This window comes from Comamonas sp. DB36, assembly GCF_057914905.1.
Map to the genome: position 1 here is coordinate 388,669 of NZ_CP196631.1, position 83,832 is coordinate 472,500.

82 protein-coding genes (2 of these 82 cut by a window edge) are annotated in these 83,832 nt (G+C 65.7%); 40 read left to right on the forward strand and 42 right to left on the reverse strand.

Features of this window, described 5'->3' with window-relative positions:
* From ACSVDO_RS01835 to ACSVDO_RS01850, 4 genes are all read right to left on the reverse strand, one after another.
* Positions 1–294, reverse strand: the 5' portion of a protein-coding gene (locus ACSVDO_RS01835) for a hypothetical protein (RefSeq protein ID WP_489594717.1). It extends 99 nt beyond the left edge of the window; the window shows 294 of its 393 coding nt (coding positions 1–294); it begins with the start codon at positions 292–294; its stop codon lies off the left edge, out of view.
* Positions 295–411: 117 nt separating this feature from the next.
* Entirely contained in the window at positions 412–1,593 is a 1,182-nt protein-coding gene (locus tag ACSVDO_RS01840; RefSeq protein WP_489594718.1) for a phospholipase A, read from the reverse strand.
* Positions 1,590–2,045: a hypothetical protein gene (locus ACSVDO_RS01845; RefSeq protein WP_489594719.1), complete on the reverse strand. Its 456-nt coding sequence runs from the start codon at positions 2,043–2,045 to the stop codon at positions 1,590–1,592. Before ACSVDO_RS01845 ends, ACSVDO_RS01840 begins: the two co-directional genes overlap by 4 nt.
* Positions 2,046–2,063: 18 nt before the next feature.
* Positions 2,064–4,130, reverse strand: a complete 2,067-nt coding sequence (locus tag ACSVDO_RS01850; RefSeq protein ID WP_332549546.1) for an ATP-dependent helicase — start codon at positions 4,128–4,130, stop codon at positions 2,064–2,066.
* Between the two features lie 238 nt (positions 4,131–4,368).
* On the opposite strand from ACSVDO_RS01850, the gene ACSVDO_RS01855 reads away from it, so the two are divergent.
* Positions 4,369–5,319 carry an AEC family transporter gene (locus ACSVDO_RS01855; protein WP_332540087.1) on the forward strand — a complete coding sequence of 317 codons (951 nt, stop codon included), beginning with the start codon at positions 4,369–4,371 and terminating at the stop codon, positions 5,317–5,319.
* 177 nt (positions 5,320–5,496) lie between these two features.
* Here ACSVDO_RS01855 and ACSVDO_RS01860 read toward each other — a convergent pair whose 3' ends face one another.
* The 4 genes from ACSVDO_RS01860 to hemE all read right to left on the reverse strand — a co-directional run bounded on the left by ACSVDO_RS01860 (position 5,497) and on the right by hemE (position 10,750).
* Positions 5,497–6,642 carry an asparaginase gene (locus tag ACSVDO_RS01860; RefSeq protein ID WP_489594720.1) on the reverse strand — a complete coding sequence of 382 codons (1,146 nt, stop codon included), beginning with the start codon at positions 6,640–6,642 and terminating at the stop codon, positions 5,497–5,499.
* Between the two features lie 131 nt (positions 6,643–6,773).
* Positions 6,774–8,930, reverse strand: a complete 2,157-nt coding sequence (gene priA / locus ACSVDO_RS01865) for a replication restart helicase PriA (protein ID WP_489594721.1) — start codon at positions 8,928–8,930, stop codon at positions 6,774–6,776.
* Positions 8,927–9,295 (reverse strand): hypothetical protein, encoded by a 369-nt coding sequence (locus ACSVDO_RS01870; RefSeq protein ID WP_489594722.1) that lies wholly within the window; start codon positions 9,293–9,295, stop codon positions 8,927–8,929. Before ACSVDO_RS01870 ends, priA begins: the two co-directional genes overlap by 4 nt.
* Positions 9,296–9,637: 342 nt before the next feature.
* Positions 9,638–10,750, reverse strand: coding sequence for a uroporphyrinogen decarboxylase (hemE, locus tag ACSVDO_RS01875; RefSeq protein WP_332537005.1), 1,113 nt, complete (start codon positions 10,748–10,750; stop codon positions 9,638–9,640).
* 269 nt (positions 10,751–11,019) lie between these two features.
* Here hemE and gltS point away from each other — a divergent pair, with 269 nt between their 5' ends.
* Both gltS and ACSVDO_RS01885 read left to right on the forward strand, forming a co-directional pair.
* On the forward strand, positions 11,020–12,234 hold the full coding sequence (gene gltS / locus ACSVDO_RS01880) for a sodium/glutamate symporter (protein WP_332537006.1): 1,215 nt from the start codon (positions 11,020–11,022) through the stop codon (positions 12,232–12,234).
* Positions 12,235–12,548: 314 nt separating this feature from the next.
* The gene (locus ACSVDO_RS01885; protein ID WP_442881478.1) at positions 12,549–13,373 is read left to right on the forward strand and encodes a GNAT family N-acetyltransferase; all 825 of its coding nucleotides are present in this window, start codon (positions 12,549–12,551) and stop codon (positions 13,371–13,373) included.
* Positions 13,374–13,380: 7 nt separating this feature from the next.
* Here the strand turns inward: ACSVDO_RS01885 and ACSVDO_RS01890 are convergent, their stop codons facing one another.
* Together ACSVDO_RS01890 and ACSVDO_RS01895 are read right to left on the reverse strand one after the other, a co-directional pair.
* Positions 13,381–13,926 carry a hypothetical protein gene (locus ACSVDO_RS01890; RefSeq protein WP_332537008.1) on the reverse strand — a complete coding sequence of 182 codons (546 nt, stop codon included), beginning with the start codon at positions 13,924–13,926 and terminating at the stop codon, positions 13,381–13,383.
* A gap of 171 nt (positions 13,927–14,097) precedes the next feature.
* Positions 14,098–16,317, reverse strand: coding sequence for a protein-disulfide reductase DsbD family protein (locus ACSVDO_RS01895; RefSeq protein ID WP_489594723.1), 2,220 nt, complete (start codon positions 16,315–16,317; stop codon positions 14,098–14,100).
* Between the two features lie 271 nt (positions 16,318–16,588).
* Here ACSVDO_RS01895 and ACSVDO_RS01900 point away from each other — a divergent pair, with 271 nt between their 5' ends.
* Positions 16,589–17,251: a hypothetical protein gene (locus tag ACSVDO_RS01900; protein ID WP_489594724.1), complete on the forward strand. Its 663-nt coding sequence runs from the start codon at positions 16,589–16,591 to the stop codon at positions 17,249–17,251.
* Between the two features lie 58 nt (positions 17,252–17,309).
* Here the strand turns inward: ACSVDO_RS01900 and ACSVDO_RS01905 are convergent, their stop codons facing one another.
* Complete coding sequence (locus ACSVDO_RS01905; RefSeq protein ID WP_489594725.1) at positions 17,310–18,788, reverse strand: MATE family efflux transporter; 1,479 nt, start codon at positions 18,786–18,788, stop codon at positions 17,310–17,312.
* Between the two features lie 61 nt (positions 18,789–18,849).
* On the opposite strand from ACSVDO_RS01905, the gene ACSVDO_RS01910 reads away from it, so the two are divergent.
* Positions 18,850–19,707, forward strand: coding sequence for a creatininase family protein (locus ACSVDO_RS01910; protein WP_489594726.1), 858 nt, complete (start codon positions 18,850–18,852; stop codon positions 19,705–19,707).
* Here ACSVDO_RS01910 and ACSVDO_RS01915 read toward each other — a convergent pair.
* The 17 genes from ACSVDO_RS01915 to flgB all read right to left on the reverse strand — a co-directional run bounded on the left by ACSVDO_RS01915 (position 19,704) and on the right by flgB (position 35,809).
* The gene (locus tag ACSVDO_RS01915) at positions 19,704–20,186 is read right to left on the reverse strand and encodes a hypothetical protein (protein ID WP_332537015.1); all 483 of its coding nucleotides are present in this window, start codon (positions 20,184–20,186) and stop codon (positions 19,704–19,706) included. The two genes, ACSVDO_RS01910 and ACSVDO_RS01915, sit on opposite strands and share 4 nt — an antisense overlap.
* A gap of 23 nt (positions 20,187–20,209) precedes the next feature.
* A complete protein-coding gene (locus ACSVDO_RS01920) occupies positions 20,210–20,884 on the reverse strand; it encodes a histidine phosphatase family protein (protein ID WP_332537017.1) in 675 nt (224 codons plus the stop codon).
* 85 nt (positions 20,885–20,969) lie between these two features.
* Complete coding sequence (locus ACSVDO_RS01925) at positions 20,970–21,911, reverse strand: PhzF family phenazine biosynthesis protein (protein WP_489594727.1); 942 nt, start codon at positions 21,909–21,911, stop codon at positions 20,970–20,972.
* Positions 21,911–23,095 carry an aminotransferase-like domain-containing protein gene (locus tag ACSVDO_RS01930; RefSeq protein ID WP_489594728.1) on the reverse strand — a complete coding sequence of 395 codons (1,185 nt, stop codon included), beginning with the start codon at positions 23,093–23,095 and terminating at the stop codon, positions 21,911–21,913. Before ACSVDO_RS01930 ends, ACSVDO_RS01925 begins: the two co-directional genes overlap by 1 nt.
* Before the next feature lie 249 nt (positions 23,096–23,344).
* Positions 23,345–23,944, reverse strand: coding sequence for a LysE family translocator (locus ACSVDO_RS01935; RefSeq protein ID WP_489594729.1), 600 nt, complete (start codon positions 23,942–23,944; stop codon positions 23,345–23,347).
* Between the two features lie 146 nt (positions 23,945–24,090).
* Entirely contained in the window at positions 24,091–25,302 is a 1,212-nt protein-coding gene (locus ACSVDO_RS01940) for an HDOD domain-containing protein (RefSeq protein WP_489594730.1), read from the reverse strand.
* A gap of 17 nt (positions 25,303–25,319) precedes the next feature.
* On the reverse strand, positions 25,320–26,528 hold the full coding sequence (flgL, locus tag ACSVDO_RS01945; protein WP_489594731.1) for a flagellar hook-associated protein FlgL: 1,209 nt from the start codon (positions 26,526–26,528) through the stop codon (positions 25,320–25,322).
* Positions 26,529–26,545: 17 nt separating this feature from the next.
* Positions 26,546–28,501, reverse strand: a complete 1,956-nt coding sequence (gene flgK, locus ACSVDO_RS01950) for a flagellar hook-associated protein FlgK (RefSeq protein WP_489594732.1) — start codon at positions 28,499–28,501, stop codon at positions 26,546–26,548.
* Between the two features lie 20 nt (positions 28,502–28,521).
* Entirely contained in the window at positions 28,522–29,475 is a 954-nt protein-coding gene (flgJ, locus tag ACSVDO_RS01955; protein WP_489594733.1) for a flagellar assembly peptidoglycan hydrolase FlgJ, read from the reverse strand.
* Positions 29,472–30,617 (reverse strand): flagellar basal body P-ring protein FlgI, encoded by a 1,146-nt coding sequence (locus tag ACSVDO_RS01960; RefSeq protein ID WP_489594734.1) that lies wholly within the window; start codon positions 30,615–30,617, stop codon positions 29,472–29,474. The genes flgJ and ACSVDO_RS01960 overlap by 4 nt, the downstream gene beginning before the upstream one ends.
* A gap of 21 nt (positions 30,618–30,638) precedes the next feature.
* A complete protein-coding gene (locus tag ACSVDO_RS01965) occupies positions 30,639–31,352 on the reverse strand; it encodes a flagellar basal body L-ring protein FlgH (protein WP_489594735.1) in 714 nt (237 codons plus the stop codon).
* A gap of 90 nt (positions 31,353–31,442) precedes the next feature.
* A complete protein-coding gene (flgG, locus tag ACSVDO_RS01970) occupies positions 31,443–32,225 on the reverse strand; it encodes a flagellar basal-body rod protein FlgG (protein ID WP_332548513.1) in 783 nt (260 codons plus the stop codon).
* Positions 32,226–32,238: 13 nt separating this feature from the next.
* Entirely contained in the window at positions 32,239–32,979 is a 741-nt protein-coding gene (locus ACSVDO_RS01975; RefSeq protein WP_332537038.1) for a flagellar basal body rod protein FlgF, read from the reverse strand.
* Positions 32,980–33,004: 25 nt separating this feature from the next.
* Positions 33,005–34,255, reverse strand: coding sequence for a flagellar hook protein FlgE (gene flgE, locus ACSVDO_RS01980; RefSeq protein WP_332537039.1), 1,251 nt, complete (start codon positions 34,253–34,255; stop codon positions 33,005–33,007).
* Positions 34,256–34,294: 39 nt separating this feature from the next.
* The gene (locus ACSVDO_RS01985; protein WP_332537040.1) at positions 34,295–34,957 is read right to left on the reverse strand and encodes a flagellar hook assembly protein FlgD; all 663 of its coding nucleotides are present in this window, start codon (positions 34,955–34,957) and stop codon (positions 34,295–34,297) included.
* Positions 34,958–34,960: 3 nt separating this feature from the next.
* Complete coding sequence (gene flgC / locus ACSVDO_RS01990; RefSeq protein ID WP_332537042.1) at positions 34,961–35,365, reverse strand: flagellar basal body rod protein FlgC; 405 nt, start codon at positions 35,363–35,365, stop codon at positions 34,961–34,963.
* Positions 35,366–35,398: 33 nt separating this feature from the next.
* Positions 35,399–35,809, reverse strand: a complete 411-nt coding sequence (flgB, locus tag ACSVDO_RS01995; RefSeq protein ID WP_332537044.1) for a flagellar basal body rod protein FlgB — start codon at positions 35,807–35,809, stop codon at positions 35,399–35,401.
* 259 nt (positions 35,810–36,068) lie between these two features.
* Here flgB and flgA point away from each other — a divergent pair, with 259 nt between their 5' ends.
* From flgA to ACSVDO_RS02010, 3 genes are all read left to right on the forward strand, one after another.
* A complete protein-coding gene (flgA, locus tag ACSVDO_RS02000; RefSeq protein ID WP_489594736.1) occupies positions 36,069–36,821 on the forward strand; it encodes a flagellar basal body P-ring formation chaperone FlgA in 753 nt (250 codons plus the stop codon).
* 94 nt (positions 36,822–36,915) lie between these two features.
* The gene (gene flgM / locus ACSVDO_RS02005) at positions 36,916–37,251 is read left to right on the forward strand and encodes a flagellar biosynthesis anti-sigma factor FlgM (RefSeq protein ID WP_489594737.1); all 336 of its coding nucleotides are present in this window, start codon (positions 36,916–36,918) and stop codon (positions 37,249–37,251) included.
* An 18-nt stretch (positions 37,252–37,269) separates the two neighbouring features.
* Complete coding sequence (locus ACSVDO_RS02010; protein ID WP_489594738.1) at positions 37,270–37,641, forward strand: hypothetical protein; 372 nt, start codon at positions 37,270–37,272, stop codon at positions 37,639–37,641.
* A gap of 81 nt (positions 37,642–37,722) precedes the next feature.
* Here the strand turns inward: ACSVDO_RS02010 and ACSVDO_RS02015 are convergent, their stop codons facing one another.
* The 10 genes from ACSVDO_RS02015 to ACSVDO_RS02060 all read right to left on the reverse strand — a co-directional run bounded on the left by ACSVDO_RS02015 (position 37,723) and on the right by ACSVDO_RS02060 (position 48,628).
* Positions 37,723–38,436 carry an RNA polymerase sigma factor FliA gene (locus ACSVDO_RS02015; protein WP_332537065.1) on the reverse strand — a complete coding sequence of 238 codons (714 nt, stop codon included), beginning with the start codon at positions 38,434–38,436 and terminating at the stop codon, positions 37,723–37,725.
* A gap of 5 nt (positions 38,437–38,441) precedes the next feature.
* The gene (locus ACSVDO_RS02020; RefSeq protein WP_332537050.1) at positions 38,442–39,209 is read right to left on the reverse strand and encodes a hypothetical protein; all 768 of its coding nucleotides are present in this window, start codon (positions 39,207–39,209) and stop codon (positions 38,442–38,444) included.
* Entirely contained in the window at positions 39,202–40,785 is a 1,584-nt protein-coding gene (gene flhF / locus ACSVDO_RS02025) for a flagellar biosynthesis GTPase FlhF (RefSeq protein ID WP_332537052.1), read from the reverse strand. The genes ACSVDO_RS02020 and flhF overlap by 8 nt, the downstream gene beginning before the upstream one ends.
* Positions 40,782–42,884 carry a flagellar biosynthesis protein FlhA gene (flhA, locus tag ACSVDO_RS02030; protein ID WP_332537053.1) on the reverse strand — a complete coding sequence of 701 codons (2,103 nt, stop codon included), beginning with the start codon at positions 42,882–42,884 and terminating at the stop codon, positions 40,782–40,784. Before flhA ends, flhF begins: the two co-directional genes overlap by 4 nt.
* Positions 42,885–42,896: 12 nt before the next feature.
* Entirely contained in the window at positions 42,897–44,063 is a 1,167-nt protein-coding gene (locus tag ACSVDO_RS02035; RefSeq protein WP_489594739.1) for an EscU/YscU/HrcU family type III secretion system export apparatus switch protein, read from the reverse strand.
* Positions 44,064–44,255: 192 nt separating this feature from the next.
* Complete coding sequence (locus tag ACSVDO_RS02040) at positions 44,256–44,906, reverse strand: protein phosphatase CheZ (protein WP_332537055.1); 651 nt, start codon at positions 44,904–44,906, stop codon at positions 44,256–44,258.
* Between the two features lie 4 nt (positions 44,907–44,910).
* Complete coding sequence (gene cheY / locus ACSVDO_RS02045; protein WP_213305261.1) at positions 44,911–45,297, reverse strand: chemotaxis response regulator CheY; 387 nt, start codon at positions 45,295–45,297, stop codon at positions 44,911–44,913.
* Positions 45,298–45,368: 71 nt separating this feature from the next.
* Entirely contained in the window at positions 45,369–46,292 is a 924-nt protein-coding gene (motB, locus tag ACSVDO_RS02050; RefSeq protein ID WP_332537057.1) for a flagellar motor protein MotB, read from the reverse strand.
* A gap of 27 nt (positions 46,293–46,319) precedes the next feature.
* On the reverse strand, positions 46,320–47,180 hold the full coding sequence (gene motA, locus ACSVDO_RS02055) for a flagellar motor stator protein MotA (RefSeq protein WP_332537058.1): 861 nt from the start codon (positions 47,178–47,180) through the stop codon (positions 46,320–46,322).
* Positions 47,181–47,368: 188 nt separating this feature from the next.
* Positions 47,369–48,628, reverse strand: a complete 1,260-nt coding sequence (locus tag ACSVDO_RS02060) for a flagellin N-terminal helical domain-containing protein (protein ID WP_489594740.1) — start codon at positions 48,626–48,628, stop codon at positions 47,369–47,371.
* Between the two features lie 309 nt (positions 48,629–48,937).
* Here ACSVDO_RS02060 and ACSVDO_RS02065 point away from each other — a divergent pair, with 309 nt between their 5' ends.
* The 12 genes from ACSVDO_RS02065 (at position 48,938) to ACSVDO_RS02120 (ending at position 61,915) form a co-directional block, all read left to right on the forward strand.
* The gene (locus tag ACSVDO_RS02065; RefSeq protein WP_489594741.1) at positions 48,938–50,104 is read left to right on the forward strand and encodes a flagellin; all 1,167 of its coding nucleotides are present in this window, start codon (positions 48,938–48,940) and stop codon (positions 50,102–50,104) included.
* Positions 50,105–50,113: 9 nt separating this feature from the next.
* Positions 50,114–50,365: a hypothetical protein gene (locus tag ACSVDO_RS02070; RefSeq protein ID WP_489594742.1), complete on the forward strand. Its 252-nt coding sequence runs from the start codon at positions 50,114–50,116 to the stop codon at positions 50,363–50,365.
* Positions 50,356–51,525 (forward strand): flagellin, encoded by a 1,170-nt coding sequence (locus ACSVDO_RS02075; protein WP_489594743.1) that lies wholly within the window; start codon positions 50,356–50,358, stop codon positions 51,523–51,525. The genes ACSVDO_RS02070 and ACSVDO_RS02075 overlap by 10 nt, the downstream gene beginning before the upstream one ends.
* Positions 51,526–51,832: 307 nt before the next feature.
* Positions 51,833–53,032, forward strand: coding sequence for a flagellin (locus ACSVDO_RS02080; RefSeq protein WP_489594744.1), 1,200 nt, complete (start codon positions 51,833–51,835; stop codon positions 53,030–53,032).
* An 88-nt stretch (positions 53,033–53,120) separates the two neighbouring features.
* Positions 53,121–54,341 (forward strand): flagellin N-terminal helical domain-containing protein, encoded by a 1,221-nt coding sequence (locus ACSVDO_RS02085; protein WP_489594745.1) that lies wholly within the window; start codon positions 53,121–53,123, stop codon positions 54,339–54,341.
* Positions 54,342–54,431: 90 nt separating this feature from the next.
* Positions 54,432–55,631, forward strand: a complete 1,200-nt coding sequence (locus ACSVDO_RS02090; RefSeq protein WP_489594746.1) for a flagellin N-terminal helical domain-containing protein — start codon at positions 54,432–54,434, stop codon at positions 55,629–55,631.
* Between the two features lie 77 nt (positions 55,632–55,708).
* Entirely contained in the window at positions 55,709–56,917 is a 1,209-nt protein-coding gene (locus ACSVDO_RS02095; protein WP_489594747.1) for a flagellin N-terminal helical domain-containing protein, read from the forward strand.
* 68 nt (positions 56,918–56,985) lie between these two features.
* Positions 56,986–58,170 (forward strand): flagellin, encoded by a 1,185-nt coding sequence (locus ACSVDO_RS02100; RefSeq protein ID WP_489594748.1) that lies wholly within the window; start codon positions 56,986–56,988, stop codon positions 58,168–58,170.
* A 68-nt stretch (positions 58,171–58,238) separates the two neighbouring features.
* Positions 58,239–59,393, forward strand: coding sequence for a flagellin N-terminal helical domain-containing protein (locus ACSVDO_RS02105; RefSeq protein ID WP_489594749.1), 1,155 nt, complete (start codon positions 58,239–58,241; stop codon positions 59,391–59,393).
* A gap of 259 nt (positions 59,394–59,652) precedes the next feature.
* Positions 59,653–61,041 carry a flagellar filament capping protein FliD gene (fliD, locus tag ACSVDO_RS02110; RefSeq protein ID WP_489594750.1) on the forward strand — a complete coding sequence of 463 codons (1,389 nt, stop codon included), beginning with the start codon at positions 59,653–59,655 and terminating at the stop codon, positions 61,039–61,041.
* 149 nt (positions 61,042–61,190) lie between these two features.
* Positions 61,191–61,613: a flagellar export chaperone FliS gene (fliS, locus tag ACSVDO_RS02115; protein ID WP_489594751.1), complete on the forward strand. Its 423-nt coding sequence runs from the start codon at positions 61,191–61,193 to the stop codon at positions 61,611–61,613.
* Between the two features lie 2 nt (positions 61,614–61,615).
* Positions 61,616–61,915, forward strand: a complete 300-nt coding sequence (locus tag ACSVDO_RS02120; protein ID WP_213306316.1) for a flagellar protein FliT — start codon at positions 61,616–61,618, stop codon at positions 61,913–61,915.
* A gap of 248 nt (positions 61,916–62,163) precedes the next feature.
* Here the strand turns inward: ACSVDO_RS02120 and fliE are convergent, their stop codons facing one another.
* Complete coding sequence (gene fliE, locus ACSVDO_RS02125) at positions 62,164–62,481, reverse strand: flagellar hook-basal body complex protein FliE (protein ID WP_213306313.1); 318 nt, start codon at positions 62,479–62,481, stop codon at positions 62,164–62,166.
* A 174-nt stretch (positions 62,482–62,655) separates the two neighbouring features.
* Between fliE and fliF the strand changes: the two genes are divergently transcribed.
* The 13 genes from fliF (at position 62,656) to fliR (ending at position 73,744) form a co-directional block, all read left to right on the forward strand.
* Positions 62,656–64,320: a flagellar basal-body MS-ring/collar protein FliF gene (gene fliF, locus ACSVDO_RS02130; RefSeq protein ID WP_489594752.1), complete on the forward strand. Its 1,665-nt coding sequence runs from the start codon at positions 62,656–62,658 to the stop codon at positions 64,318–64,320.
* Between the two features lie 28 nt (positions 64,321–64,348).
* Complete coding sequence (gene fliG, locus ACSVDO_RS02135; RefSeq protein ID WP_332539000.1) at positions 64,349–65,344, forward strand: flagellar motor switch protein FliG; 996 nt, start codon at positions 64,349–64,351, stop codon at positions 65,342–65,344.
* Positions 65,337–66,116, forward strand: coding sequence for a FliH/SctL family protein (locus ACSVDO_RS02140; RefSeq protein WP_332539001.1), 780 nt, complete (start codon positions 65,337–65,339; stop codon positions 66,114–66,116). Before fliG ends, ACSVDO_RS02140 begins: the two co-directional genes overlap by 8 nt.
* Positions 66,106–67,506 carry a flagellar protein export ATPase FliI gene (fliI, locus tag ACSVDO_RS02145; protein WP_489594753.1) on the forward strand — a complete coding sequence of 467 codons (1,401 nt, stop codon included), beginning with the start codon at positions 66,106–66,108 and terminating at the stop codon, positions 67,504–67,506. Before ACSVDO_RS02140 ends, fliI begins: the two co-directional genes overlap by 11 nt.
* Positions 67,507–67,520: 14 nt before the next feature.
* Positions 67,521–67,985: a flagellar export protein FliJ gene (locus ACSVDO_RS02150; RefSeq protein ID WP_332539003.1), complete on the forward strand. Its 465-nt coding sequence runs from the start codon at positions 67,521–67,523 to the stop codon at positions 67,983–67,985.
* A gap of 2 nt (positions 67,986–67,987) precedes the next feature.
* Positions 67,988–69,388: a flagellar hook-length control protein FliK gene (locus ACSVDO_RS02155; protein WP_489594754.1), complete on the forward strand. Its 1,401-nt coding sequence runs from the start codon at positions 67,988–67,990 to the stop codon at positions 69,386–69,388.
* A gap of 142 nt (positions 69,389–69,530) precedes the next feature.
* Positions 69,531–70,094 (forward strand): flagellar basal body-associated FliL family protein, encoded by a 564-nt coding sequence (locus ACSVDO_RS02160; protein ID WP_332539005.1) that lies wholly within the window; start codon positions 69,531–69,533, stop codon positions 70,092–70,094.
* Between the two features lie 18 nt (positions 70,095–70,112).
* Positions 70,113–71,117, forward strand: a complete 1,005-nt coding sequence (gene fliM, locus ACSVDO_RS02165) for a flagellar motor switch protein FliM (protein WP_332539007.1) — start codon at positions 70,113–70,115, stop codon at positions 71,115–71,117.
* Positions 71,107–71,538 carry a flagellar motor switch protein FliN gene (fliN, locus tag ACSVDO_RS02170; protein WP_489594755.1) on the forward strand — a complete coding sequence of 144 codons (432 nt, stop codon included), beginning with the start codon at positions 71,107–71,109 and terminating at the stop codon, positions 71,536–71,538. Before fliM ends, fliN begins: the two co-directional genes overlap by 11 nt.
* Positions 71,531–71,899, forward strand: a complete 369-nt coding sequence (locus tag ACSVDO_RS02175) for a FliO/MopB family protein (protein ID WP_489596309.1) — start codon at positions 71,531–71,533, stop codon at positions 71,897–71,899. The genes fliN and ACSVDO_RS02175 overlap by 8 nt, the downstream gene beginning before the upstream one ends.
* Positions 71,889–72,662 (forward strand): flagellar type III secretion system pore protein FliP, encoded by a 774-nt coding sequence (fliP, locus tag ACSVDO_RS02180; RefSeq protein WP_332539011.1) that lies wholly within the window; start codon positions 71,889–71,891, stop codon positions 72,660–72,662. The genes ACSVDO_RS02175 and fliP overlap by 11 nt, the downstream gene beginning before the upstream one ends.
* A gap of 9 nt (positions 72,663–72,671) precedes the next feature.
* Positions 72,672–72,941 (forward strand): flagellar biosynthesis protein FliQ, encoded by a 270-nt coding sequence (fliQ, locus tag ACSVDO_RS02185; protein WP_332539012.1) that lies wholly within the window; start codon positions 72,672–72,674, stop codon positions 72,939–72,941.
* A gap of 32 nt (positions 72,942–72,973) precedes the next feature.
* Positions 72,974–73,744, forward strand: a complete 771-nt coding sequence (gene fliR / locus ACSVDO_RS02190) for a flagellar biosynthetic protein FliR (protein WP_332539013.1) — start codon at positions 72,974–72,976, stop codon at positions 73,742–73,744.
* A 168-nt stretch (positions 73,745–73,912) separates the two neighbouring features.
* On the opposite strand, the gene ACSVDO_RS02195 is transcribed toward fliR, so the two are convergent.
* Complete coding sequence (locus ACSVDO_RS02195; RefSeq protein ID WP_332539015.1) at positions 73,913–74,542, reverse strand: response regulator transcription factor; 630 nt, start codon at positions 74,540–74,542, stop codon at positions 73,913–73,915.
* A gap of 33 nt (positions 74,543–74,575) precedes the next feature.
* Positions 74,576–75,661 (reverse strand): hybrid sensor histidine kinase/response regulator, encoded by a 1,086-nt coding sequence (locus ACSVDO_RS02200; protein ID WP_332539016.1) that lies wholly within the window; start codon positions 75,659–75,661, stop codon positions 74,576–74,578.
* Between the two features lie 203 nt (positions 75,662–75,864).
* On the opposite strand from ACSVDO_RS02200, the gene ACSVDO_RS02205 reads away from it, so the two are divergent.
* The 7 genes from ACSVDO_RS02205 (at position 75,865) to ACSVDO_RS02235 (ending at position 82,218) form a co-directional block, all read left to right on the forward strand.
* Entirely contained in the window at positions 75,865–76,311 is a 447-nt protein-coding gene (locus ACSVDO_RS02205) for a hypothetical protein (protein WP_332539027.1), read from the forward strand.
* A gap of 40 nt (positions 76,312–76,351) precedes the next feature.
* Positions 76,352–76,714: a response regulator gene (locus ACSVDO_RS02210; RefSeq protein ID WP_159917589.1), complete on the forward strand. Its 363-nt coding sequence runs from the start codon at positions 76,352–76,354 to the stop codon at positions 76,712–76,714.
* 41 nt (positions 76,715–76,755) lie between these two features.
* Positions 76,756–78,885, forward strand: a complete 2,130-nt coding sequence (locus ACSVDO_RS02215) for a chemotaxis protein CheW (protein ID WP_489594756.1) — start codon at positions 76,756–76,758, stop codon at positions 78,883–78,885.
* Positions 78,886–78,961: 76 nt separating this feature from the next.
* The gene (locus ACSVDO_RS02220) at positions 78,962–79,441 is read left to right on the forward strand and encodes a chemotaxis protein CheW (protein WP_332539019.1); all 480 of its coding nucleotides are present in this window, start codon (positions 78,962–78,964) and stop codon (positions 79,439–79,441) included.
* 55 nt (positions 79,442–79,496) lie between these two features.
* Positions 79,497–80,378 carry a CheR family methyltransferase gene (locus ACSVDO_RS02225; protein WP_442881528.1) on the forward strand — a complete coding sequence of 294 codons (882 nt, stop codon included), beginning with the start codon at positions 79,497–79,499 and terminating at the stop codon, positions 80,376–80,378.
* Entirely contained in the window at positions 80,365–81,090 is a 726-nt protein-coding gene (gene cheD, locus ACSVDO_RS02230; RefSeq protein ID WP_332539021.1) for a chemoreceptor glutamine deamidase CheD, read from the forward strand. Before ACSVDO_RS02225 ends, cheD begins: the two co-directional genes overlap by 14 nt.
* Positions 81,091–81,105: 15 nt before the next feature.
* On the forward strand, positions 81,106–82,218 hold the full coding sequence (locus tag ACSVDO_RS02235; RefSeq protein ID WP_332539022.1) for a protein-glutamate methylesterase/protein-glutamine glutaminase: 1,113 nt from the start codon (positions 81,106–81,108) through the stop codon (positions 82,216–82,218).
* A gap of 60 nt (positions 82,219–82,278) precedes the next feature.
* Here the strand turns inward: ACSVDO_RS02235 and ACSVDO_RS02240 are convergent, their stop codons facing one another.
* Positions 82,279–83,832, reverse strand: partial view of an ATP-binding cassette domain-containing protein gene (locus ACSVDO_RS02240; RefSeq protein ID WP_489594757.1) — the 3' portion only. 339 nt of this gene lie beyond the right edge of the window; only the last 1,554 of its 1,893 coding nucleotides appear in the window; its start codon lies off the right edge, out of view; its stop codon occupies positions 82,279–82,281.

Below are 83,832 nucleotides of genomic sequence, written 5' to 3' on the forward strand. Positions count from 1 at the left end.
TATGCGCAGGCAGTTATTGATTTCTTCAATGGGCAGAGGACCGGAGACCACCACGATGTCGTCGGCCGACTCCCAGGCTCCGGCGGCGCGCAGGCGCCGGCGCGCGGTCAGCGCCCAGGAATGGATGCGCGTGGGCGTGCCGTGCTGGTGCACCTCGCCGGTGTGCAGGTCGAAGGCAATCGCCACGGTCTCGGTCCTGAGCCGAAAGCGGCGCTCACCCGTGACTGCGCTGGGTGTGTCGCGCATGTCGTACAGGTAATAGTGGCCGGCCTTGAGCTGGTATTGCTGATCCATCGATCCTCCTTCAAGCCCCCATTCTGCGCGGCCTGGGCGGCGTTGCAAAGTCGGGTAAGCGGTGCGAAAGTCGGGCTGTTCGCGGTGGCGGCGCTGCGCGCGCCGGCCGCCGCGGGCTCAGAAGTCCAGCAGGCTGAAGCCCACGCTGAACACGGTGCGTTTGTGGTTGTAGTCGATCAGGCTGTCACCATACCCCGAGAACAGCTGCGTGTGCAGGCGCAGATTGCTGCGTCCGCCGCCTATGCCGTCGCCCAGTGTACGCAGCCATTCGAGTCGCACGGCGCCGCGCGGCGTCGCACCCAGCGAGCTGCGCACCGTGGCGCTGAGCGTATGGATGCGGTTGGGGTTCCAGGTGGCGGTGAGTTCGGCGCGGCCCAGATAGTTGCTGATGTCGGGGTTGTCGTCGTTGAGCGCGCCTTCCTTGACGCGCTTCCAGATGCGGCTGGTGACCGCGAAGTCGTTGCCCTTTTCCAGGCCGGTCATCAGGTACCAGCGGTTCCAGCTGCGCGACAGCGGCAGGCTCTGGCCGTTGGACTGGTGCACCAGCCCCGCGCCCGCATAGGCCCAGTTCCAGCCCGCAGGCAGCGACAGCGACAGCGGATAGACGTAGATCAACTCGGGTTCATGGTCGGTGGTGCGGAACGGCCGCGACAGATCGGGGCTGAACACCTGCCAGTACGACTGCTGGGTATAGCCGAACCACAGCGAATCCTTGCGTTCGGGCGTGTGCGCCAGCAGGCCCTTGGCCACCTTGGTGCGCACGGAGATGTTGAGCCGGGTCTCGGTGCTGCGGTAGTCGCTCTCGGTGGTGCTCTGGTGGTCGGGCGAGGGCGACGAAGGCAGGCGGTTGACATTGCTGCCCGAAACCACCGAGATCGACATCGGGCGATAGCCGCGCACGGCGAAGGTGCCGCAGTCGGTGCCTTCGGTCAGCTCCCAGAAGCGCGTCATCGCGCTGTATTTGGCGTCGTTGCAGCCGCGCACCACGGGATCGGCGGGCATGGGGTCGGCCGTCAGCGGAGCTGCCGACGTGGCGACTATGGGCGCGGGCTCGGGCACGGGCAGCGTGGGCTGGTCGGGCAGGGCCTGGGCGCTGGCCGCCGGCGCCTGCCAGGGCTGCTTGTTGGCCCATTCGTCAAAGCATGCCAGGCGTTCGGCCCCATTGGCGGCTGCGGTGCACAGCCGCCAGGCATCGGCGGGCGTGCTGCCGACCGGGGCGCTGCCTGCGGCCCATGCGGGCAGCGACAGCAGGCTCCAGGCCGCGAATGCCGCCAGCGTGGGCGCGCCGGGCGCGTTCATTCTGCGGGCTGCTTGCGCAGCACGAAAGAAAGGGCGAGTGGAGGGTTTTCCTGAGTCCATGTTCCGCGAATTTCCTTGCCGCAGCTGTCTGCCACCACCTGGCCAATCCAGGTGGCGCTGATATTTGTTCCGTTGATCGACTCCTCGAGCGTGAAATCGCCCTGGTCGACATCGCCGGCGAGCAGCGCTTCGCTGCCCGCGCGTTGTACCCGGCCGCGCACGCTGGCAGCGAGCTCGGGATGGGGGATGAGTTCGAGACGGGCCGTGGTGGGCGTCGTCGGCGGCGCATCGGCCGCCGGCGTGAATTGCGCGTTCCAGTGGCCCAACAGCGTCTGGTGGCTGGCCTCGGCGGCGTCTATGCATGGCGCTGGCTGGGCGAAGGCGCTGGCGGCAAGCCACAGCAGCGCGGTCGCCGCGATGCAGCGCAGGAAAGGGATGCGGGAAAAAAGCATGGCAGTCGGAATCGGTGGTCAGGGCGCAGGCGTCTGCGCGGCGGCCTTGCGGGCAAATTCGGCGCGCAGCTGGCGCAGCTTCTCGCGCGGGTCTTCGCGCGCGGTCGATTGGTCCAGGCCCATTTCCTTGATGAAGCGGCTGGGCATGGCGGCGACCATTTCGCGGCCTTTCTTGCGGCGCTTGGTCCAGCTCACGGCCAGGCTGCGCTGGGCGCGCGTGATGCCCACGTACATCAGCCGGCGCTCTTCCTGCAGGCGCTGGGCGATTTCGTCGCTGACCTTTTCCTGGCGGCCGTTGTCGTCATCGAGCTTGAACGGCAGCATGCCTTCGGTCACGCCGACCAGCATCACATGCGGCCACTCGAGGCCTTTGGACGCGTGCAGCGTCGACAGGATCACCATGTCCTGCTCCTTTTCGCGCTCGCTGATGGTCGACAGCAGCGCAATCGTCTGCGAGACCTCGAGCAGGCTTTTCTTCTCGCTGGTGATGGTGCTGCCGCTGGTGTCGTCCACCTGGCCGCCGGCGCGCTGCGCCATCCAGTCGCAGAACTCGAGCACATTGCTCCAGCGCGCGGCGGCAACGGTCTCGCTGTCCTCGCTGTCGTAGATGTGCTTCTCGTAGTCGATTTCCTTGAGCCAGTCGGCCAGGAAGGCGCGCGAGTCCTCGGCGCCCAGCGTGTGGCGGGCGCGGTATTCGAGGTCGTTCACATAGCGGCCGAACTCCATCACGCTGTCGTGGGCCTTGGTCGGCAGCACGGCGGGCAGCATGTGGCTGAACAGCGCGCCGAACATGCTGAGCTTGTGCTGGGTCGAGAACTCGCCGAGCTTGCCCAGCGTGGTGTGGCCTATGCCGCGCTTGGGCGAGGTGATGGCGCGCAGGAACGCCGGGTCGTCGTCGTTGTTGATCCACAGCCGGAACCAGGCGCACAGGTCCTTGACTTCGGCGCGGTCGAAAAAGCTGGTGCCGCCCGAGACCTTGTAGGGAATCGCGGCCTTGCGCAGCGCCTTCTCGAACGGCTTGGCCTGGTGGTTGGCGCGGTAGAGGATGGCGAAGTCCTTCCAGGCCGGCGGCGGGTTGCTGGCCGCGCGCAGCGTCTGGATGCGCGCCACGGCGCGCTCGGCCTCGTGCTCCTCGGAGTCGGCATCGACCACGCGCACCGGATCGCCTTCGCCCAGCTCGGAAAACAGCGTCTTGGGATACAGCTTGGGGTTGGGCTGGATCACGTTGTTGGCGGCGCGCAGGATGGCGCTGGTCGAGCGGTAGTTCTGCTCGAGCTTGATGACCTTGAGCTGCGGGTAGTCGAGCGGCAGCTTCTTGAGATTGTCGAGCGTCGCGCCGCGCCAGCCGTAGATCGACTGGTCGTCATCGCCCACGGCAGTGATATGGCCGCGCTCGCCGATCAGCAGCTTGAGCAGCTCGTACTGCGTGGCGTTGGTGTCCTGGTACTCGTCGACCAGCACATGGCCCAGCAGCTTCTGCCATTTCTCGCGCACTTCGGGGTGGTCGCGCAGCAGGCGCAGCGGCATGCCTATCAGGTCGTCGAAATCCACGCTCTGGTAGGCCGTGAGGCGTTCCTCGTAGCGCGCCATCAGCAGCGCGACGCTGCGCTCGCTGTCGTCCTGGGCCATGGCCAGCGCCGTGCGGCTGTCGTAGCCCATGTTCTTCCACTTGCTGATGGTCCACTGCCATTGGCGCGCCGTGGCCACATCGGTGGTGCCGCCGGCCGCGTCCTTGAGGATGCCGACCACATCGTCGGAGTCGAGAATGCTGAACTGGGGCTTGAGGCCCAGCGCCTGGCCGTCCTCGCGCACCATCTTCACGCCCAGCGCGTGGAACGTGCAGATCAGCACATCCTTGGCGGCGCGGCCTATCAGGCCCTTGGCGCGCTCGCGCATTTCGGCCGCGGCCTTGTTGGTGAAGGTGATGGCGGCAATCCGCTTGGGATGCAGGCCGGTGTCGATGAGCCGGCCGATCTTGTGCGTGATCACGCGTGTCTTGCCCGAACCCGCGCCCGCGAGCACCAGGCAGGGGCCTTCGGTGTAGTGGACAGCTTGGAGCTGGGCAAGATTGAGACCGGCGGACATAGGCGGGGAGAGGATCGGGCGGTTGGATGACAGAGGCCGGGAAAGGGCAGCGCGCGCCGGCGTGCGGGACGCGGGGCAGCACGCATGATACTGGTCCGAAGGCGGGATTGGTGTTGCACTGCAGCATGCCCGGGAGGCGGATGGGTATGTCACAGGCGTAACACTTCGTGCCAAACTGCATGCCTTAGGCTGGCGCGCCGGCTGCTGCCCATACGCTTCCCTTTGATCGCCTGTCGCCATGCTGTCTGTTTTGCTGGTCACCTCTCCGTTCTTCGCGCTCGTACTCTGTGGCTTTGTCGCCACCCGGCGCGGCATCCTGCCGCTGTCGGCCATCGCCGGGCTCAACAGCTTCGTGCTGTATTTCGCCCTGCCCTGCATGCTTTACCGCTTCGGCGCGCGCACGCCGATCGCGCAATTGCTCGATCCCGCGGTCGCCGGTGTCTATCTGGCCAGCGGCCTGGTGCTGGTCGGCACTGTGGTCGCGCTCACGCGCCGGCGGCTGGGCTGGAACGACGCGGCGTTTGGCGCGCTGGTCGCGGCCTTTCCCAATACAGGCTTCATGGGCGTGCCGCTGCTCGTGGCCCTGCTCGGCGCGCACAGCGCGGGTCCGGTCATACTGACCATGGCGCTCGACATGCTGGTCACGACTTCGCTGTGCATTGCGCTGTCGCGCCTGGGCATGGCCGGCGGTGCGGGCGTGGCGCTGCGCAATGCGCTCAAGGGCATGGCCGCCAATCCCATGCCCTGGGCGATCGCGCTGGGCGCGCTGGCGTCATGGGCGCAATGGACGCTGCCCAAGCCTGTCGAGCAGACGCTGGCCATGCTCGGCGACGCGGCCTCGCCGGTGGCGCTGTTCACCATAGGCGCGGTGCTCGCGCGCTCGCAGATGAACGCCCACGAGCGCGTGGCGGCGCGCGACTATGTGCCGGTGGCGCTGGCCAAGCTGATTGCCCACCCGCTGCTGGTGTGGCTTGCAGGCCGCGCGGCGATCGCGCTGGGCGTGCCGCTGACGGAGCAGGCGCTGGTCGTGCTGGTGCTGCTGGCAGCGCTGCCCAGCGCGAGCAATGTGGCGCTGCTGACCGAACGCTTCGGCGCCCACGGCGGGCGCGTGGCGCGCATCATCCTGGTCAGCACGGCGCTGGCGTTCCTGAGCTTCTCGGGCGCCGTGGCGCTGATGACACGGGGCTGAAGCCCCCACCCGTGCTCCCGGGCAGGTGCCTGGCCGGCCATGCCTTTGGCTTGAGAGCAGGGCGTTCATGGTTCGACAGGCTCACCATGAACGGGGGGAGAGCGTGTCTTTCCTTTGAGGCCGGCCAGCGACCGTTCGCTCGGCCTCGTCGAGAGGCAGTGCGAACGGGTCGACGGGCTAGTACTCCCAGAAAATCCGCTGCAGCTCGCGCGTGTCCCTGGTCTGGGTCAGCGCCACCGCCGCGAGCAGGCGTGCCTTCTGCGGGTTCAGGTCATGCGCCACGACCCAGTCGTACTTGTCGTCGGGCTGCTCGGCATTGCGCAGCACGAAGCCGCCGGGAATGCGCGAGCTGCGGATCACGACCACGCCTTTGCTGCGCAGGTCGTTCAGGCGCGGCACGATGCGGTCGGCGACCGAGCCATTGCCCGTGCCCGCATGGATGATGGCCTGCACGCCGGCCGCGCCCAGCGCGTCGATGGCCGTGCTTGGCACGTTGCCGTAGCCGTAGACGATGTCCACGGCCGGCAGCGTGGTGATGCGCTCTATGCTGAACTCGCTGTTACGCGTGTGGCGCTTGACCGGCGCGCGGAACCAGTAGGACTTGCCTTCGACCACCATGCCCAGCGGGCCCCAGGCGCTGCCAAAGGCGTTGGTGCGGATGTTGACGAGCTTGGCGACATCGCGCGCGGTGTGGATTTCATCGGCCATGCTGACCAGCACGCCCTTGCCCACCGAATCCGGGCTGCCGGCCACGCTCACCGCGCCCAGCAGGTTGAGCGCGCCGTCGGCCGACAGCGCCGTGCCCGGGCGCATGGAGCCGACCAGCACGATGGGCTTGTCGGTCTGCACCACGAGGTTCAGGAAGAAGCCGGTTTCCTCCAGCGTGTCCGTGCCGTGGGTGATGACAATGCCTTGCACATCGGGCTGGCGCACCAGTTGCTGCACGCGCCGCGCCAGCGTCAGCAGCTGCTGGTTGGTGAAGCTTTCGGAGGCAATCTGGAACACCTGTTCGCCCGACACGCGGGCCACCTTGCCCAGCTCGGGCAGGCCGATCAGCAGCTGCTCGACCGGCACCTTGGCCGCCTGGTAGGTGGCGCTGCTGGCCGCCGACGCACCTGCGCCCGCAATGGTGCCGCCCGTGGCCAGCACCACCACATGGGGCAGGGCTGGCGGCGTAGCGGCCGCGGCGGGTGCGCTGGCGACGGGCGTGGCGGCCGGCATGGCGGCCAGGCTTTCCTGGCGCGGCGCCGAAGTACAGGCGGCAAGGGCCAAGGCTCCGGCGCATATCGTCAGACGCCAAAGGGAAGGGGTGGAAGCAGTCATGGTTATTGGCTCCAGCACAGGGTGGTTGGCGCCGCGGGGACCCGCAGTGCGTCAGCCACTGACAATGCACTGCCGCCCAGGCCTTGGCAAGATGCAGACCCCAGTAACAAAATGTCCTTGACAGTTCCCTGTCAGATCGCCAGGGGATCTACATCGACCAGCCAGCGTACCAAAGGCCGGTGCTGAGGCTGGGCGCGCAGCTGGTGCAGCAGCGGCTGCCAGGCGTGCAGGAAGCGCTGCAGCGCCGTGCGGTCCAGGCTTTCAATCAGCATCTGCGCGCGCTCGACGTTGGCCACGCGCTGGATGGTCATGGGAATCGGCGGGAACAGGAATACCTCGTCGAGCCCGGGCAACTGGGCGTCGCGCGCGGCCTGGCTTGCGGCCAGCAGAAAGGCCTGGGCGTCCTCCTGGGTACGCGCGTCGGCGCGCACCAGCGCCTGGTAGGCAAACGGCGGCATGCCCGCGTCCTCGCGCTCGCGCAGCTGCTGCGCGGCAAATGCCGGGTAGTCGTGGGTGCGCAGCGCGGTGAACACCGCGTGCTGCGGGTCGCGCGTCTGTATCCACATCTCGGCGCGGCTGCCGCTGGCCTGCAGATAGTCGGCGTCGCGCCCGGCGCGGCCCGCGGCCTGCATCAGCAGGCAGAACAGCCGCTCGGACGCGCGGTAGTCGTTGGAGAACAGCGCGTTGTCGGGCTGCACCGCCGCGACCAGCGTGATGCGCCGGAAATCATGGCCCTTGGCGACCATCTGCGTGCCCACGAGCACGTCGATGTCGCCCGCATGCATCTGCGCCAGCTGCTCTTCCAGCGCTCCCTTGGCCTTGGTGGTGTCGGCGTCGATGCGCGCCACGCGCGCCGGCTCATGGTCGGGGCGCTGCACATTGCGCAGCAGGCGCGCGAGCTCTTCCTCGAGCTGCTCCGTGCCCTTGCCCAGCGGCAGGATGTCGGGGTTGCCGCAGGACGGGCAGGCATGCGGCACGCGCTGCGTGAAGCCGCAGTGGTGGCAGCGCAGCGTGCGGTCGCCCTTGTGGAACACCTGGTGGGCGCTGCAATGCGGGCAGTCGCTTTTCCATTCGCAGTCGGCGCAGTACAGCACGGGAGCGAAGCCGCGGCGGTTGAGCAGCACCAGGCTTTGCTCGCCGCGCTGCACGCGCTCGGTGATGGCCGCGAGCAGCGGCGGCGAGAACACCGCGCGCCTGGGCTGCTGGGTCATGTCGACCAGCCTGACCTTGGGCAGGGCCGCCGAGCCTATGCGGCTGGGCATGTGCAGGCGCAGATAGCGCCCGCCCGGGTCCTGCTCGGTGGCCGGACGGCTCGCGTGCCAGCTTTCAAACGACGGCGTGGCGCTGCCCAGTATCACCTGCGCGCCCTGGGCGCGCGCGCGCCAGATGGCCAGGTCGCGCGCCGAATAGCGCGCGCCTTCCTGCTGCTTGTAGCTCGCGTCATGTTCCTCGTCGACGACGATCACCTTGAGGCCGGGCAGGCTGGCAAACACCGCCATGCGCGTTCCCAGCACGATGCGCGCGGCGCCGGTGTGCGCGGCCAGCCAGCTCTTGAGGCGCTGCGGTCCGGTCATGCCGCTGTGCATGCTGACCACGGCAGCGGCGCCGTACTGCGGCGCGAAGCGCTCGACAAAGCGCGCTTCAAGCTGGGGCGTGAGGTTGATCTCGGGCACCATCACCAGCGCCTGGGCCGCGGGGTCGGCGTCAAGCGCAGTCTGCACGCAGCGCAGATAGACCTCGGTCTTGCCGCTGCCCGTGCTGCCATAGAGCAGGAACGGGCGGCCCGCGTCAGGGCGGCCCGCGCCGGCGCTGGCCGCTATCTGCTGCACCACCTGCTCCTGTTCGGCGCTCAGCGCGACCAGCGCGGGCGCAGCGCCCGGGGCAGGCGCAGCGGGCTTGCTTTTCGCGGGCTTGAGCCGGCGCGCGAGCTGCTCGGCCGTGAGCTCGCGCAGCTGCGGCGGCAGCGCGGCCATGGCGATTTCGCCGATGCTGCGCTGGTAGTAGCGCGCGGCAAACGCCACGAGGCGGCGCCAGGCGTCGGGCAGCGGCGCAATGCCTTCGAGCACGCCCGTCACGGGCCGCAACTGCAAGGTCGATTCAGGCGCGGGCGCATCGTCTGCGGCCGCAGGATCGTCCCAGACCACGCCCAGCATCTCGCGCTTGCCCAGCGGCACGCGCACCAGCGTTCCGGGCGCCAGGCGCGTGCTGGCCGCGTAGGTCAGCAGATGGCCGACCGCGCTGTGGGCCGGCATCTGCAGGGCGATCTGGACGGGAAACAGGGCGGTCATTGCGGCGGGTAAAAAAGCTTCAGAAGGCGGCGGGAAAGGAAATCCGGGGGTTCCCGGCTTTTTGCCGATTTTCTGTGGATAACTTTGTGGGAATTGTCAGGGCTTGTGCGGGCGGGAAGGCTTTTGGCGATCCGGCCGCCGGCTTGTTCGGTTTGCAGCCCTTGAGGCTTCTCTTTATAAAACAAGAGCTTGCATGGGGCTTGCAACACCTGTGACGCTGCCGTGACAGCCGTTTTTGGGGTGTTGGGGACCACCTGCTGATGTGCATAAGTCGGAACGCAGGTCGCTGTCAAGCGCCAGGAACCCCCTAGTTTTTGCGAAAAATTCCGCGCGTTTTGCAGAAAAAAAGGAGAAACCAGCTGCAAGTCCTTGATTTCAGAGTTTATTTGCTAATTTCCGAAGTTTCTGTGGATAACTTTGTGCACAAACAATTGGGAACGCTTCGCCATTTACGATCGGTTCTTGCCTGTCACTGTAGGAGAGTCCTGAGGGTGCTGATAAATACTGTTATGAATCAACAGCTTGCAAGTTGTTCTCCAGCGATTTTCGGCCCGGGCTGCAAGTGCGCTGGGCCGCGGGCGGCGCCACTGCACAGCCCCATCGCTGTGCATAACTGACATGGGCTCAAGGTGGGCGCTCGCTCACCTTGGTCCGCGCCGCATGCCTGGGAAATCCGCAGGCCGCGGCCAGCACGACCAGCCAGGCGCTCAGTTTTGGCGCATTGCGCGCGAGTGGCTGTGCACCGTTTCGACCAGCGCTGCCACATGTTCGGGCGGCGTGAACTGACTGATGCCATGGCCCAGGTTGAAAATATGCGTGGGACCGGTGGTGGCGCGGTCGGTATGTGGCTTGCCGAAGCTGTCGAGCACGGCGCGCGCCTGGGCCGCGACCTGCTCGGGCGGCGCAAACAGCACGTTGGGGTCGATATTGCCCTGCAAGGCCTTGCCCGGGCCGCCGACATCGCCGCCGACGATGGCGCGTGCCTGGCCCAGGTTGGCCGTCCAGTCCAGGCCCAGCACTTCGCAGTCCATGTCCTTCATCTCGGGCAGCCAGATGCCGCCGCCCTTGGTGAAGACAATGCGCGGCACGTCGCTGCCGTCGACGCCGGTGCGCTTGAGCTGCGCCAGCACGCGGCGCGTGTAGGCCAGGCTGAATTCCTGGAAGCAGCCATCGGCCAGCACGCCGCCCCAGCTGTCGAAAATCATCACGGCCTGGGCGCCGGCGTCAATCTGCGCATTGAGGTAGGCGGCCACGCTGTCGGCATTGACGCTCAGGATGCGGTGCATCAGGTCGGGGCGCGCATACATCAGGCTCTTGACCAGCCGGTAGTCGCTGCTGCCCTGGCCTTCGACCATGTAGCAGGCCAGCGTCCAGGGGCTGCCCGAGAAGCCGATCAACGGCACGCGGCCGTCGAGCGCGCGGCGTATCGACGTCACGGCATTGAACACGTAGCTTAGCTTGTCCATGTCGGGCACGGCGAGCTCGGCCACGGCGGCCTCGTCGCGCACCACCTTGGCAAAGCGCGGGCCTTCACCGGCCTCGAAGCTCAGGCCCAGGCCCATGGCGTCGGGAATGGTCAGGATGTCGCTGAACAGGATGGCGGCGTCGAGCGGAAAGCGCTCCAGCGGCTGCAGCGTGACTTCGGTTGCGTAGTCCACATTCGTCGCCAGCCCCATGAAGCTGCCGGCCCGGGCGCGCGTGGCCTTGTATTCGGGCAGGTAGCGGCCTGCCTGGCGCATCAGCCACAGCGGGGTGTAATCGGTGGCCTGGCGACGGCAGGCGCGCAGGAAAGTGTCGTTTTGGAGGGGGGCAAAAGACATGGTGCTCACTCACGAAGGGGGCTGGGCCGGGCCGGATGCTGGGCCGCAAGGGCGCAGCCGGCGGCCATGGACGGCGCCTGAACCGGGCCGGATTCGGGCCTGTTCAAGCGGTCAATGGTTGGGTCGGGCAATCCGGGAGTTTAACGGATCGGACATGTCGCACGCTGGCCCTGGGGCACGCAGGCGCGCCGCCGTTTGTCTTTGGGCGCAGGCACAATGGACATTTTTGCGCCGAATTTCCGGTGCGCTGCCTGACGTTGGAAATGTTTTTGAACCTGCCTGAAACGCTCGCCATACCTGCTTTCCAGAGCTTCACGCTTGCCATCCTGCTGTTTTTCGTCGGGCAGAAGGTGAGCCAGCAATCCGCACTGTTGCGTCGATACAGCATTCCCGAGCCCGTGGTCGGCGGCTTTCTGTGCGCCTGCGTGGTCGGTGCCGCCTATCTGGCGCTGGGGCTGCGCATAGAGTTCGATCTGGGCGTGCGCGACATGCTGCTGCTGTATTTCTTCGCCGGCATAGGGCTCAAGTCGGATCTGCGCACGCTGCGCGAAGGCGGCCGGCCCGTGATGTGGCTGCTGGCCCTGTCATCGGCCTTCATCGTGCTGCAGAACCTGCTGGGAATGGGCGTGGCCGGGCTGTTCGGCCTGGATCCGCGCGCCGGGCTGATGACAGGCTCGATCTCGCTGACCGGCGGCATAGGCACCACCATGGCCTGGGGGCCCGAATTTGTCGAGCGCCTGGGAATCGCCAACGCGGTCGAACTGGGCATGGCCAGCAACATGGTGGGCCTGATCGTCGCCTGCATGATAGGCGGCCCGGTGGCCAGCTATCTGATGCGCCGCCACCGGCTGGTCGGCGGCGTGGGCGCGCTCGATGTGGGCGTGACCGCCGAGCACAGCCCGCCGCTGGACTACATGGGCGTGCTGCGCGCGCTGCTGTGGCTCAACCTGGCACTGCTGCTGGGCGAAGTGATCACGCCGCTGTTCCACGAAATGGGGCTGCAGCTGCCGATGTTCGTCGGCTGCCTGATGTCGGGCATGCTGCTGCGCAATCTGCTGGGCCGCTGGCTGGTCGGCGGTCCGGGCGACACCCAGCACTGGCAGGGCATACGCCAGGGCCTGGCGCTGATTTCGGACATCTGCCTGGGCCTGTTCCTGACGATGGCGCTGATGGGCTTGCAGCTGTGGATGCTTGGCGGCGTGATGGGCTTTGTGCTCAGCGTGCTGGCGCTGCAGGTGCTGCTCACCGTGGCATTCACCGTCTGGGTGGTGTTCCGCAGCATGGGGGGGGACTACGAGGCGGCCGTGATCTGCTCGGGCTTTGGCGGCATCGCGCTGGGCTCCACGGCCACGGCCATGGCCAACATGACTGCCGTGACCCACAGCCATGGCGCGGCCCACCGGGCGTTCATCGTCGTGCCGCTGGTCTGCGGCTTTTTCGTCGATATCGTCAACGCGCTGGTGATTCAGTGGTTGGCGAGATGAAAGGGGGCGGCACGCCCCCTGTTCCCTGCGCGCGTTCATGCTTTAACGCGTTCAGGGCGAACGAATAGCAGGCTTCAGGCTCCCACGTTTCCCGTTGGCATGAGATCCACGTGCACGGGATGCGCCCCCCGACACGCAACTGTCACGCCGCCATCACGCCCCTGTCATATCGCACGCCAACAATGCGTAGCGTGAGCCGGGGCTGAAAAAAAGGGGAGTGACGCGGTTACCCGTCACCCACCCGATCCCCCCCGGTATCACGCCAATTCAACGCTGCGCGTCGGGGAGAATGTATGGACGAGAACCTGCAAGCCATGCCGATAGGAGACTGGGCATCCTCGATGCCCGTCTACCCACCCCGGGCGCTGCCCGCGCTGTTGCGCCCCTGCGTGGAGGCGCGGCCTGCAGGGCGTCTGCTGGTGCAGTGGGCGCGCCAACAGGACGAGGTACGCGAAGCCCAGCGCCTGCGCCACCAGGTGTTCGTGCAGGAAATGGGCGCGCGCCTGCCGGTCCAGCTCGAAGGCCATGACATCGACCGCTTCGACGACTATTGCGAGCACCTGCTGGTGCGCGATCCGGTGAGCCAGGCCGTGGTCGGCACCTACCGCCTGCTGACGCCGGCCGAAGCGCGGCGCGCGGGCGGGCTCTACTCGGACAACGAATTCGACCTCGCGCCCATAGACGCATGGCGGCCGCGGCTCGTGGAGCTGGGCCGCAGCTGCGTGCATGCCGACTGGCGCCATGGCGCGACCATCATCGCGCTGTGGGGCGCGCTGGCCGAATTCATGCAGCGCAACCGGCTCGAAGCCATGCTGGGTTGCGCAAGCATGCCCATGTACCACCCCGGCCTGGCCTACGGCGAAGGCGCGGCCGCCATCTGGCAGCAGCTGCGCACCCGTTATCTCGCCGAGCCCGCGATGCAGGTCCAGCCGTACACCGCCTTGCCGCTGCCGGCCGAAGGCCGGGCCACGCCGGCTGCCGCCAACGTGCAGCCCCCGGCCCTGATCCAGGGCTATCTGCGCATGGGCGCCAAGGTGCTGGGCGCGCCGGCCTGGGACCCCGACTTCCAGACCGCCGACCTGCCGCTGATGGCGCGCATTGCCGACCTGCCCGCGCGCTACCGCCGCCAGCCCGGCTGAAGCCGCCTCATTCCTCGGGCGTCTCGTCGGGCGCAGTGAACATCAGGCCCAGCGCCGAGAGGCTCAGCAGGAAGATCACGAACATGTAGAGCGCGGTCGCCAGCGACAGGCTGATGGTGAACACCCATTGCCAGGTGTTGCAGATATTGCCCGTGCCATACATCGCATGGCATTGCTCCACATGCGGCATGTGCAGGTACCAGAGGACGGCCCACAGCGTGAGCGCGGCCACCAGCGCCACGCCTTGCCAGCCCTGGCGCAGCGACAGCATGGACAGCAGGGCGACCGACACGGCCGTGCCCCAGACCAGCATCAGCGACCAGCTCACGGCGGGCGAGCGCGCGAGCAGATCCTGGAGCCAGGCCATCTTGGGCAGCTGGTCGAACAGGTCCAGCAGATTCCAGACCGCGGGCACGACGGCGCCCGCGATCGCCAGGCAGGCGACCAGCAGCGCCAGCAGGCCGTAGCGCCAGCGGCGCGGCAGGCGGTGTTTGTCCGGGAGCGAGTGGCGGTCGTCGTTGTGGGGGGAATGGTGTCGCAGGGTAGCGGTCATGGCAAACCTCCTGAAGATCGACGCCGGTACGCCTGGACTGCGACTCCGGCGCGCTGCAAGAAAGTGCAGCGTGCGTTCAGTCTAGGCCGATCAAACGGCCTGTGCGTGTAGGTTTACGCTGACGCTCCATCACGGCACAGGGGTCGCCCCCATGCCGGAAAGGGTATATCCCTAGAGCGCCTGCAGCGCGCCATGCACTTCGGCGGGCGACAGCAGCTCGGTCATGACATGCGGCGGCCTGCCCGGCGCATACAACACGTAGACCGGCACGCCGCTGCGGCCCAACGCGGTCAGCGCCTGGGTGATGGCCGGGTCGCGCCGCGTCCAGTCGGCGCGCAGCAGCGCCACGCCGCGCGCGGCGAAATCCGCGCGCACATCGTCGCGGTTGAGCGTGGTGTGCTTGTTGACCTGGCAGGTTACGCACCAGGCGGCGGTGAAGTCGACGAACACCGGCGTGCTCGCAGCCGTGAGGCTGCTCACGCGCTCGGCCGACCAGGGCTGCCATTCGGTGGCGCTGGCGCCGGCCGTGGCCGCGCTTTCGGCCGCCACGGCACGCGTGATGTGCGGGCCTACGGCGCTGCCCAGCCACAGCGTGGCCAGCAGCAGGCCGGCGCCCAGCAGCCAGCGGATCCTGCCGCCCAGCGTCAGCGCCCAGACCAGGGCGCTGAGCGCGACCAGCAGCACCAGCAGCGCGCCCGCGCCGTCGATGCCGCTTTGCTGGCCCAGCACCCAGACCAGCCAGGCAACGGTGGCAAACATCGGGAAGGCCATGGCGTGGCGGAAGGTTTCCATCCAGGCGCCGGGCCGCGGCAGCCAGCGCACCAGCGCCGGCAGGAAGCTCGCCAGCACATAGGGCAGGGCCATGCCCACGCCCAGCGCGGCAAACACCGTCAGCGCCTGGGCCGCGGGCATGTCGATCGCCAGTCCCAGCGAGGCGCCCATGAAGGGCGCGGTGCAGGGCGAGGCAATGGCCACGGCCAGCACGCCCGACAGGAACGCTTCGCCCACGGGGTGGCGCACCTGGGCGCTGGCCCAGCGCTGGGGCAGCATGCGGCCGAACTCGAACATGCCGGCAAGGTTCAGCCCCAGCAGCGTGAACAGCACGGCCATGGCCGCGACCAGGCCGGGCGACTGCAGCTGAAAGCCCCAGCCCAGCTGCTGGCCGGCCGCGCGCAGCGCCAGCAGCAGCCCGCCCAGCGCCAGGAACGACAGCAGCACGCCCGCGCCATAGGCCAGGCCGCCGATGCGCAGCGCGCGCCGGTCCTGGCCGTGGCGCGCAAAGCCGACGATCTTGATGGCCAGCACCGGGAACACGCAGGGCATGAGGTTGAGGATCAGCCCGCCGACCAGTCCGCCCAGCAGCGCCATCCAGAAGCCGCTGGCGCCGGGCGCGGGCGGCGCCAGCGGCACCTGCTGCGCATTGGCGGCCAGCGCCGCGGCCAGCGCCGGCGAGACGCCGGCAACGGGCGCGCTGCTCCAGCGGCCTTCGACCGCGGCCACGGTGCGCCAGGCCAGCGGGCCGCTCGTGGGGGCGGTGGCGGGTGCGAGCACGAAAGGCAGTTCATTGGGCGTTTCACCGCGCATTGCCGACAGCGGCCAGTCGGCGGTCCAGACCGCGCCGTCCCAGGCCTGGGTCCAGACGGCCGCGTGCTCCAGCACTTCGGGCGTTTCGGGAAACAGCGTCAGGTTCTGGCCCTGCAGCGCCGCGGGCAGGCCCGCGATGCGCAGCTGCAGCCGCTCGCCGGCCACCTTGGCCGTGCTCTGGCCGGACAGTGCCGCCGGCCGGCCCGCCTGGGCCGCGGCAAACGCCGGGGCATGCATGGCGGAGGCGCTGCGCACCGGCAACTGCAGCGTGAAGTCGCCTTCCTCGGGAATGCACTCGACGCGGCACACCAGCCAGCTCGCGTGCAGACGGACCGTCAATGTGTCGCCGGCCGGGGCCTTGAAGTCGGCGGCGACCTTGAACGGCACAGGCAGCAGCAGCTCGCCTTCATAGCCATAGTTGACCAGCGGGCCGACGCGAATCGCTTCGGGCAGCGGCCAGTCGATCTCGCCGGCTTCGAGGCCTGCGGGCAACTGCCACTGCAGTTGCGTGGGCAGGCCCGAGTCGCCGGCGTTCTTCCAGTAGGTGTGCCACTCGGGCTGGTGGGTGATCCGCAGGCCCAGCCACAGCGGCTGGCCGGGCGTGACGCCATCGGGTGCATGGGCCACGAGTTCCGCGCGCACGCGCTCGGTGGTGACCACCGCGCCTGGGCCGGTCAGGCTGGCGCCACGCAATTGGATCTGGGCGGCGCTGTCGCCGGCAGCGCCCAACGTCAGCAGGATGAGGACGAGGAGTCCGCAAGCAGCACGTACGAAGGGGAGGGCAGGGAGAAAGAGGCGATAGATCATGTTGGCTAAGTATGAGCCTGGCGGATGCGAAGTGGTTCCCGCGATGGTATCGCGCAGCGTGGCAAGGCATCTGCGGGCCTGCGCCACCATTTCGCGGCGCGGCAGTCCGCAGCCCGCGCCGGCGAAAGAAAACAGCAAAAGTGTTGTTTAAATCCATTGATTTTAACTATCGCTATGCATTGATTGATAGAATCAATCGAATCCCATGGTTGATGTCTGTTCGCTATTCAACCGGGGGTGTCGAAAATTGTTTGAATCAAAGGATAGAAAGATGTTTGGATTTCTAGAAAAAGCCTTCGCTGGCGTTGTGGATCAAGTGCAAACCTACCTGCCCGTGGTGGCGCAAGAGGCCTGGAATGCCTCGAAGGCCATCAGCAGCTTCACTTATCAGGGCGTGACCTGCTATGGACCGCCCGTCGCCAGTGCGGCCTGGAGCGCTTCGAAGGCCGCGGCCAAGTTTTCGTTCGACCAGGTGACAACCTATGGCCCGCCGCTGGCAAGTGCGGCCTTCAATGCGTCGAAAGTCGCTGCCCAGGTGTCGTATGACCAGGTGACAACCTATGGTCCACCCGCCATGCATGCGACCTGGGACATGTCGAAGGTGGCCATCGGTGCAGCGGCCCAGGTCGCCAAGCAGGTGGTCGACGCAGTCACAGCCGGCGCGGAATCCATGCTGCATCCGGTGGCTCCAAGCAAAGGCGCATTGGTGGAATGGCAGTCTGGTGCGCCAGCCGATGCGAGTGCCGATGAGTGGCTGCTGGTCGATGTGGTTCAAACCATCGATACCGCAAATGCATTTGTCTTGTTGGACAATGACGGTGGCGGCACCAAATACGTGGGCGAGTGCGAGGACGACTACGATTTTTCCAGCGTATCTTTCACCGGCTGTGCCAGCGCGGCGAATTGGCATCTGCATGCCCTGACAGCTGTCTGAGCTTGCGTCGCTGCAGGCAGGGTCACGGCGTGATTCCAGGCCGTGGCGCCTGCAGAGGTCAGGCGCGGGCGCCGGCCGGTGCCTGGCGCTGGGGCAGTCCTGCCTCGGTACAGACCGGCGAGGGCGGCAGCGCGCCGACTTCGGCGGGCGTGGCCAGATGGCCTTCGGCCGGCGCGAGCATGTGCGCCTTGCGCCAGCCGCCCCAGCGGTAGTAGCCCAGCGACAGCAGCATCGCGCAGGCCGCGCTGACCGGGAAGCTCCACCAGATCGCGTCCACGCCCAGCACCGGCTGCAGCCACTGCGCGAACGGCACGCGCACGCCCCACAGCGCCAGCGCCAGAATGACCAGCGGCGCGACCACGGCGCCCGTGGAGCGCACCACGCCCGAAATCACAAAGGTCACGCCAAAGAACAGGAACGAGCCTATGGCAATGTGATTGAGGTGGCGCGCGGTCTCGAGCGCCGCGCTGCCGTCGGGCAGGAACAGCGACAGCACCTGGCGGTCGGCAGCGACCGCCAGCGCAATCAGCGTGCCGGTCATCAGCACATTGCACAGCACGCCCGCGCGCGCCGTGGCGTCGACGCGCTTCCACAGACCCGCGCCGACGTTCTGCGCGGCCATCGATGAACACGCCGCGCCTATGGCCATGGCCGGCATCTGCACATAGGTCCAGAGCTGCAGCGACGCGCCATAGGCCGAGGACAGTTCCACGCCATGGCTGTTGACCATGCCCATCAGCATCAGCATGGACATCGAGATCAGCACCATTTGCGCGCCCATGGGCAGGCCCTTGACGACCAGCGCGCGCAGGATGCGGCCATCGGGCATGAACAGGCCCAGCTCGGCCGAGCCTATCCACAGCGGGTGGGCGCGCCAGCGCAGCCAGGCGAGCAGCGCGCCGAAGCCTATGCTGTGCGCGACCAGCGTGGCCATCGCCGAGCCGGCGATGCCCATGCGCGGCACAGGCCCCCAGCCGAAGATGAACAGCGGGTTGAGCGCGGTGTCGAGCAGCACCACCAGCAGCAGAAAGTAGAACGGCGTGCGCGTATCGCCCGCGCCGCGCATCACGGCCGAGACGAAGGTGAACAGATAGAGCAGCGGAATCGCCAGAAAGATCACGCGCAGATAGGCCACGGCCAGCGGCAGCGCCTCGGGCGGCGTGCCCAGCAGATCGAGGATATGGCCGGAAAACTGCCAGCCCAGCGCGGAGATGCCTATGGAGGCCGTGCCGAACAGCGTGGCGCTGGTGCCGATCACGCGCTTGGCCTGGGCCAGGTTGCGCGCGCCCATGGCCTGGGCGACAAGGATGGTCGCCGCCATGCCTATGCCGAACATCAGCCCGATGAGCGCGAACAGCAGGTTGTTGGCATTGGCCGTGGCGGTGATCGCGGCCTCGCCCAGATAGTGCCCGACCCAGATCGCATTGATCGAGCCGTTGAGCGACTGCAGCACATTGCCGGCGAGGATGGGAAGCGAGAAGACCAGCAGGGTCTTGCCGATCGGGCCTTGGGTCAGGTCGCGGGTAGTGGATGCCATGGCGCATTGTCCGTGGTTCGGCCCGGGTCCGCTGTCAGCCATCTGCACTACCATGGCGAACATGTCTGCGTCCTCTTCTGCATCCCCGCCCCGCTGGCCTTCGCGCTGGTGGGCCCAGGCGTCGGCGCGCGATTTCGCGCTGGCGCAGTCCAACGGTCTCGCCGCCGACACCGTGGCCCTGTTGCCGGTCGCGGCCGTCGAGCAGCACGGCCCGCACCTGCCGCTGTCGGTCGACGCGACGCTGGCCCGGGGCGTGCTCGATGCCGCGCTGGCGCTGCTGCCACCCGAGCTGCCGCTGCTGTGCCTGCCGCCGCAGAACATAGGGCTGAGCATGGAGCACACAGCCTATCCGGGCACGCTGACGCTGGAGCCCGCGACGCTGATCGCGCTGTGGAGCGAGATCGGCGCCTGCGTGGCGCGCGCCGGCGTGCGCAAGCTGCTGCTGTTCAACGGCCACGGCGGCCAGGTCAGCGCCATGGACATCGTCGCGCGCGAGCTGCGCGTCAAGCACCGGCTGCTGGTCTACAGCACGAGCTGGTTCGGCCTCGCGGGCGACGCAGCCAACCAGCAGTTCTGCGCGCACGAGCACCGTTTCGGCATCCACGGCGGCGAAGTCGAGACCTCGATGATGCTGCACCTCGCGCCGGACACGGTCGACATGGCCCAGGCGCGCAATTTCGCCTCCACGTCGGAAGAGCGCTCGAAGAAGTACGCGCTGCTGGGCAACGGCCGCAGCGCCAAGATGGGCTGGGCGATACAGGACTACAACCCTGCGGGCGCGGTCGGCAATGCGGCCGCGGCCACTGCCGAGCGTGGCCAGTCCATGGTCGAGGCCTCGGCACGCGGGCTGGTGCAGCTGCTGCAGGAAATCCATGCGCTGCCGGCGTCTACGCTGGTCGACGAAGCCCGACCTTATTAGGGGTTGACGCCCGCGAGGTGCAGTTCGCTGACCTGCCAATGGTGCAGGCATTCGCGCAGCACCAGCAGCGCCGCGGCCCAGACCGGGTCCTGGGGCAGCAGCGCATCGGCCGGTCCGGCGCGTTCGGCCTGGCGCGCGAGGCGCTCGAACAGCTGCTCCACGGCGTCGCGCGTGAGCACATTCTCGGCCATGGCGACGCAGGCGATGTCGTGCAGCAGCGCGTCGTGGGTCTGCAGATGCACGGGCCGCGGAAGCCAGGGGCCGGCGGGCATGATCGCGTCCTCGACTTCCTCTATGCCCTGCTCCAGCGCGAGCGCATCGGGCATCTTTCCCTGGAAGCGGTACTGGGCCAGCGTGTGCAGGCCCAGCGGCAGGTCGTGGCGCTCGTCGTCGGAGAGCGCGAGCCAACCCTGCACCGCGCCCAGATGCAGGGTCACGCAGGGTGGGGCGACGATCGTGGCGGAAGTGGCGGTGGTCATGTCACTTTGTACCCCAATGTGGCTCAGGCGTGGGTCGCCCAGTCGCGGTGCGCGTCGCTGTCGAGGTGATTGAGCGTGTTGAAAGTCTGCAGCATCAAGCGCCGCGGGCTGATGCTGAACTCGGTGACGGCGCTGTTGCGTATGCGCATGTTGAGCGCAATCGTTGCTTCGGGCGTAGTGCCCAGCACCTGGCCGACGGCCGCCGAGATCGGGCCGCCGCTGCTGACCAGCAGCACGTTCTGGCCCGAATGCTGCTGGCGCACCTGTTCGAGCGCGCCCTGCACGCCCGCCGAGAAATCGTCCCAGCTGGGCATGCCCTTGGGGCTGATCACGCCGGCCATCCACTGCGCGAGCGCGTCGCACAGCAGGCGGAAATGCTGGCGGTAGAGTTCGGGCGTGTCGGGCCGGGGCAGGGGCTGGGGATGGATTGCCGCGAGCAGCGCATGGCTGTCGTATTCATTGAGCCCGGGCAGCGGGGTGACCGGCGCTATCAGTCCCTCCAGGCCTTCGCCTATGGCGTCTAGCGTCTGGCGGTGGCGGCGCAGCGTACCGACCAGCACCGCGTCGAACACCAGTCCGCGCTCGCGCCAATACTCGCCCAGGCGGCGCGCCTGATCGTGGCCGCGCGCGCTGAGCTGGTCGTAATCATCGGCGCCAAACGAGGCCTGGCCGTGGCGCACAAGGTAGAGGGTTCCCATGGGCGCGATTGTGGGCAGCGCGCCCGGCGCCGCAAGTCACGCAAGCGACGGCGCAGGCGCGCATTGTCACTTGCGGGACCGGCAGCTAGAGCAGCACCGAGCCCTGAATGCAGCCCACGGTATGGCCGCCTATCCAGAGCTGGCGCTGGTCGTCGGCATGCACATGGACCCAGCCGTCGCGCCCCAGGCAACTGCCCTGGTTGGCGACATACGGAGCCTGCAGCCGGCCTTCGGCGATCAGCCACTGCGCCAGGCCCGCGTTGAGGCTGCCGGTGACCGGGTCCTCGTTGACTCCGGTGGCCGCGGCAAAGGCGCGCACTTCGAGCTGCACCGCGGGGCGGGCGCGCGCCGCTGCGCCGACAAAGGCGCGCGCTTCGCGGCTGGAGCGCCGCACCAGCGCGGGGCCGGCGTCATCTTCGGCCGGATAGATCGCGGCCACGCCGACTTTCTGGCGCAGTGCCTTGAGGCGCGCGTGGTCGGGATCGAGTGCCAGCACGGTGTCGGGGCTGTCGAGCAGCAGGCCCAGCCACTGGGCGCCGTTGTCGAGCTGCTGGGCCGCGAGCAGCTGTTCGGGCGCGAGCCCCAGCGCCGCGCGCACGGCGGCAAGCAGCTCGGGCGCGGCTGCGCTGCGGTCCAGCGAAGGCGCGGCAAAGGCCAGCGCGCCGTCGCGGCTGGCAATCGTCACCAGGCCCTTCTTGCACTCCTGCACGATGTGCTGCGCCGACTGCGGTTTTCCGCCATGGGCCAGCCAGGCGTGGCAGCTGCCCAGCGTCGGGTGGCCCGCAAACGCGAGTTCGCCGCCGGGCGTGAAGATGCGCAGCTGGTAGTCGGCACCCTGGGCGCGCGCGCCCGCCGAGGGCGGCAGCACGAACGTGGTTTCCGACAGCTGGGTCCAGCGCGCGAACGCCTGCATCTGCGCGTCGGCCAGCCCTTCGCCGTCGAGCACCACGGCCACGGGGTTGCCGCGCAGCGCGACCTGCGTGAACACGTCGACCTGCGCGAAAGCGCGCGAGCGCGGCGCCGGCATTACGCCTTGAGCGTCGCGCGGATGGCGTCGGCCAGCGCGGCGATGGCGGTGTTGATCTCTTCGCTCGATGCGGTCACATAGGACAGGCGCAGCGTGCGCGGATCGGCATGCTCGGCGTAGAACGGCGCGCCGGGCACGAAGGCCACATGGCGTTCGACGGCCGCGGCCAGCAGCGTCTGGGCGACCATGCCTTCGGGCAGCGTGACCCACAGGAACATGCCGCCGACGGGGCGCGTCCATTTCACGTCCAGGCCGGCCATTTCGCGTTCCAGCGCGCTCAGCATGGTGTCGCGCTGGGCCTTGTAGAGCATGCGTATGGTCGGCACATGGCGGTCGAGGAAGCCGTCCTTGATGACTTCGGCGACCACGCGCTGGTTGAAGCCGGGCGTGTGCAGATCGGCGGCCTGCTTGGCCTGCAGGAACTTCGGATAGATGTTCAGCGGAGCGACCAGGTAGCCCAGGCGCAGGCCAGGTGCCAGCACCTTGGAGAACGAACCCATGTAGATCACGCCGTCGGGATTGCGCGCGGCCAGCGGCAGCGGCGGCTCCTCTTCGAACCACAGGTCGCCGTAGGGGTTGTCCTCGATCAGCGGAATGTTGAGTTCGGCGGCCTTGGCGACCAGCGCGGCGCGGCGCGCTTCGCTCATGGTGCGGCCCGTGGGGTTCTGGAAGTTGGGCAGCACATAGGCCAGGCGGGCCTTGTCGGCGCCGCTGCCGGCCTGGGCGACGAAGTCGTCGATCAGGATGCCTTCGTCATCGCTGGCCACGCTCACGGCAATCGGCTCCTGGGGCGCGAAGGCCTGCAGCGCGCCGAGGTAGGTGGGCGTCTCGACCAGCATGCGGCTGTCCTTGTCGAGGAACACCTTGCCAATCAGGTCCAGCGCCTGCTGCGAGCCCGTGGTGATCAGCACCTGATCGGGATTGACGTCCCAGGGCAGCAGGTCGGCAACGGCCTGGCGCAGCGGCGCAAAGCCTTCGCTGGTCGAGTACTGCAGCGCGGTCGCGCCATCCCGCGCCATCACGGTGGCGCAGGCCTCGGTGAAGGCGCTCAGCGGGAATGCCTTGGGCGAAGGCAAGCCTCCGGCCAGGCTGATGATGCCGGGACGGTCGGTGAGCTTGAGGATTTCGCGGATTGCAGAAGGATTCATCTTGGCCGCACGCGCTGCCAGGGTCCAATTCGTCATAACTATCTCTCTGTCTTTGCTAAAACCGGCATTCGGGAATGCGATTGGGATCGGAGCACGCCGTTGTGGGGCATGTGCTGGCGAGGGGGCGAAGCGTCGGGCTCGGCGTAAATGTCCGCGCTGGCGCACCAGCAATGCAGCCATTTTGTCGCCTGCGGGGCCCATCGCGTGCAAAGCCGCAAAAATGGCAACAGGCGCGGCTATGGCAATTTTGGTGCACACCGGGCGCTTCAAGGGGCAAAACGGATTTCAAGCGGCCAGCATCCAGGCCGCGGTCAGCAGCAAAAGCAGGGCCATCAAGCGGTTGAACCACAGCAGGCGCCGGCCGTGGGCCAGCCAGCCGCGCAGCAGCGCGCCCACGCAGGCATAGAGCAGGTTGCTGGTCAGCGCGAAGAAAGCCATCACCGGCAGCACCACGGCCAGCCGCTGCCAGGCGTCGGCATGGCCGGCAATCCAGCCGGCGACGACGGTCAGCATCAGCAGCCAGGCCTTGATGTTCACGAACTGCAGGCCCACGCCTTGCCAGAATGGCACGGCCAGGGCGCCGCCCTGGGCCTGGGCGAGCTGGCCGGCGCGGCTCAGACGCAGCGCCAGCCACAGCAGATAGCCTATGCCCAGCGCCTTGATCGCCCAGCGCAGCGCGGGCACGGCCAGCACCAGCGCGCCCACGCCCGCGGCGGTGAGCAGCAGCAGCAGGCACCAGCCAAACGGCACGGCGCAGACAAAACGCAGGCTGGGCCGCAGCCCATGGTTGGCGGCCAGCGTGGTCGCCAGCGTGGTGTTCGGGCCGGGACTGAAGCTCATGGCGGCGGCCAGCACCAGCAGGGCAGTGAATTCGACGGCAGGCATGAAGCGTGGGAAGAGGGAGAAATGGGGCAGTGGATGTCACTGTATGCGCGAATGCGCCATCCTCCCTAGAGTGTTTTCACGCAAGCCCGCGATCCTCTTCGCCCGGGGGCCATCGACGGATCGACGGGCCCGGGAACAGAGGGGTGTTAGCGAGGTTCCGCGCGCATGGGGCGCACCGACTCGCAGCCGTCGCGCAGCATGCGCAGCAGGTTGCGGTTGACGCTTTCAAGCTCCATCTCGTGCGTCTGGCACAGCGCGCGAATCGCCGCGCCGTCGGGCGTCTCCAGCGCCTGGGCCAGCGCGAGGCTGGGCGCGTAGGGGCCGGTCTTGCCTATGATCGCCTGGTAGATGCGCTCGGACAGCGGCAGGCGGCGCAGCGTGCTGGCCAGCGGCTCGCCCAGCAGCACATCGAGCTGCGAGAACAGGCCGCACAAATAGACTTCGCGCTGCAGCTCATGGCCCATGCCGGCCTCGACCAGCCGTTCCGTGAGCTGGCCGCGCATCACCATCGCGGCGCGCACCGGCTGCAGATCGGGTTCGGTGTCGGCATGCGGCAACTGGTCGGCCAGCCAGCGCTGCAGCGTGCCGTAGCCCAGCATCACCAGGCCGCGGCGCAGCGAGTCGACGCCGGTGCGCAGGCCCAGTGCCGCGGAATTGGTATAGAGCATGAAGCGGTAGGCCAGCACCGGATCGCAGCCCAGGATGGCCTCGAAACTTTCAAGCGACTGCTCGGCGTCTATGGCCTGCATCAGCTCCAGCACCCGCCGGCGGCAGGGCTGGGCGCCGCGGCCGCGCAGCTGGTGCAGCACATCTTCGGCGGGCCAGCCGGCCACGGCGGCCGCGCGGTGTTCATCGAGGCAGCGCGTGAGCAGATGGCGGCTTTGCACGTCTTCGTACATCTGGCCGTCGAGCAGCGCGCCGGGCAGCGCGGGGTGCTCGGGATGCGTCTCGTCGGGCGCCAGGCTCAGCAGGCTGTTGGCAAACCATTGCGCGGTGCGCGCGTCGGGCAGCTCGCCGAGCGCGCCGCGCCAGACCAGCTTGAGTCCGCGCGCCTGCGCGGCCTGGGCCTGGGCGTAGAGCGAGGAGTCTTCGATCCAGTCGCCGCGCACTTCGATCCAGGGGCTGCCCGCGGGCGCATTCTGCAGGAAGGCGCTGAGCAGTTGGTGTGTCTGCGGCGACAGCAGCAGCGGCGGCGCGGCCTGGCTCCACATTTCCTGCAGGATGCGCAGGAAGTGCGGGATATCGGGATCGAGCGCCGGGTCGCAATCGATGTAGAGCTGCGCGCCCGCAAGCGTGCGTTCGTTATTCCAGAGCGGCCGATAACCAAGTGTCAGAGAACTGAGTGCGGACAGAGCCATGGAATAAAGTCAAAAAATCAACCGATGTAATCGAACAAGGACAGCTTCTGGATCTGGGCATAGGACTGCAGCGCCGCCGAATGGTTGGTCTGCAGGGTTTTCAGATCCGATAGTGCTGTAATCATATCGACATCTTCCGCCGAGGAGCGGTCGGCTTCGAGTTGCAGCGACTTGGCGCTGAACTGCAAGGTCAAGGTATCGGCGCGCTGTAGCAGATCGCCGGCAAAGCTGCGCACGGTCTGCATGCGGTTCATGCCGGTATCGATCTCGGCCAGGGCCTTGGCAATGCCATGGGACAGCGAGCCCGAAGCCGTGCTGCCATCGGGGTTGACGCCGGTGCGCACCACGTTGATCGCCTCGTCGAGAATGCTGAACAGATCGCTGCGCTCGCTCGCACCGATGGTGAAGCTGTCGCCGTTGGCCGGAGCGCCGGTGATGGTCAGGCCCATGCCCGCGACCGTGATCTTGTCGCCCGATTTGTAAGGCACGGCCGCGCCGCCCGCGATGCTGTACGTCGTCGTGCCGTCCGCGGCCACGCTGAACGTGATGTCGATAGGCGGAACGGTGGTCGCAGCGGCGGCGGCGGCGGTCGGATCGGTGATCTGGCCGATGTCGGTCCAGGCCTTGCCGGTGTTGGTCGCGCTCTGGGTCACGGCCAGCACGCCGTTGCCCGTGGGAACATTCATGAAGGCCGCGACGCCGTCCAGCGAGTTGGCGATGCCGTTCGCACCGCTGCTGGTCTGGCCCGACTGGCCCAGGAAACTGCCGCCCTGCAGCGGCTGCTCGGCGCTGCCCAGGCCGCGGAACAGCGCCAGCCCGTTGCTGTCGGTGCGGTTCGCGAAGTTCGCGATCTGGTCGCGCAGCGAAGTCATCTGGGCGACCAGCGCATCGCGCTCGGTCTGGGTATAGGTGCCGTTGCCCGCATTCACCACCATCGAACGGAATTCCGTCAACGCCGTGTTGGCGCTGCCCAGCGCGGCTTCGCCCTGGGTGATGATGGAAACCTGCGCGTCGAGCGCGCGCTTGTCGGCATCGGTGCGGTCCATGCGCGTGCGCGCGCGCTCGGCCTGGGCGGCGGCGACCGGATCGTCGCTGGCGCGCACCACGCGCTTGCCCGAAGTGGTGCTTTCCATCAGATGGGCCATTTGGGCCTGGCGCTCGGTGAGGTTGTTCACCGTGCGGTCGTACATGTTGGCGGTGCCAAGGCGGGTGATGGTATTGCTCATCGGAAACTCCTGTGGTGTCAGCGACCGACCGTGGCGATCATGCTGTCGAAAATGCTTTGCGCGATCTGCAGCATCTTGGCCGAGGCCTGGTAGGCCTGCTGGTACTGCAGCAGCTTGGCGGCCTCCTCATCGAGGTTGACGCCCGAGATCGAAGTCCGTTCGGCCTCGAGGTTGTTGGCGATGGTGCTCGACAGATCGGCGGCCAGCTTGGCACTTTGCGTGCGTGTGCCGACCTGGGCGATCAGCGTCGAGAAGCCGTCGCTGAGCGTGGTGCCGCCGTCGTACAGCTTGGCATCGCGCAAGGCGAGAAAAGCGGTCGCATTGCCTGCATCGCGTTTCCAGTTGTCGCCCAGCGCCGTGCTCTTGGCATTGTCCACCGTGACCTTGTCGCCCGCGTGCGGCGTGCCGGTCAGGGTGATCTCCCAGCCGTCGATCTTGAGCGGCTGGCCGGCCACATAGTTGCCCGTGGCGCCGTTGCTGGCGGTGTAGGTGATCGCCGAAGTCGTCGGATCGACCGCAAAGGTGATGTCGACCGGACTGTTGACGCCCGGGATGCCCGCTCCCGTGACCGCGAGGCCGGAGAGCTGCAGCGAACCCTTGTTGCCCGCGGAAATGGTGGCCGCGATGGGGTTGGAAACCGCGAGGTCCTGGGGCGCGAGCACCAGCGCCTTCATTTCGGCGGCGGCGGTGCTGAATGGCTTGAAGAGCACGGTGTCATGCTTGGCGCCGGCCGCGGAAATGTTGAACTGCAGGCCGTCGACGGTCTCGGCGGACAGCGCCGCAACGTCGGCGTAGGTGCGCGTGAGCCCGTCGGACAGGCGCACCAGATGGACTTCGCCGGCGTCGCCGAAAACCGCCTTGTAGTCGGAGGCCACATAGGCGGTGGCGTCGAGCACGGGCTTGGGCGTGGCGGCCGACTGGGTGTCGACGAAGCTGACCGAGGCCGTGACGCCGGCGATCGCGGTGTAGCCCTTCATTTCCGTGATCTGCGAGAACAGCGCACTGCCTGGCGTGCCCGACAGCGTCAGGCCATTGCCCTGCTGGGCATTGAGCGCGGTGCTGATCACCTGGGCCATGCGGCCCAGCAGATTGCGGCCTTCGGCAAGGTCTTCGTTGTTGAATTTCAGCAGGCCCGCGATTTCGCCGCCGCCTATCATGCTAGTGCTCAGCTCCACAGCCTCGTTGCCGGGCTGGCTGAAGTAGATCGACATCTGGCCGCTGCCGGGAAACTGCGCGGACTCGCGCACCGCCAGCTGCCCCGCGGTCGCGCCCAGCACCAGCGCCTGGCTGCCGCCGACGAACAGGTTGATCGTGCCGTAGGCACCATCGACCTGGCTGGTCTGCACGTACTGGTTCATCTCGCGCACCAGCTGGTCGCGCTTGTCGAGCAGGTCGTTGGGAACCAGGCCCGCGGCCTGGGAGCGGCTGATCTGGCCGTTGAGCTCGGCGACCTGGCTTGCCAGGCTGTTGACCAGCGTCACGCCGTTCTGGATCTGCAGCTTGTTGGTGTACTCGAGTTCGTCCAGGCTGCTCGCGGCCGACTTGAAGCGCGATGCCAGCTCGGTCATGCGCGTCAGCACCACGTTGCGCGCGGTGAGGTCGGTCGGGGCGTTGACCACGTTCGAGAAGCCGTTGAGCATGTCGTTCATCGCCGCGCCCAGCCCGCTTTCGCCGCCGGCGAAGGCTTCCTGCATCTTGGACAGCGATGCCGCGCGCGCCAGATCGGCGGCGTGGATGGAGCCTGCGGTGTTCGACTGGCGATTGAGCAGCGCGCTGTAGTTGCGCACTATGGAGCTCACGCTCACGCCGTTGCCGACGTAGCCGTAGCCGATGTCCTGGCCGAAATTCGTGCCCATCGACACGGTCTGGCGCGAGTAGCCCTCGGTCTTGACGTTGGCAATGTTGTTGCCGATGGTCTGCAGGGCGATCTGGTTGGCCATCAAGGCGCCCGATCCAACGTTGAGAAGGCTCATTTTGTTATCTCTCTAGGCTTTTAGGCTTGGGTGCCCTGCACGCGCTGGGTACTCTGGATGGCGCGGTTGAGCTTGTTGGCGTATTGCGGGTCGGTGGCGTAGCCGGCTTTCTGCAGCTCGCTCGCATAGGCGAGCGCCGATCCGGTCTGGGCGCGGGCTTTTTCGTAGCGCGGGTTGTTGTTGATCAGTTGTGCGTAGTCGCGGAACGACTCCTCGAACGAGCTGTAGGCACGGAACTTGGCCGTGACCTTGCGCGGCACGCCGTCGATGTATTCGGTGGTGGTGATTTCCGCGACCTTGCCGGTCCAGCTGCCGCCGGCCTTGATGCCGAACAGGTTGAACGAGTTGCTGCCGTCGGCGTTGCGGATCTCGCTCTTGCCCCAGCCGGTCTCGTGGCCGGCCTGGCCCAGCATGTAGGCCGCGGGAATGCCGCTGGCCTGGGCCACGCGTTCGGCGGCGACCGCATGCGAGCGCACGAAATTGTCCAGGCCCTGGGGCGATGGCGTTTTCGCGGCATAGGCGTCGACGGTGCTGGTGGCGGCCACGCCCTTGTTCGGCACGAAGCCGCCGTAGCGCGCAAACCCACCCTGGCGGCCCGAAAGGCTCAGCGTCGAGGGCAGGGCGTCATCGCCGTCGCCTTCGGAAACGCCGCCCATGGCCTTGGACAGTTGGCGCGCGATCGCGTCGGCCAGTCCGCCGGGCTGGCCCGACATAGAGACCGACAGCTGCTGGTCTAGCATGTCGGCGCCGAGGTTGCCCTGGGCGCCGTCAAGCAGGCCCGACTTCATCGTCGCCTCGCGCATGCTCTTGATCATTTCGCGCATGAACAGCGACTCGAGCTGCTTGGCGGTCTCGCGCACGGCTTCGGGGTTGTTCTGCCCGGCTTCGTATTTCAGCGCATTGAGCGAACGCGCGTCGACGGCGAGCGCGTTGGAGGTGCCCATGGACACGGTGGAATTCAGCGACATGCTCATATGACCTCCAGTTCGGCGTTGAGTGCGCCCGCGGCCTTGATGGCCTGCAGGATGGCCAGCAGGTCCTGGGGCGTGGCGCCCAGCGAGTTGAGCGCGCGCACCACGTCGGTGAGCTGCGGCGAGGCCGGCACCTGGATCACGTTGCCCGGTTCCTGGCGGATCTGGATGCTGGCTTTTTCCGCGACCACGGTCTGGCCTTGCGACAGCGGGTTGGGCTGGCTGATGACCGGCGTGGAGCTGATGGTGATCGACAGGTTGCCGTGGGCGATCGCGCAATTGCCCAGCGTCACGGCCTGGTTGAGCACGATGGAGCCGGTGCGCGCATTGATCACCACCTTGGCCGAGGGCGTCGAGGCGCCGATCGCCAGCTCTTCGAGCTGGGCAATGAAGCGCACGCGCGCGCCCGGGTCGTTGGGCGCGTTGACCTGGACCGTGCGGCCGTCAAGCGCGCTTGCCGTGCCGAAGCCCAGGTTCTTGTTGATGGCCTGCACGACCTTGTCTGCGGTCTGGAAATCGGTGGCGTTGAGGCTCAGCTGAATGGTGTTGCCCTGGTGCAGCGGCGTCGGCACGGCACGCTCGACCTGTGCGCCCTGCGGAATGCGTCCGGCGCTCAGGTGATTGATCTGGACCTTGGAGCCGCCCTGCGATGCGCCCGCGCCGCCGACCACCATGTTGCCCTGGGCCAGCGCGTAGATTTCACCGTCGGCGCCGCGCAGCGGCGTGGCGACCAGCGTGCCGCCCTTGAGCGACTTCGCATTGCCCATGGACGATACGTTGACGTCTATCATCTGGCCGGGCTGGGCGAATGCCGGCAGCTCGGCGGTGATGATCACCGCGGCCACGTTCTTGAGTTGCAGCTGGCTGGCATTGCCGCCTGCGGGCAGGGCGATGCCCATCTGCTGCAGGTAATTTGCGAGCGCCTGCTTGGTGTAGGGCATCTGCGTGGTCTGGTCGCCCGTGCCATCGAGGCCGACGATCAGGCCGTAGCCGGTCAGTTGGTTGCTGCGCACGCCTTGGACGGCGGCAACCTCCTTGATGCGCAGGGCGTGGGCTGGCAGGGCCGGCACCGCCGCGCCTGCGGCGATTGCCCAGAACGCAAGGTGGGTCGGGCGCAGTTTGAGGAGCGTGGACAGTGCTTTCATAGCTGTCCATTCTCCGGAGAATCAGAACGGCATAACGTTCAAAAAGAAGCGTGACAACCAGCCAATTGACTGGGCTTCGGCCTGTTGGCCGCGTCCGCGCGACTCGATGCGCACGTTCGCCACCTGGGTCGAGCTGACCAGGCTGCCGGGTTGCAGGTTGCGCGGATCGACCGAGCCCGAGAAGCGCAGCACATCGACGTTGTGGTTCACGCCGATCTGCTTTTCGCCGGTGACCACGAGGTGGCCGTTGGGCAGCACATCGACGACGGTGGTGGTGATCGAGCCGGTGAAGTTGTTGCTGTTGGCGGTCTCGCCCGCACCCGAGAACGAGTTCTCGCTGCCGACGCCTATCTTCGAGCGGCCGACGATGTTCGCGGCGTTCGCGCCCTTGAAGATCGGCAGCGCGGTCAGGCCGGCGTTCATTTCGTTTTCGCGATCGATGCTGGACGTGGAACGCTGCGAGGCCGTGACGCGCTCGGCAATCACCACCGTCACCATGTCGCCGACCAGGCGCGCGCGCTGGTCCTCGAACATGGGGCGATAGCGCGCCGCGTGGAACAGTCCGCCCGTGGGCGTGGCCGGCAGCGAGGCCGCAGGGCTGGGAATGGGCGGCGGCGAAGTCGACGGCATGTCGACCGGCGGCGGCGGGTTGAGCGTGGCGACGCAGCCGCTGAGCACGCTGATCGCGAGGCCCACGAAGCTGAGACGGGAAAAGAGGGCGGGGCGGGTGGTCATGGCGGGAAGTCCTGGCAAGATGCGCAACCGCGCACAGGTGGGTGGGGTGAGCGCACTTCGACCCTTGAAGATCGAAGGAGGAACGGTCGCTTACAGCTGGGCCAGCTTGGCCAGCATCTGGTCGGATGTCTGGATGGCCTTGGAATTCATTTCGTAGGCGCGCTGCGTCTGGATCATGGTCACGAGTTCCTGCACCACGTTGACGTTCGAGCCTTCGAGGTAGCCCTGGTTGACCGTACCCAGACCGTTGAGGCCAGGCGTGCCCTGCTGGGGCTGGCCCGAAGCCGCGGTCTCGATGTACAGGTTCTGGCCGCGCGGCTCGAGGCCGGCCGGGTTGATGAAGGACGCCATCGCCAGGTTGCCCACGGCCTGGGGCGCGGCATTGCCGGGCATCAGGGCGCTGACTACGCCTTCGGCGCTGATGCTGACGCTGGTTGCGCCCGCGGGAATGGTGATGCCGCCGCCCACCGGCAGGCCGCTGGCGGTGACCAGCTGGCCCTGGGCATTGACCTGGAACGAGCCGTCACGCGTATAGGCCGTGGTGCCGTCGGGCTGGGTGACTTCGAAGAAGCCGTTGCCGTTGATCGCCACGTCCAGCGAATTGTTCGATTGCTGCAGCGTGCCCTGCAGGAAGTTGCGGCTGGTGGCCGCGGCGCGCACGCCCAGGCCCAGATGCAGGCCCGTGGGCAGCTGGTTTTCCTCGGTGGTCTGGGCACCGACCTGGCGCAGGTTCTGATAGATCAGGTCTTCGAAAACCGCATTGGCGCGCTTGTAGCCCGTGGTCGAGACATTGGCCAGGTTATGGGAAATCACGTCCAGCTGGGTCTGCTGGGCTTCCATGCCGGTCTTGGAGATGAAAAGCGAGTTGATCATGGCTAAATCCTGGTTATCCGTTCATGCTCAGCAGCTGGGCAGCGGTCTTGTCATTGGTTTCCGCGGTCTGCATCAGGCGCATCTGCGTTTCGAACTGGCGCGAGGCGGCGATCATGCCGACCATGCTTTCGACGGAATTGACGTTCGAGCCTTCGATCGCACCCGACAGCAGGCGCGCGTTGGCATCGTTGGGCAGCGGGTCGCCGTTGGCGGCGCGAAACAGTCCGTCATCGCTGCGCTTCAGCGGGTTTTCGGCGTCGGGTGTGGCGAGCTTGACGCGGCCCGCGATCAGCGGCGGCTGGTCGGCGAGCTTGGCCGTCACGGTGCCGTCGGAGGCAAGCGAGATTTCCGCGCCCTGCGGAACTTCGATCGGCGCGCCGCCGTCCGAGAGCACGGGCAGTCCCGTGCTGGTCAGCAATGCGCCTTGCTCCGAGACTTCGAACACGCCGCTGCGCGTATAGGCTTCGAGGCCGTCGAGGCCTTGCACGCCGAACCAGGCATTGCCCATGGCCATCGCGTCGAGCGCGCGGCCGGTGCGCTGGGCCGGGCCGGCTGTTTCCAGATGGCCCGACGTGGCTTCGAGCGCGAACACGCGCGTTGACGAGCCGCTGCCCTGCAGCGGCACGGAACGGAACGTCGACATCTCGGCGCGAAAGCCGTTGGTGCCGGAGTTCGCCAGGTTGTTGGACAACACCGCCTGCCGGTGGGCCGCGGCGTTGGCGCCTGTCATGGCGGTGTAGATGATGCGGTCCATGGCGGAACTCCTTTAGCGGGTCAAATCAACGCAGGTTCACCAGGGTCGAGAAGACCTGGTCTTGCGTCTTGATGGTCTGGGCGTTGGCCTGGTAGGCGCGCTGGGCGCCCATCATGTTCACCAGTTCGGCCGTCAGGTCGACGTTGGAGCTCTCGAGCGCGCCCGAGATCATGGCGCCGAAGCTGCCGCTCTTGGCCGTGCCGTACAGCGGCGCACCCGAGTCGGCCGTGGCCACCCAGTTGTTGCCGCCGATCGCCGACAGGCCCTGGCTGTTGCTGAACTTGGCCAGCGCCAGTTGGCTTTCGGCGCGCGTCACTCCGTTGGAGTAGCTGGCCATGATGGTGCCGTCGGTGCTGATCTTGATGCCGTTGAGCTCGCCCGCGGCATAGCCGTTGTGGGTCAGCTTGGAGACCGAGAACTCGCTGCTCGACTGCGTCACGCCGCTCAGATTCAGCGAGATGCTCAGATCCTGCACCGGGTTCGCACCGCCGTTGTTGGGGTTGGGCAGATCGGCCGCGGCGACGGTCATCGCGATCGGGCTGCCCGACACCAGATTGCCGCTGCCGTCGAAGACCAGCTGGCCGATGCTGGTTGCGGCCGTATCCAGCGAGTTGAACACGTTCCAGGTGTTGCCCGCGGACTTCTCGAAGTACAGCGCGACCGGCGTGGCAATGCCCTGGCTGTCATAGACTTCGATCGACGTGCCGTAGGTGGCGCGCGGCGTTGCCGGCACGGGCGGCACTGCGGCGGGGTCGCCGGCGGCGTTCTCGGCGCGCGCGCTCAGGTTCAGCGCGGCCGTGATCTCCGTCGTTTCCTTGGCGGGAATCGGCTGGCCGGTGGGGAACTTGAGGGCTTCCAGCGTCGTGCCGCTGGTCAGGCCGGTCGCGGGGTCGATCGGATAGCCCATGACGCTGGCGCCGTCGGTGGTGATCATGTTGCCGGCCTTGTCGAGCTGGAAATTGCCCGAGCGCGTATAGGCCTGGGTGCCGTCGGTCAGCTTCACGTGGAAGAAGCCGTCGCCGTTGATCGCCAGATCGAGGCTGTTGCCCGTGCTGTTGATCGCGCCCTGGGTGAACTGCTGCGAGACCGCGGCGACATTCACGCCAATGCCTGCGGTCGAGCCGCTCGACGAGCCGATGGCGCTGGCCACCATTTCGGCGAAATCGGCACGCGAGGACTTGAAGCCTGTGGTGCTGGAGTTGGCGACGTTATGGCCGATGACGTCCAGGTTCTTGCTGGCGGCGTTGAGGCCCGAAAGGCCGTGTTGGAATCCCATGGTGTTCTCCTGCGGTGATCGTGTGCGTGGTCGCGGGTCTTAGAAGACGGCCTTGACCTTGTTGTAGGCCAGGCTCTCGCCGTTTTCGAGTTCCAGCGTCAGTGCGCCGTCGGTGGTGCTGGTGGCGACCACCATGTTGGGCGACAGCGTCGTGCTTGCGACCTTGGCCGCGCCGTTCGCCGCGACGACTTCGAAGCGCAGGCCGCTGACATCGCCCGTGTATTTGCTGCTGTCCCAGGCGAAGTAATGCCGGCCTGCTTCGAGCGTGCCCATGCTCACGGTGTCGACGACCGTGCCCGAAGCCGTGGTGATCTTGACGTCCACGCTGGCGGCCGAGCCGTTCAGATCGAACGCCGCGGTGCTGATCTTCTCGACCGGCGTGCCCAGCGCATTGCCTTCGGAGAGCACGGTGCGGCCTATCATCGATGTGCCCTGGAGCACCTGCATCGCGGTGAACTGCGACGACATCGTTTCCATCGTGCTGTTGAGCGCGTTGATGCCCACCACCGTGTTGATCTGCGCCATCTGCGACGTCATCTCGGCGTTGTCCATGGGATTCATCGGATCCTGGTTGTTCAACTGCGCGACCAGCAGTTTCAGGAAGCGGTCCTGCGCTGCCGCGGGATCGGTCGATGAGCCCGAGGTGGCCGAAGTGCCGCTGGTGCTGGTGCCGGTGGTCGGTATGACGGGATTGGTAATCATGGCTTATTGCCCCATTTGCAAAGTCTTGAGCAGCAGCGACTTGGCGGTGTTCATGACTTCGACGTTGTTCTGATAGGAGCGCGAAGCCGAGATCATGTTGACCATTTCGTCGACGGCATTCACGTTGGAGTGGGTCACATAGCCCTGCTCGTCGGCCAGCGGGTGGTTGGGGTCGAGCACCTTGCGGCCCGGAGACTGGTTCTCGTTGATCGCGCTGACGCGCACGCCCGAGGCCGCTTCCGCGCCCAGCGGCGTGGTCTGGAAGACCACCTGGCGCGCCTTGTAGGCCTGGCCGTCGGGTCCGGCCACGGCATCGACGTTGGCCAGATTGCTGGCGACCACGTTGAGGCGCTGCGACTGGGCGCTCACGGCGCTGCCGGAGACGCTGAAGATGGAGAACATGGACATAGGTGCTACCTTTTAAGGGTTCGGTGCGCGTGCTTACTGGCCTTGGATGGCGCTGAGCATGCCCTTGGCCTGGCCGTTGATGAAGCGCAGCGTGGCTTCGTAGCGCACGGAGTTGTCGACGAAATTCGCGCGCTCGCGGTCCAGGTCGACAGTGTTGTTGTCGAGGCTGGGCTGGGATTGCACCGAGTAGCCCAGGGCTACGGTGCTGTGGCTGGTCTGCGCTGCGGGCAGCGGCATATGGCCCTGGTGGCTGACGCTGCTGCCCGCGAGCTGGCTCGTGCCTTCGGTCGCGGCGCGCAGCGCCTGGGAGAAATTGAGATCGCGCGCCACAAAGCCCGGGGTGTCCGCATTGGCAATGTTGCTGGCGATCAGGCGCTGGCGTTCTGCGCGCAGCACGAGAGCGGTGCTATGGAAATCCAGGCGGCTGGTCATTTTGTCGAGCATGTGGGCCTCGCGCTTGTGGCTTCGGAAAAAAGTGGCCCCGCCGCAGCGGAGTCATGAAGGCGCAATGCAGGACGCACCGCGACAGGCCTTGATTATGGAAATTGCCCCGTTTTTCTAAAGCGTGAAGAACGCGTGGATTGCTGCGCAGTTTCGTGCTTTGCGATCGCGGCAAACGCACTAAAGTCGGCACCAGGCCATGTTGGCGGCCGCGCCCTGGGCGCAGTGCCGCATTGCCGCACCATGAATTGAGGAGTACCACTTGAAACGCAGTCTCTGGCCTCGGGCCGCACCCGCTCCCGCCGCAACGCAGCTGCGTGGCCTGGCAGGCGCCGTGCTGGCCGGCCTGGGCCTGTGGCTCGGTGGTGGCGCACAGGCCCAGACCCATGCCGAGCTCGAGGCCATGTCGCAGCGCTGGGCCGATGCCGCGCTGCACAGCGATTCCAGTGCCGGCTTGCCGCTGCGCCTGCAGGTGCAGATCGGCAAGCTCGACTCGCGTCTGCAGCTCGCGGCCTGCGCCAAGGTCGAACCCTATTTGCCTGCAGGCACGCGCCTGTGGGGACGCACCCGTATCGGCCTGCGCTGTCTCCAGGGCCCGCGCGCCTGGAATGTGTATCTTCCTGTAACCGTTCAGGCCTTCGGTCCGGCGTGGGTGCTCAACAACAATGTGCGTCAGGGCGATGCCCTGACGGCCGGCGATGCGTCCATCGCCGAAGTCGATTGGGCGGAGTTCGACTCCCCCGTGGCCGCGAACCAGCCCGACTGGCTGGGCCTGGAGGCCGCACGCCATCTGCAGGCGGGGCAGACGCTGCGCCAGAACATGCTGCGCCCGCCCCAGCTGTTTGCCATGGGAGCGCAGGTCAAGGTTGCTGTTTCGGGCGGTGGTTTCTCCATCGTGTCCACCGGGCGCGCCATGGCGGCAGGGGCCGAAGGTGCAAATGTGCGCGTGCGCATGGATAATGGCCGCCTGGTGACGGGCGTCGTCAATGCCCAAGGCGTGGTGGAAGTGAAGTAGCCAGCACCGGCTCCAATAAATGACTAAAGTTTTTTTCGCCGGTGTCGAAACCAGTGTTACTGAGCCTCAGGCGAATGGGGCCTTGGAGAAATAAATGAAAATTGGACAAAAACCTGAGCTTCCCACTGCTGCCTTGCAGGCGGCGGCAAAGCAAGCCACCAAAACGACCGGCCCGGCTGCTGAAGAAGCGGCAAAAAGCACTCAAGTGGCGACTTCGTCCGCTGGCGTGCCTGTATCTTTCTCGAGTTCGGCCAAAGCGCTGGAGCCCGCAGGGCGCTCCACGACCGAATTCAATGCGAAAACGGTCCAGGAGATGCGCGATGCGATTGCCAATGGCACGTTCAGCTTCAACGCCGCAGCCATTGCCGACAAGCTGCTGGCCAATACCGGCGAGATCCTGGCGCACTCGATGGCGGCGCGCTCGGCCTGAGGCCGATCCGTCTTTTCCATGCAACTGTCTGATTCACTGGTCCAGGCCGAAGCCGCCCTGCAGGCGCTGTCCGCAGCGCTTGTCGGCACCGACGCGGGCGCCATCGAGGCGCGCAGCGCAGACCTGCGCGACGCCTTCATGTCGCTGGCCGTGCTCAGCCAGCAGCATATGCGCAGCGGCCAGGCGCTGGATGCTGGCCTGCAGCAGCGCATCGATGCCGTGGGCAGCCAGCTTGGCCCCTTGCGCGAACAACTTGCGCGCGCCAGCGCGATGACCGGCCGCAAGGTCTCGACCTTGCTGCCTGCGCAGTCCGGCTCCCCGACCTATGACGCGCTGTCCGGCCGTGCGCCGCGCACCAGCCCGGCGCGCATCTACCGCAGCGCAAGCTGACGCCCGCTTCTCACTTGTTTCCCATTCGCCCATAAAAAACGCAGCTTCGAGAGCTGCGTTTTTTTATGGGGCGATGAATTCCTAATGCGCGCGCATCTTGGTGCGCAGCCGCGCAATCGCCTGGCTGTGCAGCTGGCACACGCGCGATTCGGTCACGCCCAGCACCGCCGCGATTTCCTTGAGATTCATGTCGTGTTCGTAGTACATGCCCATGATGTACTGCTCGCGCTCGGGCAAGGCCTTGATGGCTTCGACCAGCGCGCCGCGCAGCCGCTGATCGCGCAGCAGGGCCATGGGGTCGGCGCCGTCGTCGGCCACATGGCGATCGAGAAAGCCGTCGCTGTCGTCGCCCGGAGCGATGTCTTCGAGATAGACCAGCTGCGTGCCGCGCACCTTGCCCAGCAGCGACTGGTATTCGTCCAGCGGCATGCCCAGTTCGGACGCGATCTCCGACTCCAGCGGGCTGCGGCCCAGCTTCTGTTCGAGCCGGCGCAGCGCCTGCTCGATATCTTTCTGGCTCTTGCGCGAGCTGCGCGACATCCAGTCGCCTTCGCGCAGTTCATCGAGCATCGCGCCGCGTATGCGTTGCGAGGCAAAGGTCTCGAACTGCACGCCTTGCGCCACTTCGAAGCGGGTCAGCGCATCGGCCAGGCCTATCATGCCGACCTGGATCAGGTCGTCGAGCGCCACGTTGGGCGGCAGCTTCGCGATCATGTGGTGCGCGATGCGCCGAACCAGGGGTACATGCTGACGGATCAGTGCGTTCCGTTCGAGCTGGCCGTTCGCGGTATACATGGCGTTCATAGGCTCCACGCAGGTTGGGAAAAGGCAGGCGTCGATGCAAAACGGGCCGGCGTGCTCGCGGCCAGCCCGGGCGTCAGTGTGACCGCATGCGCGAGCATCAGCAATGCCAGGCGGCGCATGTCCTGCGTCGAAGCCGGGTCGGTGAGCGTGCACAGCGGCTGCATGCGCAGGTGGCGCTGCGCGCACTGGGTGAGCGAGGCCATCAATGTATCGGCATGGCGGCGGGCGAAAGGCTCGTGCGCTTCGGTCGCGGCGGCCACGATGCAGGACAGGCCGGCATGCATGGCCAAGTGCTTGATCTGGCGGTAGCTGCGTTCCATGCCGCGCGGCTGCATGTCCAGCGGCAGCAGCGGGCGCGTCGCATGGCCTTGCAGCAGCGGCGTGAGCTGTTCCACGGGCGCGTGCACGATGACCACCGCATAGCGGCGCGCATAGGTCAGCAGCGACTCCAGGCTGCCGAGCTGGCGCAGGCCGTGGGCTGCGGGCAGCGTCGCGACCGAGGCCTGGGTAGGGCGCGGGCCCATGCCCGCGGCCTGCCATGCGGGCTCGGCCAGCAGGTCGCGCAGGCCTGGTGTGGCCGCGCTCTCGGCCTGGCTGGCGTCGAGCACCAGCACCGGGTAGCCGAGCTGCTGCAATTGCGCGCTCAGCGGCCACAGCAGTCCCCCGGCCGGCGCCGTCGCCGAATAGGCGATGGCGCAGACCTGGAGTTCATGCCAGGCAGCACCGGCCTGCAGGCCGCAGCCCTGGTTGCCGTTGTCAAGCATGGCCGGGCTCCATCATTTCGCCGGCCAGGCTGGACTGGGTGAAGAAGAAGTCCAGTTCTATGGCCTTGGGATCGAACGCCGAGCGCGTCGTCGAACGCATCGAGGCGGCGACCAGCTGATTCGCATCCGCGGCTTCCCAGTCTTCGGGAACGCGCTGGCCGTTGGTCACGCCGCACAGCTGCATCTGGTGGCGGATCAGCGTGTCGATCGAAGGCCCGAGCTTCACGGCCTCGTCGACCTTGGACAGGATCACCTGCTGGCAGCCTTCGGCCTTGAAGGCGTTGAGCACTTCGTCGTTGGAGTCGCCCTGGCTGCTCGCATTGAGCACCAGCATGCGCTGCACGCCGGGCAGGTCCAGCACTTCGAGGATGTCGTCCTTGCGCGGATCGCGCGGAGCGACGCCGGTGGTGTCGATCAGCACCATCTTCTTGTTCGCCAGCAGACCCAGCAGATCCTGCAGGGCCGCGCGGTCATGCGCCTGGTGGGCGACGATGCCCAGCATGCGGCCATAGGCGCGCAGCTGTTCATGGGCGCCCACGCGGTAGGTGTCCAGCGTGATCAGGCCGACTTCGCGCGCACCGTGGATGCGTGCGGCCATTGCGGCGAGCTTGGCCGTGGTCGTGGTCTTGCCGACGCCGGTGGCGCCGACCAGCGCGAACACGCCGCCCTGGTCGTAAATGGGGGCTGCCTGGGCATTGGTGCGCAGGTTGCGTTCGAGCACGTCCATCAGCCAGCGCACGGCCTGCGAGGGCGAGCTGTTGGCGGGCAGGTTTTCGAGCAGCATGCGCGACAGCGCGGGCGAGTAGCCGGCGCGAATCAGCTTGAGCATCAGGTTCGAGTGCAGCGGGCTCTGGCGCGCCTGGCCCAGCCAGGCCAGCGTGTTGAAGCGGTCTTCGATCAGCGCCTTCATCGACTGCAGCTCGTCCATCATCACCTGCGGCGCGGCGGCTGGTGCACGCGCTGCGGGCTGGCTGGTCGAGGCGCGGGCCGAGGCCTGGCGGCTCGCGGGGCGCTGGTTGGCCTTGGCGGCGCGCAGCGGGTTGTGGCGGGCCACGGCTTCGGGCGTGGGCACGGGCTCGCGGCGCAGTTCGTCGAGCTGGCGCGCGCGCTGGGCGAACGTCGGCAGCTGCTCATCTTCAAATGCGGGTTCGGCAGCGGGAGCGGCTTCGCCGTGCAGGCTCTCGTGGCGGCGGCGCAGCATGCGCTCGCGCACATAGTCCTGGAACGACAGCGTGCTCATGGCCAGCTGGGCGGCGTCGTCCTCGACGGTCTGGCGCAGCGGCGATGTCGCCGGGCTTTCGGTCGCGGCTGCAGCGGCGGGCGCCAGCGCGGCAGCGCGCGGCTTGCCCGGCGCGCGGGTTTCGTCGGCGGCGCGCTTCTCGATCGCGGCCTGCAGCGGCGAGCTGGTCGCGACGCCGCCATCGAGCTGCTCGAGCATGTCTTCGGCGGTGGCGGTCACTTCCACGCCTTCGGGCGTCGCACGGTTCGACAGGATCAACGTGCCGTCGCCGAAGGCCATGCGCGCCTTGGCCAGGGCCTCGCGCGAGGTGGGGGCAGTAAAGCGGCGGATGTTCATGCGGATGCACCTTTAAGAATGGGGCCAATGCGGATGGTGTGCGTCTCGGGAATCTCGCTGTGCGAGAGCACCTGCAGACGGGGAGCCACGCGCTTCAACAGACGGGCAATGGCGTTGCGGATCGAGTCGGGTACCAGCAGGCATGCGGGCATTCCCAGCTCTTCTTGTTTCTGGGCCACGTCGGCGGCCCGTTGTGTGAGGATTTCGGCCACGCCCGGATCGAGCGAGGGTGCCGAAGGGTTGCCCAGCGCCTGCACCAGCAGACGCTCGAGGCCGGGCTCGATCGCGATCACATTGAGTTCGCGCGTCGGGCCGTAGATCTGCTGGACGATGGCCGGCGACAGCGCAATGCGCACGCGGCGGGCCAGTTCCACGGGATCCTGGGTGAGAGGAGCATGCTCGGCCAGGGTCTCGATGATGGTGCGGATGTCGCGGATATGCACGGCGTCTTCCAGCAGCAGCTGGAGCACTTTCTGGAATGTTGAGATCGACACCATTTTCGGAACCACTTCTTCAATCAGCTTTGGAGCCTGGCGCGCCACGTGTTCCACGAGCTGCTGGGTCTCCGTGCGGCTCAGGAGCTTGGCCGCATGCACTTGCATCAAGTGTGACAAATGCGTGGCCATCACGGTTTCTGAATCAACGACGGTAAAACCCGCCATTTGTGCCGCTTCCTTCTGGCGTTCGTCTATCCAGTGGGCCGGCAGACCAAAGGCCGGGTCCGTGGTCGGCGTGCCGATCAGCGGCGTGCTGATGCCGCCCGGGTTGATCGCCAGGAACATGCCGGGGAAGGCTTCGCCTTCGGCGATGCTCACGCCGCGCAGCGTCACGCGGTAGGCGCTGGGCTTGAGTTCGAGGTTGTCGCGCACATGCACGGCCGGCGGCAGAAAGCCGACCTCTTGTGCAAACTTGCGGCGCACGCCCTTGATGCGCGTCAGCAGGTCGCCCTGGCGCTTCTTGTCGACCAGCGCGATCAGACGGTAGCCCAGCTCCAGGCCCAGCAGGTCCACGGGCTGCAGGTCGTCCCAGCTGGCTTCGCCGGCATCGCCCGTCGGGGCCTGCTGCGACGCCGCGGGAGCAGCGGCCTTGGCGGCTTTCTCGGCCTGCTGGCGGCGCGACAGCACCCAGGCGCCATAGATCAGCGCGCTGCCCATGGCCAGAAAGACGAGATGCGGCATGCCGGGAATCAGGCCCAGCAGCACCAGCACGCCGCCGGTCACGCCCAGCACGCGCGGCGACATGAACAGCTGGTCGACGATCTGCCGGCCCATGTCTTCGCCCTTGCCCACGCGCGAGACCACCATGGCCGCGGCCACCGAGATCAGCAGGCCGGGAATCTGCGCGACCAGCGCATCGCCCACGGCCAGCAGGACGTAGTTGTCCGCGGCCTGACCGGCCGTCAGGCCGTGCTGGGCCATGCCGATGATGAAGCCGCCGACGATGTTCAGCACCAGGATCAGGATACCGGCGATCGCATCGCCGCGCACGAATTTCGAGGCGCCGTCCATGGAGCCGAAGAAGTTGGCTTCCTCGCCGACTTCGGCGCGGCGGCGCTTGGCTTCGTCTTCATTGATCAGGCCGGCGTTCAGGTCGGCGTCGACCGCCATCTGCTTGCCGGGCATGGCGTCCAGCGTGAAGCGCGCCGAGACTTCGGCAATGCGCTCCGCGCCTTTGGTGATCACCACGAAGTTGATCACCACCAGGATTGCGAACACGATCAGACCGACCGCGAAGTTGCCGCCGATCAGGAAGTGGCCGAAAGCCTCGATCACCGCACCGGCCGCGCCCGGGCCCGTGTGGCCTTCGAGCAGCACCACGCGCGTCGAGGCGACGTTGAGCGACAGGCGCATCAGCGTTGTGAGCAGCAGCACCGTGGGGAAGGCCGCGAAGTCCAGCGGCCGGATCATGTAGGCCGCGACCATCATCACCATCAGCGCGACCGCGATGTTCAGCGTGAAGAACGTGTCGAGCAGCCAGGGCGGAATCGGCAGCACCATCAGCGCCAGGATCGCCACCACCAGCAACGGGGCCGACATGCCCTGAGCGGCCGCGCCGTATTTGCTGCCCATGAGCTGCAGGGATTTCATCGAAGTGTTCATTGTGGCGCTGCCTTAGAGGGCTGCCCGCGGTTGCGGTGCGAGGGGGGCCGCCCGCTGGTGCGGGTCGAGTTCAGGAGGGACCGGGATTTCGTCAAGCGCCTGTGGCATCAGGCCTTCGCCGCGCATTGCGGCCTTGAGGCGGTAGACATAGGCCAGGACCTGGGCGACCGCGGTGTACAGCGGCGCGGGAATCGGCTGGTCGAGTTCGGCGTGCGCGTAGAGCGCGCGCGCCAGCATGGGGGACTGCAGCACGGGCACATTGTGGGCATTGGCCACTTCGCGGATCTTCTGCGCGAGCAGGTCCGTGCCCTTGGCAATGACCTGGGGCGCGTCCATGTTGGCTTCGTCGTAGCGCAGCGCCACGGCGTAGTGGGTCGGGTTCATGACCACGAAGTCGGCCTTGGGCACGGCGCCGATGCTGGCGCGGTTGGCGATCTCGCGTTGTTTCTGACGCAGCTTGCCCTTGATTTCGGGGTTGCCTTCCGATTCCTTGTGTTCCTGCTTGACCTCCTGGTGCGACATCTTGAGGCGCGACTTGAACAGGAAGGCCTGCAGCGGCACGTCGATCAGCGCGACCAGGAACACCACCAGCAGCAGCACGGCGACGCCGCCGGCCAGCCACTCGCCGACCATGGCCAGCGCCATGGGCGAAGGCTGGCTGATCACGCGCGCCATTTCCTCGAGACCGCCCGACAGGTACTTCCAGGCCACGAACGAGAGAATGATGGTCATCAGGACCATCTTCACCACGGTGACCATCTGCTGCTTGGAAAACAGGTTGGCAATGCCCGACAGCGGGTTGAGCCGGCTGAATTTCGGGGCTACCGGCGTGAAGCTGAAGATCCAGCCGCCGGCCAGAATGCCGCTGATCACCGCAGCCGAGATGGTTGCGAGCGCGAACAGCACGCAGGCGATCAGGCCGATGGCGCCCATCTGCAGCAGGCGCTCGAGCATCAGCGCGGGCGTCTGCACGATCTGGGCGTTGAACGAGAACTGGTGCGTGAAAGCCAGCTTGAGGTGGTTGGTCAGCGGCTGTGCGCCGATGAGCATCGCGGCCGCGCCCATGCCCAGGATCGCCAGGTGCGACAGGTCGCGCGAGCGCGCACCTTGGCCGTCCTTGCGCGTCTTTTGCAACTTGCGCTCGGTGGCGGGGAGATTTTTGTCTTGGCTGGAGTCCATGGCGTTTGTGACCGAATGTCACCGCCATTGTCGCCATGGCCTCGTTTCGCTAAAGCCCGAAAAGCAGCCGCGAAAGCCTGCTGTTCATCCGTGCCGGCAGGGGCTTGCCGCCCGTGAAGCAGGCGCGCGCCGGCCCAGGGGCCGGGGCATGGCCGTGCGAGCGGCCTGCGCCGCTCGGCCATGGCCGGGCTTTCAGAACCCCAGGCTGGCCAGCAGGTCGTCGACCTGCGATTGCGAAGTCACGACTTCCGCCGTGCGCGTGCCTTCGACCACGGGACCGGCGAGCGATTCCGTGGCCACCGCGGCGCCGACCACGGCTGCGGGGGCGACAGAAGCCGCTACCGCCGGCGGCACGCCGCCTGGAGGCGCCGTCTGGATCAGCATCTGCACCAGCTGATCCTCGAGGTTGGACGCCAGGGCCACGACGCGACTGATCACCTGGCCGGTCAGATCGTGAAAGTCCTGCGCCATCATGATTTCGGTCAGATGCTCGTCGGCCTTCTGTGTCACGTCTTCCATGTCGGTGAGGAAGTTCATGATGTCGCCCTTGGCCACGGCCGCGACCGGGTCCTTGACCAGGGCTTCGACCATGCGCCGCGTTTCGCTGGCGATATAGGCCTGCTGGGCCTTCGCCTGCTCGACGCGGTTGAGCACCTTCTCGGCGGCCTCGCCCGTGAGCCGGGCGATATAGGACAGCCGGCTCTGGGCATCGGGCAACTCGTCCATGGAACCACGCAGCCGATCTGCCAAGCCCAGTTCATTGAGCGAATCATGCAGCTGACGCGTCAGCACACCAATCTTGTAGTGCAGTTCGCCGGGTTCGGCGGCCGTGTTGCTGTCCATGCTGTTACATCCCCAGCTTCTTCAGGATCAGGCCAACCTTTTCTTCGAGCGTGGCCTTGGTGAAAGGCTTGACGATGTAGCCTGCTGCGCCGTTCTGCGCCGCTGCCACGATGTCTTCCTTGCGGGCTTCGGCGGTCACCATCAGCACGGGGAGATGCTTGAGCTTCTCGTCCTGCTTGATTTCGGTGAGCAGCTGGAAGCCGTTCATGTTGGGCATGTTGATGTCGGTGACGACAAAATCGAACTTGCTGTTGCGCAGCTTGTGCAGCGCAACCACGCCGTCTTCGGCTTCATCGGCTTCGGGGTAACCACTTTCCTTGAGTAGATTGCGCACGATGCGGCGCATGGTGGAAAAGTCGTCAACGATCAAAAAACGCAAGGCATTAGCCACGTGAGACCCTTTCGGTCGTAATGTGCTCTGGAGAGAAAGACAAACTCGGTAGCAAGCGTGACAAAAGATTGCTATCGCGTGCCAGCGGGTGGATTGTCGTGCTTTTCTGCAACGGGCAAAGGCGTGTGCTCTTTGCCCAACAGCCGTTCTTCGGCTTCGCGGGTCAGCACGGTGATGGTAATGCGCCGATTTTGCGGCGCACGCGGGTTTGCTGTATCGAGCAGATCGCTTTCAGCCATGCCGACAACACGCGCGAGCTTGTCCGCGGGCATGCCCGCGGCAATCAGCTCGCGACGCGAGGCATTGGCACGGTCGCCCGAAAGCTCCCAGTTGCTGTAGCCCCGGCTGCCGTTGCCATAAGGCGCGGCGTCGGTGTGGCCGGAAAGGCTGATGCGATTTTCGGTCTCGCCCAACGCGGCGCCCACGGCACGCAGGATGTCCTGCATGTAGGGCTTCACGATGGCGCTGCCGCTGTCGAACATAGGGCGGTTCTGCTCGTCCACGATCTGGATCTGCAGTCCGTCGGGAGTCACCAGCACGCGGATCTGCGAACGGTACTCGTTGAGTTTGGGGTTGCCGGTGATCATGGCGTCGACCTTGGCCTGCAGCGATTTGATGCGCACCGCATCCTGGCGCGCGCGCTCGGCCTTGGCCGCGTCCAGGCTTTGCTTGCGGTCGGCCTTTTCGTTCGATTCGGAGCGCTGCACCTGGCCGTGGACCTTGGACAGGTCGTTGCCGCCGCCGGGAATGATGCTCGAGCTGTTGCCCGAACCATCGCCGCCCTGCATCGCCACCTTGAGCGGCGCGTTGAAATAGTTGGCAATGCCCTGCAGGTCGCCCTTGGAGGTCGACCCCAGCAGCCACATCAACAGGAAAAACGCCATCATCGCCGTCATGAAGTCGGCGTAGGCGATCTTCCAGGCACCGCCATGCGGGGCATGGGCGGCCTTCTTGATGCGCTTGACGATGATGGGTTGGAGTTTTTTGTCAGCCATGGTGCGGTACGCCGGTGGAGTCCGGGCTTACTTCTTGCCCTTGACGTGGTTTTCGAGTTCCAGGAAGCCGGGGCGCTCGGTCGAGAACAGCACCTTGCGACCGAATTCGATCGCGGTCGCGGGGTTGTAGCCCTGCATGCTGGCGAGCAGCGTGGTCTTGATGCATTCGAATTCCTTGGCTGCATCCATCGTACGCTGCTCGATCAGGCCGGCAATCGGCTCGACCACGGCATAGGCCAGCAAGATCCCGAGGAAAGTGCCGACCAGCGCCGAGCCTATCATCGCGCCGAGCACGGCGGGCGGCTGGCCCACAGAGCCCATGGTGTTCACCACGCCCAGCACGGCCGCGACAATCCCGAACGCGGGCAGCGCGCCAGCGACCTTGCCCAGGGCCGCGATGGGTGCATGCGACTCCTGGTGGTGGGTCTCGATTTCGCTTTCCATCAGCGATTCGATTTCGTGGGCGTTGAGATTTCCCGAGACCATCATGCGCAGATAGTCGGTGAGGAATTCCATGATGTGGTGGTCCTTGAGCAATTCCGGGTACTTCTGGAAGATCGGAGATTCCTCGGGTGCCTCGACATCGGACTCGATGGCCATCAGGCCTTCCTTGCGCGCTTTCTGCAGGATTTCGTAGAGCAGGGCCATCAGCTCGAGAAAGCGGTCCTTGTTGTATTTGGAGCCTTTGAGCGCGGCGGGCAGCGCGCGCATCGTGGCCTTGATCACCTTGGGCTGGTTAGAAACGATGAACGCCCCTAGCGCAGCCCCCCCGATGGTGAGCATTTCAAATGGCAGGGCCTTTGCGACCACGCCGATATTGCCGCCGTGCATGACATAGGTGCCGAAGACACAGGCGAGGCCGATGAGTAAACCAAGAATGACGAGCATGGGGGGATTGTGTCAAAGTGTGAAGGTGCTCAACATCCGAAAAAAGCCCGGAAAGCTGGATTGTTCGCTGGAACTGCGTTGTGCTATAGAGGCACAACACGCCAAAAGGCGCGCAGCCATGGGGCGCGCGCCTGTCTTGCCGGCCGCGGCCTGCACAGCGACAGGCATGATTGCTTGATCCGCGGATCTCAGCTTTGCAGCAGTTGCAGCACTTGCTGGGGCAACTGGTTGGCCTGGGCCACCATGGCCGTGCCGGCCTGCTGCAGGATCTGCGTGCGCGACAGGTTGGCGGTTTCCTTGGCGAAGTCCGCGTCGACGATGCGCCCGCGCGCCGCCGACAGGTTTTCCACCTGGATGTCGATGTTGCTGACGGCGTTCTCGAAGCGGCTTTGCATCGCACCCAGCGTGGCGCGCGCGCCGTTGACCTGGTCGACTGCGCTGTCGATCTTCTTCAATGCGACCCATGCACCCTCTTGCGTGCGCACGTCGATGTCGTCGATGCCGCGCACATCGGTCATGCCCTCGGTGGCATCGGCGGGATCGATGTCCAGGCCGCCGGTGACGCCGGTCAGCGTGGCCGTGAAGCCTGCGCCGAAGGCGACCGCCACGGGCGCGCCGGCGGCGTCGAGCTTTTCCGACATCACATGGAGTTCATAGCTGTTGGTGTTGGGCACCTTGGACATGTACACCGTCACGCCGGTATCGGCCGACTTGTTGTTGATCGCGGTCACGACCTGGCCCAGGCGCTCGAGGCTGCTGTTCGCGGGCTCGATGGCTTCCAGATCGATGGCCAACGCCGAGGGGGCGGTGCCGATGGTGATCTGCAGTGCGCCCTTGGCGATGGGGTCGGCGAAGTCGTCGAGGGCCGGGGGATTCAGGTCGTCGGTGTTCAGTGCTGCGGCACCGGTGAGCGAGGACGTGCCGTAGCTGATGTTGGACACCTGGCTGGAACGGGTGTCCGCGAGCGCGCCCAGCGTGACGTTGTCGCCCGAGTTGGCGCCCACCTGGAACACCGCGCCGGCAAACGAGCCGTCGAGAATCTTCTGGCCGTTGAAATTGGTCTGCTTGGCAACGCGGTCGATTTCAGCGGCCAGCTGGGTCACTTCGGCCTGCAACGCAACGCGATCCGATGCGCTGTTGGTGGCATTGCTCGACTGCACGGCCAGCTCACGCATGCGTTGCAGCATGTCGCCGACCTTGCCCAGCGCGCCTTCAGCGGTCTGCGCCAGCGAAATGCCGTCGTTGGCATTGCGTGCCGCCACCGTCAGGCCCTTGACCTGGGTGTTCATGCGTTCGGAGATGGCCAGACCGGCGGCATCGTCCTTCGCACTGTTCACACGCAGGCCCGAAGACAGACGCTGCATGGACGTTGCAAGCGAGTTCCCCGAGAGGCTCAGGTTTCGCTGCGCATTGATAGAGGCAATATTGGTATTGATAGTTGCGGCCATGACAGGGTCCCTTCAGAAAGGCAAGGTTGCATCGCTACAAAAAGCTTTTAGGACTCGGTTGCGCGACAGGCAGCCCTAGCGATGAAAGGATTCTTCCTGTTTCTCCCCGCTCCAGCGGGGGGATAAAAACCGGGAAAGCCGGCTATCTCGCCGCTTCCCTGGGGAGGCAGGCGCGTGCGCGCAAAAAAATTGCAAGAAATTCCTCAAGCTTTGATGGCCTGCTCCGATAACCCAAAGGTAGGCGGCGAACGGATCAGGGCACAGTCCCCCGGCGCTGAAGAATCAACGACAGGCTAAAGGACAGACACCATGGCAATGACCATCAACACCAATGTGGCTTCGATCAACGCACAGCGCAACCTGAGCCTGTCGGGCAATTCCCTGAGCACTTCCATGCAGCGCCTGTCTTCCGGCCTGCGCGTCAACAGCGCCAAGGACGATGCCGCCGGTCTGGCCATCTCCGAACGCATGAAGGCGCAAAGCGGCGGCCTGACAGTGGCAGCGCGCAACGCCAACGACGGCATCTCGCTGGCGCAGACCGCTGAAGGCGCGCTGGGCAAGGTCGGCGACATGCTGCAACGCATGCGTGAACTGGCCGTGCAGTCGAGCAATGCCACCAACAGCGCCTCGGACCGCGATGCGCTGCAGTCCGAAGTCAGCCAGCTGTCCGCTGAAATCGACCGCGTGGCCAAGACCACCAGCTTCAACGGCACCAAGATTCTCGACGGTTCGTTTGCCGGCGGTGTGTTCCAGGTCGGCGCAAATGCCGGCGACAACATCACGGTCGGCGGAATCGCCAACGCCAAGGTGGCGAGCATGGGTACGGCGGACTATTTCGAAGCCACGCTGGACCTGGTGAGCGCCGATATCGACGAGGCCGCAACGGTGACCGGCCTGCAGATCGGCACTGTCACGCTGGCTGACCTGGAGCCCGCGGCCAGCGCTTCGGAGCGCGCCGGGCAGCTGGTCTCGGCGATCAACGCCAAGACCGCCGATACGGGCGTGACGGCTTTCCTGTCCGAGACGGCCACCGGCTTCAGCGTCACGCTGCAGTCGAACAGCGCTGCGGCCCAGGCATTGACGGGCTTTGACTTGGCGGCAACCGAACCAGGCCTGGGCCTTTCCGCGGCGGTGGCGACCACAGCTGCCGGAGCCGATACAAGCGGCCTGGACACGCTTGACATCTCCACCCAGGCTGGCGCCTGGCTGGCACTCGAGAAGATCGATGGCGCGATCGACACCGTCAACTCGGCACGTGCCGATCTGGGCGCCTTGCAGACGCGTTTCGAGAAGTCGGTCGAGAACATCGACATCCAGAACGAGAACATCAAGGCCGCGAGTGGCCGGATCACCGACGCCGACTTCGCCGTGGAAACCGCCAACCTGTCGCGCTCGCAGATCCTGCAGCAGGCCGGCACGGCGATGGTGGCCCAGGCCAACCAGCTGCCGCAAAGCGTGCTGTCGCTGCTGAAGTAAGCCCGCCGCATGCCCGCCGCCAAGGCGGGCAGGTCGGTTGAAAGCCTTGCAGGCCTGGTGCTGCAAGGCTTTTTGCATTGGGCAGCGCGTTTTTTTCCGCGCAATGCAAAAAAGTCCTCAAGCCCGCGCAAAAAGGTCCGAAAACCCATTCAGTGGCAGGAATTTCTCCCGCCGACAAGTACAGCGCCAGCCCTGGCATGCAAGGGTCCCGTGCTGAACGTCGAACGTAACCGCATCCAGGAGCAGACACCATGGCAATGACTATCAACACCAACGTCGCGTCGATCAACGCCCAGCGCAACCTGAGCCTGTCGGGCAATTCGCTGAGCACCTCCATGCAGCGCCTGTCCTCCGGCCTGCGCGTCAACAGCGCCAAGGACGATGCGGCCGGCCTGGCGATCTCCGAGCGCATGAAGGCGCAAAGCGGCGGCCTGACGGTGGCGGCGCGCAACGCCAACGACGGCATCTCGCTGGCGCAGACCGCTGAAGGCGCGCTGGGCAAGGTGGGCGACATGCTGCAGCGCGTGCGTGAACTGGCTGTGCAGTCCAGCAACGCGACCAACAGCCAGAGCGACCGTGACGCGCTGCAGGCCGAAGTCACGCAGCTGGTCTCCGAAATCGACCGCGTGGCCAAGACCACCAGCTTCAACGGCACCAAGATCCTCGACGGCTCGTTTGCGGGCGGCGTGTTCCAGGTCGGCGCCAACGCCGGCGACAACATCACCGTGGGCGGCATCGGCAATGCCAAGGCTGTGGACCTGTCGACCGTGACCTACTATTCCACGACCGTTGCCACCGGCACCGTCGCAGCAGCCAACGTCGCCATCACCACCGGTCTGACGGTCAATGGCGTGGACATCGGCGGAATCGATGCCGCGACCAGCGCGCAGGAGCGCACCGGCCAGGTCGTCGCGGCGATCAATGCGAAGACTGCGGATACCGGTGTCACGGCCTTTGTGGAAAACGGCAACTTCATTCTGCGCAGCGACAACGAGACCCTGGGCGTGACCTTGACCGGCGCTGGCTGGGGTGCGGCCACCACGGGTCTGGTGGCGGTTGCCAACACCACGGCCGTGGCCAACAACGCCGCCGGCACGGCCGCGGCCAAGGGCCTGGACAGCATTTCCGTATCCACCCAGTCCGATGCCTGGCTGGCGATGAAGAAGGTCGACAGCGCCATCGACACCGTCAACTCGGCGCGTGCCGACCTGGGTGCCTTGCAGACGCGTTTCGAGAAGTCGGTCGAGAACATCGACATCCAGAACGAGAACATCAAGGCCGCGAGCGGTCGTATCACCGACGCCGACTTCGCCGTGGAAACCGCCAACCTGTCGCGCTCGCAGATCCTGCAGCAGGCCGGCACGGCGATGGTGGCCCAGGCCAACCAGTTGCCGCAAAGCGTGCTGTCGCTGCTGAAGTAAGCCCCGCGGCCTGCCGCACCCTCAACGAAAAGCCTTGCTGCGCCGCGTGCGTGCAAGGCTTTTTTTGTGCGCTTGCCGTTGCCGCCGAGCCAGTCGAGCGGGGCTGGTCGAAGCCGCCCTGCAGACGGCAGAAAAGCTGCCGCAAACCGTCATTTCCAAGGGTAGGCCCGCATAAATAAGCCTCAAGCGCCCTGCCAAACAACCGATATAGATCTCAGTGGTTGCAAATAGCGCCGCAGGAAAACAGAACCGCCGCCGGCACCGGGTGCTGACGATGAACGCAATCGAATCTTAGGAGTAGATAAGCATGGCAATGACCATCAATACCAACGTGGCGTCGATCAACGCCCAGCGCAATCTGAGCCTGTCGGGCAATTCGCTGAGCACCTCCATGCAGCGCCTGTCGTCGGGCCTGCGCGTGAACAGCGCCAAGGACGATGCGGCCGGCCTGGCGATCTCCGAGCGCATGAAGGCACAAAGCGGCGGTCTGACGGTCGCGGCGCGCAATGCCAACGACGGCATCTCGCTGGCGCAGACCGCTGAAGGCGCGCTGGGCAAGGTGGGCGACATGCTGCAGCGCGTGCGTGAACTGGCTGTGCAGTCCAGCAACGCGACCAACAGCCAGAGCGACCGTGACGCGCTGCAGGCCGAAGTCACGCAGCTGGTCTCCGAAATCGACCGCGTGGCCAAGACCACCAGCTTCAACGGCACCAAGATCCTCGACGGCTCGTTTGCGGGCGGCGTGTTCCAGGTCGGCGCCAACGCCGGCGACAACATCACCGTGGGCGGCATCGGCAATGCCAAGGCTGATCAGCTGGCATCGGTCAAGTATTACCAGACCACCGGCGATGTCACGGATATCGTCGCGGCAGCAGGTGCCGTGGACGGCTACGACACCGCCTATGTCAAGGGCGACCTGACCGTCAATGGCGTTGACCTGGACGCCATCGCTGCGGCGTCCAGCGGCAAGGAACGCGCAGGCCAGGTGGTCGCGGCGATCAATGCCAAGACCGCCGATACGGGTGTCACCGCCTTTCTGGACGGCGACGAAATCAAGCTGCGCAGCGACAACGAAACCGATGCCATCACCCTGACGGGCTTCGCAGTGGAAGCCACAGGCTTGGATGACACCGCGAATCTGGTGGCGAACACGGCCTTCGAGGCTGACACCGCCACGGGTTCGCTGGCAGCCAAGGGGCTGGACAGCCTGTCCGTTTCGACCCAGGCCGATGCCTGGCTGGCGCTCAAGAAGGTCGACAGCGCTATCGACACCGTCAACTCGGCGCGTGCCGACCTGGGCGCGCTGCAGACACGTTTCGAGAAGTCGGTGGAGAACATCGACATCCAGAACGAGAACATCAAGGCTGCCAGCGGCCGTATCACCGACGCTGACTTCGCCGTCGAAACCGCGAATCTGTCGAAGGCGCAAATCCTGCAGCAGGCCGGCACGGCGATGGTGGCCCAGGCCAACCAGCTGCCGCAAAGCGTTCTGTCGCTGCTGCGCTAAAGCTTTTCCCTCCGTGCGCGTCCTGCTGCGACCCGGGGTCGGTGGATGGGGGCGGGGGCATCTCTGTTTTTTAAAGAGGTAGATCACCATGGCAATGACCATCAATACCAATGTGGCGTCGATCAACGCCCAGCGCAATCTGAGCCTGTCGGGCAGTTCGCTGAGCACGTCGATGCAGCGCCTGTCGTCGGGCTTGCGCGTCAACAGCGCCAAGGACGACGCGGCCGGCCTGGCGATTTCCGAGCGCATGGCCGCGCAGACCAAGGGTCTGACGGTGGCCGCACGCAATGCCAACGACGGCATCTCGCTGGCGCAGACCGCTGAAGGCGCGCTGGGCAAGGTGGGCGACATGCTGCAGCGCGTGCGTGAACTCGCCGTGCAGTCGAGCAACGCCACCAACAGCCAGAGCGACCGTGACGCGATGCAGTCGGAAGTCAACCAGCTGGTGTCGGAAATCGACCGCGTGGCCAAGACCACCGAGTTCAACGGCAAGAAGCTGCTGGACGGTTCGTTCTCGGGCGCGATGTTCCAGGTAGGCGCCAACGCCGGCGACAACATCACGCTCAGCAGCGTGGCCAATGCCTCGGCCAAGGGCCTGAGCAACATTTCCTACGCCACCGACAGCGAAACCGTGACCGCTGGCGCCGCTGTGCTGAACAATCTGGCTGCGGACACTGGCGCCACGCTGACCATCGCCGTCAATGGCGGCACGGCCGTCAATCTGGGCCCTCTGGCCGAAGCCAGCTCGGCCGAAGAGCGCATGGGCCAGGTGGTTGCAGCGATCAATGCCAAGACCGCGGACACGGGCGTGACTGCATTCCTCAAGCAGGACTCCGCAACCAAGGTATTCACCGTTGAAATCATGTCTGACAACGTGAATGCCGACGGTTCTTCGCAAGCCGTTGTGCTTGGCGCCGGTTTCACCGCAGCGACCACGGGCATCACCGTGGCCGGCACGGCCATCGCCGCAGCCGGCACGGCGACTGCCAACCAAACGGGCATTGACGGCATCGACATCGGCTCGCAATCGGGTGCCTGGAAGGCCTTGAAGCAGGTCGACAGCGCGATTGACCAGGTCAACTCCGCACGTGGCGACCTGGGCGCGCTGCAGACGCGTTTCGAGAAGACCGTCGAGAACATCGACATCCAGAACGAAAACATCTCGGCCGCCAAGGGCCGGATCACCGACGCCGACTTCGCCGTCGAAACCGCCAACCTGTCGCGTTCGCAGATCCTGCAGCAGGCCGGCACGGCGATGGTGGCCCAGGCCAACCAGCTGCCGCAAAGCGTTCTGTCGCTGCTGCGCTAAAGCCTCCAGTTCCCCTGTGAACCGCTTGTCCAAGCCGTTGGCCGGCGGGCGGTGTCAGGGGTCTTCGTTTTTCTTGAGAGGTAGATCACCATGGCAATGACCATCAATACCAATGTGGCGTCGATCAACGCCCAGCGCAACCTGAGCCTGTCGGGCAGCTCGCTGAGCACGTCCATGCAGCGCCTGTCGTCGGGCCTGCGCGTCAACAGCGCCAAGGACGACGCAGCCGGTCTGGCCATTTCCGAACGCATGAACGCCCAGACCAAGGGTCTGGCGGTCGCCGCGCGCAATGCCAACGACGGTATCTCGCTGGCGCAGACCGCCGAAGGCGCGCTCGGCAAGGTGGGCGACATGCTGCAGCGCGTGCGCGAACTCGCCGTGCAGGCGAGCAACGCCACCAACAGCAAGAGCGACCGCGAAGCCATGCAGTCGGAAGTCTCGCAACTGGTGTCGGAAATCGACCGCGTGGCCAAGACCACCGAGTTCAACGGCAAGAAGCTGCTGGACGGCTCGTTCTCGGGCGCGATGTTCCAGGTCGGCGCCAACGCCGGCAACAACATCACCGTCGGCTCGATCGGCAAGGCCACGGCCGCGGGCATGGGCGATCTGACCTACTCCAAGTCGGCAGACTCCGGTGCCATCGACGCCGCCGGTGCAGCCCTTGCCGTGACCGGATTGACGATCTCGATGGATGGTGGCACCACCAACATCGCCTTGGGCGATCTGGCTGCAGCCTCCAGCGTGGCCGAGCGCACAGGTCAGGTCGTGGCGGCGATCAACGCCAAGACGGCCGATACCGGCATCACGGCTTTCGTCGACGACACCGGCAAGTTTGCGCTGTATTCGGAAGCAGATTCCAGCGGTGCGGCCGTCACCACGACCATGCTCGCTGCTGCGACCAATGGAACGGTGGCGTCTATCGGCTTTCTGGCGGCTCCCGCAGGGACTGCAACGGCACTGGCCGCTGGTGCAGCCAGCGACTTGACCACGCTCAAGGTGGATACCCAGGCCGATGCCTGGAAGGCCTTGCAACAGGTCGATGGCGCGATCGACAAGGTCAACTCCGCGCGTGGCGATCTGGGTGCGCTGCAGACGCGTTTCGAGAAGACGGTCGAGAACATCGACATTCAGAACGAAAACATCTCGGCCGCCAAGGGCCGCATCACCGATGCCGACTTCGCCGTCGAAACCGCCAACCTGTCGCGCTCGCAGATCCTGCAGCAGGCCGGCACGGCGATGGTGGCCCAGGCCAACCAGCTGCCGCAAAGCGTTCTGTCGCTGCTGCGCTAAAGCTTTTTGTATCCCGGTGAGCAGGACCCACGGGCGCAGCCATCGGGATGTTTCTGTTTCTCTAAAGGTAGATCAACATGGCAATGACCATCAATACCAATGTGGCGTCGATCAACGCCCAGCGCAACCTGGGCCTGTCGGGCAGCTCGCTGAGCACGTCCATGCAGCGCCTGTCGTCGGGCCTGCGCGTCAACAGCGCCAAGGACGATGCGGCCGGCCTGGCCATTTCCGAGCGCATGGCCGCGCAGACCAAGGGTCTGACGGTCGCGGCGCGCAATGCCAACGACGGCATCTCGCTGGCGCAGACCGCTGAAGGCGCGCTGGGCAAGGTGGGCGACATGCTGCAGCGCGTGCGCGAACTGGCCGTGCAGTCGAGCAACGCCACCAACAGCCAGAGCGACCGCGACGCGATGCAGTCGGAAGTCTCGCAACTGGTGTCGGAAATCGACCGCGTGGCCAAAACCACCGAGTTCAACGGCAAGAAGCTGCTGGACGGCTCGTTCTCCGGCGCGATGTTCCAGGTCGGCGCGAATGCGGGCGACAACATCACGCTGGGCAGCGTCGCGAACGCCTCGGCCAAGGGCCTGAGCGACATTTCCTATGCCACGTCCACCGTCGATGTGGACCCTGCCGACATGATCACGCTCACCGAGATCGCGGCCAACACCCTGACGATCGCAATCGATGGGGGCACGGCCATCGACCTTGGCAAGCTCGGCGAAGCCAGTTCGGCCGAGGAGCGCATGGGCCAGGTGGTCGCGGCGATCAATGCCAAGACCGCGGACACCGGCGTGACGGCGTTTCTGACGCAGGACGCTGCCACCAAGGAATTCACGGTGGAAATCCTGTCCGACCAGGTCGACGCCGCGACGGGTGACGCGCTGTCCGTGGAATTCGTTGGCTTCACCGCAGCCACCACAGGCATCGATGGCACCGATCTGGATATTGCCGCTGCGGCGGCGACCAATGAAAAGGGCATTGACGGCATCGACATCGGCTCGCAATCGGGTGCCTGGAAGGCCTTGAAGCAGGTCGACAGCGCGATCGATCAGGTCAACTCCGCGCGCGGCGACCTGGGCGCGCTGCAGACACGTTTCGAGAAGACCGTCGAGAACATCGACATCCAGAACGAAAACATCTCGGCCGCCAAGGGCCGCATCACCGACGCCGATTTCGCCGTGGAAACCGCCAACCTGTCGCGCTCGCAGATCCTGCAGCAGGCCGGCACGGCGATGGTGGCCCAGGCCAACCAGCTGCCGCAAAGCGTTCTGTCGCTGCTGCGCTAAGGCCTTTTGTCTCCCGGCGTGCACTGTGCGGCCGGGGGCTTTGTCTGTTTTTTCTGAGGTAGAACACCATGGCAATGACCATCAATACCAATGTGGCGTCGATCAACGCCCAGCGCAACCTGGGCCTGTCGGGCAGCTCGCTGAGCACGTCCATGCAGCGCCTGTCGTCGGGCCTGCGCGTCAACAGCGCCAAGGACGATGCGGCCGGCCTGGCCATTTCCGAGCGCATGGCCGCGCAGACCAAGGGTCTGGCGGTGGCCGCACGCAATGCCAACGACGGCATCTCGCTGGCGCAGACCGCCGAAGGCGCGCTGGGCAAGGTGGGCGACATGCTGCAGCGCGTGCGCGAACTGGCCGTGCAGTCGAGCAACGCGACCAACAGCCAGAGCGACCGCGATGCGATGCAGTCGGAAGTCTCGCAACTGGTGTCGGAAATCGACCGCGTGGCCAAGACCACCGAGTTCAACGGCAAGAAGCTGCTGGACGGCTCGTTCTCGGGCGCGATGTTCCAGGTCGGCGCCAACGCCGGCAACAACATCACCGTCGGCTCGATCGGCAAGGCCACGGCTGCGGGCATGGGCGACTTGACCTACTCGAGCTCGGCGGATTCGGGCACCATCACCACCGCCGGTGCGGCAATTGCCGTGACCGGTCTGACCGTGACCATGACCGGTGGCTCGGCGATTGCCCTGGGCGACCTGGCAGCCGCTTCCAGCGTGGAAGAGCGCACCGGTCAGGTGATCGCGGCGATCAATGCCAAGACTGCCGACACCGGCCTGACGGCGTTCAAGAACGATGACGGCTCCTTCGCGCTGTATTCCGAAGCCAACAGCAGCGGCGCTGCCGTGGTCTCGGCTACCTTCGCTGCCACTGCAGGTGGCACCGTGGCCTCGATGGGCTTTGCCGCTGGCGCCGTTACGCTGACCGCCGGCACCGGCGATACGCTGGAAACCGTCTCGGTCGCAACCCAGGCCGACGCCTGGAAGGCTCTGCAACAGGTCGATGGCGCGATCGACAAGGTCAACTCCGCACGTGGCGACCTGGGCGCGCTGCAGACGCGTTTCGAGAAGACTGTCGAGAACATCGACATCCAGAACGAAAACATCTCTGCCGCCAAGGGCCGCATCACCGACGCCGATTTCGCCGTGGAAACCGCCAACCTGTCGCGCTCGCAGATCCTGCAGCAGGCCGGCACGGCGATGGTGGCCCAGGCCAACCAGCTGCCGCAAAGCGTTCTGTCGTTGTTGCGTTAAGGCTTTTTGTCTCCCGGCGCGCAGGGCGCGGCCGGGAGGCCTGTCTGTTTTTTCTGAGGTAGATCCCCATGGCAATGACCATCAATACCAATGTGGCGTCGATCAACGCCCAGCGCAATCTGAGCCTGTCGGGCAGCTCGCTGAGCACGTCCATGCAGCGCCTGTCGTCGGGCCTGCGCGTCAACAGCGCCAAGGACGATGCGGCCGGCCTGGCCATTTCCGAGCGCATGGCCGCGCAGACCAAGGGTCTGGCGGTCGCGGCGCGCAATGCCAACGACGGTATCTCGCTGGCGCAGACCGCTGAAGGCGCTTTGGGCAAGGTGGGCGACATGCTGCAGCGCGTGCGTGAACTCGCGGTGCAGTCGAGCAATGCGACCAACAGCATCGGCGACCGCGAAGCCATGCAGTCGGAAGTCAACCAGCTGGTGTCGGAAATCGACCGCGTGGCCAAGACCACCGAGTTCAACGGCAAGAAGCTGCTGGACGGCTCGTTCTCGGGCGCGATGTTCCAGGTCGGCGCCAACGCCGGCAACAACATCACGGTCGGCGCGGTGACGAAAGCCACGGCCGACGGCCTGGGCAAGGCCAACTTCGCGGCCGCCGCCGGCAGCCTGGTCACGGCGACCGTCCTGACCGCTACGACGAACGTGGTCACGGTCACCGGCAAAAGCGGCGCCGTCAACATTTCCGTAGGTGCCGCGGACACCGCCGAAGAGCGTCTGGGCCAGACCGTGGCGGCGATCAACGCCAAGACCGCGGATACCGGCGTGACCGCATTCCTGGAAAAGGACGCTGCCGGAACGCAGACACTGAGTTTCAAGAGCGAAGGCAATTTCACGGTCGCCGTGAATACCGCCACGGCCGCCGGCATCGGTGCCGTGGCCGCTACGACCGCAGCGGACCAGACCGGCGGCGTCTCCGCGCTGTCGGTGGCCACGCAATCCGGCGCCTGGGAAACCCTGCAAAAGGTGGACAAGGCCATCGACCAGGTCAACTCCGCGCGCGGCGACCTGGGCGCGCTGCAGACGCGTTTCGAGAAGACCGTCGAGAACATCGACATCCAGAACGAAAACATCTCTGCCGCCAAGGGCCGCATCACCGACGCCGATTTCGCCGTGGAAACCGCCAACCTGTCGCGTTCGCAGATCCTGCAGCAGGCCGGCACGGCGATGGTGGCCCAGGCCAACCAGCTGCCGCAAAGCGTTCTGTCGCTGCTGCGCTGACCCAATGCAGGCGCCGCAAGGCGTCTGGTGGCAAGCAAAAGCCCTGGGCGGTTCGCCTGCCAGGGCTTTTTTCTTTGGAAAAATGCCTAAAGTGCGGCGCGGACTCGCCGATATCCATGCAATGGGCCCCTTCCAAGCGAGCTACAGGCCGGGGTGGACGGTTCTTTTCACGCTTTCAAATAGTGCGTTCTTTGCAAGAATGGACGCAATGAAATTTTTGTGAAAGCCTGATGACAGGCTTTTGCGCAGGAGTGCTGTGATGGCTATTACTTCGGTAGGTATTGGCAGTGGTTTGGAAGTCGACAAGATCGTCACGCAGTTGGTCGAGCTCGAAAAGGCGCCGCTGAAGACGCTAGAGGCCAAGGCCGAGACGATCACGTCCAAGATCTCGACCTATGCCGAGATCAAGTCGCTGACCGACACCTTGAACACCGCTGCTGCCAAGCTTTCGCGCGACAGCGCCTGGAACGGCGTGAACATCTCGGCGAGCAACAGCAATGTCTCGGGCGCCATGACGGGCATTGCCCAGCCAGGCTCGTACAGCGTGCAGGTCAAGCAGCTTGCGCAGTCTCAGACCTCGGTCATCGGCAACGGTGCATCGGGCGTGGGTTTTGCCAAGGATGCCAAGGTGGGCGCAGGAACGTTCACGCTGACCGTGGGCGCCAAGACCTTCGACGTCACGTTGAACGGGTCGGACACGTTGACCACGCTGGCCACGGCCATCAACGAGAAGAACAGCGGCGTGCAGGCGACGGTGATCACCAATGCCGACGGCACGCAGCGGCTGATGATGCGCTCCAAGAGCACGGGCACGGATGCGGTGTTCTCGGTCGCGGCCACGGCAAGCGATCCGGGCAGCATCCTGGGCAACATCGGCGGCGCCACTCCTGGCTATTACACCGTTTCGCAAGCCGCGCAGAACGCCAAGATCGAACTCAACGGTGTGGAAGTCGAGTCCACGAGCAATACGTTCACCGACGCACTGCCCGGAATGTCGCTCACGGTCTCGACGGTCTCGACTTCGCCCACGCTGATCACCGTGGCCGCGGACACCAAAGCCATGAAGGAAGGCATCCAGGCCTTTGTCGATGCGTACAACGCATTGAACGACAAGATGAGTGCCCTGACCAAGTACGACGCGGAAACCGGCGTCAAGGGCCTGATGCAGGGTGACAGCACGACGGTCAGCATCCAGAACGCATTGCGCATGTTGACGATGAATGTCGTCAAGGGCGGCGGAGCGTTCACGCGGCTGTCGGACATCGGCATCCAGATGGAGCAGGGCGGAAATCTGTCCGTCAACGACACCGACCTGACCAAGGCATTGACCGATGTATCTTCGCTCAAGGGACTGTTTGCCACCAAGACCGACAGCCTGGGCGCAAACGGTGGCATAGGCGTGAACTTCAAGTCGTTCACCGACGGCCTGCTGGCATATGAAGGCACGCTCAACGCCAAGACCGATTCGCTCGAGAGCTCGCTCAAGCGCAACGGTGCCGATCAGGACAAGGTGAACAACCGCGCCTCTACGCTCGAAAGCCGGCTGCTGGCCCAGTACACGGCGCTGGACGTGAAGATGGCTTCACTGAACGCGTTGGACGCCTATGTGACGCAGCAGGTCGCGTCCTGGAACAAGTCCACGAGTTGAAGTGGCCGGGCTGCGTGCGTCGGTGGCGCGCGGGTTCCGTATCGGGTTTGGGTGTACGGATAGGCACACGCAAATTTTTTTTAAATTTCGCTTGATTTTGGAGGACTTCTGCCGAAAACAAAGGCAAGTAGTTCACAAGGATGCCAGTCATGTATACCCCCGTAAGTTCCCGTGCTGCCAATGCATATCGGCAAATTGGCGTGCAATCCGGCATTGATGGCGCAACGCCCCATCAACTGGTGCAGATGCTGTTTGATGGTCTGTTGCAGTCGCTGAACGCGGCGCGCGGAGCGCTGCAGCGGGGCGAAATAGAGAACAAGGGAACGCACATCGGCAAATCGGTGCGCATTCTCGAAGAGGGGCTCAAGGGCGCGCTCAACCCGGTTCAAGGCGGCGAACTCGCCGTGAACCTGGGCACGCTCTATGACTATTGCATTTCTCGGCTGACGATGGCCAATTTGCGCAATGACCTGGCTCTGGTCGAAGAGGTCGTGGGTTTGATTGAACCCGTGGCCCAAGGCTGGAAGGAAATGGGACAGGCGCAGGTGGAGTCAGGCGGCGGAGGTTACTAACGATGGGGACGCAATTGATCGATTATTACAAGGCCATAGAAGACAGCAGCCTCAAGATGCTCGAGGCTGCACGGGGGAAAGACTGGGAAGGCGTTGCGCGCTACGAAGGTGCCTGTGCGGTATTGATCGAGCAGTTGCGCTTCCAGTCCCAGGAGCAGGAACTGCTGCCCGAGCAGCGCCGTGAAAAGGCGCGGATCATGCAGCGCATCCTGCGCAACGACGCCCAGATCCGCACGCTGGCCGAGCCCTGGCTCGCGCAGGTCGAACACATGTTCGACGGCCAGCCCCAGGTTCTGCACTGAATTCACGCTGCCGCCAGCGCGGCGCCTGCAGACCGCAACCCGCCCTCGCGAGATGGCGGGTTTTTTTATGGCGCGTCGGGCGGCGGCAAAACCCTTCACCTCCGTTCGCCCCGAGTCCGTCGAAGCGCATTTCAGGGCGGGCTGTCTGCTGTTGCGATGGCTTGAGGGCCGTGCGCTGGCAGCAGACGCAAAAAAACCGCCAGCGCAGGCTGGCGGTGCATGGAGAGCGGAAAACGGCGTGCCGCTCGTCAGACCTGCATGTTCATCACGTCGGTATAGGCCTGCACCAGGCGGTTGCGCACATGCAGCGATGCCTGGAAGCCGATCTGCGCCTTCTGGATCGCGACCATGGTCTCCTCGAGGCTCACGGCGGGGTTCTCGAGCTGCACTTCACGTTGCAGATTGCCCGAGTGTTCCTGCGCGGCGCTCACCGACTGCAGTGCGCCCTTGAGCGCCTGGGTGAAGCCCCCGTCGATTTCTCGAGTGGAGGTAGGCGTTGCGGCAACGCGGCGGGGCAGGTCAGTGCCGGAGAGGGAGGGAATCGAAGTATTGATGCGCAGGTCCATGACAAATCCCTTGGGAGTTTGTGAGATGGGTTGAATCGTAGGGGTTCAGCGGCAGTTCATCTCGGGGAATAGATGCCCAAAGGCGCGCCTTATCGGCGGAACGTGCCGGCCCGAAGTCCGAATAATCGGTCGCACGTCAGGCTCCCTGTTGGGCCTCACCAAATTGGAACCAAGATGTCTGCAGTCGCTGAAATCCCCGTCGTCGTAAATCCTCCCGCCAGCCCTTCGTGGACACAGCGGATGTCCTCATTGGATCGAGGCCAGCGCCTGCGCCTGGGCGCCGTCGCCGCTTTGGTGGTGGTCGGTCTGGTCGCGGCGGTGATGTTCAATCGCCAGCCCGATTACAAGGTGCTGTTCTCCAACCTGAGCGACAAGGACGGCGGCGCCATCGTCGCCCAGCTGACCACGCTCAACGTGCCTTATCAGTACAGCGAAGGCGGCGGCGCGATCCTGATCCCGGCCGACCGCGTGCACGACGTGCGCCTCAAGCTCGCGACCCAGGGTCTGCCCAAGGGCTCGGTGACCGGCTTCGAGCTGATGGAAACCAGCCGCTTCGGCATCACCCAGTTCCAGGAACGGTTGAACTTCCAGCGCGGCCTCGAAGGCGAGCTCACGCGCTCCATCCAGGCGCTGGCCTCGGTGCAGACCGCGCGCGTGCACCTCGCGCTGCCCAATCAGAACGGATTTTTTCGCGAACAGCAAAAGCCATCGGCCTCGGTGCTGGTGACGCTGCACCCCGGCCGTTTCCTGGACCGCGCGCAGATCGCGGGCATCGTGCACCTCGTCGCTTCGAGCGTGCCCGAACTCCAGCCCGCGGCCGTGAGCATTCTCGATGACACCGGCAAGCTGCTGTCGCAGTCGCCGGATGGCAATGGCAACCAGGTCGATGTGCAGAAGCTGATGTACACCCAGCAGATCGAGCAGCAGTACACGCGCCGCATCCTGGACATCCTCGAACCCGTGGTCGGCAAGGACAACGTGCGCGCCCAGGTCACGGCCGACATGGATTTCAGCCAGACCGAGTCCACGTCCGAGCAGCACCGCCCCAACCAGGGTCCTGAAAGCAGCGCGGTGCGCAGCCAGCAGGTGGTCGAAAGCTCTGGTGCCCAGCAGCCCGCTCAGCCCACAGGCGTGCCCGGTGCGACCAGCAACCAGCCTCCCGTGGCCGCGGCCGCTCCCGTCAACGGTGCCAATCCCGCACCCGCCGCGGCCAATGGCCAGGGCGTGGCGACCGGCGCCAAGCGTGAATCGCTGACGAATTACGAAGTCGACAAGACAGTGCGTGTGACGCGCAGCAGCACCGGTGCAATCAAGCGCCTCACCGCTGCCGTGGTCGTCAACTACCAGCCCGTGACCTCCGAGCCCGGCCAGGCGCCAGTGCAGCAGGCGCTGTCTGCCGAGCAGCAGGCCAAGATGCTGGCCCTGGTGCGCGAAACCATTGGTTTCAGCCAGGAGCGCGGCGACTCGGTCAACCTGATGAACGCGAAGTTCCGCGATGACAGCGTGCCTGTGGTCGAACTGCCGCTGTGGAAGCAGCCTGAAGTGATCGAGCTGGCGCGCACGCTGGCCTGGCCGCTGGGTCTGGCCCTGTTTGGCGCAATTCTGATTCTGGGCCTGCTGCGACCGATGCTCAAGAGCCGGGAAGTTGAAGCCAAGGGCGCGCAACTCGATGCGATCGAAGCCGAAAGCCCCGAACGTCCGCCGCTGCTGGGTGGACCCGTGGCCGAGCTGACGCCGACGGAAAGCCAGGTGCGTCTGGAGCAGGCGCGTCAACTGACCAAGCAGAACCCGATCGCCGTGGCGAATATTGTGAAAACCTGGGTGAACGGCGAAAGCTGATCGAACCCACACATGGACGAAGTTTCCTATGGATGAACGAGGCCTCAACGACGCCGCCATCTTGCTGATGTCTCTTGGCGAGGAAGAGGCGGCCGAGGTGTTCAAGCACCTGTCGCCCAAAGAAGTACAGAAGCTCGGCGAAACGATTGCGCGCATGCGCGGCGTCTCGCGCGAGAAAGTCGACTTCGTTATCAACCGCTTCACCGACGACGCCGCGGCGCAGAGCCTGCTGGTCAACGATGCCAGCGACTACGTGCGCTCGGTGCTGCGCCGCGCGCTCGGCGAAGACAAGGCATCGCTGCTGATCGATCGTATCCTGCAGGGCGGCGACGTCTCGGGCATCGAAAGTCTCAAGTGGATGGACCCGCTGTCGGTGGCCGAGCTGCTGCGCGGCGAGCATCCGCAGATCGTCGCGGCCATCCTGGTTCACCTGGAATACGAGCAATCGGCCGCGGTGCTGATGCAGTTGCCCGATCGCTTTCGCAGCGAAGTGCTGCTGCGCGTGGCGACGCTCGAAGGCATTCAGCCGACGGCGCTCAAGGACCTCAACGAAGTGCTGTTCAAGGTGCTCGCTGGCGGTGACAAGGTGCGCAAGACTTCGCTGGGCGGCGTCAAGACCGCGGCCGAAATCATCAATCAGCTCGGCGGCAACGCCGATGTGGCGGTGCTCGACACCATCCGCAACTACGACGTCGACCTGGCGCAGAAGATCATGGACAAGATGTTCGTGTTCGACGATCTGGTCAAGCTCGACGACCGCTCGCTGCAGCTGGTGCTGCGCGAAGTGGCTTCCGAGACACTGATCGTCGCGCTCAAGGGCGGGACCATGGAAGTGCGCGACAAGATCCTCGCGAACATGTCTATGCGCGCCTCCGAAGCCCTGCGCGAGGACCTCGAGTCGCGCGGACCGATGCGCCTGTCCGAAGTGGAAGCGCAGCAGAAGGAAATTCTCAAGGTGGTGCGCCGCCTTGCGGAAGAGGGTCAGGTCACCATAGGCGGCGCTGCCGAAGACAGCTATGTCTAACGGAATGAATTCCCGCTTCATCCCCAGCGAGGAAATCGACGCTGGTGCCGTGGTGCAGTGGCGCTTCGGCGCGGTCGGCGATGCCGGCCTGGTGCCCAAGCTGCCGCACGAAAGCAGCCTCGACCAGCGCCTGGATATGGATGTGATCGACGCACCGGCTGCCACAGCGGCGCCCGAGCCTCAACAGGACGCCGCGGAAATCGAGGCCCTGCTGCAGCAAGCGCGCGAACAGGCGCATGCCGAAGGCCGCGCCCAGGGCCTGGCCCAGGGCCGTGCTGAAGCCACGAACGAATGGCAGCAGCGCATGGACAGCTACACCTCGGGTGCGGGCCGCGAAACCGCGCAACGCATGCAGGCGCTGGTTGAAAAATGCGAAGACAGCCTGCAGGCGCTCGAACAGAACATGGCTTCCGAAGTGCTGCAACTGGCCTGCGACATCGCGCGCCAGGTGGTGCGCCAGGAGCTGGCCTGCAAGCCCGAGGCCTTGCTGCCCGTGGTGCGCGAAGCGCTGGACATGCTGGTCACCGAAGGCCGCGCCGTCACGGTGCGCCTCAATCCGGTGGACTGGGAAGTGCTGGACGCGCCGCTGCGCGCCGAGCATGGCGCTGCTGGAAAGCTGCAATGGCTCGCCGATGCGTCGGTGCACGCGGGCGATGTGCGCGTCGATTCGGGCGGCGCGGTGATCGAGGCTGGTCTCGACAGCCGCTGGCGCCGTGCCGTGGCCGCGCTGGGTCTGGTTTCTTCCTGGTACGAGGGCGGCCATGCCGAATGAGACCGCACTGGCCCCCTGGAAGGATTTCGTCGCGGGCGCGCGTGCGCGCTATGCCCAGCCCGTCGCGCTGGAAAGCCGCGGCACGCTGAGCCGCCTCACGGGCCTGGTGCTCGAGGCTTCGGGCCTGCGCGTGCCCGTGGGCGCGCAATGCCATGTGCAGATGCCCCACCAGGCGCCGGTGCTGGCCGAAGTCGTTGGTTTTTCCGGTGAGAAAGCATTTCTGATGCCCGCGGGCGACATTCAAGGCCTGTCGAGCGGCGCGGTGGTCACCCCCGCACCGGCCTTCGTGCCCATGCCGCGTTTTGGCGAGCCGGTGGCCGAAGTGTCGCTGGCCACGGGCATGCTGCGTCTGCCCATGGGCGACGGCCTGCTCGGCCGCGTCGTGGATTCCCAGGGCGTGCCGCTGGACCATGCGGGCCCGGTGACCGATGTCACGGCCGAGCCCATGGACCGGCGCCAGATCAATGCGATGGACCGCGACCCGGTGCGCGAGCCGCTCGATACCGGCGTGCGCGCGCTGAACGCGCTGCTGAGCGTGGGTCGCGGCCAGCGCCTGGGCCTGTTCGCGGGCTCGGGCGTGGGCAAGAGCGTGCTGCTGGGCATGATGGCGCGCTACACCAAGGCCGACGTGATCGTGGTCGGCCTGATCGGCGAGCGCGGCCGTGAAGTCAAGGAATTCGTCGAGGACATTCTCGGCGCCGAGGACCGCGGCCGTGCCGTGGTCGTCGCGGCGCCGGCCGATGCGCCGCCGCTGCTGCGCATGCAGGGCGCGGCCTATGCGACGGCGATCGCCGAGCATTTCCGCGACAAGGGCCAGCATGTGCTGCTGCTGATGGATTCGCTCACGCGCTATGCGATGGCGCAGCGCGAGATCGCACTGGCCATAGGCGAGCCGCCCGCCACAAAGGGCTATCCGCCGTCGTGCTTTGCCAAGCTGCCGCAGCTGGTCGAACGCAGCGGCAACGGCCTCAACGGCGTGGGCTCGATCACCGCTTTCTATACCGTGCTGTCCGAAGGCGACGACCAGCAGGACCCGATCGCCGACGCGGCGCGCGCCATTCTCGACGGCCACATCGTGCTGTCGCGGGCGCTGGCCGAAACCGGGCATTTCCCGGCAATCGACATCGAGCAGTCGGCCTCGCGCGTGATGCACAACGTGGTCGCACGCGAGCATTTCGAGCTCGCCCGGCGCTTCCGTGCGGTGTATTCGCGCTACCAGAAGAGCCGCGATCTGATCCAGGTCGGCGCCTATGTCGCCGGCTCCGATCCGCAGATCGACGAAGCCGTGAAGCTGCAGCCCGCGATGGCAAGTTTCCTGCAACAGAACATGTTTGAAGCCGCAACCATGGACGAGAGCATCTCGGGCATGGCGGCACTGCTCGGTCAATAACGCGAAGGGCTGAAATGTCGTCTTTGAATGCACTGATGGTGGCGATCGAGGCAGCCATGCGCAAGCGCGATGACGCGCGCCAGGCACTGCAGGCGCGCGTCCAGGCCTGCCAGGCCGCGCAGGCCCAGATGGACCAGCTGCAGGACTACGCGGCGCAGATGCAGCAGCGCTGGGGAGCGCATGAAAACCAGGCAGTCCAGCCCGAAGTGATGTACCACCAGTACCAGTTCATGGAACGCCTGTCGCATGCCAGCAATCTGCAGACCAAGGTCATCAAGGACCAGGCCATACGCCTGGAGGCCGCGCAGAAGGCGCTGATGGCCTGCGAGCTGCGTCTGACCAGTCTGCAGAAAGTCGTGGCCGCACGCCAGCGCGACATTTCCCTGGCGCAGATGCGCCGCGAACAGAAACAGACCGACGAGCGCGCCGCGCTGCAATTCATCGGCCGCACCTTTGGAATGCAGTTCCAGGAAGCATGAACATGGAAAACACCGCGATCCGTTCCCCCAGCAGCCCAGCGCCCGCAAATGCCGTGGCGCGCCATTCCGGCGCCCGCCAGGCCGCGGGCACCGACGCGGTTGACGCGAAGGGAGGCTTTTCGCTGCTGCTCGCAGACATGGCCGAAGGTGCGGGCGTGGCCGAGACGCCGGCGCCTGTTTTGCCGGCCGTGGTCGCCGAGCAGGAAGATCCGCTGACCCGTGGCGAGCTGCCGCCCGCCGACTGGCTGGCTGGCGAGCTGTTGCCGGGTGCGCAGCCGTCCGCCGAACAAGCTGCGCTGCCCGCGGCCCAGGCTTCGGCTGCCTTGCCATCGGCGGCGGCGCTGCCGGCGGCCGATTCGGCATCCGCGGCGCCGGCGCCCGGCGCGCTGGCTGCCGATTCGCTGACGCCCACCGAGTGGTTGCCCGAAGTCGGCGCCTTCGCGTTGTCCAGCCTGATAGGGCAGACGGCACGCATGGATGGCGCGGCCGATGCCGCGCTGCGTGATGGACGGGGCCTGGATCTGGGCGAGACCGATGGCGGCGCGCGCCAGGCTGCGCTGCCCATGGGCGCCGGTCGCGGCCCCTTCGCCGCGAATCTGTCGGCCGGCGCGCAGGCTGCTGGAAATGCCTGGGGTGGCGTGCCGGTTGCCGTCGGCGAGGCGCTGACACAGGTCGCGGCCGACATCGCCGATACCGCCGATATCGCCGCCCAGCCCAGCACGCTGTCGCTCAACCCCGCCGAGCGCGGCGCCCAGCCCCATGGGCTGGCCGCGCTGTTGGCGCGCATGGATACCGAGGCCACGCCCTGGGCGATGCCGGGCTTGCCCATGGCCGGTAGCCCCGCTCCGGCCGCTGCTGCTAGCCAGGGCGATGCCGCGATTTCTGCCGTCGGCGCTGGCGCGGGTGGCACGGCCGACACCGCGGCTGACGCCGGCAGCGTCGATACCGCAATGACCGATGCCGCGGCGCCCGACGCGGTGCTGGCGCAAGCCGATGACAACTGGGCCGATCAGCTGTCTGAACAGGTGGCGTTCTGGGTGCAGCAGAAAACCCAGCGCGCGGAGATGACCATAGACCGCCAGGGCCGACCGGTCCAGGTGCAGGTGACGATCACCGGCAACGAAGCCCATGTCACTTTCCGCAGCAGCGAGCAGCAGACGCGCGACATGCTCGACGCCGGCACCGCGCAGCTGCGCGAAATGCTCGAGCAGCAAGGCCTGAACCTGGCCAGCGTCACGGTGCAGAGCGGCGATGCCGGAGGGCAGGGCAGCGCTTCGCGCCAGGACTCTCAGGGCCGGCCGGCGACATCGCCAGGTGAAGGCGGCCAGCGCCAGATCGCCCAGGTATCGGTCGATCTGCGCGCGCGTCCCGATGCCGCGCGCAGCGTCGATCTGTTCGTGTAAGCGGCTCCAAGCCGCAGTAAAGCCGGGGTTTCTGTCGTCTATTCAGCCCATGCGGGGGCGCCGAAGACGGAATAATGGGTGCTATCAGTGAGCCGAACCTGCGTCTGTGTCGGGCGGCTTTTCTACAGCAAGGAAACCCAACGTGTCCGCCAAACCCCCCGCAGCAGCAGCAGCCCCCGCCAAGGAACCCGCCAAGAGCAAGCTGGTTCTGATTGGCGCCATTGTCGTCGTGCTGATCGTTCTGGCCGCGGCCGCCTTCCTGTTCCTCAACTCCCGCAACCAGGACAGTGAAGAGCATGCCAACGCGCCCGCCGCTGTCGTCGTGCCCACGTTCCTGCCGCTGGAAAACATGGTGGTCAACCTTGCCGATCCCGGCGGTGACCGCTTTGTGCAGTTGGGCATCACGCTTGAACTGCAGGACGACAAGACCGCTGGCGTGGTCAAGCAATACCTGCCCAGCATACGCAGCGGTGTGCTGATGCTGGTGTCGCAGCGCTCTTCGGAAGAATTGCTGGCGCGCGAAGGCAAGGAAAAACTCGCCGCCGACATCCGCGAGGAAGTCAGCCGTCCGCTGGGCCTGGGTGCCGCGGCCAAGCCGCGTGCCGAGGCCGACGAGGAATCGGCCGATGAAGAAGAGCGTCCACGTCGCCGCCAGCAGCAAAATGCCGTGCGCCGCGTGCTGTTCTCCAGCTTCATCATTCAGTGAACCACCAAGGGATCTGCCATGAGTGATTCATTTCTCTCCCAGGAAGAAGTCGATGCCCTTTTGGAGGGCGTGACCGGAGAGAGCCAGAAGTCGACGATCGAAGAGGTCGAGGCGGGCTCGGTCCGCAATTACGACATCTCGAGCCAGGAACGCATTGTGCGTGGGCGCATGCCCACGATGGAAATCGTCAACGAACGGTTTGCGCGCAACTTCCGCATCGGCCTGTTCAATTTCATCCGCCGCAGCCCCGAAGTCTCGGTCGGCACGGTGGCGGTGCAACGCTACAGCGCTTTCCTGCGCGATCTGGCGGTGCCCACCAATTTCAACATCGTGGCGATTCGCCCGCTGCGCGGCAACGGCCTCGTGGTCTGCGATCCGTCGCTGGTGTTCGGCGTGATCGACACGCTCTACGGCGGCACCGGCCGACTGCAGACGCGCATCGAAGGCCGCGATTTCTCGCACACCGAGCAGCGCGTGATCAACCGCCTGGTCGACGTGATCTGCGAGGAGTATCGCAAGGCCTGGCACGGCATCTATCCGCTGGAGCTGGGCTACCAGCGCTCGGAAATGCAGCCGCAGTTCGCGAACATCGCCACGCCCAGCGAAATCGTCGTCTCCACGGCGTTCCAGCTGGAAATCGGCGACATCTCGGGCGCTATCCATATCTGCATGCCCTATGCGACGCTGGAGCCTATCCGCGACGTGCTGTATTCCTCGACGCAGGGCGATTCGATCGAAGTCGATCGCCGCTGGGTCAAGGTGCTGACGCGCGAGATCCAGGCGGCCGAAGTGACGCTCGTGGCCGAGCTGGCGCGCGCCGATGCAACCGTCGAACAGTTGCTGGCCATGAAGGCCGGCGATTTCATCGAACTTGATCGCGAGCCCCGCATTCGTGCCTCGATAGGCGGGGTTCCGGTTTTCGAGTGCCAGTACGGCACGCACAACGACAAATACGCAATCCGCATCGAGCAGTGCCTGCGCGGCGCTGATGCGAATTGGATGGGAGAGAAACATGGCAAATGACAACACCACCGATGCATCCGGCGACGACGCTTTCTCCGGCTGGGCCGAGGCCCTGCAGGAGCAGAACGAGCGCGACAAGACGGTCGACGTAGAACAGGGCGGACCGCTGAGCGGCGAACCCACGCGTCCCGGTTTCGCGGGCGGCGAAGTGCCGGTCAACGACATCAACATGGTGCTCGACATCCCGGTGCAGCTGTCCGTGGAGCTGGGCCGCACCAAGGTGCCTATCAAGTACATCCTGCAACTGGCCCAGGGCTCGGTCGTCGAACTCGATGCGCTGGCCGGCGAACCCATGGACGTGCTGGTCAACGGCTACCTGATCGCCCAGGGCGAGGTGGTGGTGGTGAACGACAAGTTCGGTATCCGCCTGACCGATGTCGTAACGCCTTCCGAGCGTCTGCGCCGTGTCAGCCGTGGATAGCGGCAGCCTGTCCCAGACGTTGCTCGCGGTGCTGGCCTTCGTGGCCGTGATCGCGGCGCTGCCCTGGCTGGTCAAGCGCATGCAGCAGCGCCAGGCGATTGCGCGTGGCGGCGACGTCAGCACGCGCGTGCTGTCGGCCGTGGCCGTCGGCGCGCACCAGCGCGTGGTGACCGTCGAAGTCGGCGAAGGCGCGCACAAGACGCGTCTGGTGCTGGGCGTGACCGCGCAGCAGATCAACTGCCTGCATGTTCTGACGACAGGCTCCGCGCCGGCGCCGGCCGCGGATGTCGCCACATTTTCCCAGGCCATGGCCGTCGCCAAGACGGCCGCCCCCGCAGACAAGGCTCCCCATGTTGAATAAGCCCTCTGCGCTGCGCGGCCTGGCCGCGACGGCGCTGTTTGCCGCCGCCGCGCTGCCCGTCGCGGCGCTGGCGCAGTCCGCGCCCGGTGCGGGCGGCACGCTGCCGCTGCTCGTGGGCTCGGGCGGCGGCACCAGCTTTTCCGTTCCCATCCAGACGCTGCTGTTTTTCACGGCGCTGTCGTTCCTGCCCGCGATCCTGCTGATGATGACTGGCTTCACGCGCATCGTGATCGTGCTGTCGCTGCTGCGCCAGGCACTGGGCACGCAGTCGGCGCCGCCCAACCAGGTGATCGTCGGCCTGTCGCTGTTTCTCACGATGTTCGTGATGGGCCCGACGCTGGACCGCGTGTACAAGGAAGCTTATCAGCCCTACACGGCGAACACCATGAGCTTCGAGGAAGCCGTGGGCAAGGCCGAAGCGCCGATGCGCGACTTCATGCTCAAGCAGACGCGTCAGTCCGACTTCGCGCTGTTCGCGCGCCTGGCCAAGCTCGATGCCGGCGTCACGGCCGAAACCGCGCCGCTGCGCGTGCTGGTGCCGGCATTCGTGACCAGTGAACTCAAGACCGCGTTCCAGATCGGCTTCATGATCTTCATTCCGTTCCTGGTCATCGACATGGTGGTGTCGAGCATTCTCATGTCGCTGGGCATGATGATGCTGTCGCCGGTGCTCGTGGCGCTGCCGTTCAAGATGATGCTGTTCGTGCTGGCCGACGGCTGGAACCTGCTCATAGGCTCGCTGGCCGCGAGCTTCGCCACTTAGGACCCCGCCATGACTTCGCAAATGGTTCTGACCTTCGGCCGCGACGCATTGATGCTGCTGCTGATGATTTCCATGCCGGTGCTCGGCGTGGTGCTGGCCGTGGGCCTGCTGGTGAGCATTTTCCAGGCTGTGACCCAGGTGCATGAAGCCACGCTGGCTTTCGTTCCCAAGCTGCTGGCGGCCGTCGCCGTGTTTGCGATCGCCGGGCCCTGGATGCTCAGCACGCTGGTCGACTTCATTCGCCGCACCATCGAATCCATTCCCGCGGCGCTGGGCTAGAACGCCTGGCTTCTCATTTCCCTGCGCCTGCCGTGATTACTTTCAGTGAAGCCCAGATCGTTGCCTGGATGTCGCCCGTTCTGTGGCCGTTCGTGCGCGTGCTGGCCATGTTCACGGCGGCGCCGGTGTTCTCGCAGCGCTCCATCCCCATGCGCGCCAAGGTCGGGCTGGCGTTCCTGGTCGCGGTCTGCGCCCAGGCCACGCTGGTCGGCCAGCCCGTGGTCAGCGTCAATTCCGCGGCCGCGCTGGGCACGCTGGTGCAGCAGATCGTCGTGGGCCTGGCCATAGGCTTTGCGGTGCGCCTGGTGTTCGCCGCGCTCGAAGTCGCGGGCGAACTGATCGGCCTGCAGATGGGCCTGAACTTCGCCTCGTTCTTCGACCCGGCCAGCAATGCCCAGATCAGCGCGATCTCGCGCTTCTTCGTGCAGATCGGCACCTTGATGTTCATCGTCATCAATGGCCATCTGCTGCTGCTGATGGCCGTCGTCAAGAGCTTCGATGCCTTCCCTGTCGACGGCAATTTCATGCAGTCGCTGGCACAGATGCGCATCTACGAGATGGGCGGCGCGGTGTTTGCGAGCGCGTTCTGGATCGCGCTGCCGATGATCGCCATGTTGCTGTTCGTCAACCTGGCGCTGGGCATCATCTCGCGCGTCGCGCCGCAGATGAACATCTATGCCGTGGGTTTCCCGGTCACGCTGACCGTGGGTCTGATAGGCATAGTCGCCACCTTGCCTATGCTGGAGCAGCCGCTGATGGCGTTGCTGCAGCGGGCCATGGACATCTTTGGAGTGCAGATCTAGGCCCCCACGCTTGCCCACTTCGTGTGGCTGCGCTGGGGAAAAGCCCCCCATCCCCTGGTTTTCCGCTCGCCCTGAGCTCGCCTGCGCTGTCCAGTCAAAGGGGCAACGCAGGGCTTAAAGCTAGGCAGTCGGGGGGTCCCCTGAATGCCCGCCCCGCGGGGCAAGCCCTCAAACCAGCTGGTTGCGAATGGCGTACACCGTGAGTTCGGCGTTGTTGCTCAGCTGCAGCTTCTCGAGCACGCGTGCGCGGTAGACGCTCACGGTCTTGGGGCTGAGCATCAGTTCCTCGGCGATATCGGTCAGGCGCTTGCCCGAGGCGATTTTCAGCAGCGTCTGCAACTCGCGCTCTGAAAGGCTTTCGTGCGGCACTTCGACCATAGGCTGCGACAGGCTCTCGGCAAGCATCTGGGCGACTTCGGCGGTGAGATATTTACGGCCCTGCATGACCACGCGCACCGCGTCGATCAGCACCACCGGGTCGCCCGCCTTGTTCGCATAGCCTTGGGCGCCGGCCTTGAGACAGCGCAGCGCGTACTGGTCTTCGGGGTACATAGACACCACCAGCACCTTGATGGTCGAGTGCGTCTCGCGCAGGCTGGCCAGCACTTCGAGGCCGCTGCGCCCGGGCATGTTGAGATCGAGCAGCAGCACATCGCAGGTCGCGGTGCGCAGCACCTCGCGCAATTCCGAGTAACCCGAGGCCTCGGCGGTGACGGTGATGTCTGGAGCCTCCGTCAGGGTATCGCGTATGCCCCGGCGCAAGATCGCATGGTCATCGCAAATTACCACATGAATCAAAGAAACTCTCCCGAAATGAAATCAGCCTGAATGTTAGTGGGATGGCAAAGGTATGGACACAATGATGGATGTTCCTCGGCCCGGCTGGCTGCTCACATCGAGCCAGCCGTCAACGGTGCGCGCGCGTTCCTGCAGTCCGCGCAAGCCGAAGGAGCGCGGCTTCTCGCGCTGCGCAGCCGTCATACCGCAGCCATTGTCCGTCACCTCGAGGGTCAGAAAGCCTTCGCGGTCCGACAGGTCGATCTCCACCCGGCTGGCCTGGGCGTATTTTCCGATGTTGGTCATCGCTTCCTGCGCGCAGCGGTAGGCGACCAGCTGGATTTCGGGCGAGGCCGCGATCTGCGCGCTGCTGGTGCGCATCTGCACCGCGACGCCCGTGCGGCGCTCGAAGCCTTCGGCCAGCCACTGCACCGCGGCCACCAGGCCCTGGTCCAGCACCGGCGGGCGCAGATTCATCATGATGCGCTGGCTTGCGCCCAGCGCGAGCTGCAGCATTTCAAGCGCCGACAGCGCATGGGCGTGCAGCGGCTGGTCCGCCGGGGTATTGCGCGTGATCCAGGCCAGGTCGAACTTGACGGATGTCAATGAGCCGCCGATGTCGTCATGGATTTCGCGCGCGATCGACGCACGCTCCTCCTCGATCGAGGATTGGAGGTGATCGGTCAACTCGGCCAGGCGCTGCTGCGAGAGCGCGAGTTCGGCCATGGCCTGCTTCTTGGCGCGGCGCGCCTCATGCACTTCCATGGCGCGCGTGAGCACCTGGGGCAGGCGGGCGATGTCTTCCTTGCGCAGGAAATCGGTCATGCCAAGGCGCATCACGTCGACGGCCGCGGCTTCGCCGATCGCGCCCGACAGCAGAACGAACGGTGGTCGCTGGGCCAGTGGCGCGACCAGCGCCCAGGCGTCGAGCGCGGTGAAGCCGGGCAGGTGATAGTCCGCCAGGATCAGGTCGAAGACCTGGCTTTGCAGCGCCTGCTGCAATGCATCCAGCGTGTCCACGGTCTGGATGCGGCAGTCCAGCCCGGCACGTCGCAATATGATGCGGGCCAGGCCTTGGTCGGCAGGTGAATCCTCGATATGGAGGATATGCAGGGCTTGATCTAGGCTTTCAATGACCATAGGAGCGCTATCATAGGATACATCTTGGAACACACCGGGTAAGCTTTTGTTTGCTGGGCTGGAGGAGGACGTGATTCATTGCGCCACTCCAGCCGTGTGCCGCTGGCCTTGTGCGCAAGCACGAGGGCGGTCGATGGGTTCACTCTGGCGCGTCCAGCGTGGTTTATGAAGCATTTGCATCCGAGCAGGGTGCTGGAAAAACAATGCAGTCAACGCTAACAGAGTCGGGGCAGCCTGCGGTCCAACTGCCAGTCATGGCGGCGGCCGATATACAGGACTCGCTGCTGGTGGTGATGCGCGACCTCCATCGCCTCGAAGGCCTGCTCAACCATGCGACCGACAACTTGATTGCCCGTTTTGACGAGGCCAATGCCTTGCTCGATCCCTTGGGAGTCGACCAATCCGGCCAGCTTGGGGCAGCACGCCATGTCCTGCGTTCGGCAGTGACCGAATTGCAGTTTCACGACCTCGCAAGTCAATTGATCAATCACACCACGCGGGTGCTGCAAGGCTGTGCATTTCGCCTGGCGAATGAGACCATGGGGCAGGACGAGGACGAAGTGAGCGCACCGCTCGCCGCAATGGCCCCCCAGCGCCCCAACCCCGTGACCCAGAGCGAGATGGATGCCGGTTCGGTGGAACTGTTTTGACATCCTCCCGTTTCACGCCCCCTATTTGAAAGTTCGTTACATGCGTTCAATTCTGGCCGTAGATGATTCCCCTTCCATGCGCAAGATGGTGGCCTTTACCCTTTCGGGGGCGGGTTACCACGTCGTGGAAGCGGTGGATGGTCTGGATGCCCTGGCCAAGGCACAGGCGCAGCAGATTGATCTGGTGCTTGCCGACCAGAACATGCCCAACCTCGACGGCATCGGTCTGACGCGCCAGTTGCGCGAGTTGCCGCGTTTCAAGAACACGCCGATTTTGATTCTCACCACCGAGTCCAGCGACCAGATGAAGCAGGCGGGCCGCGCTGCGGGCGCGACGGGCTGGCTGGTCAAGCCTTTCGATCCCAATCGACTGATCGAAGTCATACAAAAAGTCATTCGCTGAGCAACGCCGGCGCGGACGATCCACGGAATACAGGAAACCAGATGGCGGATACACAGCACGACGCAGGCGCGGATTTCGATCTGACCCAGTTCTATCAGATCTTTTTTGAAGAGGCCGGCGAGAACCTCGACCAGATGGAGCAGATGCTGCTCAATCTGGATCTGTCGGCCGCCGACGAGGAAGAGCTCAACGGCATTTTCCGTTGCGCCCATTCGATCAAGGGCGGCTCGGCAACATTCGGCTTTGCCGATGTCGCGGAACTGACCCACAAGATGGAGTCGCTGCTCGATCGGCTGCGTCGCCATGAAATCACGCCCATCCCGCAGATGGTCGATGTGCTGCTCGAGTCGGCGGACGCTTCGCGCAGCCTGCTGGCACGCCATCAGGCCGGCGGCGTGGGCGAAGCCATCTCGACGATCGATCTGGTGCGTCGCATCAGCGAACTCGCCGCGGGTGCGGGCCAAGCCGGTGCGCCGGCCGTCGCCTCACCCGCCGCCGAAGTGTTCGTGCCGACCACGCCTCCCGTCATGGCCCCGGCGCCCGCGCCAGCGCCAGCGCCAGCGCCTGTACCCGTCGCGGCCGACGGCACGCGCGCGCTGCAGATCCGCATCGGGCCGCTGGAGCGCCTGGACCTCGCCGATTCGATCAAGGAGCTGTTCCGCGATATTCCAGGCCTGGGCACCATCAATGACCTGCCCTGCGCCGATGAGGGCTGTCGCCTGTTCAGCGTCAATACGACGTCGACCGATGACGACCTGCTCGATCTGTTCGCTTTCCATGTTTCCAAGGAGCAGGTGCAGATCGCGGGCGCTGCGGCCGCAGCGCCTGCCGCCGTGGCCGAGCCGGCGCCTGCACCAGCCGCGCCCGACGTGGTGGCGCAGGCCGTGATCTATCCCCCGGCCCACGAAGCCTATGGTTTCTTCAGCGGCGCGCCCGGCGAGCCGCAGCCCGTCGATGCCTCGGCCGCGGCCAAGCCCACGGCCAGGGCCGCGAGCCCCGCACAGATGGAGTCGACCAGCATCCGCGTGGCCGTCAACAAGGTCGACCAGCTGATCAATCTGGTTGGCGAGCTGGTGATCACCCAGGCCATGCTGGCCCAGACCAGCCGCGGCCTCGAAGCTTCCGTGAACCAGCAACTGCTGGCCGGCCTCGCCGACCTGGACCGCAATACCCGCGATCTGCAGGAGTCGGTCATGTCGATTCGCATGATTCCCATGTCGACGGTGTTCAGCCGCTTTCCCCGCATGCTGCGCGACCTGGCAAGCAAGCTCGACAAGAAAATCGACCTGCAGACGCTGGGCGAAGCCACCGAGCTCGACAAGGGCCTGGTCGAGAAGATCACCGATCCGCTGACGCACCTGGTGCGCAACAGCGTGGACCACGGCATCGAAACGCCTGCAGAGCGTCTGGCCGCAGGCAAGAGCGAGCAGGGCACATTGACGCTCGCGGCTTCGCACCAGGGCAGCTCCATCGTGATCGAGGTGCGCGACGACGGCCGCGGCATGAACCGCGAGAAGATTCTCGCCAAGGCGCGCGAACGTGGCCTCGACGTGTCGGACCAGATGGCCGATGCCGATGTCTGGCAGTTGATCTTCGCGCCCGGCTTCTCCACGGCCGATGTCGTGACCGACGTTTCGGGCCGCGGCGTGGGCATGGATGTGGTCAAGCGCAACATTGCCGCGCTCAACGGCTCGGTCGAGATCGAGTCGGCCCAGGGCGTCGGCATGCGCGTCGCGGTGCGTTTGCCGCTGACGCTGGCGATCATGGACGGCATGTCCGTGGCCGTGGGCGAAGAGGTCTACATCCTGCCGCTGTCCTCGGTCGTCGAGTCCTTCCAGGTCAAGGCCGATGACATCAGCACCGTGGCCCAGGGCTCGCAGCTGGTCAAGGTGCGCGACGAATACATGCCGGTGATCGCGCTCGAGCGCATCTTCGAAGTGCCGCGCGCCAATGGCAGCGCGCCCAACGCCATCATGGTGGTCGTCGAATCCGACGGCAACCGCGTGGCCCTGCTGGTCGACGAACTGCTGGGCCAGCACCAGGTCGTGGTGAAGAACCTCGAGTCGAACTACCGCAAGGTGCCCAACGTCTCGGGTGCGACCATTCTGGGCGACGGCACCGTGGCGCTGATCCTGGATACCGGCAGCCTCGTGCGGCGTGTGCGTTATTGATGGTTCGGCAAGGCAATCCGCATGAAAGCCGGGGCCTGAAGGCTCTGGCTGCTATCCAACAAGAAAGAGATCAATCATGAGCGTGATGGGAAAGATGGCCGAGGGTACGGCCGCGCGTGAATACCTGACGTTCCGTCTGGACCAGGAGGAATACGGCATCGATATCCTCAAGGTCCAGGAAATCCGTGGCTACGAGCCGCCGACGCGCATCGCCAATGCGCCTTCGTTCATCAAGGGCGTGGTCAATCTGCGCGGCACCATCGTGCCCATCGTGGACATGCGGCTGAAGTTCAACTGCTCGCAGGCCGAGTACAACAGCTTCACCGTGGTGATCATCCTGAACATGCACCAGCGTGTCGTCGGCATCGTCGTCGACTCGGTCAGCGACGTGATGGAGTTGGCTGCCGATGCCATCCGTTCCGCGCCTGATATCGATAGCGCGATCGACAGCGGCAGCATCACCGGCCTGGGCTCGGTGGGCGAACGCATGCTGATCCTGCTGGACATCGAAAAGCTCATGTCGAGCGACGACATGGGGCTGGTGGCCACCGAGTGAGCCTTATCCCTAACCGCCAGTGCCTGCGGGCCCGTGCGATTCCATGACTGCACCCATGCGCCAGACTTCAACCCTTCCTTCGGCACCCGGCATGGATCCGGCGGAAAGTGCCGGCAGCCCGCTGGTGCAGGGCCGCGAATTCGTCTGGGCAGACGCGGACTTCGCCCGCGTGCAGGCGCTGATCTACCAGCGTGCCGGCATCAGCCTGCACGACGGCAAGCACGCCATGGTCTACAGCCGGCTGTCGCGCCGGCTGCGCGAGACCGGGCACGCGAGCTTTCGCGACTATCTTTCCTGGCTCGAGAAGCACGACGGGCCTGAATGGCAGGAATTCGTCAACGCGCTGACGACCAACCTCACGGCTTTTTTCCGCGAGCCGCACCACTTCGAGATTCTCTCGTCGCACCTGCGCAGCAAGCCCGCGGGCACGCCCTGGCGCGCATGGTGCAATGCCGCGTCGACGGGTGAGGAGCCGTATTCGATCGTCATGACGGCGCTCGAGACACTGGGTGCCAAGGCGACGTTCAAGCTCTGGGCCAGCGACATCGACTCGCGCGTGCTGGCCTCGGCCGCCGCGGGGGTCTACCGTGCCGAAAACCTCAAGGGGCTGTCGCCCGAACGGCTGCAGCGTTTCTTCCTCAAGGGCAAGGCATCGAATGCGGGCATGGCCAGGGTCAAACCCGAGCTGCAGCAGATGATAGAGTTTCTCAGCGTCAATCTGATACGCGACGACTGGCCGTTTCGCGATCCGTTCGACGTGGTGTTCTGCCGCAACGTGATGATTTATTTCGACGCTGCGACCCAGCGTCGCGTGCTCGAGCGCATCCATCGTGTGATGAAGCCCGGCGGCATGCTGTTCGTCGGCCACGCGGAAAACTTCAGCGAGTCGCGCGATCTGTTCACCTTGCGTGGGAAGACAGTCTATGAACGACGCTGAAAGCTCCAGGGCGGACCTCGCCAGCGCCGACCGGCGCCGTGCGCCGCGCATCGCGCCGCTGCGCAGCGACCTGGCCGCGGCGCCCGCGCCTGCCTCGTCGCTCGAAATCCTGCGCGCGCGCGCGCGCCGGCCGGGACAGGCGTCGTTCTTCTATTTTGATCCGCACTTCCAGTACAACGCGGTCAAGGTGTTGCCGGGCGAATATTTCGTCGCCAACGAGAACATGGCGATCGTCACCGTGCTCGGCTCGTGCATCGCGGCCTGCCTTTGGGACAGCCGCATGCATGTCGGCGGCATGAATCACTTCATGCTGCCCGACAGCGACTCGAGCGATTCCTCGGGGCGCTACGGCTCGTACGCCATGGAATTGCTGATCAACGAAATGCTCAAGCTCGGTGCGCGGCGCGAAACCATGCAGGCCAAGATTTTCGGCGGTGGCCAGGTCATGCACAATTTCACGACGATGAACGTCGGTGAACGCAACACCGAATTTGTCAAACAATATTTGCAGACGGAGCGTATTCCTCTGGTTTCCGAGGATGTGCTTGATATCTACCCCCGCAAGGTGGTGTACTTTCCCGCTACAGGTAAGGCCATGGTCAAGCGCCTGGCCCATGCGCACCCGGAAACCCTGGTGGCGCAGGAGGCCTTGCGCGGCAATGCCGCCACCTTGGCGCGAACGACGGCAGGCGGCTCGGTCGACCTGTTTTGAATAGGACCAGAGCGAATGAACAGGAAAACACGTGTGATTGTGGTCGACGACTCTGCGCTGGTGCGCAGTCTTTTGTCCGAGATCATCAATCGACAGACTGATATGGAGTGCATAGGCACGGCCAACGATCCCTTGATCGCGCGCGAGATGATCCGCGAGATGAACCCAGACGTGATCACGCTCGATGTGGAAATGCCCCGCATGGACGGTATTGACTTTCTGGGTCGGCTGATGCGCCTGCGCCCCATGCCGGTGCTGATGATCTCCACGCTGACCGAGCGCGGTGCCGAAGTCACGATGAAGGCGCTGGAGCTCGGCGCGGTCGATTTCGTCGCCAAGCCGCGCGTAGGCGTGGCCAACGGCTTGAACGATCTGGCTACCGAGATCGTCGACAAGATCCGCGTCGCTGCGGTGGCGCGCGTGCACCGCACGCTGGCTGCCGCCAACTCCGGCGCTGCGGCCCAGAGCGGCGGCGCGTCCGCGCGGCCCGGCCAGGCAGCGCCCGCCGCACCCGCGGCCATGCTCGGCCGCCTGTCGACCGAGAAGATCATTGCCATTGGCGCATCCACGGGCGGCACCGAAGCCATACGCGAAGTGCTGACCCATCTGCCGGCCGACTGCCCGGCCATCGTGATCACCCAGCACATGCCTCCGGGCTTCACCACCAGTTTCGCAGCGCGGCTCAACAGCCTGTGCCAGATCAAGGTCAAGGAAGCCGAGAACGGCGAGCGCATCCTGCCCGGTCACGCTTACATCGCACCCGGCGGCAAGCATTTCTCCATCAACCGCAGCGGTGCCAACTATGTGGCCGTGGTCGACGACGCTCCCCCCGTCAACCGCCACAAGCCGTCGGTCGAGGTGCTGTTCCGTTCGGTCGCCGCCAGCGCCGGCCGCAATGCGGTGGGCGTGATGCTCACCGGCATGGGTGCCGACGGCGCGGTCGCAATGCGCGAGATGAAACTCGCGGGCAGCTACAACTACGTGCAGGACGAAGCCAGCTGCATCGTCTTCGGCATGCCACGCGAAGCCATCGCGCATGGCGCGGCCGACGAAGTGCTGCCGTTGACGCAGATTGCCCCGGCGCTGCTCACGCGTCTGCGCAGCGGCAACGCGCATCACCGCATCTGATCGCGATGCACGCCCCATAAAAAAAGGAGCCTAGGCTCCTTTTTTTCGGTCTGTTCGCGCTCAGGCGGACAGCTTGGACCAGCGGTCGAGCGCGTCCATCAGCAGTTCGTCGATCTCGGCGTCGCGCGCGGCGAGCGTTGCGGCGCGCGCTGCGTCCTTGGCGTAGATGCTGCCGTCGGCCAGTTCACCCTGGATAGACTTCTGCTCTGCTTCCAGCGCCGCGATCTGTTCGGGCAACTGTTCCAGTTCGCGCTGTTCCTTGTAGCTGAGCTTGCGCTTGGCTGGTGCCGCGGCAGGCGCGGGCGCGGCGGCAACGGCGGGTGCTGGCGCAGGTTGCCTGGCCGCCTGCTTGGCCTGGGATGCGGCCAGGGCCTTGCTGCGGCGCGACTGCTCGAGCCAGTCCTGCACGCCGCCTTCGTATTCGCGCCACAGGCCGTCGCCTTCATAGGCAATGGTGCTGGTCACCACGTTGTCGAGGAAGGTACGGTCATGGCTCACCAGGAACACCGTGCCGTCATAGTTGGCCAGCAGGTCTTCAAGAAGATCGAGGGTATCGATGTCCAGATCGTTGGTCGGCTCGTCGAGCACCAGCACATTGGCCGGGCGCGCGAACAGACGCGCGAGCAGCAGGCGGTTGCGCTCACCGCCGGACAGCGAGCGCACGGGCGAACGCGCGCGCGCGGGTGAGAACAGGAAGTCGCTCAGGTAGCTCTTGACATGCTTGCGCTGGTTGCCGATCTCGATCCATTCGCTGCCGGGGCTGATAAAGTCCTCGAGCGTGGCGTCCAGATCGACCGCATGGCGCATCTGGTCGAAGTAGGCGATCTGCAGGTTGCCGCCCTGGCGTATGGTGCCGCTGTCGGCGGGCAGGCTGCCCAGGATCATGCGCAGCAGCGTGGTCTTGCCCGCGCCGTTGGGGCCGATCAGGCCGACCTTGTCGCCGCGCAGGATGGTGCCAGTGAAGTTCTTCACGATCAGCTTGTCGCCAAACGACTTGCTGACTTCCTGCAATTCGGCAACGATCTTGCCCTGGTAGCCGTCGCCCTTGCCGGAAGCGATGTCCATATTGACGCTGCCCAGCTTCTCGCGCCGGCTGTTGCGGTTGTCACGCAGCACTTCCAGGCGACCGATGCGGCTTTGGCTGCGCGTGCGGCGCGCTTCCACGCCCTTGCGTATCCAGACTTCTTCCTGAGCCAGCAGCTTGTCGGCCTTGGCGTTGATCACCGCCTCCTGCGCCATCTGCTCTTCCTTCTGGAGCACATACTGCGCGAAATTGCCCGGGTAGGAGCGCAGCGTGCCGCGGTCGAGCTCGACAATGCGCGTCGCGATGGCATCCAGAAAGCTGCGATCGTGGGTGATGGTGATGACACTGCCCTTGAAATCGACCAGCAGGCCTTCGAGCCATTCGATGGCGTCCAGATCAAGGTGGTTGGTCGGCTCGTCGAGCAGCAGCACGTCGGGGCGCGTGACCAGCGCCTGGGCCAGGGCCACGCGCTTTTTCGTTCCACCCGACAGCGTGCCGACCACGGCTTGCGGGTCCAGGTGCAGGCGCTGCAGCGTTTCTTCCACGCGCTGCTCCCAGTTCCAGGCGTCGTAGGCTTCGATCTGCGACTG

What these genes read in the sequence shown, in the direction of transcription:
- ACSVDO_RS02035 (WP_489594739.1), bottom strand. Translation starts at nt 44,063, where the DNA reads ATGGACTCCAGCCAAGACAAAAATCTCCCCGCCACCGAGCGCAAGTTG.
- fliN (WP_489594755.1), top strand. Translation starts at nt 71,107, where the DNA reads ATGGCAAATGACAACACCACCGATGCATCCGGCGACGACGCTTTCTCC.
- motA (WP_332537058.1), bottom strand. Translation starts at nt 47,180, where the DNA reads ATGCTCGTCATTCTTGGTTTACTCATCGGCCTCGCCTGTGTCTTCGGC.
- ACSVDO_RS02210 (WP_159917589.1), top strand. Translation starts at nt 76,352, where the DNA reads ATGCGTTCAATTCTGGCCGTAGATGATTCCCCTTCCATGCGCAAGATG.
- ACSVDO_RS01940 (WP_489594730.1), bottom strand. Translation starts at nt 25,302, where the DNA reads ATGGCTCTGTCCGCACTCAGTTCTCTGACACTTGGTTATCGGCCGCTC.
- fliQ (WP_332539012.1), top strand. Translation starts at nt 72,672, where the DNA reads ATGACTTCGCAAATGGTTCTGACCTTCGGCCGCGACGCATTGATGCTG.
- ACSVDO_RS02100 (WP_489594748.1), top strand. Translation starts at nt 56,986, where the DNA reads ATGGCAATGACCATCAATACCAATGTGGCGTCGATCAACGCCCAGCGC.
- fliI (WP_489594753.1), top strand. Translation starts at nt 66,106, where the DNA reads ATGCCGAATGAGACCGCACTGGCCCCCTGGAAGGATTTCGTCGCGGGC.
- ACSVDO_RS02205 (WP_332539027.1), top strand. Translation starts at nt 75,865, where the DNA reads ATGCAGTCAACGCTAACAGAGTCGGGGCAGCCTGCGGTCCAACTGCCA.
- ACSVDO_RS01895 (WP_489594723.1), bottom strand. Translation starts at nt 16,317, where the DNA reads ATGATCTATCGCCTCTTTCTCCCTGCCCTCCCCTTCGTACGTGCTGCT.
- flhF (WP_332537052.1), bottom strand. Translation starts at nt 40,785, where the DNA reads ATGAACATCCGCCGCTTTACTGCCCCCACCTCGCGCGAGGCCCTGGCC.
- fliM (WP_332539007.1), top strand. Translation starts at nt 70,113, where the DNA reads ATGAGTGATTCATTTCTCTCCCAGGAAGAAGTCGATGCCCTTTTGGAG.
- ACSVDO_RS01930 (WP_489594728.1), bottom strand. Translation starts at nt 23,095, where the DNA reads ATGACGAATTGGACCCTGGCAGCGCGTGCGGCCAAGATGAATCCTTCT.
- ACSVDO_RS02070 (WP_489594742.1), top strand. Translation starts at nt 50,114, where the DNA reads ATGCCCGCCGCCAAGGCGGGCAGGTCGGTTGAAAGCCTTGCAGGCCTG.
- ACSVDO_RS01935 (WP_489594729.1), bottom strand. Translation starts at nt 23,944, where the DNA reads ATGCCTGCCGTCGAATTCACTGCCCTGCTGGTGCTGGCCGCCGCCATG.
- fliE (WP_213306313.1), bottom strand. Translation starts at nt 62,481, where the DNA reads ATGGACCTGCGCATCAATACTTCGATTCCCTCCCTCTCCGGCACTGAC.
- flgC (WP_332537042.1), bottom strand. Translation starts at nt 35,365, where the DNA reads ATGTCCATGTTCTCCATCTTCAGCGTCTCCGGCAGCGCCGTGAGCGCC.
- flgK (WP_489594732.1), bottom strand. Translation starts at nt 28,501, where the DNA reads ATGAGCCTTCTCAACGTTGGATCGGGCGCCTTGATGGCCAACCAGATC.
- fliF (WP_489594752.1), top strand. Translation starts at nt 62,656, where the DNA reads ATGTCTGCAGTCGCTGAAATCCCCGTCGTCGTAAATCCTCCCGCCAGC.
- hemE (WP_332537005.1), bottom strand. Translation starts at nt 10,750, where the DNA reads ATGTCTTTTGCCCCCCTCCAAAACGACACTTTCCTGCGCGCCTGCCGT.
- fliP (WP_332539011.1), top strand. Translation starts at nt 71,889, where the DNA reads ATGTTGAATAAGCCCTCTGCGCTGCGCGGCCTGGCCGCGACGGCGCTG.
- flgB (WP_332537044.1), bottom strand. Translation starts at nt 35,809, where the DNA reads ATGCTCGACAAAATGACCAGCCGCCTGGATTTCCATAGCACCGCTCTC.
- ACSVDO_RS02120 (WP_213306316.1), top strand. Translation starts at nt 61,616, where the DNA reads ATGGGGACGCAATTGATCGATTATTACAAGGCCATAGAAGACAGCAGC.
- flgM (WP_489594737.1), top strand. Translation starts at nt 36,916, where the DNA reads ATGAAAATTGGACAAAAACCTGAGCTTCCCACTGCTGCCTTGCAGGCG.
- ACSVDO_RS01840 (WP_489594718.1), bottom strand. Translation starts at nt 1,593, where the DNA reads ATGAACGCGCCCGGCGCGCCCACGCTGGCGGCATTCGCGGCCTGGAGC.
- ACSVDO_RS01845 (WP_489594719.1), bottom strand. Translation starts at nt 2,045, where the DNA reads ATGCTTTTTTCCCGCATCCCTTTCCTGCGCTGCATCGCGGCGACCGCG.
- ACSVDO_RS01975 (WP_332537038.1), bottom strand. Translation starts at nt 32,979, where the DNA reads ATGGACCGCATCATCTACACCGCCATGACAGGCGCCAACGCCGCGGCC.
- ACSVDO_RS01920 (WP_332537017.1), bottom strand. Translation starts at nt 20,884, where the DNA reads ATGGGAACCCTCTACCTTGTGCGCCACGGCCAGGCCTCGTTTGGCGCC.
- ACSVDO_RS01850 (WP_332549546.1), bottom strand. Translation starts at nt 4,130, where the DNA reads ATGTCCGCCGGTCTCAATCTTGCCCAGCTCCAAGCTGTCCACTACACC.
- ACSVDO_RS01890 (WP_332537008.1), bottom strand. Translation starts at nt 13,926, where the DNA reads ATGACCGCTACCCTGCGACACCATTCCCCCCACAACGACGACCGCCAC.
- ACSVDO_RS02140 (WP_332539001.1), top strand. Translation starts at nt 65,337, where the DNA reads ATGTCTAACGGAATGAATTCCCGCTTCATCCCCAGCGAGGAAATCGAC.
- ACSVDO_RS02040 (WP_332537055.1), bottom strand. Translation starts at nt 44,906, where the DNA reads ATGGACAGCAACACGGCCGCCGAACCCGGCGAACTGCACTACAAGATT.
- ACSVDO_RS02060 (WP_489594740.1), bottom strand. Translation starts at nt 48,628, where the DNA reads ATGGCCGCAACTATCAATACCAATATTGCCTCTATCAATGCGCAGCGA.
- ACSVDO_RS02095 (WP_489594747.1), top strand. Translation starts at nt 55,709, where the DNA reads ATGGCAATGACCATCAATACCAATGTGGCGTCGATCAACGCCCAGCGC.
- fliG (WP_332539000.1), top strand. Translation starts at nt 64,349, where the DNA reads ATGGATGAACGAGGCCTCAACGACGCCGCCATCTTGCTGATGTCTCTT.
- ACSVDO_RS02080 (WP_489594744.1), top strand. Translation starts at nt 51,833, where the DNA reads ATGGCAATGACCATCAATACCAACGTGGCGTCGATCAACGCCCAGCGC.
- ACSVDO_RS01860 (WP_489594720.1), bottom strand. Translation starts at nt 6,642, where the DNA reads ATGACTGCTTCCACCCCTTCCCTTTGGCGTCTGACGATATGCGCCGGA.
- ACSVDO_RS01915 (WP_332537015.1), bottom strand. Translation starts at nt 20,186, where the DNA reads ATGACCACCGCCACTTCCGCCACGATCGTCGCCCCACCCTGCGTGACC.
- ACSVDO_RS02090 (WP_489594746.1), top strand. Translation starts at nt 54,432, where the DNA reads ATGGCAATGACCATCAATACCAATGTGGCGTCGATCAACGCCCAGCGC.
- ACSVDO_RS01985 (WP_332537040.1), bottom strand. Translation starts at nt 34,957, where the DNA reads ATGATTACCAATCCCGTCATACCGACCACCGGCACCAGCACCAGCGGC.
- ACSVDO_RS02010 (WP_489594738.1), top strand. Translation starts at nt 37,270, where the DNA reads ATGCAACTGTCTGATTCACTGGTCCAGGCCGAAGCCGCCCTGCAGGCG.
- ACSVDO_RS01965 (WP_489594735.1), bottom strand. Translation starts at nt 31,352, where the DNA reads ATGACCACCCGCCCCGCCCTCTTTTCCCGTCTCAGCTTCGTGGGCCTC.
- cheD (WP_332539021.1), top strand. Translation starts at nt 80,365, where the DNA reads ATGAACGACGCTGAAAGCTCCAGGGCGGACCTCGCCAGCGCCGACCGG.
- motB (WP_332537057.1), bottom strand. Translation starts at nt 46,292, where the DNA reads ATGGCTGACAAAAAACTCCAACCCATCATCGTCAAGCGCATCAAGAAG.
- ACSVDO_RS01925 (WP_489594727.1), bottom strand. Translation starts at nt 21,911, where the DNA reads ATGCCGGCGCCGCGCTCGCGCGCTTTCGCGCAGGTCGACGTGTTCACG.
- flhA (WP_332537053.1), bottom strand. Translation starts at nt 42,884, where the DNA reads ATGAACACTTCGATGAAATCCCTGCAGCTCATGGGCAGCAAATACGGC.
- flgJ (WP_489594733.1), bottom strand. Translation starts at nt 29,475, where the DNA reads ATGAGCATGTCGCTGAATTCCACCGTGTCCATGGGCACCTCCAACGCG.
- ACSVDO_RS02085 (WP_489594745.1), top strand. Translation starts at nt 53,121, where the DNA reads ATGGCAATGACCATCAATACCAATGTGGCGTCGATCAACGCCCAGCGC.
- ACSVDO_RS01885 (WP_442881478.1), top strand. Translation starts at nt 12,549, where the DNA reads ATGCCGATAGGAGACTGGGCATCCTCGATGCCCGTCTACCCACCCCGG.
- ACSVDO_RS02235 (WP_332539022.1), top strand. Translation starts at nt 81,106, where the DNA reads ATGAACAGGAAAACACGTGTGATTGTGGTCGACGACTCTGCGCTGGTG.
- ACSVDO_RS02065 (WP_489594741.1), top strand. Translation starts at nt 48,938, where the DNA reads ATGGCAATGACCATCAACACCAATGTGGCTTCGATCAACGCACAGCGC.
- ACSVDO_RS02220 (WP_332539019.1), top strand. Translation starts at nt 78,962, where the DNA reads ATGAGCGTGATGGGAAAGATGGCCGAGGGTACGGCCGCGCGTGAATAC.
- ACSVDO_RS02075 (WP_489594743.1), top strand. Translation starts at nt 50,356, where the DNA reads ATGGCAATGACTATCAACACCAACGTCGCGTCGATCAACGCCCAGCGC.
- ACSVDO_RS01855 (WP_332540087.1), top strand. Translation starts at nt 4,369, where the DNA reads ATGCTGTCTGTTTTGCTGGTCACCTCTCCGTTCTTCGCGCTCGTACTC.
- ACSVDO_RS02200 (WP_332539016.1), bottom strand. Translation starts at nt 75,661, where the DNA reads ATGGTCATTGAAAGCCTAGATCAAGCCCTGCATATCCTCCATATCGAG.
- ACSVDO_RS02020 (WP_332537050.1), bottom strand. Translation starts at nt 39,209, where the DNA reads ATGCTTGACAACGGCAACCAGGGCTGCGGCCTGCAGGCCGGTGCTGCC.
- flgE (WP_332537039.1), bottom strand. Translation starts at nt 34,255, where the DNA reads ATGGGATTCCAACACGGCCTTTCGGGCCTCAACGCCGCCAGCAAGAAC.
- ACSVDO_RS02215 (WP_489594756.1), top strand. Translation starts at nt 76,756, where the DNA reads ATGGCGGATACACAGCACGACGCAGGCGCGGATTTCGATCTGACCCAG.
- priA (WP_489594721.1), bottom strand. Translation starts at nt 8,930, where the DNA reads ATGACCGCCCTGTTTCCCGTCCAGATCGCCCTGCAGATGCCGGCCCAC.
- ACSVDO_RS02150 (WP_332539003.1), top strand. Translation starts at nt 67,521, where the DNA reads ATGTCGTCTTTGAATGCACTGATGGTGGCGATCGAGGCAGCCATGCGC.
- ACSVDO_RS02225 (WP_442881528.1), top strand. Translation starts at nt 79,497, where the DNA reads ATGCGCCAGACTTCAACCCTTCCTTCGGCACCCGGCATGGATCCGGCG.
- ACSVDO_RS02015 (WP_332537065.1), bottom strand. Translation starts at nt 38,436, where the DNA reads ATGTATACCGCGAACGGCCAGCTCGAACGGAACGCACTGATCCGTCAG.
- fliD (WP_489594750.1), top strand. Translation starts at nt 59,653, where the DNA reads ATGGCTATTACTTCGGTAGGTATTGGCAGTGGTTTGGAAGTCGACAAG.
- ACSVDO_RS01905 (WP_489594725.1), bottom strand. Translation starts at nt 18,788, where the DNA reads ATGGCATCCACTACCCGCGACCTGACCCAAGGCCCGATCGGCAAGACC.
- ACSVDO_RS01960 (WP_489594734.1), bottom strand. Translation starts at nt 30,617, where the DNA reads ATGAAAGCACTGTCCACGCTCCTCAAACTGCGCCCGACCCACCTTGCG.
- flgL (WP_489594731.1), bottom strand. Translation starts at nt 26,528, where the DNA reads ATGAGCAATACCATCACCCGCCTTGGCACCGCCAACATGTACGACCGC.
- fliS (WP_489594751.1), top strand. Translation starts at nt 61,191, where the DNA reads ATGTATACCCCCGTAAGTTCCCGTGCTGCCAATGCATATCGGCAAATT.
- ACSVDO_RS01900 (WP_489594724.1), top strand. Translation starts at nt 16,589, where the DNA reads ATGTTTGGATTTCTAGAAAAAGCCTTCGCTGGCGTTGTGGATCAAGTG.
- ACSVDO_RS02105 (WP_489594749.1), top strand. Translation starts at nt 58,239, where the DNA reads ATGGCAATGACCATCAATACCAATGTGGCGTCGATCAACGCCCAGCGC.
- ACSVDO_RS01910 (WP_489594726.1), top strand. Translation starts at nt 18,850, where the DNA reads ATGTCTGCGTCCTCTTCTGCATCCCCGCCCCGCTGGCCTTCGCGCTGG.
- ACSVDO_RS02155 (WP_489594754.1), top strand. Translation starts at nt 67,988, where the DNA reads ATGGAAAACACCGCGATCCGTTCCCCCAGCAGCCCAGCGCCCGCAAAT.
- flgG (WP_332548513.1), bottom strand. Translation starts at nt 32,225, where the DNA reads ATGATCAACTCGCTTTTCATCTCCAAGACCGGCATGGAAGCCCAGCAG.